This window comes from Chitinophaga sp. CB10 (assembly GCA_001870995.2).
Classification (GTDB): Bacteria; Bacteroidota; Bacteroidia; order Chitinophagales; family Chitinophagaceae; genus Chitinophaga.
In genome coordinates, this window is record MLAV02000003.1 from 115,343 (window position 1) to 230,685 (window position 115,343).

Genomic DNA, 115,343 nt, shown 5'->3' on the forward strand with positions numbered 1-115,343 from the left:
TGGTGGTGGACTCCATACAAACGCTGCAATCCCCCTTTATTGAATCCGCTCCGGGCAGCGTATCGCAGATACGGGAGACCACGGCGGAACTGCAGCGCTTTGCCAAAGAGAGCAATACCCCTGTTTTCCTCATTGGGCATATCACCAAAGACGGGTCCATCGCAGGACCTAAAGTATTGGAACACATGGTGGATACGGTGCTTCAGTTTGAAGGGGACCAGCATTATGCTTACCGCATACTCCGCACTATAAAAAACAGGTTTGGCTCTACTGCCGAACTGGGTATTTACGAAATGACGGGAACGGGATTAAGGCAGGTAACCAACCCTTCCGAAATCCTCATCTCGCAGCGGGAGGACCTGCTCAGCGGCGTGGCCATCTCAGCCACCATGGAGGGCATGCGCCCCCTGCTGGTAGAAGTGCAGGCGCTCGTTACGCAGTCCGTTTACGGTACGCCGCAGCGCACGGCTACGGGTTTTGATTTGCGCCGGCTGCAACTGCTGCTCGCCGTACTGGAAAAGCGCGGAGGATTTCATTTTGGCGTAAAGGACGTATTCCTCAACATTGCCGGCGGCCTGCGTGTGGAGGATCCTGCGATTGACCTGGCGGTGCTTTGCGCCTTGCTGAGCTCTTACGAAGATGTGTCGCTCCCGAATAAAGTATGCTTCTCCGGCGAGGTAGGCCTCAGCGGGGAGATACGCGCCGTAAACCGCATAGAGCAACGTATTGCGGAAGCGGAGAAGCTGGGATTTGAAAAGATTTTCATCTCCCGGTACAACAAAAAAGGAATAGATTTCACTAAATTTAATATCGAAGTAATTGCTGTTGGCCGTGTGGAGGAAGTGTACCGGCAGCTGTTTTAACCATTATATCTTTTTTTGATGATTGCCCGTTTGTTAACGCCCCTGGTAGACCTGTTCTACCCGCACTGCTGCGCTATTTGCGGCGCAGCGCTGGACCAGCAGTCCGACAAAATTTGCATCGCCTGCGAAGCCGCATTGCCGGTGACGGGGTTCCATCTGTTTGCGGATAATCCGATAGAAAAAATTTTTTGGGGGAGAACGAAAGTAGCGCATGCGATGGCGGCTTATTATTATTCACAGTCGTCCGGCGTACAGGAGATGATCCACCAGTTCAAGTATAAGCAACGGGAGGACCTGGCCTATTACCTGGGCCGAAAAACAGGTTTGATGCTCACCCAAACCTCATGGCTACACGAAATTGACAGGATAGTGCCGGTGCCATTGTATAGCAAAAAAGAGCGGAAGCGGGGTTATAACCAGGCCAGGGCGCTGGCGGCAGGCATGGCGGAGGTAACAAACAAGCCGTTGGCTACCAATTTGTTATCGAGGCAGATATATACGCATACGCAAACGAAGAAGGGCCGGATTGGGCGGTGGTCTAATGTGGCGGAGGTATTCAGGGCCTCTCCTGCTGCGGCAGGCCTGCACCTGCTGCTGGTGGACGATGTGATTACCACGGGCGCCACTACCGAAGCCTGTTGCAAGGCCCTGACGGACGCTGGCGCTACGGTGAGCGTTGCCTGCCTGGCTTATGCCTGGGGCTAAAAAAAATATATTTTATGATAACGGATAGTTAACTTTATAGTCGAGTCTGAGCCGTTATTTTTGTTCCTGCTAATTTTTCAATTACCCTGGGATATGTTTAAGATTACAATACTCTCTGTTTTTATGCTGTTTGCAGCTACTGCATCACATATTTATGATTTTAAGGTAGATGCCGTTGACGGTGGTAAAATTAACTTCTCCAAATTCAAAGGCAAGAAGATACTGATAGTAAATACCGCTTCTCTCTGCGGCAACACTCCCCAGTACGAAGGACTGGAGAAACTGTATAAGAAATATGAAAAAAGCCTGGTGATAGTAGGTTTTCCTGCCAACAACTTTGGCAGCCAGGAACCGGGCAGCAACAAGGAAATCCAGGAGTTTTGCACCAAAAAGTACGCGGTTACTTTTCCAATGGCTGCAAAGATCTCTGTAAAAGGGGCTGACATCCATCCGCTGTACAAATGGCTGATGGACGAAAGTAAGGCCAAACACCTGGAGCCTGCGGCTGTGACCTGGAATTTCCAGAAGTACCTGCTGGACGAGAAAGGCAACCTGCTGGCTGTATTTTCACCAAAAACACAACCGGATGCACCTGAGGTGATTGCAGCGATCGAGAAAAAATAATTTTCAACCTCCCCCCCAAACATACTCCTTTGCCATATTTAGGGTAACGAATTGTTACTGCGGCTACGTATATCCGTAACCGTGGACTGAACTAATATTCATTCACCCTGGAGCGAACCATTGCATGAAACATCTACTAGTGTACTTACAACCAACTATGCTATTCCTGGCCGGAGCCATTGGGTTTACCGCCTGTCAGAACGTGATCGATGAACCTACCTTGTCCTGCCCTGAAATGGTGTTTACCTACACCACCGAGGGAAAAACCACGCCGCTTAACCTTTCCAGCAGTTTATTATTCCGCGCGGAAACGGACAGCGGGGGCCAAAAGTATGTGAGTATTGAGGCCATCAGCGATAGCATGAAAGTAATCCTGAATTTATTTGACGGCATGTATGTGGACAGCCTGCTGGCAAATGATTCCATCAAGCTCAAGACCTACACCTTTTCCCGGAAAACGAAGGAGCAGGGAGGGCTGGTAATGGTGGGCACCCGGCTGCCGGGCTATGATTATCATTTCCCGGATACGGACAGTTCCAGCATTACCATCACCCGTATCAACACCAAACGGAAGACGATCACCGGCTATTACTATTATACGGCCGGCGGCAATATGGTGAAGGGCCAGGGCACTTTCCAGAACACCTGTTATACCTCGTTGTCGCGCTAAGGTTTATCCCCTTTTCATTATCTTGCGGCATGCTTTTTAAAGATATCATAGGACAGTCCGCCGTAGCACATCAGCTGGTTCAATCCGTACAGCAGAACCGCCTTAGTCATGCTCTGATATTGCTTGCACCGGAAGGTAGCGGCGGGCTTCCGCTTGGGCTGGCCTTTACGCAGTACCTGGTTTGTGAAAACAAGCAACCGGAAGGGGCCTGCGGCCATTGTTCGGCCTGTATCAAAGCATCGCAGTATATCCATCCGGATATTCATTTTTCCTATCCCGTCATCCCCCGAAAGGCCGGCGATAAGCCGGTGAGTACGGATTATGTCAGTGAGTGGAGGGAGTTTGTGACGACGAATCCGTATGGGAATACCTATGACTGGTTACAATTCATCGGGGCGGAGAATAAGCAGGGTAACATTACGGCTACGGAGTGCCAGGATATTATCCGTAAGCTCAACCTGAAAAGTTTTGAGAGCGGGTATAAGATCCTGCTGATGTGGATGCCGGAGTACCTGGGCAACGAGGGCAACAGGCTGCTAAAGCTGATCGAGGAGCCGCCGGTCAACACCCTGTTTATATTTGTGGCGGAAAACCAGGAGCAGATCCTGGCCACTATCCTTTCCCGCACGCATCTGATTAAGGTAAATCCTATTGCTAAGGAGGAGATGGTAAAGTCGCTGACGGAGCGCGGCAACGTACCGCTGGCAAGGGCGCAGCAAATAGCTACCATCGCGGCGGGGAATTACCGGGAGGCGGTGTACCTGTTACAGCACTCGGACGACGACTACCACGAACTGCTGCGCAATTGGCTGAACTACATTTTTACTGGTAACAGGGGGGCTTTACAGGAGTGGATTGAAGCTATTTCCAGCGCCAAAACCGGCCGTGAAAACCAAAAGCAGTTTCTGCGGTACTTTATCAACCTGCTGGAACATGCGGTAAGGCTGCAGTTTATTGACCGGAGCCAGCTGGCGTTTTCGGCGGAGGAGATGGACTTTTCGGCCAAGCTGCTGAAGCTGGCCGGGATGGAGCAAATTGAGCAGATTGTGGAGCTGCTGGACAATGCTTACTATCATATTGAACGCAACGCCAACGCAAAAATGCTATTTCATGCATTGTCCATCAAGCTACAATATATATTTAAAAAGAAACCTCTGCCTCAAACGTAATAACCCGGGGGCTTAGGGGGCCATTACCCTTTGTTTTCCTTATCTTTGCTGCTTTCCGTCTTTTTGTTTTTATTACAGGAATACTGTATATTAAGGGGATGGAATGACCTGAAATGCTTATTTCTAAAATTTAAACTATTTAATAATATGGCTTGTGCCGGATGTGGTACGGGTGTAGATGGTAAGCCAGCAGGATGTAAGAGTAATGGAGGATGCAGTACAGGAGGTTGTAACAGACTGAATGTGTTTGATTGGTTATCCAATATTCCACTAGCAGACAGCTTATCACCATTTGACATTATTGAAGTTAGTTTTAACAATGGAAGCCGCAAAGATTTTTACCGTAATGTAACCAAACAGCATCTTGATAAGGGTGAGATGGTTACGGTGGAAGGAGTCAGCGGGTTTGATGTTGGAACAGTAAGCCTGACAGGTGAACTGGTAAAACTACAGATGAAAAAGCGACGCGCAGAGGACACACCCGAAGTAAAAAAGGTCCTGCGTCGATCAACACACGACGACCTGCAAAGGATGAGTGATAATAAGGCCCGAGAAAAGGAGGCATTGATTAAATCAAGGGCATTAGCCCGCAGCCTGGGCCTTGAAATGAAACTCACTGAGGTCGAAATTCAGGCCGATGGCCGAAAAGCAACGTTCTTTTACACTGCCGATGATCGTGTCGATTTCCGTGAACTGATTAAGGTGTACGCCTCCGAGTTCAGGGCTAAAGTGGAGATGCGCCAGATCGGCGCTCGCCAGGAAGCCGGAAAAGTGGGAGGTATTGGTAGCTGCGGCCGCGAATTATGCTGCTCTACCTGGCTTTCTGATTTCAAAAGCGTGAACACCACCGCTGCCCGTTATCAGAACCTGTCCATCAACCAGGCGAAGTTATCCGGACAATGTGGCCGCCTCAAATGCTGCCTCAACTATGAGCTGGATACTTACATGGATGCGCTGAAAGACTTCCCGGACGATGCCGACACCATTGAAACTGCGAACGGGGTAGCCACCTTACAGAAACGCGATATCTTCAAGAGCCTGATGTGGTATTCCTACGAGGGAAGTAACAAGCAATATCCGCTGACCATCGCCAGGGCTAAGGAGATCCGCCTGCTGAACAGACAGGGCATTAAGCCGGATGATCTGAAAGCCGTAGAGGTGGTTAATGTCCATAAGCCGAAGGAAACCGATCTCGGGTTTGCAGACGTAGTAGGACAGATCAGCCTGAAATCACTGGAAAAGACTGTTCAGAAGCGCAAGCAGAAGGACAAGGACAAACAGAAACAACAGAAAGGCGATTCCGGCAAACAGCCGCAGCAGCGCCAGGAAGCCAAGCAAGAGCCGAAAGGACAGCAGCAGGGCCGCCACGAAAACCGCCAGCAGGATCGCAACCGGCAAAAGCAGGACAACCGTCCGCAGAAGCAGGGAGGCCAGCCCAACCAGGGAGGCAACCAGCAAAACCGCCCGCCGCGCGATCAGCAGCAGGGCCGCCAGCAACAGCAGGGGCCGAAACAGGAAAGAGAAGGACAAGGACAGGGCCAGGGACCCAAACAGGACCGCCGCCCGCCTAAGCACCATAAGCCAAAACCTTCCAATCCGAATAACAATAACAATAAAGCATAAAAAAAGAACCGGCTTCAGAGCCGGTTCTTTTTTTATATAGCGAGTTAAAATCTTTTATATATAGTGAGTTAAAATGCGCCGCGTAATCTTAAAAGGCCGCCCAGACGGAGCAGCCTTTGTTAATAATTGGTTTTTGCTTATGAGAAAATCTTTAAGTCCTTTATAGGGGTCCACTAAGCCTCGTTCTCAAACAAGAGCTTGTAGTAGTGCATATTTGTAGCCTCATCGAACCCGCGTTCGATCAGCTCCCGATTACCATGTATATAGATATGAAAATTCCTGTCCAGCTTCAGAATGCTTTTAAAGACTTTCTGTTGCTTTTTAACGGCTGGTGCAGATATTTCAAATTCGTCAGGGATATCCTGCTGGAACGTTTGCTGGTATTCGTTCCTGTATTCTTTAAATGAAGCGATAGCGTCCGGATGGCCCAACACCTCGTTTGCAAAGTCATCTAACTGAAAATGCTCTTTCTCCTTAAAGTATGCGGCTGATTTGTTGAGCAGATCCACCTGATCCACCCGGTCCATTTCATACTCCGTGGGCAGTTTGGTATCGATGAACTGCTTACACATGTTTACGGCCAGTTCGGTTTGATGGTAGCTATCTTCCCTCCTCGTTACCTGTAAAAATGCGTCTTTCCAATATGCTGCTTCTGTTTGCTTTCCAGTACTATCCACTATACTCACCTTATAGCCATCTTCCTCCTCTATATTAAAGACCAGGCATCCTTTGTCAAGCTTATTAATATTGATGCCGTCTTCATAATTCACCTGGTAATTGTCATCCTCAAGGAAAACTTTCAGATAGGTATCCCGGTTTTCTGATTTGAAAATTCCAATGGCAGGCACTTCTTCTCCATCCACAAGACATTTGCTAAAGTAGGCTATATACAGCTCTCCACCTTTGATTTTGGGATGGGTGGAATGTTTATATAGATGTTTGGCAATATTTACAGACTGCTCCTGAAACTCATTTTGGTTGCCAAATATACGTCGACAATATTGAAAAACTTCATTCAGCTGCAAATCTGCTTCATGAAAAAACCTGAAATACTCTGCCGACTTGGTAAACGGCTGAATAAAATAAGTGATCAACAACTGGCTGATGGTTTCATCCTCCAACTGCAACGGTGCTTTGGAACAAAGCAGCATTTCCTCATTGGAGGAATTTCCTACCTTATGAATAGTCAGGTGCGCCAGATCTTTAAACTCCGAAACGTGAATCATGCGGGCAAAAGTAGTAAAATACCGCGCAACGGGAATTTGCCAGCTCCCGAAAAATCCTACTAGATAATTAAAATGCCCGACAGCAGCGCCTTTCCTTTGATCAAGTAAAAAATAAATTTCTGGAATAGTTGATTATTTTAATGCGGCAAAAATCCACTCTCATGAAAAAGATATACATGCTGGCACTACTCGCAGGTGGTAGCCTGCCGGCCCTGGCCCAGGAAAGCCCCCTTTACACCGCCAGGGACCTCACGGCGGAAAACATGTTTTCCGTCAACATTGAAGGCCCCAACTTTGACAAGGCCGGTAACTTCTATGTGGTGAATTTCCGGAAAGACGGTACGGTAGGGAAGATTGATACGAAAACAGGCGCCGGCGAAGTATTCGTCACGCTGCCGGATAGCAGTATAGGCAATTCCGTGAACTTTGACAGCAAAGGCACTATGTATCTCCCCGACTTCAAAGGTCATAATGTGCTCACGGTGGATATGAAGACGAAAAAGGTAAGCGTGTACGTGCATTCCGACCAGTTTAACCAGCCCAACGACCTTTGCATTAATAAGAAGGACCAGCTGTTTGCTTCCGATCCTAACTGGAAAGACGGTACGGGCAAGCTGTGGCGCATTGATACCAACCGCAAACCCGTGCTGCTCGAGGCCAATATGGGCACTACCAACGGCATAGAACTCAGTCCGGACGAAAAGACCCTGTATGTAAATGAGGCCGTCCAGCGTAATATCTGGAAGTACGATGTGGACAAGAAAGGGAACATTTCCAACAAAACCCTCTTTGCCAGCTTCCCGGATTACGGTTTTGACGGCATGAAATGCGACAAGGCAGGCAATTTATATGTGGCCCGGTGGGGAAAGGGAACCATCGCGGTATTATCACCAAAGGGGGCGCTGATCAGGGAAGTACCGCTCAAAGGCAAGCATTGCAGCAACCTAACGTTTGGCGATCCGGACGGGAAAACCGTGTACGTAACTTTACAAGACAGAAAATGTGTGGAAACCTTTAGGGTGGAAATCCCCGGAAAGCGTTATTAAGATATAGGGAGCATCACCTCCTCAGTTTTTAGTTGTTGAAAAAAAGACCGGAGCTGGCTACTCCGGTCTTTTTCATTTTCATCCTTACTTTATGATCAGCAGCCAGCCTTTGCCCGGCGCCACCGGAATGGCGGCATCCTTCGCAAACACCTGGCCTTTTTGGAAATTACGTATATCCGGCGCAGTGATCACGGCCTTTGCCGGGTCAATGCCCAGCTCCTGCCAGTTGATATGCAGCCGCACGGCAGTTTCCGCCGGGGCCCAGCTGGCCAGGGATACCAATACCGCCCCGTTCTTCCGGTAGATGGTAGCCGATACCTGTGGATTATCAGTTTTCACAGGATTGGCAGCTACCCAATAGCCTACCATACGGGAGCCCTGGATACCAAATTCATCCCATACCTTCCAGATAGGCCGTGGATCAGCGTTTTCAGACCATGGCATGCGGCTGGTCATCCCATATACCATTCCTCTCCAGGGGTTGCCACCGTCCTGCAGCATCTCGCCCATGAGGCCAAACGGAATACCGCTGACTTCCGTCAGGAAGAAATCAGGTCCATTCTTTTCGTAATCGAAATACTCCCCGAACCAGAGGCGGTTCAGGTAAGGGAAATGCTCCATGTACAGCATAGCGCTGTTCTGGAAGCCATCGGATTTATTATACTGGTTGGCCGAGTGCAGGTCAATGATGCCGGGATGCCCGTCCTGTGTGAGTACGCGTTTGATGCGCTTCGTGGTGATGCGGTCAAAGGCCACATCGTCCAGGTAAATACCGTCGATGCCTACGTTTTGTACCAGCCAGTTCATGCCCTCCACATAATAGTTATGCCAGCGGTTCATGCCGCTGTTGATAATGGCTGCATCCTTGAACTCCGGCACAAACCAGGCGGCGATATAATCCTTCCCGACGTGCTCCTGCAGCCAGGAGAAGCCTCCACCCTTGCCGGGGCTGTACACTTCATGCCCGAGGCTGCGCAGCGGGAAGGTTTCCCAGGCGTGGTTGGACAGCTCGCGGACGGTGTTGTAAATTTTCACCTTCAGCCCTTTGTTGTGGGCCTGGTCAATATACTCCTTCATCTTCTTCCATTCAATGAACGGATAGTTGATCCAGGGGTTAATGTCCGTACCATGGTGGATATTCACCACCGTAGCGCCGGTAGCCTTGATGGTATCGAGGTTGGCGTACCGGTGATAGAAACGGTTGGACCACTGAAAATCGGTATTCAGTGTATGAAATGGCGTTATTAACAGGTTGAAGTTATAATACAGCACCTCTCCTTTCTTCATCGTCCGGGCGCCGGTGTAGGCGTTTGCCAGTACTGACTTGCCTTTCAGGCCCAGGGTGATACCGCCTTTGTTGTCGTTACCCCAGGAAGCGGGCAGCAATAAAGGCTTTTGCAGGTAGAAGTTCGTGTTCAGCGGGCGCACATAATGCTCATCGCGGAGAGTGAATTGCAGGCCGGCGTTCACATCGCCCACCCAGGCGCCATCCTGGTTTTTATGGGCTACATCCCATTTCCAGTCCACGATGGACGGGCGCAGGCCCCCTTTCTGGTTGAGGCCCATCATGTACCTGGCAACGGTGGTATCAAACGGAATGTGGAAGGTGACGTCTTTCAGCGCTATTTCTTCCGTGGCGGTTACTTTTACCACGTACTCCATATGCCCGTCAAATTCCAGGGAGCCGTCAACATCCATTTGCAGGCCGGCAGTGGTATTCACGGCATGCCAGGTAATTTTCCCATTGTCCCGGGAAGTCACTTTCCAGCCCTGGCTGGTCCACTTCAAATCCTTGCCGGTAGCGGCGCCGATGAAGTGGAAATGCAACGGTTCAATGACCAGGTTGCGCGGTTTATCCGTGGTGGAGGTCATTTCCTCCGTGAAGAAAGTTTGAATCTGCGCGGGGAAACCATCTTTGTTAATGCCCACTTTACGCCCCAGCAGGGAGATGACGCTATCCGTCATTACCAGCGGCGTATAGGGAGCGATCACCGCATTGTCCTGCGCCAGCGTAGAGTTCAGCCATTTCAGGCGGGTTTGTTTCCACGGTTCATTGAACCCGCTGTTTACCGCGGTTTTGCCGGTAACGGTGAGGGTTACACGTACCGGCATGGCAGGCGCGCCTTCCGGCTGTACGGTAACGATGCCCTTGTAAACGCCCGGCTGCGCATTGGCCGGCACATCGATGCCGCACCAGAGCGCCTGCACCTTGCCGGTGCTGACGTCTACTTTGGCGGAAAACGGCCTGGCATCATAAGTAGTACCGGTAGTGTTAATGCAACTCAGCCTGGAGGCCGGAATTTGCTTACCATCGGCAGTTTTAAGGTCTGAGAAGCGGAGCTGGATATCCTTCAGGTCCTTACGGGCATAAATACCCAGCTGGAAGGCGTAGTACTCTCCTTTGTCCGCCTGCCCGGAGAAGGCCTGTGATGGCCCTTTCTGCGCCCAGCGCTGCGGGAGGTCGTCCGTCATCCTGATGGGGAATTCCCGGTCTTCCGGAAATACGAGGTAGCCGGCGCCGGGGTGCTTCAGCAGCAGGGATTTCATTTCCGCTTGCGTCGCAATGACCTCCATGGGGTAGAAGCTGTTGAAATCGTCTATCGATTCCATCGCCTTTACGGTGGCATTAGGTTTCAGGCCGGCGGGGAGGCTGTTGGTCCAGGAAGCGGTGGCAGTGGATTCAGGCGCGAGGTACACGCCTTGCGGATAGTTGGCGCGACCTTCATTTTGATACGGCAGATAGTAGATGTAGTACTCACCTTTGCCGGAGGTGGGTTCAAAAATAATGTCTCCTTGTTCACGGTTGAGGGATAAGGTTTTTACGTTGGTAACCTTCCCTTTGGTTTTTGCGTCCTGAATAATAATGCGTTTGGCTTCCGGATTTTCATCCCGGCGGCGCCAGGGGATTACAACCCTGGCAGCATTTCCTGTTCCGTTAAAAGTGACCACTACCCGCTGGTTTCCCAGGGAGTCGGCATTCCAGGAATTGTTCCCGGAGGCGTACCTGAGCTGCTGAGCCATGGTAGTACCAAACAGGCCAAGGCTAAGACCGGCCAGGATCAACCCTCTTTTAAGGAATGGTGTGTGAGGTTGATGATGTAGCATGAGTGAAATATTGATCTTCGAAAATTATGGAAAAAAATACCTAATCGCTATAAAGACTGTGTAAACGGTAAAAAAGAGAAGGCTCCCTGCTTGCGTAGGGAGCCTTTTTCATAGTATATGGTTATGCTTATGGGTTTTGAACGAGGTTAGGATTAAGTACGATATCCTGCTCAGGAATATAGTGTACCACCCTTGGGTTGGTGTACTCGATCGTTTGAGGATTCACCGGATGGTAGCCCGGGTAATCCCTAACCAGGTTGCGGTTGTTGCGGAACAAATCGAAGCAGCGATGGGTTTCAAACGCCAGCTCCAGGCGGGCTTCATCGAGGACTACGTCGAGAACGGAAGCGTAGCCTTTCAGGTCCGTTGTGGTGAAGAGCGCATTGCCGCTGAGCCCTGCGCGGGTGCGGATCACGTTCACGTCAGCGATGGCCTGGTCATTGTTGCCCATTTTAGCAGCAGCCTCCGCGCGGATCAGGTACATTTCAGCCAGGCGCAATACCACCGGGGAGCTGAGGGTTGGGATGTTATCCTGGTTGGAGAACTTGAGGATATACCACTTTTGCACCTGGATGCCACCGGCTTTACCACGGGTGGCAATAACCTTGTTGCCGGCGGCGTCCGTAGAGTCCTGCCCGTTAGCCTTCTTCAGGATAACCGGCTGCACAAAAACGTGCCTGGCATCTTCCGGGTATTTATCCAGCAGCTTGCGATATGCTTCCGAGGCGTAGATTTCGCCGTAGCCAAGGCCGCTCGGAGAGGTATAGTACATGGAGCCGATGGATGACCAGTTACGGTCGTCCTGGGCGGTATGATGGATGGCCCAGATGGTTTCCTTGTTATCCTCATTGCTTTTGGTATAGTACTTTCCAAGGTCCACGGTAGGCACGAGCGAGTATTTACCGGATCGGATTACAGAATCTGCAAACATGTATGCAGAATCGTTCTGGCCTTTGTAGAGATATACCCTTGCCAGCATGGCCATGGCTACGTATTTGGTAGCGTAGCTGTTTTTCCTGTCATCCACTGATTTGGTCATCAGGTCCTTTGCTTTGCGCAGATCGGCGATCACATGGTCGTACACTTCCTTCACCGTATTGCGTTTAGGCTTAGCCGTGATATCAGCGCTATCCACCACAGGTACACCCAGGTTGGTTTCCGGCGATTGCTGATACGGGCGGCCAAAAGTGCGCACTAGGCTATGGTTGACGAATGCGCGGAGGAAAAGGTTCTCCCCTATCATCTGGTCTACATCTGCGGAGGTACCTTCCTTCATTTCCGCCAGCAGGAGGTTACAGGCATTGATGGTCCTGTAAGCCGCGCGCCAGTAGGCGGAGGCATTGCCCTGGTTGGTCAGATGCCCGTAGGTATATGAATAGAAGAGCGGGTCAGTAGTGGTACCGCTCAAGGCGATATCATCGCTGGGGAACTCCCCTATCTGCCAGTAGTTACGGGTAAAAGCTTCTTCTTTCAACAAGGCATAATTACCGTCGGTAGCATTCTGCCACATAGCGGGATCCTTTACATCCTTGTTGGGCACTGCATCGTGCGGGTCTTTCCTGAGTGAGCAGGACGCTGCCAGCATCACCAGTGAAAGTCCTGCGAAATATTTTGATATATGCTTCATTGTCATCTCTTTTAAAACGGGTTAAAAATTAATTTCCAGGCCGGCGAACCATTTTCTCGCAATAGGATACTTCATGTAGTTGATCCCGCGGTCGTCCACTTCCGGATCGATGCCAGAGAACCTGGTCAGCGTCCAGAGGTTATCGCCTCCGATGGAGATCCTTGCGCTGCCGATCTTCATGCGCTGCAGCCAATCCTGCGGCAGAGAATAACTGAGGTTCACATTTCTCAGGCGCAAGTAGCTACCGTCTTCCAGGAAGCGGGAAGATGGTTTGTGAGAGTTGTTGTTACCGTTCAAAGTGTATTTAGGATGGGTAGCATTATCGCCCGGTTTTTCCCAGCGGCTCCATCCTTTATCCAGCTGCATCAGGTTGTACTGCGCATAGGCGCCATCGTTATCCATCAGCTCCCTGGTGCTGTTATACACCTTGTTGCCGGATACAAATGTGAAGAAGGCAGAGAGCTGGAAGTTCTTATAGCCAAAGGTATTCCTGATACCGCCAAAGAATTTCGGAGAGGCTGATCCCACGTTTTGCAGGGTGGCGTTGTTATAGTTGCTGGTAGCGGTCCTGGTCACCTTGCCGGTAGCGGGGTCAGTGGTCACCTGCTCCCAGAGCGGTTTACCGTTGGCAGGGTCTACACCCAGCCATTTACGCATGTAGAAGGTGCGCATATCCTGGCCGGTTTGCAGGGCGAAGTAACCGCTGGCAGGGTCGATGATCTGCGTTTGGTTGCCGTAAAGATCCAGGATCCTGTTTTTGTTGAAGCCGATGTTGAAATCAGTACTCCATTTGAACTTGCCGATCAGGTTATCAGAATTGATGGCAATTTCAATACCCTTGTTCCGCACTTTACCGATGTTGGTCGGGATGAACGGATAGCCTGCATTTGCCGGCAGCGGCACGTTAAACAGCAAGTCCTTGTTATCCTTCTGGTACAGCTCCACCGTGAGGTTTAACCTGTTCCAGAGCCCGAGGTCGATACCGAGGTTGGCGTTGTACGACTTCTCCCAGGAGAGGTTAGGCACATCCAGCGTTTTCGGATAGATGGAAGGCAGCCCGTTATACTGCGCAGTAGCGGCATAAGCGCCGATAGCCAGGTAATCGTCGATATTGGCGTTACCGGTGGTACCGTAGCTGAGGCGTACTTTCAGGTTGGAAATCTGCTCGATGTTCTTGATGAAAGCTTCTTCGGAAGCTGCCCAGGAGGCGCCGAAGGCGTAGAAGTTACCATACTGGTTTTCGTAGCCGAAGCGGGAGGAACCGTCACGCCTAAACGAAGAGGTAAAGTAGTATTTGTAGGCGTAGTTATAGTTCGCCTGTACAAAGTAAGAGTTGAACGCCCGGTCTATCTTCTGCCCCTGGATGCTCTTTGGCGTAGCGGCGGCGTTCAGCACGTCCCTGCCCGGGAGGATACCTTTACCGGTAGCGCTGCCAAACTGGTAATTAACTGTTTGGAACTCCGCGCCCAGCAAACCATCGATGTGGTGGTCCTTTTTGATAGTGTACCTTGCTTTGAGGAGGTTGGAGCTGATGTAGGCAGCCGAGTCGATATAGCTTTGATAGAGGTTACCCAGGTCGTCCCCGCCGGCGGATGTTCTGACATCGCCGTTATACTCTTCCCGGAAATGATAGGACTCCGCGCGGTTGGTACTGCTGAACGACAGCCATTTGGTGATATCGTATTCCAGTTTAAACAAGCCTTCCAGCGTCTGGCGTTTGCGGGTGTCGTAGTTGTATTGCTGGTCGTATATGAAGCTGGACAGGTCCCTGTTGTACCATACCGGCGCGTTCAACGGGTTGATTGGTTTGCCGTTGGCATCGTAGGGTTTATCCCATGGGTTGTTGGTATAGTACTGGTAGAGCGAGCCGCCGGAATTATCGTGGTCGTTCTGCTGGGAGGCTGCGAAGTTGGCGCTGATGCGGAACTTATCGTTGATGCTATGATCCAGGTTCAGTCGGCCGCTAAAGCGCTCGAGCTCGGTGCCTCTGAGGATACCATCTTCCTTGTAGTAGTTACCGCCGAGGTAGAACTTAGTTTTTTCGCTGCCACCGCTGGTGCTCAGTTCATAGTTCTGGTTGGAAGCGGTATGGAAGGCGAGCTTTTGCCAGTCGGTATTCAGGTTGCGGATGGAAGGGTCCATGTTTGCGCCGGCGGCCTGTTGCAGGTCAAACAGCTGCGCGCCGTTCATGAGCTTGAAGTGGCCGGTATTCAGTTGTGCTGCACCGATGTTGGTCCGGAAGGTAGTTTGGGATTTGCCGGCTTTACCTCTTTTGGTGGTGATCACCATTACGCCGTTTGCGGCGCGGGCGCCGTACAGCGTGGTAGCGGCGGCGTCTTTCAGCACCGTTACGGATTCGATATCACTTGGATTGGGCAGGCCGCCGATGATACCATCTACAACAATCAGCGGGGCGTTACCGGCGGTGAGCGTACCGTTTCCGCGGATGCGGATGGACGGGGCGGCGGACGGGTCGCCGGAGGTGCTGCCTACAAATACGCCGGATACTTTACCCTGGAGCATTTTATCCATGCTGTTGGCGGTAACGTCTTTCAGTTTGGCGGCGTTTACCACCTGGGCTGCGCCGGTGAGGTTCTTAACGGTGGTGGTGGTATAACCCATTACCACTACTTCATCCAGCTTTTTGGTATCCGGCTCCAGTTTGATATTTACCGAAGTACGGCCTTCCAGCCTGATCTTCTGCTGTATGTAGCCTACGTAGCTGCATACCAGCGTAACGTTGGCGCTGGGCGCATTGATCACGAAAGCGCCGTTGCCATCCGTAACGGCGCCGGTACTGGTACCTTCTACGGAGATGGTTACGCCGGGCAATGCTTCGCCGGTTTTGGCATCGGTGACCTTACCGGTAATCTTTTCCACCACTGCTTTTGCAGCCGGCGTGATCACCACCAGGTTGTTTTCCAATACCCGATAGGTGACGCTGGTTTTGTCAAACAGCATGCCCAGTACATCATCTATCTTTTTGTTTTTCACATCGATGGTTACAGCTTTGTTGAGATCGGAGAAATCTTCATTGTAGAAGAAGCGGTAGTTACTGCTACCTTCTATCATTTTGAATACATCCTTGACCCGCTTGTTTTCCGCGGATAAGGAGGCAATACGGTCCTGCGCAGATGTGGAAGCAGCAGCCTGTATAAATCCTGCGAAAATCAACAGACTCGTCATTTTCATCATAAGCAACAATTTTCGCCTGGGGCAGATTAATTCCGCCAGGTTTGAAGTGGATTTCATAAACTTGTAAAGATTTTAGTTAAACGAATGTTACGGCAGCAGGGCCGTCGCAAAGCCCTTGCTGCATCAGGTGATTTTCGTTGATTGGGGTAAGTCGCATTACCCCAATTTTTTTAGTAGTTCATATCGTGCTCGATAATTTTTACAGGTGATTAAATTTTTTTCCTTATTCACTGATTTATTTGCCTGCCTTGAGGGCGTTAGCATACTTTTCTTTTAACAAGTGATCGACCGACACGGTAACAGTTCCTTTATCTATGCTGTATTTAAGCGGCGCTGTTAATTTCAGGATATTCAGCACCTGTTCCAGCGTTTCCTGGCGGAAGGTGCCGCTGAATTTATAAGCTTTTAGTTCTTCATCCTGGAAGATGACCTGTACATTGAATTTTCTTTCCATTGTTATCGCCATTTCTGACAATGGCTGTGCGTCGACTATCCAGTTACCATCTTTCCACGCGGTATAGATTTCGGTATTATCCACTGCTTTTGTTGCCACCGGCGTAGCTGCGCTGCTTTTCCCGGGAGCGGCTGCCGGCAATTGTTTTTCATTGTCCGTTACAGGTTTTTGATAAACGACATGGTCGTGTGGGCGCAGCATCATATTGAATGGCTTACTGGTGGCTGACCCGTCTATTTTCACCTCCCCGTCGATCAGGGTGGTGACCACCGTTTTATCTTCCGGGTAGGCTTTTACGTTAAAGCTGGTGCCCAGCGCCAGTATCCGGAGGTCGGCCGCCTTAACGGTAAACGGTTTTTGCGGATTGGTCTGCACTTTAAAGTAGGCTTCCCCTTCCAGTTTAACCTCCCTGCGCAGGCCATTATAAGAGTGCGCGTATTGAAGTTTACTGCCGGCGTTGAGCCAGACTTCCGTACCGTCGGACAGTTCAATGCGCGTGGTAGCGCCCTTGGGGCTGGTGATGGTCACCATGCCATCGTTTGCGCCGGGAGTGCCTTTGTGCACCCAGGCAAACATGGCGCTGCCTCCGAGGATAAATGGCAGTATAAACGAAGCGGCTATACGAATGGCCTTCTTCCATCCGGCATACCATACCGGCCGTGGCGAGAGCTGCGTCCGCATTTCCTGCCAGGCGCTGAGCGCGTCGTAATTTCCGCTGCGGGCGGTGGCCAGCCATGTTTCACGCAGTTCCAGGAAGTGCAGGCGGTTAGCCGCGCTGGCTTCGATCCAGTCTTCCAATTGCTGCTGTTCGGCCGCGGTGGCGTTGCCCGACAGGAACTGCGCAATCAGTTCATCCATTTCCTCGCGTGAATAGTTAGTCATAACAAGAATAAACAGGTGTAAGACAATCCTGCTGTATCAACAGGGTGACAAGGTTTGAAAAATTTTTTCCGGCTTTATTTCCCCGGTTTCAGGAGGGGGAGCAAATCGTCCCTTAACTTCTTCAGGGCGCGGGTCATTTGTGTTTTTACGGTGTTTATGGAGATACCTAATTGCCGCGAAATTTCAGGGTAGCTTAGCTGCTCAAAACGGCTCAGCCGGAATATATCCTGACATTGGGGTGGAAGCCTGCGGATAGCCGTTTCCACAATACTCTCCATTTCATGGTGTTCCAGTTTTTCGGCCGGCGTGTGGAGGTGGAGATTCATGAGGGAGGTGCGGGATTCTATCTGCTGCAGCAGTTCCGTCCCGTAGCGCTGGCGGATCCTGTCCTGCTTGAGGCAGTTGAGGCAATTGTTTTGAACGGCTTTATAGAGATAGGCTTTTTCGGAAACTTCGATCTTCAGCTCGGAGAAGCGTTCCCATATTTTCAGGAAGGTTTCCTGCACAATTTCTTCGGCCAGCTCGCGCCGCCCTACCATATCGAAGGCGAAAGTACAGAGCGCATCATAGTGGACCTTGAATAATTGCTCAAAGTCCGCCAGTTCACTACTCTCACGCCTGATATTTAAGGTTTTATACTCCAAAGTATGGCTGGTTGGGGATTATCCCCGTTCACTGTACGGCAAAAGATACGTAACTTTGGATTAATAAAAAACGCGGACCGGGGTCCGCGTTTTTTATTAATATAACTTATCAGTAATATAGTGATTACATGCAAAGTCCGCCGCAGGCGCTGATCGTTTGTCCGGTTACATAACTGCTCAGGTCAGAGGCCAGGAACAGGCAAACGTTGGCGATATCTTCAGGGGTACCGAAGCGGTTCAGCGGAATTTTGGAAATATAGTTATTGGCAGCGTCCCCTTCTTTGAGGTAGCTGGTCATATCGGTTTCGATGAAGCCTGGCGCTACCGCGTTCACGCGGATGTTGCGGCTACCCATTTCCTGTGCGATGGATTTGGTAAAGCCGATAATACCAGCTTTGGAAGCGGCATAGCTGCTTTGGCCGGCATTACCCATGATACCGATTACGGAACTCATGTTGATGATGGAACCGCTTTTCGCTTTCATCATCGGGCGGATCACCTGTTTGGTCATGTTGTACACGCTCTTCAGGTTGATGTTCATCACATCGTCCCATTGTTCAGGGCTCATACGGAGTAACAGGTTGTCTTTGGAAATACCGGCATTGTTTACGCAGATATCGATCTGACCGAATTCTTTCAGTACATCTGCCACGAGCGATTCTGTTTCTGCGAATACTCCCGCATTGGATTTATATGCTTTCGCTTTTACGCCTAATGCGGTGAGTTTATCTTCCAGGATTTTCGCTTTCTCATCGGAGCTTACATATGTGAAAGCTACGTTGGCGCCTTGTGCTGCAAATTTCAGGGCAATAGCCTCTCCGATACCACGGCTGGCACCAGTTACAATCGCTACTTTGTTCTCCAGTAATTTCATGTTATAGTTGATAGGTTTTTAAGCGTTCATGTTTGATTTGGCAAACCGCAGGATCTCTTCGAGATAATTACGGTCGTTGTTGAGGCGTGGCACTTTGTGCTGCCCGCCCAGTTTGCCTTTGCTCTTCAGGAATTCGCAGAAGGTGCCCTGTGGCATAACGTGTACCAGCGGCCTTGCCAAGGCAATATCCTTGTGCCTTTTAGCTTCGTAATCGGAATTGATGGTCTTCAGCGTGCTGTCAAGAACGTCGATAAAGTGCTCCATATTGTCCGGCGCTTTATCGAATTCGATCAGCCATTCATGGCCGCCATTGCCGTTTTCGCTGAAGTACACAGGCGCCGCCGTGTAGTCGTTCACGATAGCGCCGGTGGCTTCGCTGGCTTTAGCGATGGCGGTATCGGAATTTTCCACGATCACTTCTTCTCCGAAGGCGTTGATAAAGGACTTGGTGCGGCCGCTTACCTTGATACGGTAAGGCAGCAGGGAGGTGAACTGCACGGTATCTCCCACCATGTAGCGCCATAAGCCGCCATTGGTACTGATTACGAGCGCATAGTTTTTGCCCAGTTCCACTTCCTGCAGTTGGAGGGTACGGGGCTCTTCCTTACCCAGTTCCTCCATCGGCATGAATTCGTAGAATATGCCGTGGTTCAGGAACAGGAGCAATCCTTCTTCTCCTATTACATCCTGCGCTGCAAAGAAGCCTTCGGATGCGTTATAGGTTTCCTGGTAATACATGAGCGGTTTGCGGATCAGTTTTTTAAACTGTTCCCGGTAAGGGGTGAAGCTTACGCCGCCATGCATGTATAGTTCGATATTAGGCCATACATCGGCCAGGTTGTCTGTGCCGGTGAGCTCAAATATTCTTTTAATAAGTACGATGGTCCAGGTGGGCACGCCGGCGATGCTGGTAACATTCTCGTGTATAACGGCATTGGCCATACGCTCAATTTTTTCTTCCCACTCATCCATGAGGGCGATGGAAAGATCCGGCGTACGGATCATGTTGCCGTAAAACGGCATGTTTTGGAGCATGACAGCGCTGAGGTCCCCGAAATAGGAGTCGCTGTCTTCCGACAATTTATTCACCTGGTGGCTTCCGCCGATTACGAGCGACTTGCCGGTAAGCAGGTCGGAGTCGGGGAAGTTATTATAATATAAAGTGAGTACATCCCTTCCGGAGCGGTAGTGGCACTCGTCGAGGCTTTCTACGGTAACGGGGATGAATTTACTTTTATCGGCGGTGGTACCGCTCGATTTGGCAAACCACTTTATGGGAGTATTCCAGAGTACATTCTGTTGGCCTTCCATCACCCGCTGAATATAGGGTTTGATGGTGTCATAGGTATGAATGGGAACAGCTTTCTTATACTCGTCTATCTTGTAGATTTTGGAGAAACCGTGTTGTTTCCCAAATTCCGTGTACTGAGCGGCAGAAATAAGGTTCTGAAATACCTGCTGTTGCACCTGCACCGGATACTGCATGAAATGCGCAATGCGCCCCATACGTAATCTGGCCAACTGTGATATTGCAGGACTTAATATTCTCATAATAGGATTACTGTGGAATGGTTTATTGTTTAGCTGCTTCGTCCAGGTAATTCTTACGGCGCAAAATAAAATTCTGGCCAAGATACACTTTTCTTACCTGTTCGTCTTCTGCCAGCTCTTCTGCCGAGCCGGACTTCAGGATTTTTCCTTCAAAGAGCAGGTAAGCGCGGTCCGTAATGGACAAGGTTTCCTGTACGTTATGGTCTGTGATGAGAATACCGATGTTTTTGTATTTCAGCTTTGCTACAATAGATTGAATGTCCTCTACCGCTATCGGGTCGATCCCGGCGAAAGGCTCATCCAGGAGGATGAATTTCGGGTCCACGGCCAGGGCGCGGGCAATTTCCGTACGGCGGCGTTCTCCCCCGCTGAGTACATCCCCCGGGCTTTTGCGCACGTGCGTAAGGCGGAATTCCGCCAGTAATGCTTCCAGCTTTTCTTTTTGCTCTGATTTTTTGAGTTTGGTCATCTCCAAAACTGCAGCGATGTTGTCTTCCACGCTCAGTTTACGGAACACGGAAGCCTCCTGCGGGAGATAGCCAATGCCCATTTGGGCGCGTTTGTACATAGGTAACTTGGTGATATTCAAATCATTGAGATAAACATTACCCTCGTCCGGCTTGATCAGGCCTACTACCATGTAAAAAGATGTGGTTTTACCCGCACCATTCGGGCCCAGGAGCCCTACGATTTCGCCCTGAGATACTTCGACAGACACGTGGTTTACCACGGTTCTGGCGCCGTATTTCTTTACAAGCTGGTCTGTATGTATTCTTAGTGCCATATTTTGAAACTTAGCAAAATTAAACATTTCATCCACTTAGCCTAGTTATAGTTATCATAAGATCAAAAAACACTATTTTAAGGGGGATCATTTAATTTTGCAGCCACAATTCCAGCCAATAACATGAAAGTAACCGAACATATTGCCCAGGCGAAAGGTACGCGCGTATCCTTCGAGGTGCTTCCGCCGCTGAAAGGTAAGAGTATAGACTCTATTTACGACCACCTGGACCCGCTGATGGAGTTCAAGCCGGCCTTTATTAATGTTACCTATCACCGTAGCGAGCATATGTTCAAGAAGAAGGCCGACGGTAGCTTTGAAAAGGTGGAAATCCGGAAACGCCCCGGTACGGTGGGTATTTGCGCTGCGCTGATGAACCATTATAACGTAGATACGGTTCCCCACCTGATTTGCGGAGGTTTCAGCCGGGAGGAAACGGAAAACGCCCTGATCGACCTGGCCTTCATCGGGATTGATAATGTATTGGTTCTCAGGGGAGATGCACCTAAAAACGAGGCTTTCTTTGAGCCTGATCCGCATGGGCACAGTTATGCCAGCGAGTTACTCGCCCAGGTAGTCCAGATGAACAATGGCATTTACCTGGAAGACGATTTGCAGGGCGGGGTAAAAACCAACTTCTGCATCGGCGTGGCCGGCTACCCGGAAAAGCATTTCGAGGCGCCCAACATGCAAACGGACCTCGCGAACCTGAAGCGGAAGGTGGACGGCGGGGCCGACTATATAGTTACCCAGATGTTTTTCGACAACCAGAAATACTTCGATTTTGTGAATAAATGCCGCGAAATCGGGATCAATGTGCCTATCATCCCGGGGTTGAAGCCACTTACTTCCAAAAAGCAGTTAAACATCCTGCCGCGGATCTTTAATGTGGATATCCCTACGGAATTCTCCAACGAGATCCTGAAGTGCAAAACCGATAAGGAGGTGGAGCAGCTGGGAACGGAATGGCTGATCGCGCAGTCGAAGGAGCTGAAGCAATTTGGCGTGCCTATCCTCCACTACTATACGCTGGGCAAGCCCAAAGTGGTACGGGATGCCGTAGCGGCTATCATGTAAGCTTTTCAAAATAAAAAATGCCATTATGTAGATACATAGTGGCATATCCCTATAACTGTCACACTTTTAATTTAACTGTCCAATGAACAGGTTTCCCTCCCCAGGGAATCCCGTTCTGATATATTGACGCCTCCCGTAAAGGATGCCCCTACGTCTTTCTCAAAAAAAAAACAGGACCACCGGCTGGTGGTCCTGAATAAGGACGATCAATGTTCACTAAAATTGCCGGGGGAGCCCTACCAGTCTTCCCGGTTTAATAAAACGCCAATTGAAATCCCAAAGGACTGGTTTTTAATTTTCAGGTCATCGGACCGGTCGATATCCAAAAAGCCGAGGCTGTAATTGGCGCCCACGGTAATGTAGTTGCTCATTTCCAGGGAGATAAGGGCGTTGCCGCCAACATCCCACCGGCCCAGCTGCATGTTACTGTTGGGGACATTCGGAGATTTGGAGAAGTCCACCGGCTGATAAGAATCCTGTACCAGTTTACCATCATCATAAACGGACAGGTTGTACTTCGCGTTCAGGCTGTAAGCCACGTAAGGCCCTACGCCGAAGGCCAGTTTGGAGGTTCCAACCGGGATCTTATACACTGCGTTTACCGGTAGTGTGAGGTATTGCAGCTTTACTTTCGTGGTGGCAGTGGAAAAAGCGCCTGCCGGCGGTTTGGTGACTGGTTTCAGTTTGGCTCCCTTTACCTCGTAATTCACCAGTGGTTGCAGGTAAAAGTTACGCGCCAACGGAATATTCACCACCAGCCCCACATTCCAGTTGTCCACAGCTTCTGTTCCTGGTACTACCGTTTGTGAATTGCCCGAAGTGATCGACAGATTGGAGTTTACATAGCCGCCTCTCACACCCAGACTAACCTGCGCAGATGCCGCAGTAACAGTCAGGCATGCCGTTGCGACTGCCATTGTAAAATTTTTCATGAATAGGACATTTGGGATTTATTATGGTCACTATAGAAAGTTGGAACTTAGAAATACAAACGAAAAAACTCAGGCAAAGGTTTGAAAATAATCTCAACAAAACACCCAAAGGCCGTTAGTTTTTTTATCTACTAACGGCCTTAATTAATTGTCAAAAATCTATATATAACGGATACCTGGTATATTATCTGCCACCAAATTTGTAGCCCAGGGAAACGCCAAAGGAGGCATTTTTGAATTTGCGGTTATTGTCGGTATTATCCACGGCATTCACAAGTCCGAGGTCGCCGTTTAAGCCAAAATAGAGGCCCATTGGCGTTTGGTAACCAATTTGCAATGTACCGCCGGCATCAAAGCGTTTGAGTTTGGCCAGCAGGGCTTCGTCCTCAAAGGCGCCGATATCTCCGGTAGCGGTGTTTTTGTAATTACCGCCCAAGCCAACGGCGAAGTATGGCCCGATGCCCAGCACCATATTACCGTTTCCTACTTCCGGGGTAAACTGGAACATAACCGGTAATTGCAGGTAGCTGAGGGATACTTTAATATCGGAGTTTTTGAATTTACCGCCCTTGCCTGCGTACAAAAGGCCTGTTCCGATAGAAAAATCTTCAGCAATCGGAATATCCACGGTAACCCCGCCTCTGAAGCTGGTAAGGATTTTACTGGTTTCCTTGCTGTTAAAGCCAAAGGTTCCTAAATTTTCATATGTTACGCTGGAAAAGTTAGGCCCTGCAATGATACCCCATTTGGCCTGGCCAAAGGAAATGCTGGCGATTAACAACGCAACAACTGATAAAAATAACTTTTTCATCTTTTTTGGTTTTTGTTTGAAGCGCAGGCAGCAGGCAATACCTGCGCTCCGAATCACTTGAGGTTTGTACAATTGCCTGATGATTTGCATGTCCTATATACAAAACAGGGAGAGAATTGTTTAGTAAAGAACAATTGCCTGCCAATTATTTACCTCCGAACAGGTAACCTACTGAGAAGCTCAGCACCCGGTTTTTACCCTTATCGTCGGTACTGTTATCAGAGCCGGACTGCAGTTTGCCGAATCCTAAGCCATACTGAACGGCAACGAGGAAGTTGTGGGTTTCCAGACCAACCTGCAGGTTGCCACCCCAATCGAATCTCTTTAATTTGTTGTAACCATAGTTAGGATCTCCTGTGTTGAATGGGGTATCGTCGTCCCATTTGATGTTGGAAGAAACTGTGGTAACAGATCCGGTACCTACGTTGGATTCTACTTTGTTCTTACCGGCAACGCCGAAGGCAAAGTATGGTCCGATACCACCGAAAATGCTGGTATTAGCCCCTACCGGGATTTTACCCACAAAGTTTAAAGGAACTTCAATGTAGGAAGGATTGGTTTTTAAACTCACATATGGATTTGTAACGGTCGGATTGTCTTTATCGCCTACGTCAATTTTGGAGCCTTTGGTGGTATAAAACACGCCCGGCTGGAAAGACAGTATCCTCGGAACTAACGGCAGGTCTGCCACAACTCCAAGATTCCATCCCGGTAACATCTGATTGTCTTTAACAGAGCCTGAATTATCTACGGTAATGGTACTGAGGTTCAATCCACCTTTGATACCTATGCGTGCCTGAGCCATTGCAGCAAAAGAAATACATACCGCGGCGATCGACAAAATAATCTTCTTTTTGAGCATAATGGATGTTGTTTGGTTCGATTTGCCCGGACCAAAGACTATGCCAATAACGTTAAAATTTTGTTTAAGCCACTGATAATCAGCAAAATAAAAGGCCGCTTACAAGCGGCCTCTGCTACTAATTTGTTAGGGTTGTACTTGTATTTCTGGTGAGAAACTGATCTAGTTGTTCCACACCTAACCGTTTTGCGACAATTTTTTTCTTTTCGTCCAGCAGGTACACTACCGGTGTCGAGTAAACGTCATATAGCCGCCGGTAGTTGCTGGTGGATTCAGGGTCCCAGGCATGTATCCAGCCATTGAGGTGGTTCTGTTTAATGAAGCTAAGCCATTCCTCCCTGGTACCTTCCGTCTTGATGCCGATCATTTTTACGCCCAGCTGTTTCCAGCGGCTGTTATAGGCAGAATCCAGCCTTGGCACTTCTGTTTTACAGTGCCCGCAGGTGGGGTCCCAGAAGACCAGGACCGTGTATTTGGCCTGGGTTTTATAGAGGGATACCGCTTTGCTGGCAGTGTCCTTCAATTCCAGCGGGGCGGCCTGCTGGCCGATGAGGTTCGGCGCAATGGTGTAGGCGCGGCTCACAATCTTGTTCAGCTGCTCATCGCTTAACCAGAAAGCTTCTCCGGGTACGTAGTATTTTTCCACCAGGTGTACGAACACTGCATCCATGCCCATATAAGGAGAGGATTCATAGTTGTAGGTCAGCCACCACAGCACAAACTTAAAGACTTCTTTGTTCTTACGGGTGCGCGCTATCATGGCATCGCATTCCGCGTTGATGGAATCCGGCATTGCCACTACCAGCTGGGTAAAGTACTTCTGTAGCTTGGCTTCCAGTACCGGCGTACGTACCAATCTTTCCGACGCGAGATCCACCTCGTCCCAATAATGGCTTTTGAAGTATCGATAAGCAAAAGAGGAGTCTTCGCCTGTCGGCCTGGGGGGTACCACCGGCTCTTTCATCGCTTTAAATACAGTGGTAAGGAAAGTGCCCGGATGCTCGGCCATAAATCTTTCCCTATAATCATTAATTTTTTTCATCAAGAGCGCCTGGCGCTCTTGTACCTTAGCGGTATCAGCAGCGGTCTTAGCGGCCTTAAGTTCCGCCTGGATGGCACGGCTTTCCCCGTCCTGGTCCAGTAGGAACTTGTTGTAGGCAACAAAGAGCTCATTATCCGGCGAGCCTTTGTACACGGTCTTATTCACAAAATCGCTCGTATCGAGCGCTACTTCAAAAGTTTGATTTTTGTCGATCAGGGTTTCGACATATCGTTGTTTATCCGGCATTACCAGCAGGTAAATCCCCGAATTGAGGCGGGTTTTCCCTTTCAGCACTGCCACGCCTGCCGGCGAAATTTCAGCCGAATCAGTCAGGTACGTGCTTTTACCCATGTAATGGCCCAAAAAGAGCTTGCCCTGTTGATAATTCTTGAGTTTTACGGTGAGCTGATACCCCTGTGCCATCACCTGGCTTTGGCATATCAGCGCAGAAACGAGCATGAATAGCAGTCTACGCATAGGATATATCTAAGTATCGGTAAAAATACCCCAAAATCTTAAAATCACTGTACCTTTGCAGCCGTGAGGAAAAAAAATGTTGTTTTAGAAAACGTACCTGTTACTGCTTACGCGGCAGAAGGTAAGGCCCTGGCCCGTATGGACGGCAAGGTGATATTCATTGAAGGCGGCGTTGTACCCGGCGATGTGGTGGATGTACGCCTTGGCAAGAACAAGAAAGACTGGGCAGAAGGTAAAGTAGTGCACTTTCACTCCTATTCCGATAAAAGAGTAACGCCTTTTTGCGAGCATTTCGGCACCTGTGGCGGCTGCAAATGGCAAATGATGCCTTACAGCCTGCAGCTGGAATACAAACAGCAACAGGTGGCGGATCACCTGCAACGCATCGGCAAGCTGCAACTGCCGGAAATGAGTCCTATCCTGGGCTCAAAGTACACAGAGCACTACCGTAACAAACTGGAATTTACGTTCAGCAACAAAGCCTACCTGACGGACGCGGAAATCAAAGCCAACGACGGGGAGATTCCCAGAAAGCCGGCCCTCGGTTTCCACGTACCCAAATTATTCGATAAAGTACTGGATATCAATACCTGCTACCTGATGCAGGAGCCGGTAAACCTGATCCGTAACACCATCCGGGAGTACGCGATCGCCAACGACCTCACCTTCTACGACATCCGGCAGCAGGAAGGCTGGCTGCGTAACCTGGTAGTACGTTTGTGTACGACCGGGGAAATAATGGTCAACCTGGTGATACACCATGAGGATAAAGCCAACAGGATCGCCCTGATGGACCACCTCCTCCAAACCGTTCCGGCAATTACCACGCTGCTGTACACGATTAACCCGAAGAAAAACGACTCCATCTTCGACCTGGAGCCCAAGACCTACTTTGGTAAAGGCTATGCGGAGGAAAAACTGGAAGATTTTACGTTTAAGATCGGCCCTAAATCTTTCTTCCAGACCAACACCTACCAGGGAGAAGTGTTGTATAAAGTAACGCGCGACTTCGCCGAACTTACCGGTTCGGAAATTGTATATGACCTGTATTGTGGCACCGGCAGCATCGGCATCTTTGTTTCCCGCCAGGCTAAAAAGGTGGTAGGCATTGAGCTGATCAAGGAAGCCATCGACGACGCCCGTGAGAACGCAGCCATGAACAATGTGAACAATGCGGAGTTTTATGCAGGCGATGTGGTGGATATTTGCGATGACGCCTTTTTTGCCCATCACGGACAACCCGACGTAATTATTACCGACCCGCCACGTGCAGGCATGCACGAAAAACTGGTCAATAAATTACTGGAAATAGGGGCTCCAAAAATTGTATATGTAAGCTGTAACCCGGCTACACAGGCACGCGACCTCGCCCTGCTGGACGAGATGTACACTGTGGAAAAGGTGCAGCCTGTAGATATGTTTCCTCACACCCACCATATTGAAAACGTGGTTCTGTTGAAGAAGAGAGCGAATAAATAAAATCATAAGCTAAGCTAAAATGTTTACGTTAAGGCCCAGGGGGTTTCACGCTCCACCGGTAATAAAGAATCTGTTAATCATCAATGGACTGGTTTGGCTTGTACAGATCACAGCACGGTTCCGGTTCAATTTTGACCTGGATGGCCTTTTTGCATTGCATTACTGGAAGTCAGACCTGTTCAGACCATGGCAGTTTATTACGCACCTGTTCATGCACTCTACTGCAGGCCCATGGCATATTGGGGGAAATATGCTGATCCTTTGGCTCTTTGGGTCGACCCTGGAAGAACGCTGGGGGTCCAAACGATTTCTTTTATTTTACCTGATTTGTGGATTAGGGGCTGCCATGTGCTACATGGGATGGCTTACGTATGACTATACCAAATTTGCCAACGAGGCACAGGCGTTTTTCAATAATCCAACGGCTGAAAACTTTGCCATTATTGATAAGCGTTTCAACCTGGGAGGCAGCCAGTACGATATGGATGGCCTGCGCCAGGCGCTTGCCAGCAGGGATCCGTGGGTGATTGACCTGGCGAAAACGCAGATTGAGGACTGGATGCGCATCAACATCAATTATTCCTCCATGGTAGGCGCTTCCGGGGCGATTTACGGAACCCTGTTTGCGTTTGGTTACATGTACCCTAACGAATACATCACTTACTTTTTTATTCCGATGCGGGCGAAATACTTTGTTGGTATTTTGATTGTGGCGGAATTATACTTCCAGATTCAAAACGCCGCCGGCGATAACGTAGCCCACGTGGCTCACCTTGGTGGGGCGCTGTTTGCCTACCTGCTGTTGCGGAACTGGAACCGGAAATTATTCTAACGCGCCAAGGCTTCCGGATATTGGCGTATTTTTGTAAGAGAAAACTTTTGATACCATGCATACCCTCGAAAAAGAGAAATTGTCGGGGCTCTCACTGGGAGCTGGAAAGAATATGGTAACGCAGTTACTGGTCATCAATCTTACAATCTATATATTCCTTTTCTTCACACTGGTAATATATAAAATGGAAGATGTAGGGGAACCCCGTTTCTACCAGGATATTATCAGTTACCTCCGCGTGCCTTCCAGCCCGGCTGAGGCGCTGGCCCGCCCATGGACCCTCCTTTCGGCGATGTTTACCCATGTACAGGTGGTGAGCATCTTTTCGAACATGGTATGGCTGTGGGTATTTGGTTCCATCCTGCAACACCTGGCAGGCTACCTGCGGATTGTTCCGTTATATCTCTTCGGCGGTATTATCAGTAATATCTTCTTTGTACTGGGCATGCAGTTTATCCCGGGCCTGCAGGCATTGTCAGCAGGCGGAGGCTTCATGGGCGCCGCCGGCAGCGTTATGGCCATTGCCGTCGGCGTGACTGTATTTGCTCCCGGCTACCGTATTTTCCCATTACTGGCCGGCGGCGGTATTCCTTTATGGATTATCACCGCTATTTACCTGGGCCTGACCATTGGTACGCACCTTACTACTCCGGGCGGCGCCGTTTTCCTGCCTATGCTGGCCGGTGGCGCGATAGCAGGCGCTATCTACATGTGGCAATGGAAAAAAGGAAACGACTGGGGCAGCGGTTTCAACAGGATTGCATTTAAACTCTCCCATATGTTCCATCCGCCGGCGCAGGCTACTGTACCGGCCGAAATGCTGAAATCCTCCCATGGCGACCACCATGGCGAGCCGCCTTACAAAAAAGTGGGCAAAGTATCCGAGCAGCGTATTAATGAGATACTTGAAAAGATCAGCGCCAACGGCATTACTTCTCTTACTGCGGACGAAAGGGAAACCCTGCTGAGAGCCAGCAAATCAGAGAACTAAGCGCATCAGAAATAGGGAGATTTGAGTATTTTTAACCGGTACTCAAATCCCTAAATCCCAAATACCTGATGAAGACGCTTTTAAGATGGGGCCTGCTTATAATCAACATTGCACTGCCCCTGGCCCTGCTGGCCAGCACATTTTTGCCCTACATCTCCCCTGCCGCCTTCTGGCCTACCGGCTTTGCGGGCCTTGCTTTTCCCGGCTTCCTGCTACTTAACCTGGCATTGCTGCCGGTGTGGATACTGATGAGAAAAAAATACTGGCTGTTCCCGGTTACGGCTATACTATTATCCGCCGGCGCCGCATTCCGCACCTGGGCCATCCACCCTTTCAGGGAAAACACGCTGGAGAAAACCAGCGGCAGCAAGGAATTTACCATAATGACCTACAACTGCAGCAATATGGGCTTACAGTCCTATTCGGAGAACAAGGCCATTCGCAGCAATGTGTACAATACGGTAGTATTCGGCCAGGCGGATATCCTTTGCATGCAGGAATTTTATACCAACGAGCATCCAGAACTCTCCCATAACATTGACAGTATCCGCATCAAGGCCGCTTATGAGTATCATTACTTCACGAAGGATATGGTGTATTGGGATACCTGGCATTACGGGATCGTGCTGTTTTCCCATCATCCTATCCTGCAGGCCAGCGCTATCCCCTGCGGGCCCAGCGCGGCAGGCAGCGGCAGCAGTTTCCTGCAGGCGGACCTGCTTGTTTATGGGGATACCATCCGGGTGATCACGGGGCAGCTGGCGTCGTATATGCTTACCCGGCAGGACTTCCATGACCTTACTTCCTTTCATTTCAGGGGGCTTGCACATAAAATGCGGCAAACCTTTACCCGGCGTACGCAACAGGCAAGGCAGCTGGCCGGGCTGGTAGCCCGGAGTCCATATCCTGTGGTTGTTTGTGGAGACTTTAATGACGTGCCGGTATCCTACACGTACCAGGCGGTAGCAGCTACTATGCAGGATGCCTTTTTGAAAACCGGTAACGGTTGGGGTCGAACCCTCTCTTACCTGTCGCCCAGTTTACGCATAGATTACATCCTGGCTTCCCGGCAATTCCGCGTGCATGCCTGCGAAGCCATGCGGGTGGCTGATTCGGAGCATTTCCCTGTAATCTCCCGCCTGTCATTGAAAAAATAGTAACTTTATACGTTCAACAAAGTACGTAGACAGTGCGATTCTTAAGACTTTTTACAAAAGGATTTTTTGTAATATTAAATATCGCCCTGGTTTTATTATTCCTGGCAGCATGCCTGGCTCCCTATATCTCGCCGGCGTGGTTTTGGCCCATCAGTTTTCTGACGCTGGCTTTCCCTTTTTTACTGGGGTTACTGGTGTTGTTCCTGCTGGGGTGGCTGGTATTTAACTACCGGTATGCGCTGCTCTCCCTGACGGCGATATTACTGGGCTGGAAATCTATTAGCGCGTTTATTGCCTTTAATATGCCAGCTGGCAACAAGCCCATGCCTGCAGCGGAAAGCATTACGGTGATGAGTTACAATGTAAGCCAGTTTGGCCTTTACAAGGAACGTGACAGCAAATATACCCGTCAGGCCATGTTTGCGCTCATCAAGAAACAGGAGCCGGATATTGCCTGCTTTCAGGACTTTTATACCGCAGAGCGAAAAAATGATTTTAATAACCGGGAAGACATCTCTCATGAGATGAACCTCCCCTATCGCTTTTTTTCCAGTGATTTCAACCGTAACGGTAACCAGCACTGGGGCTCCATCATTTATTCCAAATACCCTATCATTGCATCAGATAAGGTAAAAATGAGCAGCGGCCCCTTAAGCGAAAGCCTTATCTATGCTGATATTGTACGGAAAGGGGATACGCTCCGGATCATCAATATGCACCTGGAATCCTACCGGTTTAACCAGAAGGACTACCGGGCGATCCGCAAGATCCGCAACCAGGAAGATACCGGGCTGGTGGCCACCAAAAGTATTGTGCAAAAGATGCGTGAGGCGTATATTCGCCGCAGTCAGCAGGCCGATATTGTGGGGGATTTTATCCGGCAGAGTCCTTATCCCGTGATTGTTTGCGGCGATTTTAACGATACCCCTGCTTCCTATACTTATTTTAAGATAAGGGGAGACTTACAGGACGCGTTCCTGAAAAAGGGCATCGGCATCGGGCGTACTTTCAGCGGCCTTGCGCCAACGCTGCGGATCGACTATGTTTTTGTAGACCCATACTTCCAGGTGAATAGTTTCCGGAAGATAAATTCAGATCTCTCAGATCATTATCCGGTCATTAGCAACCTGAGTATTGCGGGAGAAAAGCCGGAAAATGGCGTAAATAAATAAGAAACAATAGATTATGATTAATATAAATATTTTAAGATCTGACCGATGTTGTTGCCGCAGATTTCCTACCGCGACGAAAACAATATCTATCTTTGCAATCCACCAATAAAACATACTGGCGTTGGAAGATGCCAGCTATTTACAGCATATGTCAGAACTCAAAATATACAATTCAATACACCGTCAGAAAGAAGTATTTACACCAATAACGCCGGGCCATGTGGGTATGTATGTTTGCGGACCTACCGTTTCAGGGGAATCGCACCTGGGCCATGCGCGCCCGTACATCACCTTTGACGTGGTAAACCGCTACCTGCGTTTCCTGGGCTATAAAGTCCGCTACGTGCGTAATATCACCGACGCCGGCCACTTCGAGGAAGAAGGCCGCGAGGCAGAAGATAAAATTTCTAAAAAAGCCATACTGGAAAAGCTCGAGCCGATGGAGCTGGTACAGAAATACACCAACCTGTACCACTGGGCCATGCTGCAGTTCAACAACCTGGAACCCAGCATTGAACCTACCGCTACCGGCCATATCATCGAGCAAATCGAAATGATCAAAAAGATCATGGAGAAAGGGTATGCCTATGAGGTAGACGGCTCCGTGTATTTTGACGTAAAAAAATACGCCGCCAGTTACGACTACGGCATCCTGAGCGGCCGCGTGCTGGAAGATATGCTGGAAACCACCCGCGAGCTGGAAGGCCAGGACGAAAAGCGCAACAAGGCTGATTTTGCCTTGTGGAAAAAAGCGCCGCCGGAGCATATTATGCGCTGGCCAAGCCCATGGGGAGAAGGCTTCCCGGGATGGCATATCGAGTGCTCCGCGATGAGCGCCAAATACCTCGGCTCGCAGTTTGATATCCACGGAGGTGGTATGGACCTGCAGTTCCCACACCACGAGTGCGAAATCGCCCAGAGCGAAATTGCCCATGGCGAGCTGATGGCGCGCTACTGGATGCACAATAACATGATCACTATCAACGGCCGTAAAATGGGTAAGTCGTATGGTAATACCATTACCCTTACCGAGATGTTTTCCGGCAATAATCCACAGCTGGAAAAAGGCTACAGCCCGATGGTGATCCGCTTCTTTGTACTGCAAACGCATTACCGCGGTACGCTGGACTTCTCCAACGAGGCCCTGCAGGCCGCAGAAAAAGGGTTGCAGCGGTTATGGGCGGCTTATGAAGTGCTGCAAAAGCTGACTTACAGCAGTAACGGACAGCCCATCAACGAGGAGCTGGACAAACAGGTAAGGCAGCTGTGCGCTGAACTGCCTGATTTCATGAACGATGACTTCAATACCGCCAAAGTCATGGCCAACCTGTTTGAGCTGGCCCCGGTGATCAACTCACTGAAAGGCGGCCAGATCAAAATGCATGAGATCAGCGAAGACACCTTCCAGCTGCTCCAATACTCCTGGAAAACATACCTGGTGGATATACTGGGTATCCAGATGGAAGTGCTGGGTACGGACGAAGACAAGCTGGACGGCGTATTACAGATGCTCATCAACATGCGCAAGGAAGCGAAAGCCCGTAAGGACTACGCTACTTCCGACAAGATCCGTAACGAGCTGCTGGCCGTTGGCATACAGTTGAAAGATGAAAAAGATGGCAGTGTTTCCTACTCCATCGTGCAGGACTAATTGAATAATCAGCAAGAAATAAGATAATGCGTAAAGCTCTGATCGCGCTGACGGCGCTGGCTGTAATGGCCGGCGCCTGTCAGCAGAATGGAAAAACCGGGGAAGGTCATAACGACAGTACGGGCGCCAGTAAGGTAGACCGTATCCAGGCGCCGGTACCGGTATTCTCGGAGGATTCCGCCTACGCCTACACTGAAAAACAGGTAAGCTTTGGCCCCCGGATCCCCAATACGCCTGCACAGGAAAAATGTGCTGAATGGCTCATTTCCAACCTGAAAAAATGGGCGGATACCGTGTATGTACAACGTACTACCGTAACCGGTCCTAAAGGTGAAAAACTTCCCTGCATCAACATTATCGGCAGTTTCAACCCGGCAGCGAAGCAGCGCGTGCTGTTGCTGGCGCACTGGGATACCCGCCCCATTGCAGATGAAGATGCCTTTGATAAGACCAAGAAGCTCGATGGCGCGGACGATGGGGGCAGCGGCGTAGCGGTGCTGCTGGAAGCGGCCAGGAATTTCAAGGCGCAAAGGCCGGATGCCGGCGTGGACATCCTGCTGGTGGATGTGGAAGATTACGGCGACCCGTCCAACGAAAACTCCTTCTGCCTTGGTACGCAATACTGGGCTAAAAACCCGCATGTTCCCGGCTACAAAGCCAACTACGGTATCCTGCTGGATATGGTCGGCGGCCGCGGCTCGCAGTTTTACATGGAAAAAGCCTCCCAGCAATATGCTGCCGGCCCAATGAGAATGTTCTGGGATGTAGCCAATTCCATTGGTTACTCTGATATCTTCCGGTATGAAGATTTTGGCGCCTATATTACCGACGATCATATCCCGGTAAATACCATTGCCAACATACCTACTTTTGACGTGCTGGCCTGGCAGGCCAGTGGTCAGTTTCCTTCACACTGGCATACTACCAACGACAATATGAGTGTGATAGATAAACGTACCCTGAAAGCGGTGGGTCAAACCATCCTCCAGGTGATCTATACACAACCTTTCTCCTACTAAAATCTTTTGCAGGTTTATAGCGCTGAAAGGCAGAACACATATACAATGCGTAGTGCCGTCTTAATTTAGTGCTATGAGCCTGCAGGGAAGTTTATTCGGTCAGGATAACAATCAAAAACAGGAGATCACCCTGGAAAATGGTCTCCTGGAATATTATCCGCAATTTTTTACTCCAACGGACAGCGACCGGATTTTCCATCAGCTCATTACTACCATTAACTGGAAGCAGGAATCCATGCGCATGTATGGGCGGGAAGTCCTGTTTCCCAGGTTAATGGCGTGGTACGGGGATGCCAACAGTTCCTATTCCTTTTCCGGAAATACATTTGAGCCTTTGCCATGGACAGCGGAGCTGATCCTGATCAGGGACCGCGTGGCACAAGCTGCCGGCGTCACATTTAACAGTGTGCTGCTGAATTATTACCGCAGTGGCAATGATTCGATGGGCTGGCATGCGGACGATGAGCCGGAGCTGGGCAGCAACCCGGTGATCGCTTCCGTGAATCTGGGCGCTACGAGGCGCTTTATGTTGCGGCGCCGGGATAATAAGGCCTTGAAATATGAAATTGCATTAGAGCATGGCTCACTGTTGCTAATGAAAGGCGAACTGCAACACTACTGGGAACACCAGGTTCCCAAAACGGCCAGGCCGGTAGGCCCCCGCATCAACCTTACTTTCAGATACATCTATCCTTAAAACCGAACCACCATGAAGAACCTGGTTTTATTAATCGGAAATGATATCAACAACATTTCCGTCGGCCGGAGCTGGAAAGACCTGCTGCAGGATATTATCACCTATTGCCATTCTTCCGGGTGCATAGAGATCGACGATAAGAAACCATTTCCGCTGCTTTATGAAGAGATTTTCCTGACGGCCATCCGCCGGCATCATATCAGGGAAAAAGACCTGAAAACCTTCATTGCCGCCAAAACTGCGGAGATTAGCCCCAACCGGCTGCATGCCGCTATCAGGGCTTTACAGCCGGAACATATACTGACCACCAATTATGAATTTACACTGGAAGGGCGCACGCCTACACGTAATACCAGCCTGATACGCGAAACGAATTTCAGCATCTTCAGGCGCTACACGGAAGAGGGTATTCATTACTGGCATATCCATGGCGACTGCCTGCATCCCATGAGCATTAACCTTGGCTTTGAACACTATGGCGGCCAGTTACAGCTGATGCGGAATTATGTGGTGAGCGGCACCATGTACAGCAATAAGGCAGTGCCGAAAGAATCCCTGATAAGGCGCATCAGGCAACAGGAAGTGTACTTCCACTCCTGGATAGACCTGTTTTTTACCAGGGATATACACATCTTTGGATTGTCGCTGGACTTCGTAGAGTCGGACCTGTGGTGGCTGCTCACCTACAGGGCACGGCAGCAATTCCAGCATAAAACAATCAGCGTTCCTAACAACATTTACTACTACATTCCCGAGGAATACACGGCCCGTTCCAGGTTCAAATTAGACCTGCTGAAGGCCAATGGCGTCACCGTTATAAGCATGCCGGCCGCCAGTAAGCTGGCGTATTATGAAGGCATTATAGACAGGATTCGCAATATGACGCCTGCCCAGGATACAGCTATTGCCTTGTAATCATGAAATAAGCAAAAAACTGGCAATTTCTTTGCAATTCAGGCAGAGATGTAACAAAATGCAGAACCTGAACGCTTGCATTATTGTTAAAGTTTAAAATCTTAGTCTATGTTATTGAATTTAGCAATTGCCATGAGCGCGCTTTTCTTCGCACCAAAGTCAGCGCAAAGCGGCCCCAAAACCCAGGTCATGTACGTGAAGGAAAACAAAGTACCCTGCACGGGAGTGGCACCCATGGAATGCTTACAGGTGAGAGCAGAAAATGAAACAGAGTGGTCCAACCTGTACACCAACATCCAGGGATTTCACTATCAGCCGGGCTACCAGTATAAACTGCTGGTGACGGTATCCAGTATTAAAAACCCTCCTGCCGACGGCTCTTCCCTGAAATACACCCTGAAAAAAGTGATGTTCAAAAAGAAAGTAACGGTTAGCGACAATGGCTCTCCCTTTGTCAGCGGCAAACGCTGGACGCTTGTGGAAATGAACGGCACCCCGATCAGCAAAGGCAAAATCTGGTTAGAGTTTGATCCTTCCGGCAACCGCTATCATGGAAATGGCGGCTGTAACGGCATCGGTGGCGAGTTTACGCAGAACGCCGCTGCACGTATTGTGAGCTTCACCCGTGGTATGAGCACGATGATGGCCTGCATAGACGAAAACGATATGCGCAACGAAACCAATTTCCAACGCGCCCTGGAACAAAAAACCTATAACTACCGCGTGGAAAACGGCCACCTGAATTTATACGGCAATGGCCGCCGCCTTCTCTCGTTTAAGCAGGGAGCAGCTGGCGAAGATAAAACACAGCAGCAGCCGGATGTATGGGCTTTTATTTCCAGCAAGAGATGGAACCTCATTAAGCTCAATGAAACCACGATTACAGAGCCAGGGATCTACCTGGAATTCGACCCGGCTAAAGGCCGCTACCATGGCCGCGGTGGATGCAATATCGTAAACGGCAGCTTTAAGCATACCGCTTCTACTATCTCCATGGGGCCGGGCATGAGTACCCGCATGGCCTGCGGCGAGGCTATCATGAAAAGGGAAGCTGAATTCATGCGCGTGATCAGCGGTAAAACCTACAAATTTGATGTAGCCGATCAAACGCTGAATTTCTATGATAAGGATAAGCTGGTAATGATCTTTGGTATGGCGGATAAAGAACAGAAATAATTCCCTCACTTTTACATAAAAAAATACCCTCGCCTATAGCGAGGGTATTTTTTTGCGCCTGCCCTGTAGCACTTACCTCAAAGGCAAATTGGCTGCCAGCATTGCGTTGGAGTTATACTCAAACATTAATGAATTGGAAGGATGATCTCCTACCGTCACCGTTACCGGCACAATGCCCGCTTTGTGAGGCGGCACCTGCACCAGCAGGTAGTTAGAGCTTGCATACAGCACTACGGCTTTTACATCTCCGAATACCACGGTGTTCTCCAGCTTATTGGTGCTGAAACCATTACCTCTGATCCGGATAAAGTTACCCGCATTGCCTGTGGCGGTAACTTTAGCGATCGGGTCCTTTCTTTCACTTTCCTTTTTGGGGTTGCACGCTAGCATGCATGTTAATAACAATACAAGGGGCGTCACAAACAATGTCAACTTTTTCATTCCTATGCTTTTTTGGGGGTAAACAAACCCTGTTTAAAAACTTCAATACCCTTTTTGGTATCGATGCGGTCGCAAAGTTACATCACCTGTACGCATTCTATCTGCGTAGTTCCAACAAAAAATAAAAAACCGTATTACTACGGTTACGACTGTATGAATTACCTGCGCAGGATATGCGCCTTATTAAATTCCCAGTTCATGCGGGCTATATGCAGTACTGAAATTTCCTGCGGGCATTCCACTTCACAGGCTTCCGTATTGGTACAATGCCCGAAGCCTTCCGCATCCATCTGGTTCACCAGGTGCAACACCCTGTCCTGCGCCTCTTCCTTCCCTTGCGGCAGTAATGCAAGGTGGGTGACTTTGGCGCTGGTGAACAAGGCTGCACTGGAATTTTTGCAGACCGCTACGCAGGCCCCGCAGCCGATGCAGGCTGCCGCATCAAAGGCCGCTTCCGCCAGTGGGGAAGCAATACGGGTAGTATTGGCCTCCGGCGCCTGGCCTGTATTGACGGATATGAATCCGCCTGCCTGTATGATGCGATCCAGCGCGGAACGATCCACCTTCAAATCGCATTTAACCGGGAACGCCGCGGCGCGGAATGGTTCAATATAAATCTCCTGCCCGTCCCGGAAGCTACGCATATGCAGCTGGCAGGTGGTGGTATTCTTTAACGGACCATGGGGCCGCCCATTGATCATTACCCCGCACTGGCCGCAGATACCTTCCCGGCAGTCGTGGTCAAATTCCACGGGGCGTACGCCCTGCCGCATCAGCTGTTCATTCAGTACGTCCAGCATTTCCAGGAACGACATATCTTCATTCACCTCTTTCAGCTCATAGGATTCCATCCTGCCGGGCGAGCCGGCTTCTTCCTGCCGCCATATTTTTAATCGTATATGCATACGCGTTAGTTTTATCAGATGAAGTAAACGCCGCTATTTATAACTCCGTACTGCAGGCGTTACAAACTCGAATTGCAGGGGTTCCATATAGAGCTTGGGCGGCTGTTCGCTGCCGGTCCATCCCCAGGCGGAGATAAAGGAGAAATCTTTATCGTTCCGCATCGCTTCCCCGTCAGGGGTCTGGTATTCCTCCCGGAAATGCGCCCCACAGGATTCATTCCTGGTTAAAGCGTCATAGCACATCAGCTCTCCGAGTTCCAGGTAGTCCGCCACGCGTCCGGCCTTTTCCAGCTCTCCATTGAGTCCCAGCCCTCCGGGTACATGGAGGTTTTTGTAAAACTCCGAACGCAGCTCCCGGATGTCCGTAATGGCGGCCTGCAGTCCTGCAGCAGAGCGGGAAAGGCCGCATTTATCATATAATATCCGGCCCAGCTTACGGTGGAAATAATCTGCCGGCTCCCTGCCCTGAATAGCCATGAACAGCTGTAACTGTTCTTTCACCTGCCGTTCAGCGGCATCAAATGCCGGGTGCCGGGCATCCACCGGGCCTGTTTTTATTTCATCCGCCAGGTAATTAGCCATGGTGTACGGCGCAATAAAGTAACCGTCCACACAGGCTTGCAGCAGTGAGTTGGCGCCCAGCCGGTTAGCCCCGTGGTCTGCGAAATTCGCTTCTCCCAAAGCATACAAGCCGGGGATGGTAGTCATGAGTTCATAATCCACCCAGAGGCCGCCCATGGAGAAGTGCGCCGCCGGGGAGATCAGCATGGGCTCTGTATAGGCGTTTACGTTAGTGATCTTCTGGTACATCCTGAACAGGTTGCCGTATTTTTCTTTGATCTTGTCCTCCCCCTGCTCCCGGATGGCGCGGGAAAAATCCAGGTACACGGCATTTTTCAGCGGCCCCACCCCAAAGCCGGCATCAATCCGCTCTTTGGCCGCGCGGGAAGCTATATCCCGGGGGCTGAGGTTACCAAAGGAGGGATATCTTCTCTCCAAATAATAATCCCTTTCCTCCTCCGGTATTTGGTTGGGGGGCCGCCCGTCGCCCTGCCTTTTAGGCACCCAGATGCGGCCATCATTACGCAGGGATTCTGACATCAGGGTGAGTTTGGACTGGTACTCGCCTGATTGCGGCAGGCTGGTAGGATGGATCTGCGTCCAGCTGGGGTTAGCCATGAGCGCTCCTTTCTTATGCGCCCGCCAGATGGCGGAGCCGTTACAACCCATGGCCAGGGTCGACAGGAAGTATATCTTCCCGAAGCCGCCGGTGGCCAGCACCACTGCATGGGCGCTGTGCCGCTCAATGGCGCCGGTATCCATATTCCGGATGATCACTCCCCGGGCCTTGCCATCGATCACTACCAGGTCCAGCATTTCATGACGGGCGTAGAGTTGCACGTGGCCCTGATGCACTTGCCGCATCAACGCCTGATAAGCCCCCAATAGCAACTGTTGGCCGGTTTGCCCCCTGGCGTAAAAAGTCCGGGATACCTGCACGCCGCCAAAGGAGCGGTTGTTAAGATAACCGCCATATTCCCGGCCAAAGGGCACGCCCTGCGCCACTGCCTGATCTATCAAACTGGCGCTGCATTCCGCCAGTCGGTAAACATTGGCTTCGCGTGCCCGGAAGTCGCCTCCCTTAATGGTATCGTAAAACATCCGGAAGACGCTGTCCCCATCATTTTTATAATTTTTACAGGCATTTACGCCGCCCTGCGCGGCCACGGAGTGCGCACGCCGGGCCGAGTCCTGGAAGCAAAAGCTCTTTACCCGGTAGCCCATTTCGCCGAGCGAAGCAGCCACGGAACTGCCGGCCAGGCCGGTTCCCACGACGATGATATCCAGCTTCTTCCGGTTGGCGGGATTTACCAGTTTCGCATGAGCCTTGTAGTTATTCCACTTTTCTTCCAGTGGTCCCTGAGGTATTTTCGCATCCAGCATGGCCAGCTATTTTAAAAAATGAACATAAACGGGAATGAAGGCAAAGCCGGCACAGATGCCCACACTGTATATCCAGCCGAGCGCCTTTATCCAGCGGACATATTTGGGATGATACACGCCCAGCGTACGGGCTGCGCTAAAGAAACCGTGCAGCAGGTGATAACAAAGCGCCACCATACAAATCACATACACAGCTACATACCAGCCCTGGCTATAGACTTCCGTGACCAGCGTGTACAGGTCTTTATTCCCTTTGGCATCCAGGGGCAACTGTCCGAACTTATAGACGTACCAGAAATCGCGGAAATGGATCACCAGGAAAATGAAAATGACCGTGCCCAGCAAGCCCATGTTGCGGGAGTACCACTTACTGGCACTGCCGCGGCGGTCGTAATGATATTTCACCTTCCGGGCGCGTGTATTCGCCGCCGTTATAATGATGGCGTATATGACGTGCGCAAGGATGCTGGCATACAGCACCCATGAAATAATTTTGATAAGGATATTGCCTGAAAGCAGGTGGGAATAGGCGTTAAACTGCAATTGTGATTCCGCCGCCGGCAGCAACAGTTGCAGGTTTCCCAGCAGATGTATCACGAGAAAGAAGCAGAGGAACAGGCCCGTTAGTGCCATCCAAATCTTCCTTGTCAGGGTGGTTTGTGTCATACATGGATATTTAAAGTACCTGTTGGCGCTGCCGTTGATAACACCCTGTAAATCGAAAATGTTTGAATAAAAGAAGCCCGTCCGGATAATCGGACGGGCTTCTTTATGCGAGTTTCGGGAAAAATTTATTTCACGATTTTCAGTTCCCTGATAATATTGCTTGCGCCACCGAGTTTATCGATGCACCAGAGTACATAACGCACATCTACGCAGATAGTGCGGTTGTAGTTGGAATCGAACTGGATTTTATGGCTCAGCGCTTCGTAGTTACCATCGAAGGCAAGGCCGATCAGTTCCCCGTTACCGTTGATAACCGGGCTGCCGGAGTTACCGCCGGTGATATCGTTGGTGGCGATAAAGCACACCACTACGTCGTTGCGTTTGGCGTCTTTATACTGACCGAAATCTTTTTTATTGTACAGGTCCAGGTAGCCGGCAGGCAGGTCAAATTCGTAGTCTCCCGGAACATACTTTTCGATTACGCCTTTCATGGTGCAAACGTAGTCGTAGTTAACGGCGTCGCGCGGAGAGTAAGGTTTAACCTGGCCGTAGGACACGCGCATGGTGAAGTTGGCATCCGGGTATCTGTTGGCATTAGGTTGCATTTGCATGATACCTTTCAGGTATTCGCGGCCCAGGTCATTATTTTTCATCACGAACTGGTTGTACAGCGGCAGGTATTTGCCGGTATAGTTTTTCACGAATGCGCTGGCGTAGGCGAAAGCAGGATCGGCCTGCAGGGTGACAGCATCGGGATTTTTCACGAATGCATCCCATTTGGCGTCATTGAAAATCATGGTGTTAGCCATGAGGTTGGCCGCCCATTTGCGGTAGGTAGCATCTTCAGAAAGATTGCCGTATTTGGAACTCAGCTCCTGGTAGAACGCAGTTGGTTGCTGATCCTTTGGAATGTCGTTATAGAACATTTGGCAGGTAGCGGCGAGAATTTTTTCATCGCTCGGTTTGTTTTCGCTTTCCAGGAATGCCTTGCGGGCTTTATCCGCAGCGGCAACGGCATTTTTCACCGCATCCTTAGGCGCGTTTGGCGTAACCAGCGCTTTTTCTACCTGCAGCAGCGTGGAGGCAAAGCCGGCAACCGGAGAGCCCAGGATACCTTCGGTGAGGTACACACGGCCTTTTGCGTACGGAGTCCAGGCTTTATAGTTGGCTGCATAATCGTTCAGGATATTGGCGAATTCAGGTTTATCCTGCGCCCATTTTGCGAATGCAGCTTCCTGTTTTCTTTTTTCTTCGAGTACGTGGTATTTTTCGAGTTGTTTGGTTTCCCCGTCGAAGAATTTCCAGTAGTTGGCAATACCGGCGTAGGAAGAAGCCAGCTGCAGTTTAACCGCAGGGTCTTTCTTCATCTGCTCGAACATAGCTTTCAGGCGAACGTCGCGCAGGTTAACGGTATTGGGATTTTCTACGGTATTTTTCAGTTCCACGCCATAGGAGGTTTCGTAACGGTTGGTACCGCCCGGATATCCGAAGATCATGGCATAGTCGTTCTCTTTCACGCCTTTAATGGAAACCGGCAGGAAGTGCTTGGGTTTTAAAGGCACGTTGTCTTTGGAATAAGGAGCGGGTTTACCGTTTTTGTCGGCATACACGCGGAAGATGGAGAAGTCGCCCGTGTGGCGTGGCCATTCCCAGTTATCCGTATCGCCGCCGAATTTACCGATAGACTCAGGAGGCGTACCTACGAGGCGGATATCGGTATAGCGTTCGTACACAAACAGCAGGTATTGGTTGGCTTTGTACATCGGTACTACTTTGGCTTCGTAACCGGTACCGGCAGTAGCTTTTTCGACGATCTCGCCGTAGGCAGCCTGCTCTTTGGCGGTTCTTTCCGCGCCGGACAAGCCTTTTACCGCATCTTCCACTTGTTTGGTAACATCTTCTACTTTTACCAGGAACTGGACAGAAAGCATTGGGGAGGAAATTTCCTGCGATTTGTCCTTGGCATAGAAGCCATTTTTCAGGTAGTTGTGTTCCACTGTGCTGGCTGCCGCGATGGCGCCGTAACCGCAGTGGTGATTGGTGAAGATCAGGCCTTCGTTACTCACGATTTCGCCTGTACAGCCGCCGCCGAAGATCACGATGGCGTCTTTAATGGATGCTTTGTTGATACTGTATAACTGTTCTTTCGTCAATTTGAGGCCTCTTTTCACCATGTCGTTATACGTTTGCTGCCCCAGCAAATAGGGAAGCCACATGCCCTCATCCGCTTTGGCCCATTTGAAACTAACGGCCATGAGGAGGAGCAAAACCACCAGATGTTTTCTCATAGTTTTTGCAGATTTGTTTTTAAGGACCTCAAACCTATGCTTTTTTTTGTTAACCATGAAGTTAGACTGCTATGGATGGCGGATTTAGCCCCACATGTGGTAATAAAATAAATGTGTTAAAAATTTGAACAAAAAAACTGGAATATGATTTGATAAAGGGACCTTCAGCTGGCTATGCCAGAATTTTTTTTACCCCCTGTGAATCAGGATAATTTAAAACCTGTCGTATATGAAAAAATTATGGTTAGTATTTGGAATTGCGGCGCTGGCAGCTTGCCAGTCCGGCCCTACTCAGGAGCAAAAGAAAGATTCCATCCGATCCGACCTGCAACAGGCTGGCGAAGACGTTAAATCTGCCGCCAGTAAAACCGGAGATTACCTCCAGCAGCAGAAAAACGAAACGATAGACACCCTGAATGCGCGCATAGCACAGATAGATAAGGCCACTGAAGAATTAAAGAAAAAAGGCGATAAAAAGAGCAAGGAAGCCCGCGAGAAACTGGAAGAACTGAAGTTACAGATGAAACAGGAAGTGGAAGACGTGAAGCAAGCCAGTGCGGAGAAATGGGACAGTACCAAGAAAGCGGCAGAGCAATTTGGGGATAAATCGGCCAAATTGTGGAGTGATTTCAAAAGGGATTTTAAGGACCTGTTTAATTAAGGAGCTTGTTCCTTCTTTTTTAATCATGTAATTTTACCCGGCTTAACAGATTTGGAATTGCTACTAACTCGATACCAGGATTTATTTTTTGAAGCCGGCTGTGATGAGGCCGGGCGCGGGTGCCTCGCTGGGCCCGTATTCGCTGCCGCGGTTATATTGCCGGTGGAATTCAATCATCCGTTACTCAATGATTCCAAGCAGATGAAACCTGCGGACAGGGATGAACTGAGAAAGGTTATCGAGCAGGAAGCCATCTGTTATGCGGTGGCCAGTGTGGATAATGAAGAAATAGACCGGATTAATATTCTGAAAGCATCTTTTAAAGCGATGCACCTGGCACTTGAAAAGTTAAGCAAGGCGCCGGAGTACATTTTGGTAGATGGTAACAGGTTTACCCCCTATGGAGGTGTACCACATGCCTGTATTGTCCAGGGAGACGGCAAGTACGCTTCGATCGCGGCAGCTTCTGTACTGGCAAAAACCTACAGGGATGAGTACATGCAGCAACTGCACCTATCTTACCCGCATTTTGGATGGGATTCAAATATGGGATATCCCACCAAACAGCACCGCGATGCCATCCGAGAGTTTGGAGAAACGCCCTACCACCGGAAATCTTTCAGGTTGTTGCCGGAACAACTGGAACTTGATTTTTAGGGAGCCAATTTTAATCTAATACAATTACCAATCACTGAAAAAGGATTGGCCTGAGATATGTTAAAACAGACACAACAACAGAAGTTATTACAGAAGCTGTCACCACAGCAGATTCAGTTAATGAAGCTGCTGCAGGTACCTACTGTCAACCTGGAAGAGCGGATCAAGGAAGAACTGGAGGAAAACCCCGCACTGGAGTACGGGGAGGAAGCCCATGAGGATGAGTTTAAAGAACAGGATGAATTTGAGTCTGATGACGATGAATTTGAACCAGATGGCAGTGAGTCCGATTATGATAACATCGATATCTCAGAATACGTGAATGATGGAGATGACGAGGTGGCAGATTATAAATTAAGGGACGACAACTATCCAGACCCGGATGAGAGCAATAAAACCATCCCTGTAAGGGTAGAAACTTCCTTCCATGAACACCTGCTTAGCCAGTTGGGCATGCTGGAGCTGGATGAGCGCCAGAATGCCATTGCAGAGCAAATCATCGGTAGTATCGATGACGATGGGTATTTAAGGAGAGAAGTAAGTGCGATTGTGGACGACCTTTCGTTCTCGCAGAATATCTCCACTGATGATGACGAAATCAAAGAACTGATCAAAAAGATACAGGAATTTGACCCCCCGGGGGTTTGTTGCAGCGACCTGAAAGAGTGTCTGCTCCTGCAGCTGAAGCGTAAGCCGCAGGACGATCCGGGTGTGCGCACCGCGTACCAGATCCTGGAAAATTACTTCGACGAGTTTACCAAGAAGCATTACGAAAAAATACAGAAGGCGTTGAGCCTGAGTGATGAAGCGCTGAAAGAGTCCATCAACCAGATCATTCGCCTGAATCCGAAGCCCGGTGGCAACTATGCTACGCTGAACAAAGCGGAGAGTTATGTACTGCCCGACTTCTTTATCATGAACAACAGCGGCAAGCTGGAGCTGACGCTGAATTCCAGGAATGCGCCGGACCTGCGTATTTCCGGTGGTTACCGCGAGATGCTGAAGGAGTATGACCGGGGCGACAAGAAGGATAAGCGTCAGAAAGAGGCGGTATTGTTCATCAAACAGAAAATAGATGCTGCGAAATGGTTCATTGACGCCATCAAGCAGCGCCAGCATACGTTATTGTCCACCATGGAATCCATTATGGATTACCAGCGTGAGTTTTTCCTCACGGGGGATGAAACCACGATGAAGCCCATGATCCTGAAAGACATTGCGGATCGTACGGGGCTGGACATCTCCACGGTTAGCCGTGTGGCAAACAGTAAGTATGTACAAACAGAATTCGGCACTTTCAAACTGAAGTTCTTCTTCTCTGAGTCCCTGTCTACCGATAGCGGCGAGGAAGTATCTACGAGAGAAGTGAAGAAGATCCTCTCTGATCTCATTGAGGCGGAAAACAAACGTAAGCCTTTGAGCGACGAGCATCTGACGAAGATGCTGCAGGACAAGGGGTACAATATTGCGCGTAGAACCGTGGCCAAGTACAGGGAGCAGTTAAACATTCCCGTGGCCCGTTTAAGAAAAGAACTTTAATCAGATCATGCACCAGGAAGCCATACCATACCATGAAGGCAACCACCAGCCGGCGCCGGAGTTTTCGCCGCAGGCCCGTGCCGTTGCCCAGGTAGTTTCTTACATTACCCATCCGCTTTTTATTCCCACGCTGGTAACCTTTCTGGTATTGCAGTCGCTCCCGGAATATTTCGTAGCGTTTAAGATGTCGAGCAAGCGTTTCGCATTTGACATGCTGTATTTCCGGGTGGTGATCATCAGCCTGTTTTTCCCGTTGCTGACGGTGATGCTGGCGAAAATGCTGGGTTTTATTTCCTCTATTTACCTGAATACCCAGCGCGACAGGATCATTCCTTATGTGGCGATCATCATTTATTATTTCTGGGCATTTTATACATTTTTGGAGGAAGGGGCTGCCCCGAGGTTCTACACGGCTTTTTTCCTGGGTATGTTCCTCGCCATCTCTATTTCCTTCGTTACCAATAGTTTCTGGAAAACCAGTATGCACGCGACCGGCTGGGGCGGCGTAATCGGGTTTTTATTGTCGCTCATGTGGGGGATGCATATGAATGTATCCCTGCCGCTGATCATTACATTTTTTGTAGCGGGGATAGTAGGCACCTGCCGGATGATCCTGAAGGCCCACACTCCTGCCGAGATTTACATTGGCTTTAGCATTGGAATTATTACGCAGCTGGCATCCTGCTGGATGCTGGTGGTTTAGATACTCCACTCTGATTCCTTGTTCTGTATTTAGTTATTAAATAAGAACAAGGAATAGAGTCGAGAATTTAGAATAGCGAAGAAACTTTTTGGGGTTTAACCTGAACAGCCGACTTGCTGTGGTTACATGTCGGTAACTTTGGATGCAAAGGCCGCAAGGCAGGCTAACAAACAACTAACAAACAGAGGGGTTAAACATCAACAACTAAACTTGACAATACAAAAGTCCAGAATTTTCCATTGTGACTCAAGCGTATAACTACGCTTTTTTAAAAAGCGGTATTATTCCCCTTTCTCCCGTTTCTACCCGTTTTAAAAAATTTTTCAGATTTTTTTTCATTGCGCACATCCAATGCGTATTGGCGGATGATCTTTGTATTGTTGATGAGGACAAGCCTCCGGCACAAGATCGAGCTACTATTTTTTTTAGCAATAAAAATAAAATGCTAAAAATTTTAGGAAAATAAAAAATAAGGTTTTAATTTAGCAGAACAGTTCGTGATTTGCTGATATTTTAAATTTGTAAAAAACTTACTTATATGTCTACAGCCAATGCAGAAAAACTAAAGGCGCTTCGCCTTACAATGGACAAGATTGAGAAAGATTTCGGAAAGGGATCTGTGATGATGATGGGCGAGAAAGCGGAAGCGCCGATGGAAGTAATTTCTACCGGTTCTTTAGGCTTGGATATAGCGCTTGGAATCAGCGGTTTTCCGAAGGGCAGGATTATAGAGATCTATGGACCTGAGTCTTCCGGTAAAACTACCATTGCGATACATACAATAGCAGAAGCACAGAAGAAAGGTGGTATCTGCGCAATTATAGATGCGGAGCATGCTTTTGACAGCAGCTATGCAAAAAGACTGGGTGTGGATGTAGACTCCCTGTTGATTTCCCAGCCGGATCATGGTGAGCAGGCATTGGAAATCGCGGACCGTCTGATCCTGTCCGGCGCCGTGGATGTGGTGGTAATTGACTCCGTTGCGGCGCTGGTTCCTAAAGGGGAGCTGGAAGGCGAAATGGGAGAAAGCAAAATGGGTCTGCAAGCCCGTCTGATGTCTCAGGCGCTGCGTAAGCTGACTGCTACCATTTCCAAAACTAACTGCTGCTGCATATTCATTAACCAGTTACGTGAAAAGATCGGTGTTATGTTTGGTAATCCGGAAACTACAACCGGCGGTAACGCACTGAAGTTCTATGCTTCTGTGAGATTGGATATCCGTCGTATGAGTCAGATTAAGGATGGAGATGAGGCTATCGGTAACCGCGTGAAGGTGAAAGTGGTGAAAAATAAAGTAGCGCCTCCGTTCCGTCAAGCTGAATTCGATATCATCTATGGTCAGGGTATCTCCAAAACAGGGGAAATCATCGACATGGGTGTGGAATACGGTATCGTTCAGAAGAGCGGTAGCTGGTTCAGCTATGACAGCAACAAATTGGGTCAGGGCCGCGATGCAGTAAAACAATTACTGCTGGATAATCCGGAACTGGCAGCAGAGATTGAAGGAAAGATCAAAGCTAAACTGGCTGAACAACAGGCAGCAGAGGCTTAATAACAAAGCAATCCACTGACAAATAATAGCATAGCCTTGGCTTCATCGCTGAGGCTATGAGAAAAATCAATGTCGCATCGCGGCCAGGGGAAGCTATTGCCCGAAGGAATTGGGTATAAAAGGGTGGTAGTTTTCTGTGGAGGTGCGAGGGGATGCCGGGAATGCTGGAAAGGTGAGCCGGAGGAGATGCCTGAACGGTCAACTGAAGGGTCAACCGAAGGGTCTACCAGAGGAATAACCTGGCAACCTTAATGACTGGCAACCTTAATGAATGAAACATTGATAAATATTATTCGCGTCAGCGTAGATAAAAATATCCGATAGAGTATTGAAATTGTCTGATATATCTGTACAAAACCCATCCATTAACCCCAAAACAGTGTATCAGACAATACATCTATCGAAATGAAACTGAAGATCGTTTTAGTTTTAGTAAGCATTGGGTTAGTATGCACATCCCTGCCTTTTCCTGGGCGGGGATTTTTTTTGTTGGTATTGGATGGGATATGGGCCGGGTGGGATGAGGTAAGCGGGATGAGCTGGGTGGTATCAGCCGGTGGCATGAGGTGAGGCGTATTGGATGGGATATGAGCGGGGTGGGATGAGATGAGGGGGATGGGCTAGATGGTACCAGATGGGTGGCATCAGTTGCGGCGTATGGGATGGGATATGGGCTGGGTGGGATGAGATGAGCGGGGGCTGGGTGGTACCAGATGGGAGGCATCAGTTGCGGCGTATGGGATGGGATATGGGCTGGGTGGGATAAGATGAGGGGGATGGGCTAGATGGTACCAGATGGGAGGCATGAGGTGAGACGTATAGGATGAGATACGGGGATGGGTGATATAAAATGAGCGGGATAGACAAGGTGATACCAGACGGGAGCATGAGATGAATGGCATGACCAGGATCGCACAGCTAAAGGGCATAAGACAGGTGGCATGAGCTACGGATGGGTATAATAATACCCCATAAAAAAAGCCGGCGGATCACTCCACCGGCTCGTTATAATATCAAACTAAAACTTACGCTTCAGCTTTAATGCTCTTAGCATATTTCTTACGCTCTTCCTCATCCAGGATCACTTTACGCATACGGATGTGGTTAGGCGTCACCTCGATACACTCGTCGTGCTGGATATACTCCATGCACTCTTCCAGCGTCATCAGGGTTTTAGGCGCAATGTTGGTAGCAGCATCACTTCCGCTCGCACGCATGTTGGTCAGCTTCTTACCTTCGTTTGCGTTTACTACCAGGTCGCCAGGTTTATTGTTTTCACCGATGATCATACCCTTGTAAACTTCTTCTCCCGGATCTACGAAGAAGAAACCACGATCCTGCAGTTTATCCAGGGAGTAACCGGTAGTAGTACCCGCTTCTTTCGCGATCAGTACACCGTTGTTACGGCCAGGGATGGCGCCTTTCCAGGCTTTGTACTCGCTGAAGCGGTGAGCCATTACCGCCTCGCCGGCAGTAGCGGTCAGCATCTGGGTACGCAGACCGATCAGACCGCGGGAAGGAATTTCAAATTCCAGGTGCTGCATTTCACCTTTGGTTTCCATGATCAGCATCTCACCTTTACGGCGGGTTACCAGGTCAATTACTTTACTGGCTGATTCCTGAGGAACGTCTACCACCAGGATCTCATATGGCTCACATTTCTTACCGTCAATGTTTTTCACGATAACCTGTGGCTGACCTACGGTCAACTCATACCCTTCACGACGCATGGTTTCAATCAATACGCCTAAGTGCAGGATACCACGGCCATATACCAGGAAGCTATCCGCGTTGTCAGAATCAACCACGCGCAGCGCCAGGTTCTTTTCTGTTTCTTTGATCAGACGATCACGGAGGTGACGGCTGGTTACAAACTTACCATCCTTACCAAAGAACGGAGAGTTGTTGATGCTGAACAGCATGTTCATGGTAGGCTCATCCACGCTGATCACTGGCAGCGCTTCAGGAGTTTCCGCATCAGCAATGGTATCACCGATGTTGAAACCTTCAATACCTACAACTGCGCAAATGTCGCCCGCTACTACTTCAGTAACCTTTCTCTTACCGAGGGCTTCGAAAATATACAGCTCGCGAACTTTTTGCTTTTTGATAGTACCATCGGCCTGCATCAGGCTTACCCACTGGTTTTCAGTGATGGTACCGCGGGCAACCCTACCTACTGCAATACGACCCAGGAAGGAAGAATAATCCAGGGAAGTGATCTGCAGCTGTAAAGTACCCTCTTCCACTCTGGGCGCCGGAACGTGTTCCAGGATACCGTCCATCAGTGGAGTAATATCTTCAGAAGGAGTCAGTGAACTGTTGAACCAACCATTTTTACCGGAACCGTAATAAGTCGGGAAGTTCAGCTGATCTTCAGTTGCATCCAGGTTAAAGAACAGTTCGAATACGGCATCATGCACCTCGTCAGGACGGCAGTTCTCCTTATCCACCTTGTTGATAACAACAATTGGCTTCAGATTCAGCTGCAACGCTTTCTGCAGTACGAAACGGGTCTGAGGCATCGGTCCTTCGAAGGCATCCACCAGCAGGATCACGCCATCAGCCATTTTCAATACACGCTCTACCTCACCACCAAAGTCGGCGTGGCCCGGAGTATCGATCACATTAATTTTTGTACCCTTGTATTCTACAGAAGCATTCTTACTGAAGATAGTGATACCACGCTCTCTTTCGAGATCGTTATTATCCATGATCAACTCACCGGATTCCTGGTTCTCGCGAAATACGTTTGTCTGATGAAGGATTTTGTCAACCAGGGTAGTCTTACCATGGTCTACGTGTGCGATAATTGCAATATTACGAATATTCATATACTTATATCTTTAGCTATCAGCCATTAACAATTTTTCCGCTAATAGCTACAAAAAGAAGGCGCAAAGGTACGAAAAGCTGGCGAGAATGAAGGCTTCCGGCTTTAAATAAATGTAATCATTTGGTCATGCCGCAAAACTGCGATACAACCGCATGAAAACCAAAAAGTTACACACAACTGATTGTGTTTCATTGTTCTTAAAAAGTCAATACCTTTAAACAAACCATATTTATGAGAAATTATATCGCATTACTGCTCACTTTGCTATGCGCTTTTCAGGCCCGGGCGCAAAGCGTGCCACCGCAAGACGCAATGCTTTCCAGCTACGAATACCCGTTCCCTGTTCACTACCTGGAACTGCATATCCAACAGCAATCGCTTAAGATGGCCTATATGGACCTCCGGCCGGAAAGACCTAACGGCAAAACAGTACTATTGCTCCATGGCAAAAACTTCTGTGCCGCCTACTGGGAACAAACCGCCAAAGACCTCAGCAAAAACGGTTTCCGGGTGATCATGCCGGACCAGATCGGATTCGGTAAATCCGATAAACCATCGCATTTCCAATACACCTTCCAGCAGCTGGCACAAAACACGAAAGCCATCCTCGACACGCTGCATATCAGCAAAGTGGCCGTACTGGGGCATTCCATGGGCGGCATGCTCGCAACCAGGTTTGCCCTGATGTACCCGCAGCTGACGGCACAGCTCATACTGGAAAATCCGATAGGACTGGAAGACTGGAAACTGAAAGTCCCCTACCTCTCCGTAGACCAGTGGTATAAGGGAGAACTGCAACAGAACTACGCTAAGATCAAGCAATACCAGCTGGATAGCTACTACGATGGAAAGTGGAATGCGGACTTCGATAAATGGGCTTCCCTGCAGGCCAGCTGGACGCAAGGCCCCGATTACCCGCTGGTAGCCTGGAATTCAGCGCTTACCTACGATATGATCTTCACCCAGCCGGTGTTCTACGAGTTTGAAAATATACAGGCCCCTACCCTGCTGATCATCGGGCAGCGCGACCGGACGGCGCTGGGCAAAGCCAACGTACCGGAAGCAGTCAGAAAGACCATGGGGAACTATCCGGAATTGGGGAAACAAACCGCCCGGAGGATTAAAAACGCAAAGCTGGTACCTATAGAAGGTATTGGTCATTTGCCTCACATTGAAGCATATACGAAGTTTATTACGCCATTGCTTGCATTTCTGCAAGAGTAACAACGAGGCATGGAGGGCTCATGTTGCCGGGGCCTGCATTCCTGCTGCACTTATGAGTGCCGCCGGGCGCGGGCTGTGCGGAACGCGCATTACACCTTAACCCGTATTACTCCTACAATGCCGTAATTATTTCAGCAGCTTCACCACAAAATCCAGCGCACTCTGATTCGCAGGATTTTCTATCGCATTGGCAATGTCCAGCTTTTCGCGACTGGTGAGGTGCCAGGACAGGGCCGCCGCTTTGTCCTGGTGCTGTGGCACATACTGGAAAATAACCCGGTGGAATTTATTGGGGAAATAACCTTCCATGTAATTGATCAGGTCGTCCTGGTCAAAATCCTGCATAGCGCTCCAATGCTGCTGCATGGTGAAAAGCGGCTCAAACAACAGGTCTGGCAGGTCCTTCGTTTTCTTGATGGGAGAAATATCATTCTTGCGGGTATCGCGCACCTGGATGTACACCACCCCGCTGGTATTTTCGTTTATCCATTCCCGAAAGGTGTACAAATACCGCAGGGTCGTCTGCTGACCGAAGTTATCCCTGATGCCGGCATCCATCACATCCACAATCGGATTACTCGGTAAAAACGCGTTTGGCAGCACGTAAGGGAAGGTGGCACACATCCGGATGGCGCTGGTCACACGCAGGTTGGCTGCGCCCTGCCGGGAAAAGTACTGGGTAAAATCCACTCCGTCAATATCCCGCACCTGGCGGGTAGGATATTTATACTCCGGCGCGCATAAGTAGCTGATCGGCAATGGACTGATCATCAGTCGGCGCCCATCAGCATTGATAGTGGCATTCCAGATCAGCATCGGAATAGTAGCGCTTTCCTCCGCCTGCCGGTAATCCAGGATCACTTTATTGAGTACGTTATCCGTATTCTGATTCAGCTGCTTTTCGAAGGCATATCCTCTATCCTTTGCGTAGTGGTTATTCCCTATTTTGAAGGTCCAGAAAGGGGCTATAAAGTCGTTGACCGCCATGGCGGTAAACACAGGATTCAGCAAATCCTTGGAGACCTTTTCCGGGTACGCCAGGCTGGCCAGCCTTACCGGCTCTCCCTGCTGCTGGCGGTAATACAGTTCCCTGAAATAGGTAGCGCCCATCATACCGCCGGAAGCGCCGGTCATTAGTACGGTATGCGGCATCAAACGCCCTTGCAGCAAGCTATCCAGCCGCTGCAATACATGCATGCTCCACGTAGCGCTCCTGCTGCCCCCGCCGCTGAAATTCATGACGATCAAAGGCGGCTTTTTATCCGCCGGAAATTTCGCCCGCCACTTTTTCAGCACTTCGAGGGTTTGCACCCTGTCGGAATCCGACCGCTCCTTTGTAAAAAATTGCTGTAATGCCTGGGCGCTGTATTCCGGGCGGTTATCCTTCGCTTTATAGTCCAGCCCATAGGCTTTGTTGCGGTTATCGATCAGGTCGTGCTCCACCATCCAGTTCACCCCAATGAGCATAACCACTAAAATGGGAATAGACCAGGTTTGCAGCATGTAGGAAAAAGCGCCGGCAACGCCTATCAGGAATGCGAAAAATATCAGTACGCTGGCGCCGGCAGGAATCCTGAAAGCGTTGTAATCCATCAGGCTGGATAGCACCACCATAAAAATCAGCGCACAGCCTACGGTAATGATCGCGGCAAAGTGATGTTGTTTGAGGATCGAATCCAGGTAATGCTTATTGTAATGGTCCACTTTCCTGGCCCTGCGGATACGCCAGGGTGTGGAGAAGTAATTGCTGACAGGCAGCGCATTTTCATCCGGCTCCTGGGTGGGCTTCAGGATAGTGCGAAGAAAGTTCCGGGGGTTCCCGAACTTCCGCTCCAACCTTCTGCCGATATTCTTATCCGCGTTGAAAAAGTAGAAGAATGAAAAGAAGATCATAAACAGCACGCCACTGATGAACCCTTCTGCCAGGAGGAAAATATCCGGAATTGTGTTCAATTCCTGGTAGCGCTGGTATTCCCAGCCGCGATACAGCAGGCAGATCAGGAAGGCCAGCGGTATCACCGAATTATTCAGGCAGTAACGAAAAAAAGGCTGGCTGGTGGTAGCCAGGAATTTGAACCTGCCGGTATGAAGTATGAAAGTGGTGATATGCCAGCTCATGATGAAGGTGCCCGTGGCAATTCCCAGGATGGCGGTGCTGTAGAAGTTCACTTTCCCAAGGTATTCCGGCGCGAGGAACAATGCATCGCCCCCGAATACCTTCGCAAAACCACCATTAATGGTGCTGAATAATATCACCCAGAAGATTAACAATACCTGGTACTTCCTGAAATGCAGCAACAACAGCTGAACAGGGAAAGAATAGTATGTTTTGATAAGCAATAACTTCACCTTCATCGGACGATAATTACAAATAAAAATACGGATTTGCAACTATGAAACCGTATTTATACCCGTAATTATGCCTTACCCCTGCTCAGGAAATAGGTCCATACCAGCGAGAGCAGCAGCAGCATACCCACGCCCTGGTGGAGTATCGCGAAACTGATAGGGATATGCGTCTGGCTGTTCAGCAAAGTGAGTACGCCCAGTAATACCTGCAATAATACCAGTAATAACGGGAGATACCGGATGGCATGCAGCTGTGTATGGGCTGGTACATGCGCTGATTTCATCCACCAGATCACCACCAGGATGGTAATCAGGTAGGCCAGGCCTCTATGGATAAATTGGATGGTAATCGGGTTGTGGAAAATATCATGGAAGAAGCTGCCGCTGCTGAACATGCCGGTAGGTACCCAGGCGCCGTTGATATCCGGCCAGGTATTGGCATTCAGTGCAGCATGCAGGCCGGCCATAAAAGCCCCGTAAATCAGTTGCAGCACCAGCACGCCCAGGAGCCAGGCGTTGAGGCGGCGCAGATCCGGCACGTGTAATACCTGCTGCTGTTTCACGCTGAGGCGCATCGCGAACCAGAATACATAGCAAAGCAGCACCAGCGCGGAAATAAAGTGAATGGCCAGGCGGATATGGCTTACGCGGATATCTTCGTTATTCAGGCCGCTCACTACCATGATCCAGCCGATTGCGCCCTGCAGGCCGCCCAGTAAAAATAGTATCAGCATGGGATTGATCATGGACTGATCAATCTTCTTTTTTGCGACGAAATAAATGAAAGGAAGCAGGAACACTACGCCCATCAGGCGTGCCCAATCGCGGTGGAACCATTCCCAGAAGTAGATCTGCTTAAAGTCCGCCAGCGTGAAGTGGTTATTCACCAGTTTATACTGTGCGATTTGCTTATACCCGTCAAAAGCGCGCTGCCACGCTTCTTCGTTCATTGGCGGAAAAGCGCCCAACAAAGGCTGCCATTCGGTAATGGACAATCCGGAACCGGTCAAACGGGTAATTCCTCCCAAAAGTACCTGCACTATCAGCATGCCCACGCCTATATATAACCATATGGCCACCGGGCGATTCTTCTTTAATTGTACTGCTTCCATAAACGTTGCGAAATTAGGACAGAAATCAACATCCTCTCCAATTTTCTCACATTATTTTAACAAAGGCGTAATGTTGGCTTAACCCTGCCATCTGATCTTTGCGTCAGAAAATAAAACGGCACCATTGTATTAGCTAATACTGCCCATTTAAAGCACAAAACATTAAAAAATTAATGTCATGAAATTTGTTTTAGCACCCAAAGTGAGCGTGATACTGACAGGAGCTATTTTGTTTGGTACCCTCAATGCAGCAGCGCAGGATAACGCGTTCGCTTTCAACAAAGTAAAATCTGAGATCAGCACTGAAAACGGTTCGCCAAAAGCATCTGCCGTTAACATGCAGCTCAATCAGTCATCCAAAGATGCGCTGTTATTCAGACTTTCCGTGGAAAACCCGGACAACGAAAAGCTCATCTTATATATCAAAGACAAAAATAATTTTACGCTTCACCGCGAAGTTTTACCTGCAACTGTCAGGTATGTAGGCAGCTACAACCTGGATTCACTGGAAGATGGAGATTACTCCTTCGAAATCAGAAGTGGAAAGAACAAGATAATGGAAAAATTTGTGGAGATCCACACATCCACCGTTGTTAACCGTAATGCCTCTGTAGAATAACATGCTGAGCAGCGGCAAAAGAAAAAGGACGCCACGTTTTGAGGCGTCCTTTTCTTTTGTATGACCGGTGGCGGCGATTAAATAGCCGCTTCGTAAAATACATCCATCATTTTACCCCTTGTGTTGAGCGCTGATATTTTCGTATTGGCGCCACCGTTAGGGTACACCCTGTTGCTCAGGAACACGAACACCAGCCCGGTGGAAGGATCAGCCCATACGCAGGTACCCGTAAAACCGGTATGCCCGAAAGTGGCTCCTGTAGCGTGCCGGGAAGGATACGGCTCATTCCGGCTGGCGTTATTCTTTTCCGTTTTGTCGAAGCCCAGTCCTCTGCGACTGATATTGCTCCCGTAGCCGGTAAAGAGTTCCACCGTTTCAGGGCGGAGGTATTGCCTGTTTTTGAAGCTGCCCTTGTTCAGCAGCATCTGCATCAGCACGGCGAGGTCGTGCGCATCGGAAAACAGGCCTGCATGGCCGGCCACTTCTCCGAACATGGCCGCGGTAGGGTCATGCACGTCGCCGCGCAGCAACTGCATGCGGTAAACGGGCTCGCGTTCCGTGGGCGCTATCTGCGACAACGGGAACCGGTTCCTTGGCCGGAAACCGGTGGTTTCCAATCCTAACGGACCGTAAAAAGTTTCCTGTACATATTGATCCAGCGGCTTGCCGGTGAGTTCTTCCACTACCCTACCCAAAAAGATAAAATCCAGGTCGCTGTAAACGTAACCCTGCCGGGTATTCAGCTTGCTGTCCAGGATCTTTTTCCAGAGGGTATCCTTGTAAGTGTCCATCAGGTAGAGGTTTTCGGCTACGCGCGTCGTATAGCCGGGGCCGGAAGCCGTATGAAAGATATTGGGATCAGGCACGCCTGCCGCATCAATCACCTCTTTATAAAAAGGAATGTAAGGAACCAGGCCTGCCTGGTGCAGCAGTACATCCCTGATTTTTAGTCCAGCCTTGTCTGTTCCATGGGTTAGGGGGAGATAAGTACCCAAAGTGGCGTCCAGGTTGATCCGTCCTTCGTCATAAAGTTTCATCACCGCCAGGGTGGTGGCACATACTTTCGTAACGGAGGCTACATCATATATGGATTTGGGCGTTACCGGTTCTTTGCCGTTATACTCAAAGTGGCCGTAGCAGCGGTTAAACACCACCTTCCCGTTTTTTAATGCCAGCACTTCACAGCCCGGTGCAGCGCCTTTGCTGATCATATCGCTGGCCAGGTTATCAATGCGCAGTAAAGTTTGCGGATTAAGCCCTTCTTTTTCTGGTGTGGATTCCGGCAGGCAGGTGTATTCATTCAGCTTATAGGTCACCCCTGACCCGGAAGGGAACGACGGGCAAACGCTTACCGGCAGCTTCCCTTCAGGCGCCAGTTTACCGAATAATATCTCCGCGGCTACTTTCTGGGTAGTGGAATCGTCCTCGTAGGCGGCGATCAGGTGCGGCGCTTCGCAGAAATACTGCAACGCATACGGGTTCCCGAAGACCACTGTAGCGGAAGGCAGCTCCTGTTGCAGCTGGCGTATGAGGAGGCGCTCCGCCATGGTGAGGCCGAAGTTATTGGCCGGGCGGCGGCTGAAGTTATGCAGACTGATGATTACGGCTTTGTAATCCCGTTGGATCCGGGAAACAACGGGCGCAATCTGATCCACCGTCTGCCGGCTGGTAAACACAAAAGCATCGGTTCCCGGCTTGGCGGCTTTTACTGCTTCAATGAATGGGTTGCTGGCATCGGCGCCAACTGCAACCACGGCCAGCTTCTGCTGGGTCATGGCTGGTGAAAACGGGATCAGCTTATCATCGTTGCCGAGCAGGGTAATGGCTTTTTCAGCAATTTTCCTGCGCAGGGAGTCCGTTTTTGCGTTAATATCTTCTGTAATGTTTTTGGTGTCGATGACCTGCGGCTTGTTGAGGCCGAGGTTATATTTGGCGCGCAGTACCCGTTTTACCCTGTTGTTAACCTCTTCCTGGCTGATCTGTCCTTTCTTGATCGCTTTACGGATGGCCTCCACGCTGCCTTTGGCTGTGGAAGGCAGGATCATCAGGTCATTACCTGCCAGCAGGGATTGCAGGGATTCCTGGCCTTTGGAGTAGAATTTAGCGATGCCTTTCATTTCCAACGCATCCGTGATGGCGAGGCCGTCAAAACCCAGTTCCTCCCGAAGCAGTTTGGTAACGGCTTTATAGGAAATGGACGTAGGCGTATTGGCTTTGCTGTCAATAGAAGGAATATAGAGGTGCGCGATCATAATGGATCCTACACCTGCTTCTATAGCAGCCCTGAAAGGATAAAGCTCCAGCGAGTCCAGCTGCTTGCGGGTTTTATTGATGGAAGGCAGGTCCAGGTGGGAATCCACGTTGGTGTCCCCGTGGCCCGGGAAGTGCTTGGCGCTGGCCATGATGCCATTATCCTGCATCCCTTTGATCATGGCGACTCCCATGCGGGCTACCTGGTATTTGTTTTCGCCGAAGGAGCGATCATTGATCACCGGGTTATTCGGGTTGTTGTTCACATCCATGTCCGGCGCAAAGTCGATATGTATGCCGATACGCTTACACTGTTCCGCGAGGATTTTACCGTATTCGTAGGCCAGCGTGCTATCCTGGATGGCGCCTACCATCATATTCCGCGGCAGGGAGATGACGCTGTCCAGCCGCATGCCCAGTCCCCATTCCCCATCGATGGCCACCAGCAGGGGCACTTTGGAAATGGACTGGTAATAATTCGTCAGGTTGGCCTGCCGTACGGGGCCGCCCTGGAAGAAGATCACGCCTCCGACCTTGTTATCCTGTATGTCTTTGATAACGGCATTGATATGGTCCTGCCCGAGGTTGGAGTGGGCGCGTATCATAATCAGTTGGGCGATGCGCTCGTCCGGTGTAAGCGAGTTAAACACACTATCTACCCATGCGGAGGCCGGGTCCTGTTTTCGAATAATGGTATGGCTTTGAGTGGCAGTTTTCCGTTCTTTCTTTTTTGTCACTACCGAAGGCGGCACAGGAATCGCGCTTCCGGTCAACATCAAGCCTGTAAGTCCAGCAACCAGTAAATGTTTCATCATATCATAAACTTACAAATTCTGGCGCACTAAAACCAGTGGCAATCAACTAATTATTAATAATGATTATATGATTTTGTCAGATAAGAAGTTTATTACTAAATTAGATGTAATGCCATTGAAGATATTTTACTGTTTCCACTAGATAATTGAATTGCATTTAGTATTTTTCGAAAAATTTTTAGATTTTTTAATCAATCGTAATTTTAATTACCAAAGCATTCAATTGTTTGTTATATTTGCAACCTTGCGTTTTTTAGTAAGTAAGATTTTTAATACACATGGTCAATCTCATTTTATTTGGCCCTCCCGGCAGCGGCAAGGGTACACAAAGTGCTAAGATTATTGATAAATACGGGCTCCTTCACCTGTCCACCGGTGATTTGCTCCGCAGTGAAATAGGAAACAAGACGCCCCTGGGCCTGGAAGCCCAGAAGTTCATGGACCAGGGTTTACTGGTACCGGACGAAGTAGTTATCGGTATGATCAGTTCTAAACTGGACGCCAACCCGGACGCACGTGGATTCATCTTCGATGGTTTCCCACGTACCACTGCCCAGGCAGAGGCGCTGGATAAGCTGCTCGCATTGAAAAAAACCGCTATCTCTGTAGTACTCTCGCTGGAAGTACCGGAGGAAGAGCTGATCAAACGCCTGCTGAACAGGGGTCTGACTTCCGGCCGCAGCGATGATGCCAATGAGGATGTGGTAAAAGCACGTATTGTGGAATACCATAGCAAAACTGCCCCTGTAGCTGACCACTACGCTAAATTCGGCAAGTTTAAAAAAGTAAAAGGCGATGGCAGCGTAGAAGAGATTTTCGAACTGCTGTCTAAAGAAATAGACGAACTCCTGGGGGAGAAAGTTAGCTCCTAAGCTGTTTGCACGGAGCTTTCAGGGACTGATATACAACGCAAAGATTGTTGGTATGCGCGATTTAGCACATGATCCTGTGCTATTTACGTAAACTTCACGATCTTTGCGTTTTATTTTGTGGTTGTATCAGGGGATACAGTCTTTTAAAATCAAGGTCAATAGTGGAAAAAGCGAACTTCGTAGATTATATCCGTGTATTTTGCAGGTCTGGTAAAGGCGGCGCGGGCAGTATGCACTTTATGCGTACTAAATTTAACGCACAAGCCGGTCCCGACGGGGGCGACGGTGGCCGTGGAGGGCATATTATCCTCCGTGGCAACTCACAGCTCTGGACGCTGCTCCACCTCCGCTGGCACAAAATGCTGCTGGCAGAGAACGGGGAGAATGGCAGCGGTGACAACTGTACCGGACGCTTTGGTAAGGATATCATCATTGAAGTTCCTTTAGGCACCCAAACCCGCGACGAAGAAACCGGCGAAATAGAAGCCGAAATCCTGCACGACGGCCAGGAGATCATCTGGCTGCCGGGCGGCCAGGGCGGCCGCGGAAACGCCTATTTCAAATCCGCCACCAACCAAACGCCTGAATACGCCCAACCGGGCATGCCGGGCGTAGAAGGCTGGAAAATCGTAGAGCTCAAGGTGCTGGCCGATGTAGGACTGGTAGGTTTCCCGAACGCGGGTAAATCCACCCTCCTCTCCACCATTACCGCCGCCAAACCCAAAGTGGCCGATTATGCCTTCACCACCCTTACACCGCAACTGGGCATGGTGCAATACCGCGATAACAGGTCCTTCTGTATCGCCGATCTGCCGGGAATTATCGAAGGAGCCCACGAAGGCAAAGGCCTCGGACACCGCTTCCTGCGCCATATCGAAAGAAACTCCGTATTATTATTCCTTATTCCTGCTGATAGTGCCGACCACCGGAAAGAATTTGAAGTACTCGTCAATGAACTGGAACAATATAATCCTGAATTGCTCGACAAACAGTTCCTGCTGGCAATCAGTAAGAGCGATATGCTGGACGATGAGCTGAAAGCCGCTATTTCTGCCGAGCTGCCGGAAGACGTTCCGCATGTATTCATTTCATCCGTCACCAACCAGGGACTGACTGAACTGAAAGACATGCTCTGGAGCGCCCTCTCTGCCGATACCAACCGAATCCCTGATACCAAGGTCCAGGAGGAAGAGGAAGAAGAAGACGAGGCCGATGCAGAATAACAAACTGTCGCAGTCAAACGAGGATATTAAAGCGAAACATGTAATGGTTTAATATTCCCCCGTATCATGAAAACTTACTACCTGATGGCAGCCCTATTGCCAACATTCTTTGCCTGCCATTCACCGGCGCCTCCCAAACAGGAGAGAACGGTACAAATTGACACCATGGAACTGGTAGCTCCGCCCGCAAGCCCCGCTACCAGGGTCGCCTCCAACGAAGTGTCCGTGGCAAACACAGATAGCACCACGTACATACGCTTCGGCAGCTCCTACCTGTCGCTCGACTGGCTCCTGCCCACGCCGGACCAGAACGACTTCGAGCTACGGCCGGATACCATCTATCTTACCTTAAAGCATCCGCATTCGCTGGAAGGGCAAATGCTCACCTTTACCTCCCCGGGGAATGCCAAGATACATGTATCCCAGCGGTATGAAACCAGCGCCGTTATTGAAGGGAACCCCCTCCATGTACTCCGGAACTGGCGGCATTTCAAATCCGACTGGGAGCCCCTCATCCCCGAAGCCGATAACTTCTTCATCTGTAAGAAATATACCCGCGAACAACGTACCCAGTTCCCCGTTACATCAGCGCTGGAACTGCAGCAATACGTTTTCAGGCACCTGGGAAAGGATATATACAGCAAGATTGCCGCTATCAGCAGCTTTCCGCAGGCCCCCTGTAAAGTGGCCATTACCCGTTATTACCTGAAGGTAACCGGGATGCTGCAGCATAGTTCCGAAAATATTAATAAGCTCCTCGTCATCGATGTGGCTTTTAAATAACGCGGACTTAATATATTTACTGAAATTGAATCTCTCCCCATGAAAATATTTACAATTGCTTTTTTCAGTACCTGCCTTTTGATGCAGGCCTGCACCCAGCATACAGACAAAACAAAGACCACCGCGGAAGCTGCCGACTCCACGGGCAGACCGGCCGATGCCGCTGTGATCAAAGGCATCTACAGTGGCGACTTTGGCGGCTCTCCCATCTACATTACCATCAATTACGCCAACGGGCGACAGGCCGCCGGCTACAATATTCATAAGTCCCTGCGCCGCAACCTTAAAGGGGAAATGGCCCAAAAGGGCGATCAGTGGCTGCTCACCCTCTCCGAACCCGGCGATAATCCGTATGACGGCAAGTTTGAGATCACCTTTAACCCCGCGGACAAAACCGCCAGCGGCAAATGGACGCCTAACGACCCTGCCGCCACCACCCCCAAGACGTTTAAACTGCGGCACGTAGGGGATATAGACCAGGGCGCCGACTACGTGCCCGGCGTGGCGGAATATTATATCAACACGGATAGCAACAGCGAGCTGACGCTCGGCCGCGATGGCTCCGTATCCATGCTGCTGTACACAAAGATTAACGACAGCACCTATTCCGACCAGGCCATCTCCGTAAGGGGCAGCTGGTCGATGAATAAAAACGATTCTACCAAAGTGCTGATCAACTGGATACCCACCTCCTCCTGGCCAGTAAAAAGCACCCTGTTCGACTATACGCCGGCCAACCCGGACAAAGAGATTTATGGCAACGAGCTGAAATCCGACAGCCTGTTCTTCAGAGTAATTTATGCGGGCTAATGGCTGTATGGCGGAAAATACTGACTGCTGTTGCCGTGCTGATGATTGCGTACGGAACATGGCTGATGATTAAGCTCAGCCTGCCCTACAGCACATTTGAACGCTATACCGACTTTCTGCGTACCAAGCAGATGGCATGGCATGTAAAGCCATGGCGACTCAGCTTTTACATTCATGTATTTGTAAGCACCATTGTGCTGATCACCGGTGTACTGCAATTCAGTAATTACCTCCTGCAACGGTATCCGAAGATCCACCGCAGCCTGGGCAAAACCTATGCGGTGGTGGTCATCTTTATCAGCGGCCCATCCGGACTGGTCATGGCTTTTTATGCCAACGGCGGGATGGCTGCCAGGATTAGTTTTGTATTGTTATCGGTATTATGGATAGGCGTTACCGTTATAGGGTGGAGAAGAGCTTTGCAACGCCTTTGGGATGCGCATCAGCAGTGGATGCTGCGGAGCTACGCGCTCACCTTGTCCGCACTGACCCTGCGGTTCTATGTGTATCTTATGGGGGCATTACATATGCAGCTGCATCCGCGCACTGCATATGTAATGGTATCCTGGCTCAGTTGGACGGTTAACCTCCTCCTGGCCGAAATCTATATCCAATACCAGCGCCGGCGCTTAGCGCAGGGCTAAGGGCTCATTGGACTTTTGCACAAAATGCCCGTCCGCCGCGATGGTATAAAACGCTTTCTTTACCTCTTTGGAAGCTACTTCCTTGTTTTCGTTGAAGCGCGTTTCGCTTACCGGCTTTTCGTAGGTGATTTCAAAATCGGTCACGGTAATTTCCCCGTTGCTGCTGATCTCCCCGACGCGGTAAGGATTATCGTCCAGCTGCTGGCCGCCGACGAGTAATTTGTCGATCAGCTTTCCCTTGTTATCATAGCTTGCGAGCAGGTAATACGGCCACTTATAATCCTCCAGGGCCTTATCATCCACGGCATAGCAGAGGGTTTTAAAGGCAGTATCTTTTTTAACCAATCCCACAAAGTAGTACAGCGACCCGGTTTCTCGTTCAAACTTGGCATTTCTCATCTCTGAAACATAACGCTCATAGTCGTACGAAATATCCGTTAGCTCCCGGGTGGTGATATAGGTTTTATCAAAAGTTACCGGCAGGTCCAGCTGTCTGAATTCCCGGAGAAACATATTCCATTGCAGCTTGTCCGCATCGCCAATGCCGCTGAAGGCATCGCGTACAGCGCTGTTGAAGTTGTACCCGTTTTTACGGAGGTTTTCCAGGTCCGGATCTTTCATGATATTGTCCAGGTTCGTATAGCCGAACTCGATAGCCGTTACCAGCTGGTCCAGGCTTTCCTTCAGCTTATCGCTTTTGGAGTAAGCGCAGGCTTTATTGAACAGGAGTTTGTGCAGGGGCTTGTAGTTCAGCGCTTCCGCCATGCTGTAGGCTTTAATGGCTTCCTGGTTCTTTTCCGCATCCAGCAGGGCGTTGCCTAATTCGTAGTAGGATTTGGCCTGTGGTTGCAGCAGGATGGATGCCTGGAACAGCGCTGCTCCTTCGAGGTATTGTTTTTTATTCCGGTAGGCGTCCACGGCTTCGAGGAACTTCTTTTCAGCAGCGGCCTTATTATCATCCAGCAGCTTTGCGGCCAGCCTTACGGAGTCCTCATTATACAAGGCGTTGGCGGTGAACCGGAAGTTGACCGCCTGTTTCTTTTCTTCGGCGGATTTGTTGTTACAGGCGGCTAACAGGGCTGCCAATGCTACCCATGGTATAAAGCGCATAAAACAGGATTTTGAATGATAAATATAGTGAAGTCTGCCATGCTGAGCTAAAAATTCGTTTATGGAAAATTTTACCGGCTGCATCTCATTAAAAAGATATCTGCTTACACTATCCACGCACTGAAAAAACGCAACCTATATGAACCAATTACATTATCAGCCATTTACCTCCGAGGACGCCTACATCGTCAAATGCAACCTGGCCACCAAGTATGAAGCCATCGGCACGCTGGCAAAGTATTTCCTGGTAATTACCGCTCTTGGCGCCGGCGTGGTGATCGTACAGGGCAGCCGCCACTCGCCTGCTTACTTCTTCTCCGCGGTGACGCTGGCTTTTGTGGGTTTGCTGGCTTACTTCTGGCTGCATACCATTAAGGGATTACGCAAGGATTTACAGCAGCAGCATAAAGCGGAATTTACAGCCCGGGTGGTGGACAAGAAAAGTTCAAATGAACTGGGCGTAACCGCTCATTACCTGGTGGTGGACCAGAATGAATTTGGGATCAGCAAGGTAGATGTTACCCCGGAGATATTCATGCAGATAGAGACCAGCAGTGTATTACGCCTCAGCGTAAGCCGGTATTCCGGCACCTTCCTGGAATGCGAGGTAAAAGAATAAAGCGGCAGTGTATATGCACCACCGCTGTTGCTGCGAACCTTATGTATAGCAGGGTTTTTCATCCGGCGCAAAGAGCATGGCGGTGCATAGGCACCTTTTAAAGCCCTGTGACGCCAGTACAGGATAGTTGGAACAGCTTTCACAAGCTTTCCAGAATTGAGGGTCTTGTGTGATTTCGGTATAGGTGACCGGCTCAAAACCCAGTCTGCTATTCAGTTTCATCACGGCCAGCCCGGTAGTGATGCTGAATATTTTTGCATGCGGGTATAGGCTTCGGCTTAATTCAAATATTTTTTGCTTGATGGCGCTGGCTACTTTCAGCTGCCGGAATGCCGGCGCCACGATCAAGCCGCTGTTGGATACAAACCGGGCGTTCTCCCAGGTTTGGATATACGAAAACCCGGCCCATATGCCGGAGCGGGTAAAGGCGATCACTGCTTTCCCTTCCAGCATTTTACGTTTGATATCCGCGGGATCACGGCGGGAAATCCCCGTGCCGCGTGCTTTTGCGGAAGCTTCCATTTCGGCGCATATGGGCAATGCAAATTCCAGATCCAGGGCGGTGGCCAATCTGACGACCACTTTTTCATCAGCGTCTTCGTGCATACAAATCGTTTCAGTGGAGGGGCCAAATCCCGTTCCATGCCTTGCCAGATAATGTAGATAAACCGGGAAACGTACTGCAGTGCGGGCTTAGATCTCTCCCCCAAAAAATAAAACCAGGGAAACTAATTCCCCGGTAGTATATCATTTCAGAAAAGTATTTACAAATTCTGTAGGGTTGTGTAATCGTGGATACAAAGAAAGGGCATTTGAAATGCCTGTGTAGCGCGAAAAGGAAAAACAACTTACGCGATAGGGAAAAATAAAGGGATGTGCCCGTAATGCGCACATCCCTCTGTTAAAACTTTATGCTATCTCTTACAGTAAACCGCCCAGCATGCCACCGGCAGCATTTTTCATTTCAGCTTCCCAGCTGTTCTCAGCAGCTTTCAGGGCTTTGTTGAGGGCGGATATCATCAGGTCTTCCAGTTCTTCTTTTCTTTCCGGGGTCATCAATTCGGGAGCTACGTCGATGCTTTTCACCTGACGGTTACCATCTACAGCAACTTTCACTGCGCCATTGCCGGCTTCCCCTTCCAGGATAACATTGGCCAGGCGCTCTTTTCCTTCTTTCATTTTTTGCTGGATCTGTGACAGCTTACCAAATAAATCGAACATATCTTACTAATTTTTAAGGTTGTAAAGATAAGCTATTACAGTATTCCGTATCTTAACAGCTGGTTATACTATCAGTAAAAATGGAAACAAAAGTTTGTATTATAGGTGCCGGCCCCGGTGGCGCTTGCGCAGCCCTCCAGCTGGCCCAGATGGGCATTCCTTCTATTGTGGTGGATAAAGCCGTTTTCCCGAGGGATAAGGTTTGCGGCGACGGGCTCAGTGGGAAAGTGCTCACCATACTCGAACGTATAGATAAAGATATGGGTAAACGACTCCAGCAGGCCGTTTTTAAGATGGACAGCTGGGGCGTGAAGTTTGTGGCGCCTAACCGGATTGGTATGGACATCCCGTACTCGCCTAATTACCAACAGGATATGTCGAACCCGAGGGGTTTTGTGTGCAAGCGTATCGACTTCGATAACTTCCTGGTAGACGAAATGAAGCGCCGCCCGGAAATCACCCTTTACGAAGGCACCAGCATCGATAAATACGAACTGCAGGAAGACGGTTACCTGCTTTCCAACAACAGCGGCACTTTCCAGGTAAAAGCCCAGCTGGTGATCGTAGCCAATGGCGCGCATTCCTCTTTCACCAAGGATGTAGCGGGTATCAAAATGGAACCGGAGCATTATGTGGCCGGCATCCGCGCCTACTATAAAGGCATTACGGGTCTTCACCAGGATAATTTCATCGAGCTGCACTTCCTCAAACAGATGCTGCCGGGTTACCTCTGGATATTCCCGCTGCCCAACGGGGAAGCCAATGTGGGCGTGGGTATGCTCAGCAACAATGCCCGTAATAATAAGATCAACCTGAAAAAATTAATGCTTGATACGCTGGCGGCCGACCCGGTAATGAAGGAAAGGTTTGCCAATGCCGAGCTGGTAGGCTCTATAGACGGTTATGGCCTGCCGCTGGGCAGTAAAAAACGGAAGCTCCACGGCGAAAGATACATGCTGGTAGGCGATGCGGGTTACCTCATTGATCCGTTTACCGGGGAAGGTATCGGCAACGCGCTCTATTCCGGCCGCATTGCCGCGCAGAAGGCCGCTGCCGCCATTGCCGCCAACGACTACTCCGATAAATTCCTCGATGCCTATGACGAGGACGTGTACCGCATCCTGGGCCCGGAATTACAGGTTAGTACCAAGCTGCAAAAATTGATTAAATACCCCTGGCTGTTTAACTGGCTGATGAAGATGGGGTCTAAAAATAAACAACTGAAGGAGCTGATGTCGTGCATGTTCCACGAGGTGGACCTGCGGAAGAAACTGGGGAAACCTATGTTTTACGTGAAGCTGCTGTTTAACAGGTAAGATATGGTGAAGGAAGCTGCTCCTCGCAGCTTCCTTTGCACTTTAGATCGTTTCGGAATCAAATATTATCACCTTTTCCCAGAGGTGCTTGCAATTATCCACAAAGTTCAGGTGCACGGGGTGCGACTGGTAGATATCATGGTCCTCCTGGTTCCTGAAAACGCAGAGCAGGCAATAACTGTAGCTTTTGTCAATTACCGGGCGGTTGGTGGAAGCGGGCTTGCCCACATTAAACACCTGGATTTCGCTGATGGTACCGAGGGTACTCACGCCAGCCTCAAACTTTCTCACTTCTTCCTCGCTCAGGCCTGGTTTCAGGTAGAAGTTCACTACGTGAACAAATTTCTTTTCGTTTGCTTTCATCGTTGGAATATTTAAAATCGGATTAATTACTGCGGGTGGTGCCGGCGCAGGAACAGGTGCGTTTTGTATCCGGTGGCTTTTTTATGAAAAACGGGGACTCATAAATAATAACCCTTTTACTGATCCTGTAATATATATTTCCGCACCGTTACCAGGTTTACTATATACACCAGGGCGATTACTACTACCGCTCCGGCAAACGTCCACACTGCAGGCAGCGGGCTCACGGCCATATCATGCCGGGCCAGCACCAGGTGCGCCTGGTATTGCAGCGCTACCACTATTAACAGGGATACTATCCCGATAATGATATACAGTGGCACAAACTGTTTCAGCAGGTAGCGCTGGAGCTGTTTGGGCGCTGTACCCAGGGTTACCAGCAGCTGGATTTCCTTTTTGCAGGCAGCGATGATCAGTTGTATAAACATGCTGAAAACCAGCAGGGCGAAGAACAGCAGTACCAATCCGAAGAAACCGATGACGGATACAATTGTTTGCACGATCACCCTGGTTTTGCTGAATTTCAGCTTGTCCTGGTTGGTGGTATAGCCATGATCGTCCAGGAACTTGACCAGCGTGGGGTTGGAAGGGTCCGCGGTTTTAATGACGATCCGGCTGGCGGTAGCGGCCGTGCCGGCGGCGCCGTATTTTTCGTTGGCCCAGTCCATAAAAGAAGCCGGCACCAGGAAGGAGGAAATACGATCCGAGAAGCCAACGATATGGCCGGTATAGGTTTCGGAGATCAGGCCGTTGGAGATCACGATTTGCAGGGGCAGGGCTTTGACCGTTTCCTGGGAGATCTGCGGCAGGTCCTGGCTGAGGGAGAACCCGAAGTTGTAGAGGTTCAGGAAGTCGTTGGGCAGGATGATGGGAATGATGCGGTTGCCGGGCTCCCACTTCCACTCTTCTTCCTTCACGTCTATAAAGCTATCCGGCACGGATTCAAAGAACATATCCGTGGCAAAATGCAGTTCGCCGGGGGCCTGGGCCACCACTTTGAACTTGCTGGAAGTGATTAACCCGGACGCCTGTACGAATGGTTGGCGGCGGATATTTTCAATTTCTTCGGGGGAAAACACCGTTTTTTGCGGCTGCCCCATCATGCTGTTCGTCACTTTTTTGTTGATGACGAGGAAGTCGGCGGTTTCGTTCTGGTTTTTATCGCTATACAGCAGCTGGTTAAAATCAGAATTCGCCTGCAGGGCGATGAGGATCAGCACCATGGCGATGCCCAGGCCCAGGGAGGCCATGATAAACCTGCCTTTACCGATTCCGGTTCTTATAATTTTTTTCAGAAGGGCAAAAAAAGCTTGCATGTCAACATCAGGTTAAAGCTGGTACAGCACATTATAGGCAAAGTGCTGATCGTCGTCCAGGTCGGTTAATATAAATCCTGCTTTACGCGCGCTGCATTCTTCAGCGATGAGCGCGGCGGCCCGGCGGGTGTTTTCTTCGTCGAGGTGGCTGAAGGGCTCGTCCATCAGCAGCCATTCAAACGGCTGTACGAGGGCGCGGATGATGGCGATGCGCTGCCTTTCGCCGTAGGACAGGGTTTTACTGCTTTGGTGGAGTACGTGCGTTACATTGAGCCTGGCGGCCATCGCTGCTACCTTTTCGGGCGTGCAGTACGGCGTTGGCGTCATGACGCGTTTGAGTTCAATATTTTCAAGGGCGGTAAGCTGTTCAAACAGGCGGAGGTCCTGGAAGATGACGCTGAGCTGCTGCTGGCGCAGGAAGGCTATTTCGTTGCGGCCGTATTCGCTCCAGGGCTTCCCGTTTACCAGGACTTTTCCCGTATAGTCGTTCCTGATATTATACAGGTAGTGCACCAGTGTAGTTTTGCCGGTGCCGGAGGGCGCTTTGATCTTCACGAAGCTGCCCGGATTAAAAACGATATTTTCATTCCAAATGCCGGATTTCCGTTGTAGGATCTTATCCTTCAGGGGAACAGGCAGGAGTTGATCGAGCTGAATTTGCATGAGGCTAAGATAATATTTTGGGTCTGGTTTCCGCAGGGCGGGGTATAAAACGGGGATAAAGGCGCTCATTATAATGGCCCAATATAAAGGCCCAATATAAAAGCTCAATTTAAAATAGGTGCATAAAAACCAGGTATAAACCACGCGTAAACAACGCATAAAAACCAAACGCCGCAATTGCGGCGTTTGGCATAAAAATAATCTCTTGCACCTATTATTGAATAGCAGCAGAATCCACCGGTACCATATTGTACAGGCTATCTTCCGCGGCTTGTTCCTGTTTTCTTTTCTCTTCTTTCGCCTTTGCCAGTTTAGCTGCTTCTGTAGCTACTTCTACCAGTTGCACCAGGCTGTTCCTGTTCTGGTCCCGGAAGTTTAACACTACTTCGCCGCTCTGTACATCGCCGCTGATTGGTTTTGCGGAGATGGTCAGGTCTTTCAGGAGGTCTTTGGCTTTGGTTACCACGGCTTTCTCGTCTTCGCCCACGCTGTTCATAGGTACTGCGCTGGCCAGTTTTTCGAAATCGAGGTAGCCATAGAGCATGTTCCCTTTCACTTTACCGTTAACGCCTTCCGGCAGTTTGATTTTGCCTTTACCGCCCAGGTATTTATCCAGCAGTACGGAGTCGGAACCGAGGGTGATGGATTTTTCCGTCAGGGACATGGCTGGCATGGTAGCGCCCATTTCAGGGTTCGCCAGTACGTATTTATCGCCTTCTTTGGTGAAGATGCCGGACAGCAGCGGGGAAGTCATTACTTTATTGAAAGCTTCCTTGTTGGCCACTTTCATGTTAAAGATCCAGTTGGATTTAGGCTTATCCATTGTATCACCTTCGAAGTACGGGTTAGGTACGCGTTCCATGTGGAAGTCGGAGGATACATATACCAGCTGGCCATCGAAGGCATTCAGCAGGTCGTCCATGGTGAGGCCGGATTTCTGGGACAGCATCATATTAACCATACCGTCCATACCAACGGATTTCACGATTTCGCCGATCATGTGGAAATCAAAGGCATAGGCGAGGAAACCGGTGATATTTTCACCCGGATATTTATCCAGCATGTCCATATCGATTTCACGTTTGCCGTATTTTTTGAAGATTTCCATCATTTGTTTGCCGGCGTAGCTGTTGGTGTTCATTACCACTTTACCTTTCTCGAAGTTGGCAGTAGCGGTGGTATAGGAACCTTCCATTAGTTTTTTGAAGTTGGCAGGCAGCATGGTGAGCATACCGCTGTTATAGGTAGCTTCGGAGTTGAAGAACAGGCTGATGTCAGCGTTTTCTTTCAGTAATTTTTTGAAAGGCTCCAGGGAACCGGCGGTTTCCGCCTCTTTCAGGTGATAGAGGTGATCGGCTTCGGTGAGGAGTACGGCTGCTTCATCCGGCAGTTCCGCAGTAACGTTGGCCACAGGCGTAACATCCGCTTTGGTGACGCTGTCTACCGGGTAGGCCTCTTCGTCTACGCCTTCTTCCGTATCACCGGCAGCAGGAACGTCCGTAGCGCCGGGCAGTCCACTCAGCTTGCTGGTAGGCAGCTGGGTGAGGTACAACACGGTTTTGTCATTCCAGGTAATTAACGCGGAATTCTTCTTATCCCACGTATATTTGAAGTCCTTACCGGTTTTCATTTCGTAGCCGGCGAGGTTGGTTTTCAGGAAATTTTCGAATTTGGCGGCATCTTTCAGGGATGCGGTTGCTTCGATATAGGATTTGTTTTCGCTCATCTGTCCTTTGAAGACGAATGAAACGAAGAAGTTGGATGTCAGATCGATACCTGAATTTTTAGCTTCTTCCCAGGATTTGGCATCTTTTGCACTATCGCCGGATTGAGCGGCCTGCATCAGTTTATCCATGGTAAAACCATTGGTCACTAATTTTTCGCTCAATTGTTTGGCATTCAGTTCCAGCACGAGTCCAGCCTCTTTGGGGATGTATTTGCTCTCTTCAGGCACTTTCGAACAGGCAGACAACATGACCGCGGCTACGCCAGCGGTTAACAACAACTTGGAAATTGTCCTTTTCATAAATGATTAAAATATATTAGATAAAATATGCACAGGTAGAAACAGGTGGCGACGGGATTCTTGACATATCGATCGGGCTGCACAAATCTCGGGGCCATTGGAACCACATTCCCACTATCGTGGTATTTCACGGTGTCAAAAGTACGTATATTTTTACAGCTTATATGTCTTATTTTTCCCAATCGCTTACAATAATTTCTTAACTGATATAGTTAATACCTTTGTTACTTACTATGAAACTGATCACTAAAACCATAGAAAAACCATGTTTCTGATCCTGCTACAGTACATCCGCCCGGTGGCGGCTGTTGAACACTTTATGGAGGCGCACACGGCGTTCCTGCAAAAATATTTTGAGACAGGCCAATTTATCCTGTCCGGCCGTCGCAAGCCTAAATCCGGCTCCCTGATATTATGTAAGGCATCCAGCCGAAAAGAAGTGGAAGAGATCATGAAGGAGGATCCGTTGGAAAAATTCCAGCTGGCGCTTTACGAGATCATTGAGTTTGAGCCGCAAACCTATGCCACCCTGTTAGAGAAATAGGTCCGCTGTTTTTCTCCCATTCATCCATTCAGGCCAACTTTTCATCTTCTTTACCTACTGCATAAAGTAAATGACTTTTGTGAGCCATTTGCTACTGTCCTTTTCTTTGCCGGGATCTGTCACATACATTTCTATCATTGGCGGGATAATTTTTTTACCCTTATCATCCGCATAGTCCATCAGGGCGGCGTGAGCATTTACTATCCTATCGTACGGGCCGTAATAGTCCACATAAAAAGCCTTGGCAGCAGGGAGTTTTATGATACTGATCCCATTTCCCTTCAGGGTACTGCCTTCGGGTACAGGCACGGCTGCGGCCATATCTGTCTGATGTTTTACGGTATCCCAGGTAAAATATAAGCCACAGGGTACGCCCGGCTGCAGTTTTGCAGCCGTAGCGGCCTGGTAGATCTGGTAGAGGTTCGTACTATAGAACTTCGTAATCTCTTTCTGGGAGATGGTTTTACGTATAATGGCAAACGTAGTGGCGGGATAGTTCATTTCCTTAACCGTTTCGTTTACGCCATTAGGCGCCCCCGGCCCTTTGGCATCAGCCTCGGACATGCTCTTGAGATTGAGCAACCCTTTTTCAAAATCCGACTGGATGGCCCCTTTCATCAGCCAGGACATGAGATTTTGCGGGCGGTTGTAGCGCGCGTCAAAACCCCATACCACCCGGGTTTTCCCATTGGCTTCGGAGAGGTTATAAAAAACATCCGCTTCGGATTGAAATGGTTTTATAAAGGTTATTTTTTGCTGAACCGTTTTATAAGGTTCGAGGGAGAGATGCTGGAGCTTTCCTTCGCCGATTTTCTGACCTTTCCAGGAATAGACCGCTCCAACGGTACCATCATCGCCAATAATGGTATAGGTGGTGGTTGAATCCATTTGCCGCCAGGTGCTCCATTCATTGAAGCGCTCAAACTTTACAATGTTATTCCATACAATGCCGGCGGGTGCATTTATCTCTGAAGCGGCTTCCACATGCAGTTTTGTAGGTGCTATGAAAACCAGCACGAGGAATAAAAAAAGTAAAGTTCCTATGATCCAGGCGATAACCTTTAAAGCCTTCATAACTGTAAGGGGTTGATTACTATAAAAGTACAGCTTTTTTGGCTAGTAATAACTCCCTGGTTTCAGCCATTTTATTGCTCTTCAGGATTCTTTTGCTGGAATTTTTTTTCGGCTTCCTGCGCCTTTTCGAAGTCAAGTATTACGGAGTTGATACAATACCTAAGGCCGGTTGGCGGCGGCCCGTCATCAAAAACGTGCCCGAGGTGCGACCTGCATCTGCCACATAAAACCTCGGTGCGGTACATCCCATGGCTGTTGTCCGGCGCGTAAATGACGCTGTTTTTGTTCACCGGCTGAAAGAAACTTGGCCAGCCGCAGCTGCTCTCAAACTTTGCATCCGAAATAAATAAGGGATTTCCGCATGCTGCGCAATAATAACTGCCTTCTTCCTTGCTGTTCCAGTACTTTCCGGTAAACGCCCATTCGGTTCCTTTTTCGCGGGCAATGTGATAAACATCCTGTGGTAATACATCCTTCCATTCCTCATCTGTCAGGTTAACCTTCCCGGTGTCAGTACGGGAATATACATCTGATTTCTTTTTTCCATCTTGCATGAAATTCTGATTTTCGTCGTTACTGAGTTTAGCTGTTTAGATATTGACTAACGACTGATTAACACTAAAGTTGCTATGAAATTGTAAAAAACTATATCCTCAATATTAAATTTTCATGTAAAAAAGTACGTACGAATGAGCTTTATGGATTGAGTAAACCCCAAAATCCGGAGGATATTTATCAAATTTCCGGCCTAAATCTTTCAAACACTCTGATAATCACGTGTGAGCAATAGGCTATAAATTGTTAACTTAGCGGCAAAAGGCTAGTAAGTGGCGGACATCATCAATTTATTACCAGACAATATAGCGAATCAGATAGCTGCAGGAGAAGTGATTCAAAGACCGGCATCAGCGGTGAAAGAGTTACTGGAAAATGCAGTGGACGCAGGCGCAACAGAAATCCATCTTATCATAAAAGATGCTGGGAAGGAGTTAGTACAGGTAATCGATAACGGTGGCGGTATGAGTGAAACCGATGCCAGAATGTGCTTCGAACGTCATGCAACTTCTAAGATCCAGACCATAGAAGACCTTTTTTCCATTCGTACCATGGGCTTCCGCGGAGAGGCGCTGGCTTCCATCGCAGCCGTAGCCCAGGTAGAACTCAAAACCCGGAAAAGAGGCACCGATATCGGTACTTATATAGAAATCGATAACAGCGTCGTAAGAGTACAGGAACCCTGCCAGACGGCGGAAGGCACCTCCATCGCCATGAAGAACCTGTTCTTCAACGTTCCCGCACGTCGTAACTTCCTGAAATCCAACGCGGCGGAAATGAGGCACATCGTGGATGAATTCATCCGCGTGGCCATGGCATTCCCGCAGCTGCAATTCACCCTCACCAGCAATAATCAACAGCTTTTCCATCTCGATAAAGGCTCGCTCAAACAGCGCATCATCGCCATCCTGGGCCAGCATTACAACGCCCGCGTGGTAAACGTGAAGGAAAGCACCGATTATATGAACGTCTACGGATTTGTTGGCAAACCTGAAACTGCCAAGAAAACCCGGGGCGATCAGTTCTTCTTCGTCAATAACCGGTTTATTAAAAGCCATTACCTGCACCACGCGGTAATGAACGCTTTTGCGGATATTATCCCGGCCGACAGCTACCCGCTGTACGTGCTTTTCATCGATGTCAATCCCGAACACGTGGATATCAACGTCCACCCGACCAAGCAGGAGATTAAATTCGATGACGAAAAAGTAATGTACGCCTTTGTGCAGGCGGCCGTAAAACACGCGCTGGCGCAGTTCAGCGTTACGCCTACGCTCGACTTTGACCTGGATCCAAGCATCCAGGCGCTGGACGCAGTCAGCAAACCTTTCACGGAACAGCAACGGAACGAGTCGACCCACAGCCCGCTGTACAAGTCCTTCAGCCAGGCCCACCAGGCCCACGTGATCGACCGCAGCAACAGCAACCTGAAAAACTGGAAAGACCTGTACCAGGCCGCTGCTCCTGAAACGGAATCCTACACCACCGCCTTCTCCGCGGAGCCGGAGCCGGAAACCCGCACCGCCGTTACCTACGAGAGCGCGCAGCCTGCGGCCACCGCCTCCGCCATAGATGAGCGCTGGCAGGAAACCTCCAAGGACCAGAAAGTACCCGTCCAGGTACACCAGCAATACATCCTCTCGCAGATCAAGTCAGGCTTTATCCTGATCGATCAGCATGCCGCCCATGAACGTATCCTCTACGAGCGCTATCAACGCGCCCTCCAGGAAACGCCGGTGGCCACCCAGCAAAGCCTCTTCCCGCAAACGCTGCAGCTGCCCCCGGCCGATGCAGCCATCGTAACGGAAATGTTACCGGACCTGCAGGCCCTGGGGTACGACCTGGAGCCATTCGGCAACCATACCTTCGTAGTGCGCGGTACCCCGGCTGACATCCAGACCGGCAACGACCAGGCTACCATCGAAGGACTGCTGGAACAATTCAAACACTTCTCCCACGAGCTCAAAGTAAACAGGCGCGAGCACCTGATCCGCTCCATGGCCCGCAACAACGCCATCCCGGCCGGTAAAGTGCTGACCGCCCGCGAAATGCAGAACATCATCGATGAACTGTTTGCCTGCACCATGCCTAATGTGGCGCCAGGCGGCAAATTCACCTTCATCTCCTTTAAGCTGACGGACCTGGCGAGGATGTTTGAAAGAAATCAATAAAAACTACTAATAATAAAAACAATAAGCGGCTGACTAAGTGATATTAGTCAGCCGCTTGCCGTTTATTATACTCCTTACTTTTGTAATACTACCGGGGCTCCATGGTTTTTAATAGTTTATGGAGAGATATAAACCGCTCATATTGTTGCCTGTAGTGGGCTGCATACCGGCTATCGGGGGAAAATGCCAGTTGTTCACCGTCCCCTCCGTTCCCCAGGGCTAATCCAAGGGCTTTTGCCCCTAATTTAATAGCTCCGAGGGCCGAGGCATCCGGGCGGTTATCCAGTGTCATCTCTTTTCCAAAAATATCCGCCATCAGCTGAATCCAGCCATGGGATTGGGTAAAGCCGCCACTCACGGAAATTTTGCGGATAGGCCCCGCCGTCTCTTCCAGGGCGGTGGTAATGCTGAGCAGGGCGTAACAGATGCCTTCCATCACGGCACGGGTAAAATGTTCCGCGGCATGATGCGGACGGATACCTATAAACGAAGCCGATGCGCTGCTATCCCAGATGGGCGCCCGCTCTCCCAGTAAATAAGGCAAACAGATCAAATCGTCCGGCGGTAATGCCAGGGCCGCCGGCAACAGCTCCTCCATGGGAATGGCGCCCCGCAGGAAGTCCTTCACGAGCCATTGCAGCAAGATCCCGCCGTTGTTGCTCGCCCCTCCGCTGATATACACCCCGTCCGTCAGCAGGTAGGTAAACAGGCGCTGTTGCTTATCCGTCGCCACCTGCGGGATGGCCATGCGCACCGCCCCGCTGGTACCGATGGTCAGCGTGGCATGGCCGGCATCCAGCGCATCGCTGCCCAGTTGCGCCAGGCACCCGTCGCTACCCCCGATGACGAAAGGCGTATCCGCCGGGATGCCCAGTTCCGCTGCCACGGCAGGCTTCAGCCCCCGGATCACATAATCCGCCGGAACGGGCTTCGGCAGCTGCCCTTCCCCTATGCCCGCAGTGGCCAGGGCGGTAGCGTTCCATTGATAGGTACGTATATCAAACAGCCCCGTGGCGGAGGCAATGCTATGGTCTACCAGGTTTTGCCCAAACAGCTCCCGGATCACATATTCCTTGATGCCCAGGAAGAGGGCGGCTTTCCGGAATATCTCCGGGGCTTCTTCCCGCAGCCAGATGATCTTGCTCAAAGGGGCCATAGCATGAACGGGGGTGCCGGTGCGGTGGTATATCTCCTCTCCCAATGCCGATGCACGCAGCGTTTCCGCGTAATGCCGGCTGCGGTTATCCGCCCAGATGATCAGGGGCGTGAGAGGCGTGCCGGCGCTATCCAGGGGCAGGAGGCTGTGCATCGCACTGCTGAAACAGATGGCCGCCGGCGCAAAGCCTTGCTGCTGCACGATCTTGCGGATACCGTCCTTCACGGCCTGCAAAATAACCGCAGGGTTTTGCTCACTAAATCCGGGCTGCGGATGCGAGGTGGAATATGCCTCCTGAAAACTGCATTTCACCAACCCGTCCATTCCCAGCGAAATCGATTTAGTACTGCTGGTCCCGATATCCGAACCGATGATATAGGTCATGTGATCGCTCATAAAAAAACCTTCCTTTTTTACACATTTAATTTATAGATTTAAAACCTGTGATTCATAAATAAGTCTAAAATTTCCACGCAAATGGCTTTTGAAATTAAAAAAACAGGAAAGGTCTACGATGTTTGTATCGTTGGTTCCGGCGCCGGCGGCGGCATGGCAGCCAAGATACTTTCGGACGCAGGCCTTAAAATCGCGCTCCTGGAAGCTGGTCCAAAATACGATCCTGCGGACCCGGATCAAATGACCCAACTGAAATGGCCGTATGAATCACCTCGCCGGGGCGCCAGCACTACCCGTCCATTCGGGGACTTTGACGCAGCCTACGGCGGATGGGAAATCAACGGCGAGCCCTATACGAAAAAGAACGGGACGGAGTTTGACTGGTTCCGCTCTCGCATGCTGGGCGGACGTACCAACCACTGGGGCCGTATTTCACTGAGATTTGGTCCGCGCGACTTCAAACATAGAAGCTATGATGGCCTCGGCGACGACTGGCCTATTTCCTATGAAGAGGTAGCCCCGTTCTACGACCGGGTGGATAAAATGATCGGCGTATTCGGCACTAAGGAAAACCTCCCGAATGAACCGGACGGCTTCTTCCTCCCTCCTCCCAAACCCAGGCTCCATGAGCTGATGATTAAGAAAGCGGCGGGTAAACTGGGAATTCCCGTGATTCCGGCGCGACTCTCCATCCTCACCAGGCCGGTTAATAAGGACCGCAGCCCGTGTTTTTACTGCAGCCAGTGTAACCGCGGATGCTCCGTGTATGGCGACTTCTCCTCCTCTTCCGTGCTGGTTAAACCGGCCATGAAGAGCGGGCACGTGGACCTCTATACGAACGCGATGGCGCGGGAAGTGCTGACAGACAATTCCGGCAAGGCCACCGGCGTACTTTATGTCGATAAAACTGACCTCCAGGAATATTCCGTTAACGCAAAAGTAATCATCCTCGCGGCCAGCGCCTGCGAATCCGCCAGGTTGCTGCTCAATTCCAAATCGGCCAAATTCCCGAACGGACTTGCCAACGGCAGCGGCGTAGTGGGTAAATACCTGCACGACTCCACCGGGGCCTCCCGCAGCGCCTTCCTCCCGCAGCTGATGGACCGTAAACGCTATAATGAGGATGGTACCGGCGGTATGCACCTCTATATTCCATGGTGGGGCGATAATAAGAAACTCGACTTCCCGCGCGGCTACCATATCGAATTTGGCGGCGGTATGCATATGCCGGGCTATGGCTTCGGCTTTGGCATGGAGCGCATGAACGGCAAGTACCCTGCTAAAGACGGGTCCTCCAAGCCCGCCGGCGGCTACGGCGCCGGCCTGAAAGACGACTACCGCCGCTTCTTTGGCGCGCAGGTAGGCTTTGCAGGCCGCGGCGAATGTATTGCCCGGGAAGAGAACTACTGCGAAATCGATCCGAATGTGGTGGATAAATGGGGTATCCCTGTACTGCGCTTCAACTACACCTGGACCGATCATGAGATCAAACAGGCCAAACACATGCAGGATACCTTCGAACAGATCATTCACGAAATGGGCGGCGTACCCAATGGCGCCAAACCCGGCGCCGATACCATGTACGGCCTCGAAAACCCGGGCCGCATTATCCACGAGGTAGGTACTACCCGCATGGGCGACGACCCGCGTAAATCTGTATTAAATAAATTCAACCAGGCCCACGAATGTAAAAACCTGTTTGTCGTGGATGGCGGCGCGTTTGTATCCCAGGCGGATAAAAATCCTACCTGGACTATCCTCGCCCTCTCCATGCGCGCATCCGAATACATCGTGGACCAATTGAAAAAACAGAACATTTAAAACCACACTAACATGGATAGAAGAAAATCCCTTAAAGCACTTGCGCTGGGAACTTTATCTGTAAGTGCCCTGCTGACTGCCCCCGGATGCGATAATAAGAAAACAGATGCGGGAAAAGGCGGCGATAAAGCCAAGACCCCGGGTTACGGCCGTACAGAAGACGAAAAGGTGCGCGACGAGCAGCTGAACGCAGCGCCCTACTTCACCGATGCTGAAATGAAAACCATCGCGATACTGGCAGATATCATCATCCCGGCAGATGAACACTCCGGCAGCGCCACCGATGCCGGCGTACCCAAGTTCATCGGCTTCATCGTAAAAGATAAGCCGGAACTGCAACTGCCTATGCGCGGCGGCCTCCGCTGGCTCGACGTTCAGTCTGCCAAACGTGTTAATAAATCGTTTTCTGAATCCACACCTGAAGAAAGGTTGGCAATAGTTGACGATATTGCATACCCGGAGAAAGCAAAACCTGAAATGAGCCAGGGCGTTGCCTTTTTCAACCTCATGCGTAATCTTACCGCCACGGGATTTTTTACCAGCAAAATCGGTATCAAAGACCTGGGCTATGTGGGGAACACCCCTAACGAATGGGATGGGGTGCCTGATGACGTGCTGCAGCAATACGGACTGTCCTACGATGAGAAGACCCTCGCGGAATGCCTGAAGATAGAGGACAGGACCAAGATTATGACATGGGACTAACAGCGGAAAGTGTTGCTATATTTATAAATTAACTAATCATTCAAGTTATGCCAGAAAAAAAGAATGAGGGAAACCAGGTATCCCGCAGGTCATTTCTCCGTAACGGAGCGCTCGCTGCCGCCGGTTTCATGATCGTTCCACGTCATGTTCTTGGGAGAGGTTTTGTTGCGCCCAGCGACAGACTCCGCGTAGCTGCCGTTGGTGTTGGCGGTAAAGGCTTCAGCGATATCACCGGCTTTGCAGAAGGCCCTGCTGATATTAACTTCCTTTGCGACGTGGATACACGCCGCGCAGCAGAAGCAGTGAAAAGATTCCCTAAAGCGAAGTTCTATACTGACTTTAGGGAGATGTATGAAAAAGAACATAAGAATTTTGACGCCGTATCTGTATCCACACCGGACCACCAGCACGCCGTAGCCGCCATGGGCGCTATGCAGCTGGGTAAGCACGTGTATGTACAGAAACCGCTCACACACGATATTTACGAAGCCCGCAAATTAACGGAAGCGGCTAAACGCTATAAGGTAGTAACCCAGATGGGCAACCAGGGCGCCTCCGGCGACGGCGTGCGCCAGCTCATGGAATGGTACAACGCCGGCCTGATCGGCGATGTGCATACCGTGTACGTATGGACGGACCGCCCCGTATGGCCGCAGGGCATCCAGTGGCCTAAATCCACCGCCCCTGTTCCGTCTGAACTGAACTGGGACCTCTGGCTGGGTACTGCGCCTAAAAAAGATTATGTGGAAGGCCTCGTGCCGTTTAACTGGCGCGGCTGGTGGGATTATGGTACCGGCGCGCTGGGGGACATGGGCTGCCACCTGATCGAACCGCCTTTCCGCGTACTGGGCCTCGGCTACCCTACATCTGTGGAAGCCAGCGTCGGCAGCGTGTATGTGGACGAATTCAAACGCGGCTACTTCCCGGAAAGCTGCCCTCCTTCTTCCCACGTGATCATGAAATTCCCTACCAAAAAAGGTAAGGAAATCACCATGCACTGGATGGACGGCGGTATTCAGCCGGAGCGTCCGGAGGAACTGGGCCCTAACGAAGTAATGGGCGATGGCGGTAACGGCGTTATCTTCATCGGTACAAAAGGCAAAATGATGTGCGGCACCTACGGCCGTGATCCGCAGCTGCTGCCTACTTCCCGCACCAAACAGGTGAAAGTGCCGCAAACCATCGCACGCGTACCGGAAGGCCACTATGTACAGTGGGTAAACGCTGCCATTGCCGGCTACGACAGCGCCAAAGCCAAAGCGCTCAGCTCGCCGTTTGACATCGCCGGTCCGCTGACGGAAAGTATCCTCATGGGCAACCTCGCCATCAGGAGCTACGACGTCCGCGAGCCGAAGCCGGACAACAAAGGATTCAACTACCCGGGCCGTTATATCAAACTGCTGTGGGATGGTCCTAACATGAAGATCACCAACTTCGATCCGGCTAACCAGTTCGTGAAAAGAACCTATCGCGACGGCTGGTCACTCGGGGTATAACATTTATCAGATTCCCAAAATAAACAGGGGCTGGACAAATAATTGTCCAGCCCCTGTTCTTTTAAGCGCAGCTATTAATAGAATGGATTTTGCTTCAGCGCATCTGTTTTACGCAGCTCCGAAGAAGGGATCGGCGCAAAATAGTTTTGCTTGTTGAAGGTACGTTCCTGCATGGTAAACACCGTGTATTTAAACGGATGGCCAGGCACAAAGGAACCCCGCACGTCAATGCCTTTCGCATCGTCGCTGAATACGGTCGCCGCATCCATCCAGCGGCGCACGTCAAAGAAGCGGTGCTCTTCATAGGCGAGTTCATACCTTCTTTCGTATTTATAGACAGTCCACAGCTCCTCTCCATCCAGCGTGGTGGCCGGCATGCCGGCGCGGGTACGCACCATGTTCAGCACGCGGCGGGCTTCCGGGTAGTCCTTCAGCACCAGGGATGCTTCCGCGCGGTTCAGCAGCACTTCCGCGTAACGCAGCCAGATCCAGCTCTGATCGCCGTTGAGGAACTGCGCATCCAGGTTGATGTCCATGAATTTGCGGAGGTAATAACCGGAGAAGGTACCGTTCCAGTTTTCGATGGTACTATTCCTGGTATCGAGCCCCCATACGCTGTCTTTCCCGTTTGCACTTTCATAGCGGCCGGTTTGGATAACGCCCACCGGGTCCGTCTGCCGGGCGTCCGCCGGCCGGGTTTTCCACTTGGCGCCGTCATAGAGGATGGTCGCATAAAAGCGGGGATCACGGTTGGCATAAGGGTGCGCCGCCTTATCCGGATCCGCCCAGGAGAAGGCCGAGCCATCCGCCATCTGGTAGCCGGATACAAAGTTTTCGATCGGCACATTACCGCCCCAGTTGTGGTAACCGTTCGGGCCATTGTATTTATCATGGCTGGTACCCAGGAGGGATTTATCGAAGAGCTTCACAAAGATCAGCTCAGCATTTCCTTTGTCCAGGAAAACGCGGGCATAGTCATTAGTGCCGTTGCCGGTGGGTTTGTAGAGAGAATAAAGGCCGGAATTAATTACACTATCGGCCGCGGCTAAGGCGCGCGTGGCAAATGCCGTGGCCATATTGGTTTCGTTTTTGTTTAAAGCCGTCATTTCCGGTATGCCGGGATCGTTGTACAATTTGCTGGCAGCGTACAGCAGCATTCTGGATTTAAGGGCATAGGCGGCGTACTTTGTAACACGGCCCTTGTTGTCGATCTCCTCGTAGTTGTTGGGGAGATATTTGGCGGCACTGTCGCACTGGTCCGCAATGAAGTTGACACAATCCGTAAACTTCGCGCGTTCCACCTTGGAGAAGTCGCTGTTTTCCCCGTTCAGGTTAAACGTATAGGTGATCAGCGGCACCCCTCCGAAATACTTTACCAGCATGTGATAATACCATGCCCGCATAAAATACACTTCCCCGGTAAGGCGGTTGATCAGCGCCTGGTCGATGCCTTTCACGTCCTTAATCTTTTCGAGGAACATGTTGCAGTTACGGATGGTTTTGTAATGCGGCGCCCAGCGGGCGAAGTCGTTAAGCCCGCCGAGGTCGTCCGGCGTCATGTTTCCCTGCACTACGCGGGAGGTGTTATAATCGTGGATAAACCGGCTTTCGTCGGACATGGAGCTGAGCATTACCTCGTTAAAGCCGGGCCGCATTTGCACGTACAGGTCGTTTACAAAGGCCTGTATCAGCCCCTTGTCCTTCCAGACGTCACTTTCCTCGAACTCGGACAGCGGCTTCTTTTCCAGGAAATCCTTGTTACACGAAACAATGGTAACTGCCAGCACTGCCAGTCCACATATATAGCTGAATAATTGCAGTTTTTTCATAGCGCTTAAGATTAGAAGGTTACGTTTAATCCCACATTGTAAATCTTGGTCTGTGGATAATACTGACCGCTACCCTGTGGTGCTTCCGGGTCAAAGATCTTCACCTTGTCGATGGTGATCAGGTTTTGCCCGGTGAAGTACACGCGGAAGTTCTGGATGCCGATGCGTTTGCAGAATGCGGCGGGCACGTTGTAGCCAAAATCCAGCGTTTTAAGACGGGCATAGTTGGTATTCCAGTACCAGAAGGTGTTCTGGCGGTTTACCCAATACTCACGGTCACGGTCGTACGCTCTTGGCCAGCTGCCGTTCGGGTTTTCCGGCGTCCAGCGGTCTTTCACAATCGCTTCGGGGAAGTTGCCGATCAGCCCTGATTCCGTACGGATGTATTGACTGGCGCCGGTAGCCGCCTGCCATAACATGGTAAAGTCGAAATTGGCGTACTTGGCGGACATGGTCAGGCCATAGATCATGGTAGGATACTGGGTTTTATCGATGCGGATCCGGTCGAGATCATCTATCTTCTTATCATCGTTGATGTCCGCAAAAATCACGTCGCCCGGGCGTGCGCCGCTGAGGTGAATGGATTTATCCACTTCGTCCTGCGTGTGGTAAATGCCGATGGCCTTGTAGTAGAGCGGCGCTTCAATCTGGGATCCGGTGTACCGCTGCCAGGCGGGTACGTTCGGGGATTCGGCCCAGTACAATATCTTGTTTTTGGCACGGGTCATCGTACCAATTATTTCATAATGGAATTTTTTGATATCGTTTTTGTGAGATAAGACCAGTTCGAATCCTTTGTTGTTTACGATCCCGATATTTTCGTCCGGCAGGGTAAGGCCTGTAAAGTCAGGAATGGCGGCATTCCGGGGGATGAGGATGTTGGAGCGTTTGCTGTAGAAGTACTCCCCTTCCACGGAGAGTTTTTCCTTAAAGAGCTTGGCTTCCACGCCTACGTTGTAGTTGTTGGCCACTTCCCAGGTGATGTAAGGGTTGGGGATACGCACCTGGTAAATCGATTTATTAAGATCAGAGCCGAACATCACGCCACCGCTATTAAATGCGTAGGTGGTGAGGTATTGGAAGGAAGGCACATTGTCGTTCCCCATCTGGCCCCAGGAACCACGGATCTTAAAGTAGTTCATGAAATGCACGTTCTCTTTCCAGAAGTTTTCGTTGGAAAGCACCCATCCGGCAGAGGCGCCGGGGAAGAAGCCCATACGGCGGCCTTTAGGGAAGTTCTGCGTACCGTCGTACCGGCCATTGAAGTCGAACAGGTAAGTTTCCCTGTAGTTATAGGAAATACGGCCGAAGTAGTTCCTGCGGGCGTATTCAAACGCGGAGCCGTTGTTGTCCTTTTGCTTGTCGCCGCCGGCGGAAAGCTGATCCAGCTTATCGCTCACGAAAAATTTCCGGAACGCGCCGAAGTTATCGCCGCGGATGTTGCTTTGCTCCACCGCCGCAAAACCGCTGACATAGTGCTTCCCGAAGGTACGGGTATAGTTCAGCTTGAGGTTGACGGTGCTGCTTTTACCGGTCGCGAAGTTTTCCGTCAGCTCCGGTGCGGATACGCCGCGGGAGCCGGGGATCAGCGCGTGGTCAGGACTGTTGGGGTCCAGGGTGTACAGCGTCCAGGGCTTCACGAAGGACTTGAAGAATTCGAAATTCTGGTCATAGGCGAAACTACCGTCTACGAACATCCCCTGTACCCATGGAATGTTGACCACGGCTACGAAGGTTCCGTTTACCACATAGTTTTTATCGCTCGTATAGCCGATAGCGTTAGTGCCTGTTACCACCGGGTTATCGCCGTATTCGATATCCGGCCCCGGGAGCCCGTTAGGCCAGATGGCGTTTTCCGTAGGGCGGCCGCGCATCAGCGCGCGGAAGATGGAACCTGCGCTGCGGGGCGGGAAGTTTCTGTCTTCCAGCCGGCCGGCCAGGTCAAAGCGGAGGCGCACATATTCATTTACCACCGCATCCAGGTTGGCCCTTACGTTCTGTTGTTTGTAATTGGTGGCGCTGTTCTTGTAAATCCCGTCCTGGAAGAGGGATCCCAGGGATACGTAGTAGCTCATTTTCTCCGTACCGCCGGAAAGACTGAGGTCGTGACGGTTCTGCAGGGATACTTTCTTAATGGTAGCATCGTACCAGTTCGTGTTGGGATACAGCCATGGGTCAGAGCCATCGCCGAATTTCCTGATCTGTTCATCTGTGTAGCGGGGCGCATCGCCGCCGTAGGACAGGATTTCATTTACAATCTTCGCGTAGGTGGGCGCATCCGCCATTTTAGGCAGGCGGGTAGGCGTCACGAAGGATTGGTTGTAGCCATAGCTCACGCTGGGCTTACCACCTTTACCCCGCTTGGTAGTTACGAGGATCACCCCGTTGGCGGCGCGGCTTCCGTAGATGGCGGCAGCGGCATCCTTGAGGATGGATACGCTTTCGATATCATTCGGATTCATGCGCTCAAAGCCATCGCGGGGGAAACCATCGATCACCACGAGCGGATTGCTGTTGCCCAGGGTGCTGCGCCCGCGGATGAAGATGCGGGAACCATCGTAGCCCGGCTCACCGCTCTGGTTAACGGCGATAATGCCCGGGATACGGCCTACGAGCGAGTTGGAAATGTTGACGTTGGGCGACTGCTGCAGTTCAGTGCCTTTTACCATGGAAACGGCGCCGGTTTTGGTCACTTTCTTTTGTGTACCGTAACCAACTACCACATACTCGTCAAGGGTTTTCTGACTCTCCTTGAGCGTGATTGTCAGGGGCTTTCCATCCACCACCTGTTCAACCGGATCATAACCGATAAACTGGAATACCAGTACCGATTCTTTTTTCACATCATTAATGGAAAAGTTACCTTTTTCATCCGTGGTGGCGCCGCGTTTGGTATCCTTTACCAATACGGTTACCCCCGGCAACGGATTGCCGTTGATGTCCTTAACTTTTCCTCTGATGGTCAGATTAACCTGCTGCCAGGGAGAAATAGGCAGCGCGCGCGTGCTCTGCGGTTGCAGAACCGACCCGAGAAGGCATAGCAATGCTATTGCCTTCACATAACGTGGAACCATAAATTAAAATTTTGGGTGATAAAACTTTATAGATGAACGGGCTTTCTTTATCTACGAGTACAGCAAATTCATCTCCCATCAAGTTATCATGAATCTTGTTAATTATTTTCGAAAAATAAGCGTATTTAAAACCCTCTTGTCTAATTAAAACGCCATCTTTTATACATTATCATTTAAATCCAATTAAGGCGGTTTTACATAAGCGCTGCCAGCTTCATCTGGCAGGTAAAGGAGCCATGGGCCCTCAGGCGGCGCCGGCGCAATAGCAGGCCCCTGGCGCAAAGTGGCTGATACCGGGGCCATACCGCAGCCGCGGCGCTAAATCTTCCCCCAAAAAAAATATCAGAAACAGTGAATAAAAACCGGGACTTATGCGTTAATAGTTTATCCTAATCTTTATTTTTTCATGAAGACCGGCCTCTATCTGGGAACCATCATGCTTTGTGTGCTGATGCTCATTTCCTGTAGCAAGGAGATGAGTACGGAAGAGGGCGGGGTCAACTCAAAGTGCGACTATGCGCCTTATACGCAGGGGTCTACTTTTACGTACCTGAACGTGAGTACCGGCGGGGATAGCACGCAGTACACGCTGACGGTGAACGGGGATACGACTATTAACGGCAACGTGTACCGTAAACTGGGCGACAGTACGGCGTTTATGTGTTCCAACTGTACGGACGGGGTGTACACGCAAATAGCGTCTATCCTTAGTTTCGACGGTTATACCGCTTCGGACCTGCGGCTCACCTACCTGAAGGACTTCCTGCCCGCCGGCAGCACCTGGTCCGATACCATTACCGTGAGCGCAGGCGGCATCAGCACGAGGGCCCTGCTGCAATACACCATTGTGCAAAAAGGCAGTAATAAAGTGGTTAACGGGCACGACTATACGGATGTGATCGGCATTCAGATAGATGCCAGCGCCACCACGGCCAGCGCTACCCTGCCGGTAGGCACGGTGGCTGTAAACTACTACGCGCGCGGAATCGGGCTGATTGAGTCCGACCAGGCGCAGGATACCACCCGGCTTGTCAATTTTAATATAAAATAACAGGGTTGCCATTTCAGCAACCCTGTATTTATCAGTAATCCCTGTAAATCTTCGTCAGCAGCTGCTCTACAGCCCTTCGCACACTCGTGGCGCTCTCCTTGTTATTATTCACCAGTACGCTGAAAACAAGGGTTTTATTCTTTTTTGTAACCAGGTACCCGCTCAAACATACGCTGCCCGTGAGGGTTCCGGTTTTGGCATGTACAAACTGCTCCTTGTAGTAATTTTTAAGGGTGCCCTTGCCCCCGGTGGGTAATATCTCCCAGAGGCGTTGCCTGGGGAAAGCTTTGTACATCTCGGTGAGGACGGTCACAAAGTCGCGCGGGGTAAAGAGGTTATAGCGCGACAGCCCCGAACCATCGACCCACTGGGCCTCCTGCGGCAGGGCCGCCAGGTAGGTATCCGTTACGTATTTGATCAGCCGTTTGGTATTGATACTGTCCCATAGCAGCGCGGAGGCCATCATCAGGGTTTGCTCGGCAAAAAAGTTATCGCTCCGGTGCATCATGGGGGTAAACAGCGTATCTGCCGGTACGCTGCGCAACAAGGTAAACTGGCCTTTGGGCGGCGTTAAAGCCACGCCTACAGGCCGGTGCAGGGTATCTTCCAGTCTTTCCTTCAGGTCCATGATGGAGCCGGTGATGTACGGCACTTCGTTGGTGGAGGCGGAGCGGTCCTTCCGGTTATATTTTATGGAGAAATAATTATTTCGTTCATCCCTGTCCGTTACTACCTCAGCGCTGGTATCGTCCGGCAGCAGGGCCAGGGGGTAAAGGTCCGGCGTCATGAAGGCACTGTCCCCATAGTGCCGGATGCGGACCACGTTCCCGTACATCGGCCAGTCATTCAGCTCCGGCTGGTAGTAGTCCGGGTAATCGCTCCAGGCCCATCCCGGCCCAAAGCGGCGGTTGGCGTTGCCGGCGCCTACAAGCCAAATCTGTTTTTTGGTTTGCTGCAAGAGGGCCAACAGTGGCTGATAGGTAAAATCCGGATGCAGGAAAGTGGGATCGCCTGTGCCTTTGATGAAGATGGCCGTATCGTTTTCCAGGTAGCGGGCGGCCGGCAGGGAATCGCCCAGTATTTTCAGGCCGGCGAAAAGAGAGAATATTTTAGTGTTGGAAGCGGGGGAGAAATATTTCGTGTCCTGGTACTGGTACCAGTATTTGCCGGTTGCCGGCTCGTAAATGGAGATACCGGTATGGGCCCCTTTCAGGGCGGCGGACTGCAGCACTTCCGTAGCTGCCCATTTGGCGATGGCCGCCTGTTGCGCCCTGGCCGAACCGGCCAGCAGTACTATTCCGCAAGCAATGATAGAATTCCTCATGCCGGGAAATTACAAATTAATGCAAAGGAAGAAGCCGGGAATTTGTGTGTCCTTTTCCAAACCCCGGCTCTGCCATCATCATTATAATTAACCAACGTATTTCGTAATACCAGGTTTTGCATATGGATAGAAGCCATCAGCGCCCGGCACTACCGGTGGCGTGGCGTCAAATGCATATGTTTTCGGATGGATATCCAGGCCTGAATCCAGGGCTTTATCCCAGTGGATCACCTGGCCTGAATAGGTAGCCATACGCCCCAGGATGGCCGACATGGTAGCCTGCGCGCCACGCAATGCATCGGAATACTTGTACTCTCCTTTTGCCACGGCGGCAAACAGCTCGTCATGCTCGGTTTGGTAGGGATTGTTTTCGTTGCCTTTCTTTTCGAACTGGTAGATCACTTTTCCTTTTGCATCAACGATCTGCGCGCGATCGCAGTAGATGCGGCCTTTGGTACCTACGATTTCCTCATCTACCTTGCTGGCAGCGGCTTTCCAGTGGCGGCATTGGCTGTTCATCACCACGCCATCCGCATAGCGGAACTCTACGTAGTGGTGGTCGTAAATTTCGCCATAGTCCTTACCGGTGCGCACGGCGCGGCCGCCCATACCGGAAGCGGTAGCCGGGGTGTCGTTTTTGAACCAGTTACCTACGTCGATATTGTGGATATGCTGTTCTACGATATGATCGCCGCAGAGCCAGTTGAAGTAGTACCAGTTACGCATCTGGTATTCCATTTCAGTGTATTCAGGTTTGCGGGGTTTCACCCAGAGGTCGCCCTGGTTCCACCATACCTGGATGGAGGTAATATCGCCGATGATACCGTCCTGGAAGCGTTTATAAAGTTCGCGGTAGGAGTTCTGGTAACGGCGTTGCAGTCCTACCACCACATTCAATTTTTTGGTATTGGCCACCGCAGCGGCTTCCAGCACGCGTTTAACGCCTGCGGGGTCAGTAGCTACCGGTTTTTCCATGAAAACGTGCTTACCCTGTTTCACCGCTTCTTCGAAGTGGATAGGTCTGAAACCCGGAGGGGTGGCCAGGATCACGACATCCGCCAGGGCGATGGCCTCTTTATAGGCATCGAAGCCGATGAACTTATTTTTTTCCGGAACGGCGACCCTGTCGGCTTTATCGCCCAGGGCTTCCTTAATGTTGTCATAACTGTCTTTCAGTCTGTCGGGGAACGCATCTGCCATGGCTACCAACTGTACATTCTCCTTGGTTTTGAGCGCCTGGGTGGCGGCTCCTGTTCCGCGGCCGCCGCAGCCGATGAGGGCTACTTTGATCACGCCGGCGCTGCCGGAACCCTCGAAGGAGGTAGCTTTGGACAGAATAGGCATTGCAAGCAGGCTGCCGGCGATCATGGACGATTGTTTTACGAAATCGCGGCGACCCTGAACGTGGAATTCTTGTTTCTTTTCAGTGTCCATAAAAGGATGTTTTAAGGTGTGAATACTAGCGGGAACCAACGAATTTATCGATCTGTTCTTCAAAAAATTTCTCTGCTTCTTCTTTAGTAGGCTGCTTAACGGGGCGGACTACACGAAACCCGACGAACGGCGCATCGGCGTTCCACCAGCGGCTCTTGGGATTTTGCGGGTCGCGGTCGTTCCACATCGGGTCCGATTTGATGCGGGCGGCGGCTCTGAGGGCCGTGGCGTCGTCATCGTAATTACCGCCTTTGAGCAGCCGTGGCGACTTTTTAGTCGGCATGGTCCAGGGGTTGGCAGCGGCGGCCTGGGCTACGCCCTGCTCGTCGTACTGATCCATGGTCCATTCCTGTACGTTGCCCAGCATGTCGTACAATCCCCAGGCGTTTGGCTTCAGTTGCGCTACAGGGTGGTATTTGCCACCGCTGTTATCCTTATACCAGGCGTACGCTTTGAGTTGGGATGCGTCGTTGCCAAACGGATAGGCAGTTTTGGCCCCGGCACGGCAGGCATATTCCCATTCCGCTGCGGTAGGCAGGCGGTAGAATACGCCAGTTTTGTAGTACAGCCAGCGGCAGTACATCAGGGCGCCGTACTGGCTCATGCTGTTGGCAGGGTAGCCGCCGGCTTTGCCCATACCAAGCGTAAGGTCGATATACGGCGGACTGGGGCGGGTCATACCATCCGGAATGTCCGTTTGCGGCTTATCCTGATCGGCAAACTCGTTGTATTCTTCAAAGGTAACCTCTGTGGCTCCCATGTAGAAGTCATCGATCTTTACAGTTTTGGCAGGGCCTTCATCGGCTTTTCTGCCTTTTTCATTTTGCGGACTTCCTAACGTGAACGTGCCTCCTTTGATGGGCACCATTTTAAAATGCACTTCAGTACCAGGTATCTTTTGCTCGTACGCGGTGTATTCGCTGTCCTTTTGGGCAGATGCCGGTTGATAAAGCATTCCGCCTGCCAATAAGGTCACATAAAACTTCTTCATCTGAGTAGATTGGGTGTGTACGTTGGTCAAGATAGAAAATGAAAGTCTTGTTTCAAATTTTTTGTGATGAACGCAAAAAAAGCAGTGATTTTTTGATTTTTTTCCTTTTTGTTAGCATTTACATTCAAAACATTTTAAATTTAAGGGTGTCCTTTTTACTTTTAATTGCATCGTTATGAAAAGACGAAATTTCCTGCAACAGGGTGCGTTGGCCGGCATATCCGCCCTGGCCCTCGGAGGTATAGGCAGCACTGCGACGGCCGCCTCCAAAGCAGCTGCCACCGCAGGTAAGCCATTTAACCTTGACTATGCCCCGCACGACGGTATGTTTAAAAACAACGGCGGCGCCGATTTCCTGGACCAGATCAAATACATGTACGATCAGGGTTTCCGTTCCATTGAGGATAACGGCATGCTGAAGCGGGATGTGGCCATGCAGGAGAAGATAGGCAGCCTCCTGGCCCAGAAGAACATGACCATGGGCGTATTTGTGGTAGATACCGGCAACAACTGGAAAACCTCCCTCACTACGGGCAAACAGGAGTTTAAAGACGCCTTTATCAACACCTGCAAACAGAGTGTGGAAACTGCCAAGCGCGTGAATGCCAAATGGGTAACCGTTGTTCCCGGCTATTTTGAGCGCAACCTGCCGATAGGCGTGCAAACCGCCAACGTGGTGGACGCGTTGCGCCGCGGGGCTGAAATCCTGGAGCCGCATGGGATTGTGATGGTGCTGGAGCCGCTGAGCGACAATCCGGACCTCTTCCTCCGCACGGCCGAGCAGAGCTATGAAATATGCAAGGCGGTAAAGAGCCCGTCCTGTAAGATCCTGTATGACATCTACCATATGCAGCGGAATACCGGCAACCTGATACCGGTAATGGATCTCTGCTGGGATGAAATTGCGTATATCCAGATCGGTGATAACCCCGGCCGTAAAGAGCCCGGCACCGGCGAAATCAACTACCGCAATATTTTCAAACACCTGCATCAGAAAGGTTACAAGGGCATCCTTGGAATGGAGCACGGGAACTTTGGAAAAGGCGCTGAAGGCGAGCTGGCGCTTATCAAAGCGTATCGTGATGCCGACAATTTTCTGTAATTTAAATAACGGAGTACCGGATAAATGCAGTAAATTCCATTTATCCGGTGCCTTGCCGGTCTTATTTACTGACACCGTTATTTTAAATTACTTATTGCTATGGGTTTCCTATTACGCATCCTTGTTAGTGCCATTGCCGCCATGTTTACCGCCTACCTGCTGAAACCGGCCGTAAAAGTGGATAGTTTTGTTACCGCACTCATTCTGGCGCTCGTGCTGGCTATTCTCAATGCGCTCGTTAAGCCCCTGTTGGTGCTGCTTACCTTCCCCGTTACCATTATTACCCTGGGTTTATTCCTCTTCGTGATTAATGCCATTATCATCCTGCTGGCTGCCAAGCTGGTTCCCGGCTTTAAGGTGGACGGCTTTTGGTGGGCATTGCTGTTCAGCATTGTGATGACCATCATCAACAGCGTGCTGATCGGCCTGGCCGGCGGCAGCAACTAACCTGCAAAATTTACCGTGCATGCATTTCGACAGTTCCAACCTTGGCAGGGAACAGTTATTGTCTTTCTACCGGGCGCTCGTATATCCGCGCCTGATAGAGGAAAAAATGCTGTTACTGCTACGCCAGGGGAAAATAAGCAAATGGTTTTCCGGCATCGGCCAGGAGGCGATTGCCGTAGGGGCTACGCTGGCCATGCATGCGGACGAGTGGATACTGCCGCTGCATCGCAACCTGGGCGTGTTTACCACGCGTAACATGCCGCTGGAGAAGCTCCTGCTGCAGTGGCAGGGGCAGGCTGCCGGCTATTCCAAAGGGCGGGAGCGCTCCTTCCACTTCGGGGACCGTGCGCACCAGATCTGCGGGATGATCTCGCACCTGGGGCCGCAGCTGGGAATTGCCGATGGCATTGCGCTGGCGCATAAGCTCCGGAAAGATAACCGGGCGACACTCGTATTTACCGGCGAAGGCGGCACCAGCGAAGGAGACTTCCATGAAGCCCTGAACCTGGCCGCCGTGTGGGACCTGCCCGTGATCTTCCTCATAGAAAATAACGGATATGCCCTCAGCACGCCGGTATCCGCGCAATACCGCTGCGCCTCCCTGGTCGAGAAAGCGGCGGGGTATGGTATGGAGGGGGTCCAGGTAGATGGGAATAATCTCCTGGAGGTATATCAAACGGTACGTTCCGCCCGTGCGTATGCCGCAAGCCGGAATAAACCGGTGCTCATAGAGGCAATGACCTTCCGGATGCGCGGCCATGAAGAAGCCAGCGGTACCAAATACGTGCCGCCGGAGCTGCTGGAAGCCTGGGCTGAAAAAGACCCCATAGCACAATACGAAGCCTTCCTGCTGGAAGAGGGCATCCTCTCAGAGGAACGCATACACGAAATCAAAGAATCACTTAAACATGACATAGAAGAGGCCGTGGCGGCAGGCTTGCAGCCACGCCCGGCGTTAGTCAGCACCGAACAGGAACTGGCGGACATCTTTGCTCCCGCGCCGGCGCCTCATTACCCCATTGGCACCAGTACCGAAAAACGCTTTATTGACGCTATTGCCGAGGCGCTGCGCCAGTCGATGGAGGAATTCCCGCTGCTGGTACTGATGGGCCAGGATATAGCCGCGTATGGCGGCGCCTTCAAGATAACGGAAGGCTTCCTGGAAAAATTCGGGCCGGACAGGGTGCGGGATACGCCGCTCTGCGAGAGCGCCGTCATCGGCGCAGCGCTGGGCTTATCCATACAGGGCTTTAAAAGCATGGTGGAAATGCAGTTTGCGGACTTTGTCACGTGCGGGTTTAACCAGATTGTGAACAACCTGGCTAAGATACACTACCGCTGGGGACAGAACGCCGACGTGGTGATACGCATGCCTACCGGCGCCGGCGTAGGTGCGGGGCCGTTTCATTCGCAAAGCAACGAAGCCTGGTTTACCCATGTGCCCGGCCTAAAGGTGGTGTACCCTTCCACCCCGGAAGATGCCAAAGGGCTGCTTTGCGCCGCGATAGCGGACCCCAACCCGGTCCTGTTTTTTGAGCATAAAGCGCTGTACCGCAGTATCGCAGGGTTGGTACCGGATGAATATTATACCATCGAGATTGGGAAAGCGCGCCTGGTGCAGTCCGGCGACGACCTTACCATCATCACCTATGGCAGCGGGGTACACTGGGCCATGGAATATGCCGCCAATCATCAGCACCTCAGCATTTGCGTGCTGGACTTGCGGACGCTGATCCCGCTGGATTACAATGCTGTTCAGCAGGCAGTAGCCGCCACGGGGCGGGTATTGGTGCTGCATGAGGATACGCTGACCGGCGGTTTTGGCGCGGAAATCAGCGCCTGGATCGGGGAACACTGTTTTCATTTACTGGATGCGCCGGTGGTGCGCTGTGCCAGCCTCGACACGCCAGTCCCATTCTCCACCGAACTGGAAAAAAATTTTCTGGCCAAATCCAGACTGGACGCGCACATTCAGCAATTATTGGCCTGGTAGGGGCATGGATGATTGGGAATTTGGGGCTAAAGTTCTAATTTGCACCCGGAAATAATAAACTCATTATACCATGATGACTTTCTTAGACGTAGTACACACCACCAACTTTTACAAAGTTGGAGATAGTATCGGTGGCTTTCTGGCGCCAGTGGCAATTATAGTTTTTGGACTGATGTTCCTGTATGCCTGGGTTAAATACGCTAAGGCATAACCCTCCATCGTTTTTTTCACATCGCATTATAGTTAAAAAGGCTACCTGGACGGGTAGCCTTTTTATTTGGAGGAAAGTTGTTATTATGTAAGTGTACTTGTGGGTGGTTTTTAGCCGGTACTGGTAGATTTTGCAATGAGTACGGCTGTTATCCTATAGTCAGTACTGTTAGATTTTGCCATGAGTACGCTGTTATCATTTATCCGGTACTGTTAGATTTTGCCATGAGTACGGCCATTATCCTTTAGCCAGTAACTTTTCAATCAGCGCTTTCAGCTCTGGGGTAGACGGGCGCGGTGCATCGATATTCACGATTTTACCTTCCTGGTCAAACACCATGAAACGGGGAATACCGTTGATGCCATAGAACTTGGTTATTTCGCTCCATCCGTTTACGAAGATCTGCACGCCTTTCATCTCTTTCTCTTTTACGAACTGCTTCCATTTCTCCTTGTCTTTGGCTTCATCCACGGAGCAGCCTACGAAAGTCACATTCTTACCTTCCATTTCTTCTTCCAGCTTTTGCAGGTAAGGCAGCTCCGCTTTGCAGGGGCCGCACCAGGTAGCCCAAACGTCTACTACCACCACTTTCCCTTTCAGGTCGTTGAATGCCACCTGTTTGCCGTTGGTATCCTCGCCGGAGAAGTTGTAGCCGGCTTCGCCTGCGGAGAACTTACGTACTGACTTCTCGTATTCAAGGTAGCGTTTCTTTTCCAGGTCGGTTACCAGGTATTTCTGGTAAGGGGCCATAGCTTCCACGAGGGACTCAAAGGTTTTGTAAGCGCCCAGGGAGCTGGTGAGGAAAAGGGCTTTGATGTGATCATTGCAGATGGCGTTCACATTTTTTGCCAGCATTTCGCTTGCGGATGGTTTGCCCGTCGGTCTTTCGCCCATGATGACAGAGCTGAAAGTGGTGTACAGGCGTACGTAATCGCCGATGTTGGCCAGGGCCAGCGCGTTCGGATCACAAAACTTCTGCTCCTTCACGATGCTTTTGTAATAAGCCGGGTAATCCTCTTTTTTAGGATGGATGCGGCGCGGCGTCAGCAAAAAGCGCATGGCCGCATACTCTACATCCGCCTCCATGGCTACCTTCATGAGGTTGCTGAAATTTTTGTTGGAAGAGGTAAAGCTCTTTTTGAACGCCTCCGCCTTTGGCAGCGTAGCTTCCAGCGCAGGGAAAAATGACTGGAAGGTAGTGGAATCCATTTTGTTTCCCGGGCCGGTAACCGGCGCTACTACCTTGTTCCAGGCCTGCAATGCCTTGTTTTCCGCGGAGCCGCTTTTTTGAATGAAGTTCATCCCATCCACTTCCAGGTTCAGCTGATCTCCTGATTTCAGGTAGATGCGGGCGCCGTTATCCTTGGGATTGGTGGTCAGGTAATAGAACCCTTCGGCGGGCTTTTGTACGGCAAAGGCAAAGGCGTGGTCGGCGCTCACTGCTGATGTGGCAATTTCCCTGGCCATTCCCTCTTCAACAGCCATCAGGGAGATTTTAGTGGCTTTCTCGTTGGTGGTTGTTCCCTGGATAATAGTGAGGGATGGGACCGGGCCGGGACCCGCGGTTGCACGGGCGGCGGAAACAGACATGCACAGTACTACTGGCAGGAGCCTGCATACGGTTGATTTTTTCATTGTTTTAATGGTGGTTTTTGTGATTTAGTAAGCCAAAAATAACAAAGCAGTTGTTATGTAGGTACACATTGTGTCAAACGGCTGATAATCATTACGGGAATATCGTTCAGGGCTAAGGTTTTGGCGGGGGGCTATCTCACTCCGGCCCCACGTACTGATGGTAATAATGCAACGTATGATTATAGTTCTCCTCATCAAAGCACACAAGTATAACCGCTGTAATACTACTCTCCTTTTCCAGGAAGTCAGCAATCGCTTCCAGCGCAATCCTCGCCGCCAGCTCTTTAGGAAAATGATAAATCCCTGTACTGATATTCGGAAATGCAATGCTATGAAGATTATTGGCAGCGGCCAGCTCCAGCGAATTCCGGTAGCAATTGGCCAGCAGGGCAGGTTCGTTGTGCAGCCCATCCTGCCATACCGGCCCTACGGTATGAATCACATGAGCGGCCGGCAAACGGCCACCGGTGGTGATTACCGCTTCGCCGGTTTTACAGCCGCCCTGCCGGGCTACAATTTTACGGCAGTCTTCCAGGATGGCGGGGCCACCGGCACGGTGGATGGCGCCATCAACGCCTCCGCCACCCATCAATGATGAATTGGCTGCGTTGACGATCGCGTCCGCCCTGACCTTTGTAATATCGCCCTTAATAACACTTACCCGGTTCATATATGCGTTCAGGTTATTTACTACGAACATACACCAGTTTCCCTGTCTTTTTACCGCTGTCGCGCAGGTCTATTTCAAACATGGGAAAACTCTGGATGAGATGAATCAGCTTATTAAAGCCATAGTTGCGCGAGTCGAAGTCCGGCTGCTTTTTCAGCAGCAGGTTTCCCAGCTCGCCGAGGTAGGCCCACCCGTCTTCATCCGCGATGTCGTTAATGCTCGAGGTTAGGAGGCTGATCACTTCCTTATCCGCTTTGCTGATGCCTTTTGATTTTTCTTTGGAGGACCTGGATTTCCCTTCTTCCGCCTTCTTCTCTTTCACCTGCAGGATTTCCAGGTAAATAAACTTGTCGCAGGCGGAGCGGAAGGCGCTGGGGGTTTTTCTTTCACCCATACCAATTACGTACATGCCTGCTTCCCGGAGCCGGGTGGCCAGGCGGGTAAAATCGCTGTCGCTCGATACGAGGCAAAAACCGTCTACCCTGCCGGTGTAGAGGATGTCCATGGCATCGATGATCATGGCGCTGTCCGTGGCATTCTTCCCTGAAGTATAACTGTATTGCTGAATGGGCGTGATGGCATAGTCGAGCAGGACGCCCTTCCACCCTACTACAGTGGGCTTGGTCCAGTCGCCGTAAATTCTCTTAAACGTTGGGTTCCCGTATTTGGCTACTTCTTCGAGCATTCCCTTCACATTGTGATAAGGGATATTATCGGCATCGATCAGCACGGCCAGCCGGAGGTCTGTTTTATTATCCATTCGTGGCGTATTAAAACAAAAACGTGTTAGTTACGGACAATCTGGCTGTAACTAACACGTAATGATGAGTTATCGAATACTTATTTGAGGTAGGAACGAAGCATCCAGGCCAGTTTCTCATGTTTTTCCATGAGTCCTGTCACGAAATCGCTGGTACCTTTATCGTTGTATTTCTGGTCGAATTCATCGATCAGGCGGCGCAGGTTGCGGATGATGGTTTCGTGGTCATCCAGCAGTTCTTTTAACTGCGTCTTCGCGTCGTTGGTATATTCAGACTCCAGGAGGTGAGTGAGTTCCAGCACGTCTTTGTATCTGCCCAGGGCATAGTGGCCAATGGCACGGATTCTTTCAGCTACTTCATCCCCGAATTCTTCCAGGGTTTCATACTGCTCTTCGAAAAACAGGTGCAGGTCCCTGAAGCTCGGGCCTTCAATGTTCCAGTGACAGTTGCGGGTTTTAGCATATAACACTAATTCATCTGCCAAAGCTTTATTCAACTCCAAAGCAACCTCTTTGGTGTGTTCTGGTAACAGGCCGGTGTTTAATTTCATATCCTTGAATTTTTTGGTTATTATAAATTTACGGAATCCGGGAACAGGGGCACATGAATTTTATCATGATTTAACAGCCGGTTAATATTAACAGTAAGGGGCCGCTTTTGTTCGCCGGGCGCCGGCGGTGATTTACTTCGCTAAAATTGTACCATTGTTACTAATTTTGCCGCATGGACCAGTCGACAGGTAGGATCTACAATCTCCAATTCATTTTATTGTGTTTGAGTAATGCCCTTTTTTCGGCCAGTTTCAATATGATGATACCGGAGTTGCCGGCGTATCTGACGAAGCTGGGCGGAGAGGATTACAAGGGGTATATCATAGGCGTCTTTACCCTGATGGCGGGGCTTTCCAGGCCCTTCAGCGGTAAGCTGACGGATACGATCGGCCGTGTGCCGGTGATGGTGTTTGGCTCCCTGATATGCGTAGTATGCAGCCTGATGTATCCGCTGGTGAGCTCTGTAGCGGCCTTCCTGTTGCTGCGGTTTTTCCATGGATTTTCGACGGGTTTCAAGCCAACGGGCACTTCGGCCTATGTGTCGGACCTGGTGCCGGCAAACCGCCGCGGCGAGGCCATGGGCATGATTGGCCTGGCTTCTATAATCGGTATGGCCATCGGGCCTGCCATTGGCGGCTGGGTGGCAGTAAGGTGGAATATCAACGTGATGTTCCAGCTGTCTGCCGCATTCGCACTGCTTTCCGTGGTGATCCTCACGGGAGCGATGAAAGAAACATTGCCAAACAAACAGCCTTTCCGGCTGTCATTATTGCGTATCCACCGGGATGAAATTTTTGAACCGCTGGTATGGGGCCCGGTGATTGTGACCTTCCTGACGTTTTTCAGCTATGGCGCTGTACTCACCATCATTCCTGATTACAGTACCTATTTAGGGATTACCAACAAGGGGTTATTCTTTACGTTCTATACCGCAAGTTCCATGGGTATCCGCCTGCTGGCAGGCAAGGTATCCGATAAATACGGACGTATTCCCGTGCTGAAAATTTCAGCACTGGTAATGGCCGCCTCCATGACCATGCTGGCCCTGGCGGTGAGCCCTGCCATCCTGCTGGCCGCGGCATTGCTGTACGGCGCCGCCACCGGCCTCAACTCCCCTGCTGTTACAGCATGGACGGTCGATTTAAGCAACCCGTTGTATAAAGGCCGCGCCCTGGCGAGCATGTATATAGCTATGGAAGCAGGTATTGGGCTGGGCGCATGGGGCTCTGCGTTGATTTACCACAACCACGCCAGCCGTTTCCCGCTGACGTTTTACATTTTAGCGGGTATCACGGCCATGGCTACACTCTATTTGTCATTTTTTCATGTGCCTAAGAACTATGAGGAGCAGGTGGCAAGGCAGCAGGCAGGGAACTGATTCCCACCTTTCCTGCTAGCCGCATTGCCCCACCCCACTCCTGCTCTTCTTATATGGTTTGCGTTCCGGATTCCAGGCTGGCATTATCCTCCGGCGCTTCCTGTACATAAATTTCAGGTAGCTTCTTTTTGTTATCCACGCCCAGCTTGCGCATCTTCTCAGCGCGACTAACCAGGTTACCGCCGCCGGTGGTGAGCTTCTTCATGGCTTCATCATAGGCGTCGCGGGTTTTGCCCAGGTAGTTGTTCACCTGCTCGAGATCAGTAATGAACCCTACAAATTTGTCGTACAGCGCGCCTCCCTGCTTTACGATCTCCTGTGCATTCCTGTTCTGCTTTTCCAGCTTCCACATGTTCTCAATCACCTTCAGCGTTGCCAGCAAGGACGGTACGCTTACGAGGATAATGCGCTTACGGAAAGCGAAATCATACAGGTCCTCATCCGGCTGCATGATGGCCAGCGCGTACGCCGGCTCCACGGGGATGAAGAGCAGCACAAAATCAGTCGTGTTATTGTAAAGCGATTGATAAGCTTTTGCACTCAGCTCGTTCACATGGTTCTTCACAGAGGCCAGGTGCTGCTTGAGGAACTGCTGCCGCGCAGTATCATCCTCTGCGCTGCAATATTGCTCATAAGCCTTGAGCGATACCTTGGAATCGATGATCACCCGGCGGTTTTCCGGCAGGTGCAATACCATATCCGGCCGGCGCAACTGCCCGTCCGCATCATAGCGGGAATCCTGGGTAACATAATGTATCCCCTTTTCCAGGCCGGATGCTTCCAGGACTTTTTCCAGGATCACCTCGCCCCAGTTACCCTGCTTCTTCGTATCCGCCTTCAGGGCGTTGGTGAGGTTATTCGCCTCTTTGGTCAGGGTTTGGTTCAGCAACAACAACCTTTGCAGCTCCGCGCGCAATTCCGTACGCTGGGTAGTTTCCGCTACCAGCGACTGCTGCACGCTGCTGCGGAAGTTGTCTATCTTCTCTGATAAAGGTTTGAGCAGGTCATCCAGCTTGGACTGGTTTTGCTCCATAAAGTTGCCGGAAATACGATGCAGCAGCTGGTTGGCGATGTTCTCAAACTGATGCCGGGATTCCTCCTGCTGCTGGATCAGCCGCTGCCGCTCTTCCGTCAGCTGCAGCTGCAGGTATTTATTTTGCTCCAGGAGCCGGCCCTGATCGCCTTTTTGCAGGGCGTATTCTTCGTTTAACCGTTCCAGCTGATCCTGCAGGTCCTGCAACTGGCGCTCCCGGTCCTTCAATGCCGCATCCAGGTAGAGCTGCTGGGATTCCAGCTGCACGGCGCGTTCCTGCATCTGCCGTTGCTGGGATTCCAGCTGTTGCTGACGCGCTTTAGCCGTAAACAAAAGGTATATTAAAACCAGCAACACGATGACGGTTGCTATAAGGGCTGCTAACATGACAATCTTCCTCCTTATCCAAATTTAATTCCCCGCTACGCATTGGATTTGCGTACTAACGATGTTTCTTCATAAAGCCGATTTCCTCACGGGAGTCATTTTCCCAGCTGATCATTTCCTCCAGGAACTTCTCCACATACCGGTGAATATAATCCTGGTCCACTTCTTCCGGTTCCGCAGTATGCAGTACCGTGTTCTTTGGCCCGTCTTCGGTTATTCCATCTACATACGGATAAGACACCCAGGTAACCACCTGCCCGTTGCGGGATTGGGAGAAGGACAGCAGGCCTCCTTTTTTCATCTTCTGCACAATGGCATTCGGCGTTTTCTCCACGATGCCGCTGGCTGTGTAATTAAACATCACATATACGGACTCCATATTCTGCCAGGCTTCATTGATGTCTACCGTCCAGTCAAACATGGGAAAGCGTGCCACCAGCTCTTTCAGCGTTGTCGCAATGAGGTCCCGCGAAATAGTGTGCCAGTGGTTCCTCCGTTCTTCTATCCTAAAAAATACCTGGGCCAGCTCCTGGCCCAATTTCTCGATATTATCCATGACTTTTTTAGCTGAAGTTAAAAAGATAAAGGCATTCCGCCGAAACGACGGAATGCCTTCTCCCAAAAATATTTACCGGCCCCCTTAGAGTCTTTCGTACAGCTTGCGCAAACGCTCCGGCGTCATGATCTGTTTCCAGTCCTTGCCCAGCGCATTTTCCCACAGCGGGGCCATACCCAGCGATACGTTGATCATGATGTCGAACTGCTCGTCCGTCAGATCCTTACAGATGCCCTGCGGAATAGTGATATTGTGTTTCTTCACCATCTGCTTGAATTTTTCCACGCCTTCAGGGTAGAACTCTTCCAGCTTATCAAACACAATACAGTTACCGATGCCGTGCTTGGTACCCAGCAGGTAAGCCAGGCCGTAGCTCACGGCGTGCGCCACGCCCACCTGGGAATAAGCAATGCTCATACCGCCGGCATAGGAAGCCATCATCAGCTTTTCGTCCGCATCATCGTCCCACTGGTCTTTTTCCAGGAAGATCTCTTCACAGAGCTCCTGCGCTTTTTCGCCGTAGGACTTACTGAAAGCGTTCAGGTAAGTGCCCTGCAGGGATTCCACGCAGTGGATAAAGCAGTCCATAGCAGTATAAAAACGCTGGTTAGGTTCCACTGTCTTAGTCAGGGACGGATCCAGCACGATCTGGTCAAACGGCGTGAAGTCGGAGTTCATACCCAGCTTGCGGGTAGGGCCGGTCAGCACGCAGGTGCGGCTCACTTCCGCGCCTGTACCGGAAATAGTAGGGATACCCACTTTATATACGCCGGGCACTTTCACGAGGTCCCATCCCTGGTAGTCCGCAGAGGAACCGGGGTTGGTCATCATCAGCGCAACCGCTTTGGCCATATCCATCACAGAACCGCCGCCAATACCAATGATACCGGATACCTGTCCGAATTCAGCTTTCAGCTCATCGCGGATCTGGTCTACATATTTGGTTTTAGGCTCGTCGGTTACATCGATGATTACAATTTTGTCTTTTCCACGCAAAGGAACACGGGATAAAAATGCTTTCTTATCCTGGAAATACTGATCCACGAAGAAGATCATGGGAGCGTCTCCATTCCGTTTTGGGGCCAGGATTTCATCTAACTGATCAAAAGATCCGTTACCGTAAACCACATAGTCCACCATTTTAAAATTCCTGAATTTCATATATGCGTCTTAGTTAGTATGTTATTATAAAAGTTTTGCTGCTTTCTCCAGGTCTTCCGGGGTATCTATTTCCACGCCCATGTACTCCGTCACCACCATTTTCATCGGGATACCGTTTTCCAGGTAGCGGAGGCATTCGATTTTCTCCGCCAGCTCCAGGGGAGTTGGTTCCAGCCTGGTGAAGTTCATGAGGGTATCTTTCCTGAAGGCATAGATACCAATATGCTCGTAGTAGATGGTCTGTACATCTTTTGCGCGGGGGTACGGGATCACGGAACGGGAGAAGAAGAGAGCGTTGAAGTTCTTGTCTACCGCTACTTTCACGTAGTTGGGATCTTCGATGGACTGCGGATCGGTGAGCACCTGCATCAGGGAAGCCACCTGCACTTTCTTACCTTCCTCCCCTTCAAATACCCTGAGTAATTTTTCCAGCGGTTCCTTCTGGGTGAAAGGCTCATCGCCCTGAACATTCACTACAATGTCGTAATCCAGCAGTTCCATGGCTTCCGCGATACGATCCGTACCGCATTCATGTTCCTTTTTGCTCATTACAGCTTTACCGCCGTTGCTCACTATTTCCTGGAAGATGATATCACTGTCGGTTACCACCATCACTTCGTCAAATACGCCGGTTTTAACGGTAGATTCGTAAGTGCGCAGTATCACGGTTTTATCGCCCAGCTTGGCCATCATTTTGCCCGGGAAGCGGGAGGCGCCATAACGGGCAGGTATCAATGCTATTTTCTTCATAGCTATATGTTTAAAGTATAAAGGCGTACCCGGGCAGCTGTTGCTTACCCGGTTACGCCTTTACCATGCATTATAATGCGCTTTTTACAGCGTTCACCATTTTCTCTGCTCTTTCTTTGATCTCGGCTTCGGACCAGGAAAGGTTGATCGGGGTGGAAATATTCCTGCTGATGATGGCATCGGAAGCAGGGAATTCTTTCGTTTTATAAATTTCCATCGCCTGTTTCAGTCCGGGTGCAAAAGGAGTCAGCACCTGGCCTTGTTTGAAGTGATCCCACTGGCGGATATAATGCCAGTTGTTATCATAGTAATAGAAAGCGGCCAGGCCTGCTGCTTTCATGGCTGCTGCTGCCTTACGGGCCTGTTCCGCTTCCGGCAGGAAGAAGGACAGGAAGGTAGCGCTGTCGCCCGCAGGATCAGGCAAACGGCGGAAAGACACGCCCGGAATAGTAGACAGGGCATCCTTGAATATCTTCTTGGTGCTGCGCTGGATTTCCAGGAACTTATCGAGCTTGCGGATCTGCGCCAGGCCTACTGCGGCGTGCAGCTCGGAAATACGGTAGTTGTAGCCGATAAACGGATGTTGTTCCAGGCCGCGGTCATTCCCGATGTGGTCATGGCCATGGTCCGTATAACCATCGCATTTGATATAAACATCTTTATTGTTGGTAACGATACCACCGCCTTCAGCGCAGGTGATCGTTTTTACAAAGTCGAAAGAGAAGGTACCGGCATCCCCGATGGTGCCCAGGGCTTTTCCTTTATAGCTGGCGCCGAAGGATTGGCAGGCGTCTTCCAGGAGGATGAGGTTATGCTTTTTGCAGATGGCCACCAGGGCGTCCATATCGGCCATAGCGCCGCACATATGCACCGGCATTACGGCTTTGGTGCGGGGCGTAATGGCTGCTTCCACGGCTTTAGGATCGAGGGTGAGGGTATCATCCACATCCACAAGTACCGGGGTAGCGCCTACGGAAAAGATAGATTCAAAGCTGGCAACAAAGGTGAAGGTAGGCATGATAATTTCATCGCCTGCTCCCAGGCCCAATGCAGCCATGGCGGTAGTAAGTGCTGCAGTACCGCTGGATGCCAGCTGCGCATACTGCACGCCCAGCTTTTTACACATTTCAGCTTCCAGCTCTTTGGCTTTCCAGATGCCTTTGCGGGCAGCGTCAAAACCATAACGCATCATGATACCTGTTTCCAGTACATCATTTACTTCTTTCCTTTCCTCGGCTCCAAATAATTCAAATCCGGGCATAACCTGTTGATTTTAAAAATATAATTGAAATATGGTTGTTTATTGGTGCTGCAAAGTTACTATAATCAGGCTTCCCCTACACGGTATTTTCTGTTTAACTTTTGCTAAAAATTTCACATGCGTTTGGGGCTGGCCCTGATAGGGTTAATTTCAACTGGTCCCCCACTGCAACCGTATGGCAGTTTGCGTTAACATTAGATTTGCAAAACCTGGGATAAAACTTTCATAACTACACCCTATCTTTGGGGCCTCGAAAGAGAAAACGACCAAAATACGTTGTGATTTACACTAAAATGTACTGACCACAACTAACCCCATAACCTCTGATCAACCTCTTATAGTTTTACCCGTTTCCGCTGAAAGACGACCATAATTTTGACTCGTTCCTGTTTAAAACCCGGTATCTATTTCACCAAAATTGCTATTAACTGAACTGGTTATGCCCGGGAAATTTATTTGTGCTGCTATTTTGACAATTGTGATTTTCAGCAGCTGCTCCAAAACTGAAAATGAGGTTGCACCCGTTGCCCCCACACCCACTGTAACTGATACGGTAACCCTACCCGAAAACCGGGTAGACCGCAAGGCGTTACTCACCCTCGTAAACGGACTTCGCAGCCGTGGCTGCAATTGCGGAGGCGTAAGTATGCCTGCAGTTCCGCCCCTTACCTGGAACGGCTTGCTGGAAAAGGCGGCTTACCTCCACAGTAAGGATATGTTTTTAAATAACTATTTCGATCATAACGCGCCTAACGGCAGCACGCCCGGCTCCCGCCTGGATGCGGCGGGTTACCGCTGGAATACCTACGGGGAAAATATTGCTACCGGCAATATGGACGAGCAGGCCGTAGTACTGGGATGGCTGAACAGCCCGAGTCACTGCAGGAATATGATGAGCGCCAGCTACACGGAGTTTGCCGTGGGCCGCTACGAGAAGGCATGGACCATGGAACTGGGCCATCGCAATGTAGTGCAGTAATCAGGGCGCTTTCTCCTTTTTACGCCACATTTTCCAGATATAATAAATAAAAAGGGTTAGGGAGAAAATTAGCCACGCGTAAAAGAAAATCAAACGGCCGGGGGTCGATTCTTCCGGCACGGCAAAGCCAAGGTAAAGGCCCAGAAATATGTTTACCAGCATCCAGAATAACCCAACGAAAACCGTTCGGATGATTTTGATAAAGTACATCAGTAATTCAAGATCAAACGGCGGTTTCTCCTCCTGCGGTGCAGGTGGCTGAGGGGCCGGAGGCATCTGTTCTGGTTGTTTTTCTTCTTCCATGATGCTGCTGTTATGGGATGAGCAGTTTCGCCAGTGCGGCACTGTCCCCTTTGAATACGTTGAAATCTACTGTCGTTCGAATACCGTTTACCCTGCCGATATCACTGTGCTGCCAGAAGACCCAGCTCCGCTTGGATGCAGGCCGCTCCTTCTGGTAGTAATGCGCTATCCACAAAGGATAGTCATCAAATTCATCTCCAAGATACGTTTCATAAAAATGTATGTTGGTATAGATGATAGGCTTCACTTTATACGCTTTTTCCATTTCCTCCAGCCATATCCTGGCCGTGCTGCGGATCACCGCGGCCGGCTGGTTATTGGAGGTTTCTATGTCCAGCACCGGCGGCAGGTCGCCCGATTGCAGGTCTACCACGTTCTGGAAATTGATCGCCTGCTTGATAGGATCGCGGGTGGAATAAAAGAAATGATAGGCCCCCCGTATCAGGCCGGCCTTGCCGGCATTGACCCAGTTGCGCTGAAACGCTTCGTCCTGGCGGGTAATGCCTTCCGTGGCCTTTATAAACGCAAAGGACATACGAATTTTGTCCACCTTCATCTGCTTTACCGCCTTCCAGTTAATATTCTTCTGGAATTTGGACACATCGATGCCATGAATCTTGTAATTCACGGGCATATCTATACCAAACTCATCATACCTGACAAACTTCACCTCATCTTCATCCCTGAACCAGAAATACCAAAAGGGGACAACCACCATAGCCAGGGTCAAAAGTATAATTGTAAATATCAGCGCATTTTTTTTCACGTAATTCGATGTTAGTTGCAGGGAATCCGGGTGTGACACCGCAATAGCTCCGGACTTAATTTTATCGCAATTATAGGTTATAATTTGTTTAAAGGGCTTACTTTTACAAAGGTCAAGTGAATTTTTATGCCGGATTTTAACCTGAATGATACCCTGAACCTCCTTTCCAAGTTCACTTTTAAACGGGCGTTAAACGCCGGAAAGGTGCTGGGAAGTTACTTTGCAAGCAAATGGACCGGAAAGCCAGTTCAATGGGGATATCCTATTTCCATATCTTTCGAACCCACCACCTCCTGCAACCTGCGCTGCCCCGAGTGCCCCAGCGGCCTGCGCGCTTTCACACGCCCTACCGGCATGTTGCAGCAGGACTTTTTCAGGCAAACCATCGACGAGATACATAAGGAACTGCTCTACCTCATCTTTTACTTCCAGGGAGAGCCCTACCTCAACCCGGGATTCCTGGACATGGTGAAGTACGCTTCCGATAAAGGTATTTATACCGCTACCTCTACCAACGCGCATTACCTCACCGATGCCAACGCCAAAAAAACGGTGGAAAGTGGACTCGACAGGTTGATCATTTCCATAGACGGCACCACCCAGGATGTTTACACCCAATACCGGGTAGGCGGCCAGCTGGATAAAGTGATCCAGGGCGCTAAAAACATCGTGAAGTGGAAAAAGGAACTGAACTCCACCAAGCCATTTGTCTTCTTCCAGTTCCTCGTGGTAAAGCCCAACGAACACCAGATTGAAGAGATCAAGCAGCTGGCAAAGGAAATCGGCGTGGACCAGGTACGGTTCAAAACCGCGCAGGTGTACGATTACGAGGAAGGCAACCGCCTGATTCCTACAATCGATAAATACTCCCGTTACCACCGTAATGAAGATGGCACCTATACCATCAAGAACAAGCTGGGTAACCATTGCTGGCGCCTCTGGCACTCCCCTGTTGTAACCTGGGATGGCCTGGTAGTACCCTGCTGCTTCGATAAAGATGCCCAGCACCGCCTGGGTAACCTGAAAAAGGAATCTTTTAAGAAACTATGGCATAATAAAGAGTATATCCGTTTCCGTAGTGAGATCCTGGAATCCCGGAAAAATATCGATATCTGCGCTAACTGTAGCGAGGGTACGAAGGTTTGGGGGTAAAAAAGTGTACTATGCGTTTGCTGATAATTCCTATACTATCTGTTTTTATGGCAGCGGCGGTATATGCTTACCCCGTATCCGCACAGGTAAAGCTATTACCCAGGACCGGCGCAGCCATTCATACCTACTTGCTGAAGCATATCAGGTATCCGCGGCCGTTGCAGGAGGCGCAGGTCCCCGGCACCGTACATGCCAGTTATACGATAAAGGAAGATGGAACTGTTACAGATATTGTCCTCGTTAGTGATGCATTTTCAGGACAATTTGAACCGGAGATATACAGGGTTTTAAGCGCCATGCGTTTCGAAGCGGGGCCGAGGGAGCATAAAAAGAAGGATTTCCTGTTCAGGATGGCGGATTATCTGACGCTGCCGGCAGATACTTTAAAAAACCCCGGCGGGCCTGTAGTTGTGCTAGGCTACAAGCCGATTACCTGTACCACCATGGTAGCTGATACTGTTCCCCGCAGCCTAAAGCCCCGTTAAAAATCTTCCTGCGGCGCATCTTTCTTCTTCCGCGATTGGGCAAACTTATTAAACAACTTAATCCCCATCTGTACCCCGAAAAATTCCAGGGCGGTGATGAGCGCGCCGGTTGCAAAATTTTTGAACTTCCCGCTTTCCCAGGCAAATTTGGCCACTTTTCCGGCAATACCCAGGACGTTGGAATGTTTCGCGCTGCCCGGAACAATGCTGTTGAGGGCCATTTTTTTAAAGTTGTCCCGAAAGAAGTCCACTCTTTCCAATAAAACATCTTCCAGGTCTACTGAGCGCTTCTTGAGCCGGGCAACCTCCAGCTCAAGTGCATCAAAACCAGTTATTTTCTTCTTTTTGGCCATGCTGATTAGTGCTTTTTATTGGTGCTCTACGGCTTCGTCATCGGGAACATAGCCTGGCCTTGCCGGATCCTCAGTGGCCGGCGCAGCGGGTGCAGGTTTGTCCTTGATGTGTACGTGATCGTCACGATCGTCGATCTCGTCGATCAGTACATTGATCAGCAGCTTTGATAAAGGCCGTTCAATCAGTTGTTTCCTAAATACGATGATGGCGATAAACAACAGGATGAACATTCCTGAAGCGCAGGTGAAGCCGATGGTAAAGCTGCCGGCTTTTTCACCTATCCAGAATGCTACGAGCATTCCCAGGAATACAATCACAAAAAAGAACAGCAGAAAAGCCATCAAAACCGAGAAGAATAATCCCAAAGCCTTTGATAGCTTTCCCGCTGCCTGGAGCTTCAACAGGTCCAGCCTCGTTTCGAGGTAATCTTTGGCGACTCTGCCTGTTTGTTTAAAATAATCGCTGAAATTTTCTTCCATGCAGTATTATTTAATCAATTGGAATTAAGCCAGCTCATTTTCGAGGGCATCTTCAAATTGATCTTTTTTCTTTTTCCATTTATCTTTCAGCTTGTCTGCCTGGTATCTCAGTTTGCCTACAAGTTCATCTTTTTTATCTGAATTGAGGAAATACCCAACTGCAACACCCACTGCAGCGCCAACGATGAAAGAAACCACGGCTTTTGAACTATTATTCATAACAAAAGTTTTTAAAAGATGAGATAATTTAAAAATCTATGTTTTCGTATGTGATGCTTCACAAACATTATTCCAAGAACAAGTAGGTATCAATTTTGTTTGATATTTAACAGAGAGTTGTCCCAGTGATACCCCGGTTATTTGCAGGTCAAGACTTTTATAACGAACTTAAACTATGAGCTATCTCGACAATGGACGCCTTAAGCAAATAGGCTTTTTACTCCTTATTCTGTTCCTGGCTATACTGCTGTTTACCAAGCTTTATACCTATTTCCCCGGATTCCTTGGCGCCGTTACTTTTTATGTATTATGCCGCAAATGGATGATCCGGCTCACCGAAGAGCGTAAGTGGAATAAAGGCCTCGCCGCCGCCCTGCTGATGCTGCTTACCTTCCTGATCATCCTGCTCCCCGTGGGCGCCCTGATCAATATGCTCAGCGCAAAAATCTCCTACGCCATCAACAATTCGGCGGAATTGATCAACCAGGCCAAAGCATTGAACAACAAGCTTTCCCATGAAATTGGCTTTACCATCATCACGGATGCAAGGCTGCAAAAGTTTTCAGAAACAGCCACTTCTTTTTTACCGGGCTTCCTGGGCGCCACGTTCAATACGCTGACAACCATCGCCATTCTGTACTTTATCCTGTACTTTATGCTCGTGAACCTGCGGAGTATGGAGCTGGCCATCTACGAATATATTCCCCTGCAGGATGAAAATGTGGAGCTACTGGGTAGGGAATTCAACAAGTTGGTAATAGCCAATGCGGTGGGTATTCCTTTGATTGCCCTGATACAGGGGGTAGTATCCCTGGTGGGCTACCTGATATTTGGCGTGCCGCAGCCTTTCTTCTGGTTTATCGTCACCTGCTTCACCGCCATGCTGCCGGTTATCGGCGCCGCTGCGGTATATGTGCCGCTCGGCATATACCTGATGGCTGCCGGCAATACATTCCAGGGGCTGGCAGTGCTGATTTACGGTTTTGCCATCGTGGGTACTTCCGATAATATTTCCAGGTTCCTGCTGGCCAAGCGCATTGCGGACGTACACCCGCTCATTACCATCTTCGGCGTACTGATAGGCGTGAACCTCTTTGGATTTATAGGCCTGATATTCGGCCCCCTGCTGATCTCCATGTTTATTCTGCTGCTGAAGATCTATTCCAATGAATACCTGGTTAAGAAAAGGTCCGCTCCTGCCGGCAGCCACAAGAAGCTGTCCGTGCGCAATAAACCGGATGACGGCAAATAGGCGGCAGCTTAGCGGTAGTAATTATTTTCGGAAATGTAGTTGATCACGTTATCAGGCACCATGTACCGGACGGATTTTCCTTCCTTAATCCATTTTCGTATATCCGTAGCTGATATATCCAGCATGGGCGCATCCAGGACTTCCAGGCGCGCGCCGTGCGTTTCTGTGATTTCGTGCCCCGGGCGGCGATAAACGTAGATTGGATAGTTCCTTACAATATGCGTGTAATTCTTCCAGCGGGGGAGGTTTTGGAAACTATCGCTTCCCATGATGATGCAAAACTCCTGGGTAGGAAACTTCTCACCCAGGTAGGCCAGGGTGTCGACTGTAAAAGAAGGACGAGGCAGGGAAAATTCAATATTGCTTGCTCTGAGCCTGGGTTCATCCTTAATGGCCAGCTCCACGAGGTGAAACCTGTCATGCTCATTAAGCAGGGTTGAGGAGGGCTTCAGCGGGTTTTGAGGGGAAACCACCAGCCACACCTTATCCAGATCAGTATTGTACGCAACGTAATTGGCAATGATCAAATGCCCCGTGTGTATAGGATTAAAAGACCCAAAATACAAGCCTATCTTCATGTTTCATCTATAAATTTGCCAATGGCATATCAACTAATGCATGTAAAAATAGGCATTTCCGTTAATCCTGCTTATTCCAGCGGCTTAAACTGTTCAAATATCTGTCCGCACGATTTACAAAAATGTATAGCCCGGCAAAGCGTGGACCCAAAAGGGGCCCGCAGATAGGTATCCGTACTGCCGCAATGCGGGCAGGGTACTTCCACGAACAGCTCCTCGCTCACCTCCCCTGCCAGCCGCTTCGGCGGCGCAATTCCAAACTGCTCCAGCTTTATCTTCGCCGCTTCGGAGATGCGGTTGCTGTTCCAGGCAATGTGTTTGTCCACTATAACGGTAACGGGTATATGCAGATCCTCTTCCAGCCGTTGCCGGATGTTGCGCTGCAAATAGGTAACGGCGGGGCAGGCTGCAAATGTTGGAATCATATGCACCTCGGCCCCGCCGGCAGTCAATACCACATCGGTGATCATGCCCAGCTCCACCACGCTTAGTACGGGTATTTCCGGGTCCATCACCTGTTGCAGTGAATTATAAATATTTTCTATGGTAATTTCCTGTGTCATAAATTACCAATTAGCGGCAGTATCCAGGTTGAACACCTCTCCCATCTCCTTCAATAACGGCCCCAGGTAAGGCGTATGCTGCCCTGTACGGCCGCCATAGGCAGGCGCAATGGCATTCAGGTCCGGCAGGTTCAGCGAGGCTTTTACCAGCACAGGATAAATCCGGTCCAGCCAGCGGTTATAGAGTTCCTTTTCCCCCGGGTACACCTTTTCGTCGATCAGCGCCTGTTCATAATCCCTGGCCGGCTCAAAGATGCCGGCGGCAAGGGCCATGATTTCATTGAGTGCGGTTTGCATACGGTCATAGCTTTCTTCGCCCGCTTTGCTTAACTGCAGTATCCAGGCATTTGCATGCAATGTGTGGTACTTCAGCTCCCCCTTTACTTTTTTGCTCAGCTGCTGCAAGGGCTCAAAGCTGCTCTCCTGCAGGCTTTCGTAACGTACGGCCTCCGCCTGGTCGAAGAGGAAATGCCGCATCAGGCTGAAGTCGTACCCGGAATTCGGATACTCCACCAGGTGGCAGCATTTGAATGCAGCTTCGGGCCGGCAAAAAGCGTTTAAATCGGCCGGCCTGCCTTCCGGCAGCTCTTCCAATATCCGGAATAAAGCCCACGAGTGGCCGATCTTATCCTGTGCCATACTCGAAAAGGCAATATCTTCTTCCATAACAGGCCCCAAACCTGTCCACTCCGAATTCCGGTGCCCCAGGATCAGTTCATCATCGGCCATCTTAGTGAGCAGGTCTGTAATTGCTTTATTTAACATCAGTAGTTCCTTTGGATGATTGTTTGAATTTGTTGATCTTTTCCATCACCTTGAAGCCGCTGGCATCTCGGTAGGTTTTTTCCAGGTTGTTGGCAAACATATCCTCGTCTTCCACATCAAAAGCCAGTATATCTGCGCTTTTCACTACCCAGAGGTTTACGCATTTTTTTCTGCGGGCAAATTGTTCCTTGGCAAAGATGAGCGCCAGCTGCGGGTCAGGAGCGTGTACGCAACCTACGTGTTCATGGTGCGCGCCTCTCTTTTCCTGGTGAAATACTTCGTACACATTCCAGTTCTCCCCTTCTTCCACCTTTATTACGGCATTGGGATCGCCTAGTTTTAATCTGTTTACACGTGGATCTAAAGACATGATTGGTTTCAAAAATTTGGAGCTTAAATAATCAGGCAACCGGCAAACTGTGTTTTTCCGCCGGTTTCATCAGGGCTTTGCGTACCCAGCGGCCATGCTCTTCCGCCCATTTGCGTACCTGCAGGCGTTCTTCATTGCAAGGGCCGCCGCCGTTGATCACCCTGAAAAATTCATCCCAGTCGGGATCGGAATATTCCCAGCGGCCGGTTTCCGGGTTTTTACGCAGCAAAGGGTCCGGCAGCGTTAATCCCAACTCCCATATCTTAGGTACATACATATCCAGGAACTGGTTGCGCATATCGTCGTTGCTGGCCATTTTCACCTTCCATTGCATCAGCTTTTCGCTGTGCAGGGATGCTTTATCCGGCGGCCCAAAGAAGTGCATGATCGGCTTCCACCAGCGGTTCAGCGCATCCTGCAGCATTTCCTTTTGGGCAGGCGTGCCGGTCGCCAGTTCAATAAACGCATCGTGCCCCTGTTTGAGGTGAAAACTTTCTTCGTAGCAGATGCGTTCCAGGGCGCGGCAGTAAGGCCCGTAAGACCCTTTGGAATTAGCCACCTGGTTTACGATAGCGGCCGCATCGATGAGGAATCCTATCACGGTAACGTCCGCCCAGGTTTTGGCCGGGTAGTTAAATACGTTGGAGTATTTGGACTTCCCGCTCAGCAGGTCGTTAATCATGGCTTCCCTGGTTTTGCCGA

General features: G+C 50.3%; 102 protein-coding genes (2 of these 102 running past the window's edge). 46 read left to right on the forward strand and 56 right to left on the reverse strand.

Annotation, left to right across the window (positions count from 1 at the left end):
- The 6 genes from radA to ricT form a co-directional block, all read left to right on the forward strand.
- On the forward strand, nt 1-863 hold the 3' portion of the coding sequence (radA, locus tag BOC67_RS05895) for a DNA repair protein RadA (RefSeq protein WP_291908289.1). Its footprint begins 511 nt before the window's first position; only the last 863 of its 1,374 coding nucleotides appear in the window; its start codon lies beyond the left edge, outside the window; the stop codon is at nt 861-863.
- An 18-nt stretch (nt 864-881) separates the two neighbouring features.
- A complete protein-coding gene (locus BOC67_RS05900; RefSeq protein ID WP_291908290.1) occupies nt 882-1,568 on the forward strand; it encodes a ComF family protein in 687 nt (228 codons plus the stop codon).
- Between the two features lie 93 nt (nt 1,569-1,661).
- The gene (locus BOC67_RS05905; RefSeq protein WP_291908291.1) at nt 1,662-2,192 is read left to right on the forward strand and encodes a glutathione peroxidase; all 531 of its coding nucleotides are present in this window, start codon (nt 1,662-1,664) and stop codon (nt 2,190-2,192) included.
- Between the two features lie 124 nt (nt 2,193-2,316).
- Entirely contained in the window at nt 2,317-2,862 is a 546-nt protein-coding gene (locus BOC67_RS05910) for a hypothetical protein (RefSeq protein ID WP_291908292.1), read from the forward strand.
- Between the two features lie 29 nt (nt 2,863-2,891).
- A complete protein-coding gene (locus BOC67_RS05915) occupies nt 2,892-4,031 on the forward strand; it encodes a hypothetical protein (RefSeq protein WP_291908293.1) in 1,140 nt (379 codons plus the stop codon).
- 147 nt (nt 4,032-4,178) lie between these two features.
- Nucleotides 4,179-5,654 carry a regulatory iron-sulfur-containing complex subunit RicT gene (gene ricT, locus BOC67_RS05920; protein WP_291908294.1) on the forward strand — a complete coding sequence of 492 codons (1,476 nt, stop codon included), beginning with the start codon at nt 4,179-4,181 and terminating at the stop codon, nt 5,652-5,654.
- 173 nt (nt 5,655-5,827) lie between these two features.
- Here the strand turns inward: ricT and BOC67_RS05925 are convergent, their stop codons facing one another.
- Entirely contained in the window at nt 5,828-6,880 is a 1,053-nt protein-coding gene (locus BOC67_RS05925) for a nucleoid-associated protein (RefSeq protein ID WP_291908296.1), read from the reverse strand.
- A 161-nt stretch (nt 6,881-7,041) separates the two neighbouring features.
- Here BOC67_RS05925 and BOC67_RS05930 point away from each other — a divergent pair, with 161 nt between their 5' ends.
- Nucleotides 7,042-7,926, forward strand: coding sequence for an SMP-30/gluconolactonase/LRE family protein (locus BOC67_RS05930; protein WP_291908298.1), 885 nt, complete (start codon nt 7,042-7,044; stop codon nt 7,924-7,926).
- Nucleotides 7,927-8,010: 84 nt separating this feature from the next.
- Here the strand turns inward: BOC67_RS05930 and BOC67_RS05935 are convergent, their stop codons facing one another.
- The 8 genes from BOC67_RS05935 to lptB form a co-directional block, all read right to left on the reverse strand.
- Complete coding sequence (locus tag BOC67_RS05935; protein WP_291908299.1) at nt 8,011-11,031, reverse strand: glycoside hydrolase domain-containing protein; 3,021 nt, start codon at nt 11,029-11,031, stop codon at nt 8,011-8,013.
- A 127-nt stretch (nt 11,032-11,158) separates the two neighbouring features.
- Complete coding sequence (locus BOC67_RS05940) at nt 11,159-12,658, reverse strand: RagB/SusD family nutrient uptake outer membrane protein (protein ID WP_291908300.1); 1,500 nt, start codon at nt 12,656-12,658, stop codon at nt 11,159-11,161.
- A 21-nt stretch (nt 12,659-12,679) separates the two neighbouring features.
- Nucleotides 12,680-15,853 (reverse strand): TonB-dependent receptor, encoded by a 3,174-nt coding sequence (locus tag BOC67_RS05945; protein WP_291908301.1) that lies wholly within the window; start codon nt 15,851-15,853, stop codon nt 12,680-12,682.
- Nucleotides 15,854-16,088: 235 nt separating this feature from the next.
- The gene (locus BOC67_RS05950) at nt 16,089-17,189 is read right to left on the reverse strand and encodes a FecR domain-containing protein (protein ID WP_291908302.1); all 1,101 of its coding nucleotides are present in this window, start codon (nt 17,187-17,189) and stop codon (nt 16,089-16,091) included.
- 74 nt (nt 17,190-17,263) lie between these two features.
- Nucleotides 17,264-17,833: an RNA polymerase sigma-70 factor gene (locus BOC67_RS05955; RefSeq protein ID WP_291908304.1), complete on the reverse strand. Its 570-nt coding sequence runs from the start codon at nt 17,831-17,833 to the stop codon at nt 17,264-17,266.
- Nucleotides 17,834-17,957: 124 nt separating this feature from the next.
- The gene (fabG, locus tag BOC67_RS05960) at nt 17,958-18,707 is read right to left on the reverse strand and encodes a 3-oxoacyl-[acyl-carrier-protein] reductase (protein WP_291908305.1); all 750 of its coding nucleotides are present in this window, start codon (nt 18,705-18,707) and stop codon (nt 17,958-17,960) included.
- 18 nt (nt 18,708-18,725) lie between these two features.
- Nucleotides 18,726-20,228 (reverse strand): GH3 auxin-responsive promoter family protein, encoded by a 1,503-nt coding sequence (locus BOC67_RS05965; protein ID WP_291908306.1) that lies wholly within the window; start codon nt 20,226-20,228, stop codon nt 18,726-18,728.
- A gap of 52 nt (nt 20,229-20,280) precedes the next feature.
- Complete coding sequence (gene lptB / locus BOC67_RS05970; RefSeq protein WP_291908308.1) at nt 20,281-21,042, reverse strand: LPS export ABC transporter ATP-binding protein; 762 nt, start codon at nt 21,040-21,042, stop codon at nt 20,281-20,283.
- A gap of 123 nt (nt 21,043-21,165) precedes the next feature.
- Here lptB and metF point away from each other — a divergent pair, with 123 nt between their 5' ends.
- Nucleotides 21,166-22,119, forward strand: a complete 954-nt coding sequence (metF, locus tag BOC67_RS05975) for a methylenetetrahydrofolate reductase [NAD(P)H] (RefSeq protein ID WP_291908310.1) — start codon at nt 21,166-21,168, stop codon at nt 22,117-22,119.
- A 236-nt stretch (nt 22,120-22,355) separates the two neighbouring features.
- Here metF and BOC67_RS05980 read toward each other — a convergent pair whose 3' ends face one another.
- The 4 genes from BOC67_RS05980 to BOC67_RS05995 all read right to left on the reverse strand — a co-directional run bounded on the left by BOC67_RS05980 (nt 22,356) and on the right by BOC67_RS05995 (nt 26,243).
- Complete coding sequence (locus BOC67_RS05980) at nt 22,356-23,051, reverse strand: porin family protein (protein WP_291908312.1); 696 nt, start codon at nt 23,049-23,051, stop codon at nt 22,356-22,358.
- Between the two features lie 184 nt (nt 23,052-23,235).
- Nucleotides 23,236-23,862, reverse strand: coding sequence for a porin family protein (locus BOC67_RS05985; protein ID WP_291908313.1), 627 nt, complete (start codon nt 23,860-23,862; stop codon nt 23,236-23,238).
- A 145-nt stretch (nt 23,863-24,007) separates the two neighbouring features.
- Nucleotides 24,008-24,724 (reverse strand): porin family protein, encoded by a 717-nt coding sequence (locus BOC67_RS05990; RefSeq protein ID WP_291908314.1) that lies wholly within the window; start codon nt 24,722-24,724, stop codon nt 24,008-24,010.
- 118 nt (nt 24,725-24,842) lie between these two features.
- Nucleotides 24,843-26,243, reverse strand: coding sequence for a TlpA family protein disulfide reductase (locus tag BOC67_RS05995; RefSeq protein WP_291908315.1), 1,401 nt, complete (start codon nt 26,241-26,243; stop codon nt 24,843-24,845).
- Nucleotides 26,244-26,306: 63 nt separating this feature from the next.
- Between BOC67_RS05995 and rlmD the strand changes: the two genes are divergently transcribed.
- From rlmD to BOC67_RS06045, 10 genes are all read left to right on the forward strand, one after another.
- Nucleotides 26,307-27,722, forward strand: coding sequence for a 23S rRNA (uracil(1939)-C(5))-methyltransferase RlmD (gene rlmD / locus BOC67_RS06000; RefSeq protein ID WP_291908316.1), 1,416 nt, complete (start codon nt 26,307-26,309; stop codon nt 27,720-27,722).
- A gap of 19 nt (nt 27,723-27,741) precedes the next feature.
- On the forward strand, nt 27,742-28,554 hold the full coding sequence (locus tag BOC67_RS06005; protein ID WP_291908317.1) for a rhomboid family intramembrane serine protease: 813 nt from the start codon (nt 27,742-27,744) through the stop codon (nt 28,552-28,554).
- A 55-nt stretch (nt 28,555-28,609) separates the two neighbouring features.
- Nucleotides 28,610-29,545, forward strand: coding sequence for a rhomboid family intramembrane serine protease (locus tag BOC67_RS06010; RefSeq protein ID WP_291908318.1), 936 nt, complete (start codon nt 28,610-28,612; stop codon nt 29,543-29,545).
- Nucleotides 29,546-29,613: 68 nt separating this feature from the next.
- A complete protein-coding gene (locus BOC67_RS06015) occupies nt 29,614-30,702 on the forward strand; it encodes an endonuclease/exonuclease/phosphatase family protein (RefSeq protein WP_291908319.1) in 1,089 nt (362 codons plus the stop codon).
- 32 nt (nt 30,703-30,734) lie between these two features.
- Nucleotides 30,735-31,874: an endonuclease/exonuclease/phosphatase family protein gene (locus BOC67_RS06020; protein ID WP_291908321.1), complete on the forward strand. Its 1,140-nt coding sequence runs from the start codon at nt 30,735-30,737 to the stop codon at nt 31,872-31,874.
- 148 nt (nt 31,875-32,022) lie between these two features.
- Nucleotides 32,023-33,525 carry a cysteine--tRNA ligase gene (gene cysS / locus BOC67_RS06025; protein WP_291908323.1) on the forward strand — a complete coding sequence of 501 codons (1,503 nt, stop codon included), beginning with the start codon at nt 32,023-32,025 and terminating at the stop codon, nt 33,523-33,525.
- 26 nt (nt 33,526-33,551) lie between these two features.
- Entirely contained in the window at nt 33,552-34,544 is a 993-nt protein-coding gene (locus tag BOC67_RS06030) for a M28 family peptidase (protein ID WP_291908325.1), read from the forward strand.
- Nucleotides 34,545-34,617: 73 nt separating this feature from the next.
- A complete protein-coding gene (locus tag BOC67_RS06035) occupies nt 34,618-35,241 on the forward strand; it encodes an alpha-ketoglutarate-dependent dioxygenase AlkB (protein ID WP_291908326.1) in 624 nt (207 codons plus the stop codon).
- A gap of 12 nt (nt 35,242-35,253) precedes the next feature.
- Entirely contained in the window at nt 35,254-36,156 is a 903-nt protein-coding gene (locus BOC67_RS06040) for a hypothetical protein (RefSeq protein WP_291908328.1), read from the forward strand.
- Between the two features lie 108 nt (nt 36,157-36,264).
- Nucleotides 36,265-37,332: an META domain-containing protein gene (locus tag BOC67_RS06045; RefSeq protein ID WP_291908330.1), complete on the forward strand. Its 1,068-nt coding sequence runs from the start codon at nt 36,265-36,267 to the stop codon at nt 37,330-37,332.
- Nucleotides 37,333-37,404: 72 nt separating this feature from the next.
- Here the strand turns inward: BOC67_RS06045 and BOC67_RS06050 are convergent, their stop codons facing one another.
- From BOC67_RS06050 to BOC67_RS06070, 5 genes are all read right to left on the reverse strand, one after another.
- Nucleotides 37,405-37,722 carry an IPT/TIG domain-containing protein gene (locus BOC67_RS06050; protein ID WP_291908331.1) on the reverse strand — a complete coding sequence of 106 codons (318 nt, stop codon included), beginning with the start codon at nt 37,720-37,722 and terminating at the stop codon, nt 37,405-37,407.
- 209 nt (nt 37,723-37,931) lie between these two features.
- The gene (locus BOC67_RS06055; protein WP_291908333.1) at nt 37,932-38,678 is read right to left on the reverse strand and encodes a succinate dehydrogenase/fumarate reductase iron-sulfur subunit; all 747 of its coding nucleotides are present in this window, start codon (nt 38,676-38,678) and stop codon (nt 37,932-37,934) included.
- 33 nt (nt 38,679-38,711) lie between these two features.
- Entirely contained in the window at nt 38,712-40,622 is a 1,911-nt protein-coding gene (locus BOC67_RS06060; protein ID WP_291908334.1) for a fumarate reductase/succinate dehydrogenase flavoprotein subunit, read from the reverse strand.
- Between the two features lie 6 nt (nt 40,623-40,628).
- The gene (locus tag BOC67_RS06065) at nt 40,629-41,288 is read right to left on the reverse strand and encodes a succinate dehydrogenase cytochrome b subunit (RefSeq protein ID WP_291908336.1); all 660 of its coding nucleotides are present in this window, start codon (nt 41,286-41,288) and stop codon (nt 40,629-40,631) included.
- 125 nt (nt 41,289-41,413) lie between these two features.
- The gene (locus BOC67_RS06070; RefSeq protein WP_291908338.1) at nt 41,414-43,576 is read right to left on the reverse strand and encodes a S46 family peptidase; all 2,163 of its coding nucleotides are present in this window, start codon (nt 43,574-43,576) and stop codon (nt 41,414-41,416) included.
- A 229-nt stretch (nt 43,577-43,805) separates the two neighbouring features.
- Between BOC67_RS06070 and BOC67_RS06075 the strand changes: the two genes are divergently transcribed.
- The 5 genes from BOC67_RS06075 (at nt 43,806) to recA (ending at nt 48,688) form a co-directional block, all read left to right on the forward strand.
- Entirely contained in the window at nt 43,806-44,237 is a 432-nt protein-coding gene (locus BOC67_RS06075; protein WP_291908341.1) for a hypothetical protein, read from the forward strand.
- A 51-nt stretch (nt 44,238-44,288) separates the two neighbouring features.
- Nucleotides 44,289-44,894 carry a ribonuclease HII gene (locus BOC67_RS06080; RefSeq protein ID WP_291908343.1) on the forward strand — a complete coding sequence of 202 codons (606 nt, stop codon included), beginning with the start codon at nt 44,289-44,291 and terminating at the stop codon, nt 44,892-44,894.
- A gap of 57 nt (nt 44,895-44,951) precedes the next feature.
- Nucleotides 44,952-46,433, forward strand: coding sequence for an RNA polymerase factor sigma-54 (rpoN, locus tag BOC67_RS06085; RefSeq protein WP_291908345.1), 1,482 nt, complete (start codon nt 44,952-44,954; stop codon nt 46,431-46,433).
- A 7-nt stretch (nt 46,434-46,440) separates the two neighbouring features.
- A complete protein-coding gene (locus tag BOC67_RS06090) occupies nt 46,441-47,136 on the forward strand; it encodes a hypothetical protein (protein ID WP_291908347.1) in 696 nt (231 codons plus the stop codon).
- Between the two features lie 538 nt (nt 47,137-47,674).
- Nucleotides 47,675-48,688: a recombinase RecA gene (recA, locus tag BOC67_RS06095; protein WP_291908348.1), complete on the forward strand. Its 1,014-nt coding sequence runs from the start codon at nt 47,675-47,677 to the stop codon at nt 48,686-48,688.
- 1,025 nt (nt 48,689-49,713) lie between these two features.
- On the opposite strand, the gene typA is transcribed toward recA, so the two are convergent.
- Nucleotides 49,714-51,522 carry a translational GTPase TypA gene (typA, locus tag BOC67_RS06100; RefSeq protein ID WP_291908350.1) on the reverse strand — a complete coding sequence of 603 codons (1,809 nt, stop codon included), beginning with the start codon at nt 51,520-51,522 and terminating at the stop codon, nt 49,714-49,716.
- Nucleotides 51,523-51,755: 233 nt separating this feature from the next.
- Here typA and BOC67_RS06105 point away from each other — a divergent pair, with 233 nt between their 5' ends.
- On the forward strand, nt 51,756-52,748 hold the full coding sequence (locus BOC67_RS06105; protein WP_291908351.1) for an alpha/beta hydrolase: 993 nt from the start codon (nt 51,756-51,758) through the stop codon (nt 52,746-52,748).
- 126 nt (nt 52,749-52,874) lie between these two features.
- On the opposite strand, the gene BOC67_RS06110 is transcribed toward BOC67_RS06105, so the two are convergent.
- Together BOC67_RS06110 and BOC67_RS06115 are read right to left on the reverse strand one after the other, a co-directional pair.
- Nucleotides 52,875-55,103, reverse strand: coding sequence for a patatin-like phospholipase family protein (locus tag BOC67_RS06110; protein WP_291908352.1), 2,229 nt, complete (start codon nt 55,101-55,103; stop codon nt 52,875-52,877).
- A gap of 62 nt (nt 55,104-55,165) precedes the next feature.
- Nucleotides 55,166-56,209 (reverse strand): COX15/CtaA family protein, encoded by a 1,044-nt coding sequence (locus tag BOC67_RS06115; RefSeq protein ID WP_291908353.1) that lies wholly within the window; start codon nt 56,207-56,209, stop codon nt 55,166-55,168.
- Nucleotides 56,210-56,387: 178 nt separating this feature from the next.
- Between BOC67_RS06115 and BOC67_RS06120 the strand changes: the two genes are divergently transcribed.
- Nucleotides 56,388-56,828 (forward strand): hypothetical protein, encoded by a 441-nt coding sequence (locus BOC67_RS06120; protein WP_291908355.1) that lies wholly within the window; start codon nt 56,388-56,390, stop codon nt 56,826-56,828.
- Nucleotides 56,829-56,905: 77 nt separating this feature from the next.
- Here BOC67_RS06120 and BOC67_RS06125 read toward each other — a convergent pair whose 3' ends face one another.
- Nucleotides 56,906-59,893, reverse strand: coding sequence for a glycoside hydrolase family 3 N-terminal domain-containing protein (locus tag BOC67_RS06125; protein WP_291908356.1), 2,988 nt, complete (start codon nt 59,891-59,893; stop codon nt 56,906-56,908).
- 278 nt (nt 59,894-60,171) lie between these two features.
- Between BOC67_RS06125 and BOC67_RS06130 the strand changes: the two genes are divergently transcribed.
- The 5 genes from BOC67_RS06130 (at nt 60,172) to BOC67_RS06150 (ending at nt 64,225) form a co-directional block, all read left to right on the forward strand.
- Nucleotides 60,172-60,765, forward strand: a complete 594-nt coding sequence (locus BOC67_RS06130; RefSeq protein ID WP_291908358.1) for an adenylate kinase — start codon at nt 60,172-60,174, stop codon at nt 60,763-60,765.
- A 161-nt stretch (nt 60,766-60,926) separates the two neighbouring features.
- Entirely contained in the window at nt 60,927-61,988 is a 1,062-nt protein-coding gene (gene obgE, locus BOC67_RS06135; RefSeq protein ID WP_291908360.1) for a GTPase ObgE, read from the forward strand.
- 66 nt (nt 61,989-62,054) lie between these two features.
- Nucleotides 62,055-62,771, forward strand: coding sequence for a hypothetical protein (locus BOC67_RS06140; protein WP_291908362.1), 717 nt, complete (start codon nt 62,055-62,057; stop codon nt 62,769-62,771).
- Between the two features lie 39 nt (nt 62,772-62,810).
- The gene (locus BOC67_RS06145) at nt 62,811-63,581 is read left to right on the forward strand and encodes a hypothetical protein (RefSeq protein ID WP_291908364.1); all 771 of its coding nucleotides are present in this window, start codon (nt 62,811-62,813) and stop codon (nt 63,579-63,581) included.
- Nucleotides 63,581-64,225: a DUF2306 domain-containing protein gene (locus tag BOC67_RS06150; RefSeq protein ID WP_291908366.1), complete on the forward strand. Its 645-nt coding sequence runs from the start codon at nt 63,581-63,583 to the stop codon at nt 64,223-64,225. The genes BOC67_RS06145 and BOC67_RS06150 overlap by 1 nt, the downstream gene beginning before the upstream one ends.
- Here the strand turns inward: BOC67_RS06150 and BOC67_RS06155 are convergent.
- Nucleotides 64,211-65,335 (reverse strand): hypothetical protein, encoded by a 1,125-nt coding sequence (locus tag BOC67_RS06155; protein ID WP_291908367.1) that lies wholly within the window; start codon nt 65,333-65,335, stop codon nt 64,211-64,213. The genes BOC67_RS06150 and BOC67_RS06155 overlap by 15 nt on opposite strands.
- A 139-nt stretch (nt 65,336-65,474) precedes the next feature.
- On the opposite strand from BOC67_RS06155, the gene BOC67_RS06160 reads away from it, so the two are divergent.
- Nucleotides 65,475-65,954 (forward strand): hypothetical protein, encoded by a 480-nt coding sequence (locus BOC67_RS06160; RefSeq protein ID WP_291908368.1) that lies wholly within the window; start codon nt 65,475-65,477, stop codon nt 65,952-65,954.
- 39 nt (nt 65,955-65,993) lie between these two features.
- Here BOC67_RS06160 and BOC67_RS06165 read toward each other — a convergent pair whose 3' ends face one another.
- Together BOC67_RS06165 and BOC67_RS06170 are read right to left on the reverse strand one after the other, a co-directional pair.
- Nucleotides 65,994-66,560, reverse strand: coding sequence for an N-acetyltransferase (locus BOC67_RS06165; RefSeq protein ID WP_291908369.1), 567 nt, complete (start codon nt 66,558-66,560; stop codon nt 65,994-65,996).
- A gap of 315 nt (nt 66,561-66,875) precedes the next feature.
- Nucleotides 66,876-67,175 carry a YbaB/EbfC family nucleoid-associated protein gene (locus BOC67_RS06170; RefSeq protein ID WP_291908371.1) on the reverse strand — a complete coding sequence of 100 codons (300 nt, stop codon included), beginning with the start codon at nt 67,173-67,175 and terminating at the stop codon, nt 66,876-66,878.
- 80 nt (nt 67,176-67,255) lie between these two features.
- Between BOC67_RS06170 and BOC67_RS06175 the strand changes: the two genes are divergently transcribed.
- The gene (locus tag BOC67_RS06175) at nt 67,256-68,491 is read left to right on the forward strand and encodes an NAD(P)/FAD-dependent oxidoreductase (protein WP_291908373.1); all 1,236 of its coding nucleotides are present in this window, start codon (nt 67,256-67,258) and stop codon (nt 68,489-68,491) included.
- A 42-nt stretch (nt 68,492-68,533) separates the two neighbouring features.
- Here the strand turns inward: BOC67_RS06175 and BOC67_RS06180 are convergent, their stop codons facing one another.
- From BOC67_RS06180 to BOC67_RS06195, 4 genes are all read right to left on the reverse strand, one after another.
- Complete coding sequence (locus BOC67_RS06180) at nt 68,534-68,854, reverse strand: Dabb family protein (RefSeq protein ID WP_291908374.1); 321 nt, start codon at nt 68,852-68,854, stop codon at nt 68,534-68,536.
- A gap of 116 nt (nt 68,855-68,970) precedes the next feature.
- Nucleotides 68,971-70,170 (reverse strand): FtsX-like permease family protein, encoded by a 1,200-nt coding sequence (locus BOC67_RS06185; RefSeq protein ID WP_291908375.1) that lies wholly within the window; start codon nt 70,168-70,170, stop codon nt 68,971-68,973.
- A 12-nt stretch (nt 70,171-70,182) separates the two neighbouring features.
- Nucleotides 70,183-70,833 carry an ATP-binding cassette domain-containing protein gene (locus tag BOC67_RS06190; RefSeq protein ID WP_291908377.1) on the reverse strand — a complete coding sequence of 217 codons (651 nt, stop codon included), beginning with the start codon at nt 70,831-70,833 and terminating at the stop codon, nt 70,183-70,185.
- Nucleotides 70,834-71,047: 214 nt separating this feature from the next.
- Nucleotides 71,048-72,859, reverse strand: a complete 1,812-nt coding sequence (locus tag BOC67_RS06195) for a hypothetical protein (protein ID WP_291908379.1) — start codon at nt 72,857-72,859, stop codon at nt 71,048-71,050.
- 265 nt (nt 72,860-73,124) lie between these two features.
- Here BOC67_RS06195 and BOC67_RS06200 point away from each other — a divergent pair, with 265 nt between their 5' ends.
- Nucleotides 73,125-73,403, forward strand: coding sequence for a YciI family protein (locus BOC67_RS06200; RefSeq protein WP_291908380.1), 279 nt, complete (start codon nt 73,125-73,127; stop codon nt 73,401-73,403).
- A 54-nt stretch (nt 73,404-73,457) separates the two neighbouring features.
- Here the strand turns inward: BOC67_RS06200 and BOC67_RS06205 are convergent, their stop codons facing one another.
- Together BOC67_RS06205 and msrB are read right to left on the reverse strand one after the other, a co-directional pair.
- A complete protein-coding gene (locus BOC67_RS06205) occupies nt 73,458-74,477 on the reverse strand; it encodes a GyrI-like domain-containing protein (RefSeq protein ID WP_291908381.1) in 1,020 nt (339 codons plus the stop codon).
- Between the two features lie 71 nt (nt 74,478-74,548).
- Nucleotides 74,549-75,031, reverse strand: coding sequence for a peptide-methionine (R)-S-oxide reductase MsrB (gene msrB, locus BOC67_RS06210; protein ID WP_291908383.1), 483 nt, complete (start codon nt 75,029-75,031; stop codon nt 74,549-74,551).
- 273 nt (nt 75,032-75,304) lie between these two features.
- Here msrB and mutL point away from each other — a divergent pair, with 273 nt between their 5' ends.
- Complete coding sequence (gene mutL / locus BOC67_RS06215) at nt 75,305-77,203, forward strand: DNA mismatch repair endonuclease MutL (RefSeq protein ID WP_291908385.1); 1,899 nt, start codon at nt 75,305-75,307, stop codon at nt 77,201-77,203.
- Between the two features lie 88 nt (nt 77,204-77,291).
- On the opposite strand, the gene BOC67_RS06220 is transcribed toward mutL, so the two are convergent.
- A complete protein-coding gene (locus BOC67_RS06220; RefSeq protein ID WP_291908386.1) occupies nt 77,292-78,755 on the reverse strand; it encodes a gluconokinase in 1,464 nt (487 codons plus the stop codon).
- Between the two features lie 81 nt (nt 78,756-78,836).
- On the opposite strand from BOC67_RS06220, the gene BOC67_RS06225 reads away from it, so the two are divergent.
- The 3 genes from BOC67_RS06225 to BOC67_RS06235 are packed head-to-tail and all read left to right on the forward strand — an operon-like array spanning nt 78,837 to nt 82,777.
- A complete protein-coding gene (locus BOC67_RS06225) occupies nt 78,837-80,576 on the forward strand; it encodes a GMC family oxidoreductase (RefSeq protein WP_291908388.1) in 1,740 nt (579 codons plus the stop codon).
- 12 nt (nt 80,577-80,588) lie between these two features.
- Nucleotides 80,589-81,281: a gluconate 2-dehydrogenase subunit 3 family protein gene (locus tag BOC67_RS06230; RefSeq protein WP_291908390.1), complete on the forward strand. Its 693-nt coding sequence runs from the start codon at nt 80,589-80,591 to the stop codon at nt 81,279-81,281.
- A 47-nt stretch (nt 81,282-81,328) separates the two neighbouring features.
- Complete coding sequence (locus tag BOC67_RS06235; protein WP_291908392.1) at nt 81,329-82,777, forward strand: Gfo/Idh/MocA family oxidoreductase; 1,449 nt, start codon at nt 81,329-81,331, stop codon at nt 82,775-82,777.
- A 74-nt stretch (nt 82,778-82,851) separates the two neighbouring features.
- On the opposite strand, the gene BOC67_RS06240 is transcribed toward BOC67_RS06235, so the two are convergent.
- Both BOC67_RS06240 and BOC67_RS06245 read right to left on the reverse strand, forming a co-directional pair.
- The gene (locus BOC67_RS06240; RefSeq protein WP_291908394.1) at nt 82,852-84,606 is read right to left on the reverse strand and encodes a RagB/SusD family nutrient uptake outer membrane protein; all 1,755 of its coding nucleotides are present in this window, start codon (nt 84,604-84,606) and stop codon (nt 82,852-82,854) included.
- A gap of 11 nt (nt 84,607-84,617) precedes the next feature.
- Nucleotides 84,618-87,680, reverse strand: coding sequence for a TonB-dependent receptor (locus tag BOC67_RS06245; RefSeq protein WP_291908395.1), 3,063 nt, complete (start codon nt 87,678-87,680; stop codon nt 84,618-84,620).
- 406 nt (nt 87,681-88,086) lie between these two features.
- Here BOC67_RS06245 and BOC67_RS06250 point away from each other — a divergent pair, with 406 nt between their 5' ends.
- Nucleotides 88,087-88,731, forward strand: a complete 645-nt coding sequence (locus tag BOC67_RS06250) for a hypothetical protein (protein WP_291908397.1) — start codon at nt 88,087-88,089, stop codon at nt 88,729-88,731.
- A gap of 31 nt (nt 88,732-88,762) precedes the next feature.
- Here BOC67_RS06250 and BOC67_RS06255 read toward each other — a convergent pair whose 3' ends face one another.
- The 3 genes from BOC67_RS06255 to BOC67_RS06265 all read right to left on the reverse strand — a co-directional run bounded on the left by BOC67_RS06255 (nt 88,763) and on the right by BOC67_RS06265 (nt 92,480).
- Nucleotides 88,763-90,055, reverse strand: coding sequence for a D-alanyl-D-alanine carboxypeptidase (locus BOC67_RS06255; protein ID WP_291908399.1), 1,293 nt, complete (start codon nt 90,053-90,055; stop codon nt 88,763-88,765).
- A gap of 87 nt (nt 90,056-90,142) precedes the next feature.
- Nucleotides 90,143-91,489 (reverse strand): Gfo/Idh/MocA family oxidoreductase, encoded by a 1,347-nt coding sequence (locus BOC67_RS06260; RefSeq protein ID WP_291908401.1) that lies wholly within the window; start codon nt 91,487-91,489, stop codon nt 90,143-90,145.
- Nucleotides 91,490-91,514: 25 nt separating this feature from the next.
- The gene (locus BOC67_RS06265; RefSeq protein ID WP_291908403.1) at nt 91,515-92,480 is read right to left on the reverse strand and encodes an SUMF1/EgtB/PvdO family nonheme iron enzyme; all 966 of its coding nucleotides are present in this window, start codon (nt 92,478-92,480) and stop codon (nt 91,515-91,517) included.
- Between the two features lie 175 nt (nt 92,481-92,655).
- On the opposite strand from BOC67_RS06265, the gene BOC67_RS06270 reads away from it, so the two are divergent.
- The 3 genes from BOC67_RS06270 (at nt 92,656) to BOC67_RS06280 (ending at nt 96,022) form a co-directional block, all read left to right on the forward strand.
- A complete protein-coding gene (locus BOC67_RS06270; RefSeq protein ID WP_291908404.1) occupies nt 92,656-93,582 on the forward strand; it encodes a TIM barrel protein in 927 nt (308 codons plus the stop codon).
- A gap of 99 nt (nt 93,583-93,681) precedes the next feature.
- Nucleotides 93,682-94,029 (forward strand): phage holin family protein, encoded by a 348-nt coding sequence (locus tag BOC67_RS06275; RefSeq protein ID WP_291908406.1) that lies wholly within the window; start codon nt 93,682-93,684, stop codon nt 94,027-94,029.
- A 19-nt stretch (nt 94,030-94,048) separates the two neighbouring features.
- Nucleotides 94,049-96,022 carry a dehydrogenase E1 component subunit alpha/beta gene (locus tag BOC67_RS06280; protein ID WP_291908407.1) on the forward strand — a complete coding sequence of 658 codons (1,974 nt, stop codon included), beginning with the start codon at nt 94,049-94,051 and terminating at the stop codon, nt 96,020-96,022.
- Nucleotides 96,023-96,470: 448 nt separating this feature from the next.
- Here the strand turns inward: BOC67_RS06280 and BOC67_RS06285 are convergent, their stop codons facing one another.
- The 4 genes from BOC67_RS06285 to BOC67_RS06300 all read right to left on the reverse strand — a co-directional run bounded on the left by BOC67_RS06285 (nt 96,471) and on the right by BOC67_RS06300 (nt 99,849).
- Nucleotides 96,471-97,868, reverse strand: coding sequence for a TlpA disulfide reductase family protein (locus tag BOC67_RS06285; RefSeq protein ID WP_291908409.1), 1,398 nt, complete (start codon nt 97,866-97,868; stop codon nt 96,471-96,473).
- Nucleotides 97,869-98,004: 136 nt separating this feature from the next.
- The gene (locus tag BOC67_RS06290; protein ID WP_291908411.1) at nt 98,005-98,568 is read right to left on the reverse strand and encodes an O-acetyl-ADP-ribose deacetylase; all 564 of its coding nucleotides are present in this window, start codon (nt 98,566-98,568) and stop codon (nt 98,005-98,007) included.
- Nucleotides 98,552-99,298 carry an NYN domain-containing protein gene (locus tag BOC67_RS06295; protein WP_291908412.1) on the reverse strand — a complete coding sequence of 249 codons (747 nt, stop codon included), beginning with the start codon at nt 99,296-99,298 and terminating at the stop codon, nt 98,552-98,554. Before BOC67_RS06295 ends, BOC67_RS06290 begins: the two co-directional genes overlap by 17 nt.
- Nucleotides 99,299-99,378: 80 nt before the next feature.
- Nucleotides 99,379-99,849 (reverse strand): DNA starvation/stationary phase protection protein, encoded by a 471-nt coding sequence (locus tag BOC67_RS06300; protein ID WP_291908414.1) that lies wholly within the window; start codon nt 99,847-99,849, stop codon nt 99,379-99,381.
- 173 nt (nt 99,850-100,022) lie between these two features.
- Between BOC67_RS06300 and BOC67_RS06305 the strand changes: the two genes are divergently transcribed.
- Complete coding sequence (locus BOC67_RS06305) at nt 100,023-101,228, forward strand: MFS transporter (RefSeq protein ID WP_291908415.1); 1,206 nt, start codon at nt 100,023-100,025, stop codon at nt 101,226-101,228.
- Between the two features lie 49 nt (nt 101,229-101,277).
- Here BOC67_RS06305 and BOC67_RS06310 read toward each other — a convergent pair whose 3' ends face one another.
- The 5 genes from BOC67_RS06310 to BOC67_RS06330 form a co-directional block, all read right to left on the reverse strand.
- The gene (locus BOC67_RS06310) at nt 101,278-102,648 is read right to left on the reverse strand and encodes a DNA recombination protein RmuC (RefSeq protein WP_291908417.1); all 1,371 of its coding nucleotides are present in this window, start codon (nt 102,646-102,648) and stop codon (nt 101,278-101,280) included.
- Between the two features lie 55 nt (nt 102,649-102,703).
- Nucleotides 102,704-103,204 (reverse strand): hypothetical protein, encoded by a 501-nt coding sequence (locus BOC67_RS06315; protein ID WP_291908419.1) that lies wholly within the window; start codon nt 103,202-103,204, stop codon nt 102,704-102,706.
- 84 nt (nt 103,205-103,288) lie between these two features.
- On the reverse strand, nt 103,289-104,365 hold the full coding sequence (locus BOC67_RS06320; RefSeq protein ID WP_291908421.1) for an iron-containing alcohol dehydrogenase family protein: 1,077 nt from the start codon (nt 104,363-104,365) through the stop codon (nt 103,289-103,291).
- A gap of 24 nt (nt 104,366-104,389) precedes the next feature.
- The gene (gene kdsB / locus BOC67_RS06325; protein WP_291908423.1) at nt 104,390-105,115 is read right to left on the reverse strand and encodes a 3-deoxy-manno-octulosonate cytidylyltransferase; all 726 of its coding nucleotides are present in this window, start codon (nt 105,113-105,115) and stop codon (nt 104,390-104,392) included.
- A gap of 70 nt (nt 105,116-105,185) precedes the next feature.
- A complete protein-coding gene (locus tag BOC67_RS06330) occupies nt 105,186-106,376 on the reverse strand; it encodes a DegT/DnrJ/EryC1/StrS aminotransferase family protein (RefSeq protein ID WP_291908426.1) in 1,191 nt (396 codons plus the stop codon).
- A 478-nt stretch (nt 106,377-106,854) separates the two neighbouring features.
- Here BOC67_RS06330 and BOC67_RS06335 point away from each other — a divergent pair, with 478 nt between their 5' ends.
- The gene (locus BOC67_RS06335; protein WP_291908789.1) at nt 106,855-107,355 is read left to right on the forward strand and encodes a CAP domain-containing protein; all 501 of its coding nucleotides are present in this window, start codon (nt 106,855-106,857) and stop codon (nt 107,353-107,355) included.
- On the opposite strand, the gene BOC67_RS06340 is transcribed toward BOC67_RS06335, so the two are convergent.
- Entirely contained in the window at nt 107,356-107,658 is a 303-nt protein-coding gene (locus BOC67_RS06340) for a hypothetical protein (protein WP_291908428.1), read from the reverse strand.
- A 10-nt stretch (nt 107,659-107,668) separates the two neighbouring features.
- On the reverse strand, nt 107,669-108,376 hold the full coding sequence (locus tag BOC67_RS06345) for a glycoside hydrolase family 25 protein (RefSeq protein ID WP_291908430.1): 708 nt from the start codon (nt 108,374-108,376) through the stop codon (nt 107,669-107,671).
- A 174-nt stretch (nt 108,377-108,550) separates the two neighbouring features.
- Here BOC67_RS06345 and BOC67_RS06350 point away from each other — a divergent pair, with 174 nt between their 5' ends.
- Both BOC67_RS06350 and BOC67_RS06355 read left to right on the forward strand, forming a co-directional pair.
- Complete coding sequence (locus BOC67_RS06350; RefSeq protein ID WP_291908431.1) at nt 108,551-109,576, forward strand: SPASM domain-containing protein; 1,026 nt, start codon at nt 108,551-108,553, stop codon at nt 109,574-109,576.
- A gap of 11 nt (nt 109,577-109,587) precedes the next feature.
- Nucleotides 109,588-110,061, forward strand: a complete 474-nt coding sequence (locus BOC67_RS06355) for an energy transducer TonB (protein WP_291908432.1) — start codon at nt 109,588-109,590, stop codon at nt 110,059-110,061.
- Here BOC67_RS06355 and BOC67_RS06360 read toward each other — a convergent pair.
- Genes BOC67_RS06360 through BOC67_RS06370 form a run of 3 tightly spaced genes read right to left on the reverse strand, consistent with a single transcriptional unit; the run spans nt 110,058 to nt 111,113 of the window.
- Nucleotides 110,058-110,414: a hypothetical protein gene (locus BOC67_RS06360; protein WP_291908433.1), complete on the reverse strand. Its 357-nt coding sequence runs from the start codon at nt 110,412-110,414 to the stop codon at nt 110,058-110,060. The genes BOC67_RS06355 and BOC67_RS06360 overlap by 4 nt on opposite strands.
- A 15-nt stretch (nt 110,415-110,429) precedes the next feature.
- A complete protein-coding gene (locus tag BOC67_RS06365; protein WP_291908434.1) occupies nt 110,430-110,894 on the reverse strand; it encodes a hypothetical protein in 465 nt (154 codons plus the stop codon).
- 24 nt (nt 110,895-110,918) lie between these two features.
- On the reverse strand, nt 110,919-111,113 hold the full coding sequence (locus BOC67_RS06370; RefSeq protein WP_073082676.1) for a YtxH domain-containing protein: 195 nt from the start codon (nt 111,111-111,113) through the stop codon (nt 110,919-110,921).
- 175 nt (nt 111,114-111,288) lie between these two features.
- On the opposite strand from BOC67_RS06370, the gene BOC67_RS06375 reads away from it, so the two are divergent.
- A complete protein-coding gene (locus tag BOC67_RS06375) occupies nt 111,289-112,365 on the forward strand; it encodes an AI-2E family transporter (protein WP_291908435.1) in 1,077 nt (358 codons plus the stop codon).
- Nucleotides 112,366-112,373: 8 nt separating this feature from the next.
- Here BOC67_RS06375 and nadD read toward each other — a convergent pair whose 3' ends face one another.
- The 5 genes from nadD to paaA form a co-directional block, all read right to left on the reverse strand.
- Nucleotides 112,374-112,943 (reverse strand): nicotinate (nicotinamide) nucleotide adenylyltransferase, encoded by a 570-nt coding sequence (gene nadD / locus BOC67_RS06380; RefSeq protein WP_291908436.1) that lies wholly within the window; start codon nt 112,941-112,943, stop codon nt 112,374-112,376.
- A gap of 71 nt (nt 112,944-113,014) precedes the next feature.
- Nucleotides 113,015-113,506 (reverse strand): 1,2-phenylacetyl-CoA epoxidase subunit PaaD, encoded by a 492-nt coding sequence (gene paaD / locus BOC67_RS06385; protein WP_291908437.1) that lies wholly within the window; start codon nt 113,504-113,506, stop codon nt 113,015-113,017.
- A 3-nt stretch (nt 113,507-113,509) separates the two neighbouring features.
- Nucleotides 113,510-114,271, reverse strand: coding sequence for a 1,2-phenylacetyl-CoA epoxidase subunit PaaC (paaC, locus tag BOC67_RS06390; protein ID WP_291908438.1), 762 nt, complete (start codon nt 114,269-114,271; stop codon nt 113,510-113,512).
- Nucleotides 114,261-114,641 carry a hypothetical protein gene (locus tag BOC67_RS06395; RefSeq protein WP_291908439.1) on the reverse strand — a complete coding sequence of 127 codons (381 nt, stop codon included), beginning with the start codon at nt 114,639-114,641 and terminating at the stop codon, nt 114,261-114,263. Before BOC67_RS06395 ends, paaC begins: the two co-directional genes overlap by 11 nt.
- A 31-nt stretch (nt 114,642-114,672) precedes the next feature.
- Nucleotides 114,673-115,343, reverse strand: the 3' portion of a protein-coding gene (paaA, locus tag BOC67_RS06400; RefSeq protein WP_291908440.1) for a 1,2-phenylacetyl-CoA epoxidase subunit PaaA. The gene runs 328 nt beyond the window's last position; 671 of the gene's 999 nt are visible here — the last part of the coding sequence; its start codon lies beyond the right edge, outside the window — the gene reads right to left on this strand; the stop codon is at nt 114,673-114,675.

Excerpts from the sequence above, each read along its gene's own strand:
- BOC67_RS06305 (WP_291908415.1), top strand. The coding sequence starts at position 100,023 with ATGGACCAGTCGACAGGTAGGATCTACAATCTCCAATTCATTTTATTG.
- BOC67_RS06110 (WP_291908352.1), bottom strand. The coding sequence starts at position 55,103 with ATGAAGGTGAAGTTATTGCTTATCAAAACATACTATTCTTTCCCTGTT.
- BOC67_RS05925 (WP_291908296.1), bottom strand. The coding sequence starts at position 6,880 with ATGATTCACGTTTCGGAGTTTAAAGATCTGGCGCACCTGACTATTCAT.
- BOC67_RS05935 (WP_291908299.1), bottom strand. The coding sequence starts at position 11,031 with ATGCTACATCATCAACCTCACACACCATTCCTTAAAAGAGGGTTGATC.
- BOC67_RS06170 (WP_291908371.1), bottom strand. The coding sequence starts at position 67,175 with ATGTTCGATTTATTTGGTAAGCTGTCACAGATCCAGCAAAAAATGAAA.
- paaD (WP_291908437.1), bottom strand. The coding sequence starts at position 113,506 with ATGACACAGGAAATTACCATAGAAAATATTTATAATTCACTGCAACAG.
- BOC67_RS06350 (WP_291908431.1), top strand. The coding sequence starts at position 108,551 with ATGCCGGATTTTAACCTGAATGATACCCTGAACCTCCTTTCCAAGTTC.
- BOC67_RS05980 (WP_291908312.1), bottom strand. The coding sequence starts at position 23,051 with ATGAAAAATTTTACAATGGCAGTCGCAACGGCATGCCTGACTGTTACT.
- BOC67_RS06365 (WP_291908434.1), bottom strand. The coding sequence starts at position 110,894 with ATGGAAGAAAATTTCAGCGATTATTTTAAACAAACAGGCAGAGTCGCC.
- BOC67_RS06395 (WP_291908439.1), bottom strand. The coding sequence starts at position 114,641 with ATGTCTTTAGATCCACGTGTAAACAGATTAAAACTAGGCGATCCCAAT.
- BOC67_RS05915 (WP_291908293.1), top strand. The coding sequence starts at position 2,892 with ATGCTTTTTAAAGATATCATAGGACAGTCCGCCGTAGCACATCAGCTG.
- BOC67_RS05950 (WP_291908302.1), bottom strand. The coding sequence starts at position 17,189 with ATGACTAACTATTCACGCGAGGAAATGGATGAACTGATTGCGCAGTTC.
- BOC67_RS06015 (WP_291908319.1), top strand. The coding sequence starts at position 29,614 with ATGAAGACGCTTTTAAGATGGGGCCTGCTTATAATCAACATTGCACTG.
- msrB (WP_291908383.1), bottom strand. The coding sequence starts at position 75,031 with ATGCAAGATGGAAAAAAGAAATCAGATGTATATTCCCGTACTGACACC.
- BOC67_RS06320 (WP_291908421.1), bottom strand. The coding sequence starts at position 104,365 with ATGAAATTCAGGAATTTTAAAATGGTGGACTATGTGGTTTACGGTAAC.
- BOC67_RS05900 (WP_291908290.1), top strand. The coding sequence starts at position 882 with ATGATTGCCCGTTTGTTAACGCCCCTGGTAGACCTGTTCTACCCGCAC.
- BOC67_RS05945 (WP_291908301.1), bottom strand. The coding sequence starts at position 15,853 with ATGATGAAAATGACGAGTCTGTTGATTTTCGCAGGATTTATACAGGCT.
- BOC67_RS06315 (WP_291908419.1), bottom strand. The coding sequence starts at position 103,204 with ATGGATAATATCGAGAAATTGGGCCAGGAGCTGGCCCAGGTATTTTTT.
- BOC67_RS05910 (WP_291908292.1), top strand. The coding sequence starts at position 2,317 with ATGAAACATCTACTAGTGTACTTACAACCAACTATGCTATTCCTGGCC.
- BOC67_RS06225 (WP_291908388.1), top strand. The coding sequence starts at position 78,837 with ATGGCTTTTGAAATTAAAAAAACAGGAAAGGTCTACGATGTTTGTATC.
- kdsB (WP_291908423.1), bottom strand. The coding sequence starts at position 105,115 with ATGAAGAAAATAGCATTGATACCTGCCCGTTATGGCGCCTCCCGCTTC.
- BOC67_RS05930 (WP_291908298.1), top strand. The coding sequence starts at position 7,042 with ATGAAAAAGATATACATGCTGGCACTACTCGCAGGTGGTAGCCTGCCG.
- BOC67_RS05905 (WP_291908291.1), top strand. The coding sequence starts at position 1,662 with ATGTTTAAGATTACAATACTCTCTGTTTTTATGCTGTTTGCAGCTACT.
- BOC67_RS06090 (WP_291908347.1), top strand. The coding sequence starts at position 46,441 with ATGCACCAGGAAGCCATACCATACCATGAAGGCAACCACCAGCCGGCG.
- BOC67_RS06235 (WP_291908392.1), top strand. The coding sequence starts at position 81,329 with ATGCCAGAAAAAAAGAATGAGGGAAACCAGGTATCCCGCAGGTCATTT.
- BOC67_RS06250 (WP_291908397.1), top strand. The coding sequence starts at position 88,087 with ATGAAGACCGGCCTCTATCTGGGAACCATCATGCTTTGTGTGCTGATG.
- BOC67_RS05995 (WP_291908315.1), bottom strand. The coding sequence starts at position 26,243 with ATGCGTAGACTGCTATTCATGCTCGTTTCTGCGCTGATATGCCAAAGC.
- BOC67_RS06125 (WP_291908356.1), bottom strand. The coding sequence starts at position 59,893 with ATGATGAAACATTTACTGGTTGCTGGACTTACAGGCTTGATGTTGACC.
- BOC67_RS06005 (WP_291908317.1), top strand. The coding sequence starts at position 27,742 with ATGTTTACGTTAAGGCCCAGGGGGTTTCACGCTCCACCGGTAATAAAG.
- BOC67_RS06180 (WP_291908374.1), bottom strand. The coding sequence starts at position 68,854 with ATGAAAGCAAACGAAAAGAAATTTGTTCACGTAGTGAACTTCTACCTG.
- BOC67_RS06285 (WP_291908409.1), bottom strand. The coding sequence starts at position 97,868 with ATGAAAAAATCAACCGTATGCAGGCTCCTGCCAGTAGTACTGTGCATG.
- BOC67_RS06010 (WP_291908318.1), top strand. The coding sequence starts at position 28,610 with ATGCATACCCTCGAAAAAGAGAAATTGTCGGGGCTCTCACTGGGAGCT.
- BOC67_RS06355 (WP_291908432.1), top strand. The coding sequence starts at position 109,588 with ATGCGTTTGCTGATAATTCCTATACTATCTGTTTTTATGGCAGCGGCG.
- BOC67_RS06040 (WP_291908328.1), top strand. The coding sequence starts at position 35,254 with ATGAAGAACCTGGTTTTATTAATCGGAAATGATATCAACAACATTTCC.
- BOC67_RS06220 (WP_291908386.1), bottom strand. The coding sequence starts at position 78,755 with ATGAGCGATCACATGACCTATATCATCGGTTCGGATATCGGGACCAGC.
- BOC67_RS06065 (WP_291908336.1), bottom strand. The coding sequence starts at position 41,288 with ATGACACAAACCACCCTGACAAGGAAGATTTGGATGGCACTAACGGGC.
- recA (WP_291908348.1), top strand. The coding sequence starts at position 47,675 with ATGTCTACAGCCAATGCAGAAAAACTAAAGGCGCTTCGCCTTACAATG.
- BOC67_RS06295 (WP_291908412.1), bottom strand. The coding sequence starts at position 99,298 with ATGGATAATAAAACAGACCTCCGGCTGGCCGTGCTGATCGATGCCGAT.
- BOC67_RS06205 (WP_291908381.1), bottom strand. The coding sequence starts at position 74,477 with ATGAAGGCTTTAAAGGTTATCGCCTGGATCATAGGAACTTTACTTTTT.
- BOC67_RS06150 (WP_291908366.1), top strand. The coding sequence starts at position 63,581 with ATGGCTGTATGGCGGAAAATACTGACTGCTGTTGCCGTGCTGATGATT.
- BOC67_RS06035 (WP_291908326.1), top strand. The coding sequence starts at position 34,618 with ATGAGCCTGCAGGGAAGTTTATTCGGTCAGGATAACAATCAAAAACAG.
- rpoN (WP_291908345.1), top strand. The coding sequence starts at position 44,952 with ATGTTAAAACAGACACAACAACAGAAGTTATTACAGAAGCTGTCACCA.
- BOC67_RS06060 (WP_291908334.1), bottom strand. The coding sequence starts at position 40,622 with ATGCTGGATGCGAAAATACCTCAGGGACCACTGGAAGAAAAGTGGAAT.
- BOC67_RS06265 (WP_291908403.1), bottom strand. The coding sequence starts at position 92,480 with ATGAAGAAGTTTTATGTGACCTTATTGGCAGGCGGAATGCTTTATCAA.
- BOC67_RS06155 (WP_291908367.1), bottom strand. The coding sequence starts at position 65,335 with ATGCGCTTTATACCATGGGTAGCATTGGCAGCCCTGTTAGCCGCCTGT.
- BOC67_RS06030 (WP_291908325.1), top strand. The coding sequence starts at position 33,552 with ATGCGTAAAGCTCTGATCGCGCTGACGGCGCTGGCTGTAATGGCCGGC.
- BOC67_RS06130 (WP_291908358.1), top strand. The coding sequence starts at position 60,172 with ATGGTCAATCTCATTTTATTTGGCCCTCCCGGCAGCGGCAAGGGTACA.
- BOC67_RS06330 (WP_291908426.1), bottom strand. The coding sequence starts at position 106,376 with ATGCCCGGATTTGAATTATTTGGAGCCGAGGAAAGGAAAGAAGTAAAT.
- BOC67_RS06310 (WP_291908417.1), bottom strand. The coding sequence starts at position 102,648 with ATGTTAGCAGCCCTTATAGCAACCGTCATCGTGTTGCTGGTTTTAATA.
- BOC67_RS06240 (WP_291908394.1), bottom strand. The coding sequence starts at position 84,606 with ATGAAAAAACTGCAATTATTCAGCTATATATGTGGACTGGCAGTGCTG.
- BOC67_RS06190 (WP_291908377.1), bottom strand. The coding sequence starts at position 70,833 with ATGCAAATTCAGCTCGATCAACTCCTGCCTGTTCCCCTGAAGGATAAG.
- BOC67_RS06120 (WP_291908355.1), top strand. The coding sequence starts at position 56,388 with ATGAAATTTGTTTTAGCACCCAAAGTGAGCGTGATACTGACAGGAGCT.
- BOC67_RS06115 (WP_291908353.1), bottom strand. The coding sequence starts at position 56,209 with ATGGAAGCAGTACAATTAAAGAAGAATCGCCCGGTGGCCATATGGTTA.
- BOC67_RS06140 (WP_291908362.1), top strand. The coding sequence starts at position 62,055 with ATGAAAACTTACTACCTGATGGCAGCCCTATTGCCAACATTCTTTGCC.
- nadD (WP_291908436.1), bottom strand. The coding sequence starts at position 112,943 with ATGAAGATAGGCTTGTATTTTGGGTCTTTTAATCCTATACACACGGGG.
- BOC67_RS06290 (WP_291908411.1), bottom strand. The coding sequence starts at position 98,568 with ATGTTCGTAGTAAATAACCTGAACGCATATATGAACCGGGTAAGTGTT.
- BOC67_RS06195 (WP_291908379.1), bottom strand. The coding sequence starts at position 72,859 with ATGAAAAGGACAATTTCCAAGTTGTTGTTAACCGCTGGCGTAGCCGCG.
- BOC67_RS06055 (WP_291908333.1), bottom strand. The coding sequence starts at position 38,678 with ATGCATATACGATTAAAAATATGGCGGCAGGAAGAAGCCGGCTCGCCC.
- BOC67_RS06050 (WP_291908331.1), bottom strand. The coding sequence starts at position 37,722 with ATGCTAGCGTGCAACCCCAAAAAGGAAAGTGAAAGAAAGGACCCGATC.
- BOC67_RS06105 (WP_291908351.1), top strand. The coding sequence starts at position 51,756 with ATGAGAAATTATATCGCATTACTGCTCACTTTGCTATGCGCTTTTCAG.
- ricT (WP_291908294.1), top strand. The coding sequence starts at position 4,179 with ATGGCTTGTGCCGGATGTGGTACGGGTGTAGATGGTAAGCCAGCAGGA.
- BOC67_RS06270 (WP_291908404.1), top strand. The coding sequence starts at position 92,656 with ATGAAAAGACGAAATTTCCTGCAACAGGGTGCGTTGGCCGGCATATCC.
- BOC67_RS06345 (WP_291908430.1), bottom strand. The coding sequence starts at position 108,376 with ATGGTGGTTGTCCCCTTTTGGTATTTCTGGTTCAGGGATGAAGATGAG.
- BOC67_RS06280 (WP_291908407.1), top strand. The coding sequence starts at position 94,049 with ATGCATTTCGACAGTTCCAACCTTGGCAGGGAACAGTTATTGTCTTTC.
- BOC67_RS06045 (WP_291908330.1), top strand. The coding sequence starts at position 36,265 with ATGTTATTGAATTTAGCAATTGCCATGAGCGCGCTTTTCTTCGCACCA.
- BOC67_RS06230 (WP_291908390.1), top strand. The coding sequence starts at position 80,589 with ATGGATAGAAGAAAATCCCTTAAAGCACTTGCGCTGGGAACTTTATCT.
- BOC67_RS06360 (WP_291908433.1), bottom strand. The coding sequence starts at position 110,414 with ATGGCCAAAAAGAAGAAAATAACTGGTTTTGATGCACTTGAGCTGGAG.
- BOC67_RS06245 (WP_291908395.1), bottom strand. The coding sequence starts at position 87,680 with ATGGTTCCACGTTATGTGAAGGCAATAGCATTGCTATGCCTTCTCGGG.
- BOC67_RS06300 (WP_291908414.1), bottom strand. The coding sequence starts at position 99,849 with ATGAAATTAAACACCGGCCTGTTACCAGAACACACCAAAGAGGTTGCT.
- BOC67_RS06375 (WP_291908435.1), top strand. The coding sequence starts at position 111,289 with ATGAGCTATCTCGACAATGGACGCCTTAAGCAAATAGGCTTTTTACTC.
- BOC67_RS06255 (WP_291908399.1), bottom strand. The coding sequence starts at position 90,055 with ATGAGGAATTCTATCATTGCTTGCGGAATAGTACTGCTGGCCGGTTCG.
- BOC67_RS05990 (WP_291908314.1), bottom strand. The coding sequence starts at position 24,724 with ATGCTCAAAAAGAAGATTATTTTGTCGATCGCCGCGGTATGTATTTCT.
- BOC67_RS05940 (WP_291908300.1), bottom strand. The coding sequence starts at position 12,658 with ATGAAGCATATATCAAAATATTTCGCAGGACTTTCACTGGTGATGCTG.
- BOC67_RS06340 (WP_291908428.1), bottom strand. The coding sequence starts at position 107,658 with ATGGAAGAAGAAAAACAACCAGAACAGATGCCTCCGGCCCCTCAGCCA.
- metF (WP_291908310.1), top strand. The coding sequence starts at position 21,166 with ATGAAAGTAACCGAACATATTGCCCAGGCGAAAGGTACGCGCGTATCC.
- BOC67_RS06175 (WP_291908373.1), top strand. The coding sequence starts at position 67,256 with ATGGAAACAAAAGTTTGTATTATAGGTGCCGGCCCCGGTGGCGCTTGC.
- BOC67_RS06145 (WP_291908364.1), top strand. The coding sequence starts at position 62,811 with ATGAAAATATTTACAATTGCTTTTTTCAGTACCTGCCTTTTGATGCAG.
- typA (WP_291908350.1), bottom strand. The coding sequence starts at position 51,522 with ATGAATATTCGTAATATTGCAATTATCGCACACGTAGACCATGGTAAG.
- BOC67_RS06275 (WP_291908406.1), top strand. The coding sequence starts at position 93,682 with ATGGGTTTCCTATTACGCATCCTTGTTAGTGCCATTGCCGCCATGTTT.
- BOC67_RS06075 (WP_291908341.1), top strand. The coding sequence starts at position 43,806 with ATGAAAAAATTATGGTTAGTATTTGGAATTGCGGCGCTGGCAGCTTGC.
- BOC67_RS06370 (WP_073082676.1), bottom strand. The coding sequence starts at position 111,113 with ATGAATAATAGTTCAAAAGCCGTGGTTTCTTTCATCGTTGGCGCTGCA.
- BOC67_RS06260 (WP_291908401.1), bottom strand. The coding sequence starts at position 91,489 with ATGGACACTGAAAAGAAACAAGAATTCCACGTTCAGGGTCGCCGCGAT.
- BOC67_RS06185 (WP_291908375.1), bottom strand. The coding sequence starts at position 70,170 with ATGCAAGCTTTTTTTGCCCTTCTGAAAAAAATTATAAGAACCGGAATC.
- lptB (WP_291908308.1), bottom strand. The coding sequence starts at position 21,042 with ATGGCACTAAGAATACATACAGACCAGCTTGTAAAGAAATACGGCGCC.
- cysS (WP_291908323.1), top strand. The coding sequence starts at position 32,023 with ATGTCAGAACTCAAAATATACAATTCAATACACCGTCAGAAAGAAGTA.
- BOC67_RS06070 (WP_291908338.1), bottom strand. The coding sequence starts at position 43,576 with ATGAGAAAACATCTGGTGGTTTTGCTCCTCCTCATGGCCGTTAGTTTC.
- BOC67_RS06160 (WP_291908368.1), top strand. The coding sequence starts at position 65,475 with ATGAACCAATTACATTATCAGCCATTTACCTCCGAGGACGCCTACATC.
- BOC67_RS06165 (WP_291908369.1), bottom strand. The coding sequence starts at position 66,560 with ATGCACGAAGACGCTGATGAAAAAGTGGTCGTCAGATTGGCCACCGCC.
- fabG (WP_291908305.1), bottom strand. The coding sequence starts at position 18,707 with ATGAAATTACTGGAGAACAAAGTAGCGATTGTAACTGGTGCCAGCCGT.
- paaC (WP_291908438.1), bottom strand. The coding sequence starts at position 114,271 with ATGTTAAATAAAGCAATTACAGACCTGCTCACTAAGATGGCCGATGAT.
- BOC67_RS05985 (WP_291908313.1), bottom strand. The coding sequence starts at position 23,862 with ATGAAAAAGTTATTTTTATCAGTTGTTGCGTTGTTAATCGCCAGCATT.
- BOC67_RS06200 (WP_291908380.1), top strand. The coding sequence starts at position 73,125 with ATGTTTCTGATCCTGCTACAGTACATCCGCCCGGTGGCGGCTGTTGAA.